The sequence below is a fragment of the Streptomyces barringtoniae genome, from assembly GCF_020819595.1.
In the GTDB taxonomy this organism is placed as follows: domain Bacteria; phylum Actinomycetota; class Actinomycetes; order Streptomycetales; family Streptomycetaceae; genus Streptomyces; species Streptomyces barringtoniae.
Window position 1 is genome coordinate 57,672 of sequence record NZ_JAJHNP010000021.1, and the last position, 114,313, is coordinate 171,984.

Annotated in this window: 102 protein-coding genes and 1 tRNA gene (2 of these 103 only partly in view); 68 read left to right on the forward strand and 35 right to left on the reverse strand. The window is 71.8% G+C overall.

Going from position 1 to position 114,313, the window contains the following annotated elements; genetic code table 11:
• Positions 1-439 carry the 5' portion of an HAD family hydrolase gene (locus tag LMU33_RS31440; protein WP_228624175.1) on the reverse strand. The gene continues 392 nt to the left of window position 1, outside the view, so only the first 439 of its 831 coding nucleotides appear in the window; it begins with the start codon at positions 437-439; its stop codon lies off the left edge, out of view.
• Positions 440-1,031: 592 nt separating this feature from the next.
• Between LMU33_RS31440 and ssd the strand changes: the two genes are divergently transcribed.
• The 7 genes from ssd to LMU33_RS31475 all read left to right on the forward strand — a co-directional run bounded on the left by ssd (position 1,032) and on the right by LMU33_RS31475 (position 6,726).
• Positions 1,032-2,138, forward strand: coding sequence for a septum site-determining protein Ssd (ssd, locus tag LMU33_RS31445; RefSeq protein ID WP_228624176.1), 1,107 nt, complete (start codon positions 1,032-1,034; stop codon positions 2,136-2,138).
• Positions 2,135-3,325, forward strand: coding sequence for a TadA family conjugal transfer-associated ATPase (locus tag LMU33_RS31450; protein ID WP_228624177.1), 1,191 nt, complete (start codon positions 2,135-2,137; stop codon positions 3,323-3,325). The genes ssd and LMU33_RS31450 overlap by 4 nt, the downstream gene beginning before the upstream one ends.
• A gap of 113 nt (positions 3,326-3,438) precedes the next feature.
• Positions 3,439-4,314, forward strand: a complete 876-nt coding sequence (locus LMU33_RS31455; protein ID WP_228624272.1) for a type II secretion system F family protein — start codon at positions 3,439-3,441, stop codon at positions 4,312-4,314.
• Positions 4,315-4,680: 366 nt separating this feature from the next.
• Positions 4,681-5,460: a type II secretion system F family protein gene (locus LMU33_RS31460; RefSeq protein WP_228624178.1), complete on the forward strand. Its 780-nt coding sequence runs from the start codon at positions 4,681-4,683 to the stop codon at positions 5,458-5,460.
• 132 nt (positions 5,461-5,592) lie between these two features.
• Entirely contained in the window at positions 5,593-5,793 is a 201-nt protein-coding gene (locus LMU33_RS31465) for a DUF4244 domain-containing protein (RefSeq protein ID WP_228624179.1), read from the forward strand.
• The gene (locus tag LMU33_RS31470; protein WP_228624180.1) at positions 5,780-6,226 is read left to right on the forward strand and encodes a TadE family type IV pilus minor pilin; all 447 of its coding nucleotides are present in this window, start codon (positions 5,780-5,782) and stop codon (positions 6,224-6,226) included. Before LMU33_RS31465 ends, LMU33_RS31470 begins: the two co-directional genes overlap by 14 nt.
• 68 nt (positions 6,227-6,294) lie before the next feature.
• Complete coding sequence (locus LMU33_RS31475) at positions 6,295-6,726, forward strand: Rv3654c family TadE-like protein (protein WP_249814501.1); 432 nt, start codon at positions 6,295-6,297, stop codon at positions 6,724-6,726.
• 138 nt (positions 6,727-6,864) lie between these two features.
• Here the strand turns inward: LMU33_RS31475 and sftH are convergent, their stop codons facing one another.
• Complete coding sequence (gene sftH / locus LMU33_RS31480) at positions 6,865-9,507, reverse strand: DEAD/DEAH box helicase (RefSeq protein ID WP_228624182.1); 2,643 nt, start codon at positions 9,505-9,507, stop codon at positions 6,865-6,867.
• A gap of 82 nt (positions 9,508-9,589) precedes the next feature.
• On the opposite strand from sftH, the gene bldG reads away from it, so the two are divergent.
• From bldG to LMU33_RS31545, 13 genes are all read left to right on the forward strand, one after another.
• Positions 9,590-9,931 carry an anti-sigma factor antagonist BldG gene (bldG, locus tag LMU33_RS31485; RefSeq protein WP_010986038.1) on the forward strand — a complete coding sequence of 114 codons (342 nt, stop codon included), beginning with the start codon at positions 9,590-9,592 and terminating at the stop codon, positions 9,929-9,931.
• Positions 9,932-10,133: 202 nt separating this feature from the next.
• On the forward strand, positions 10,134-10,565 hold the full coding sequence (locus LMU33_RS31490) for an ATP-binding protein (protein WP_228624183.1): 432 nt from the start codon (positions 10,134-10,136) through the stop codon (positions 10,563-10,565).
• A gap of 287 nt (positions 10,566-10,852) precedes the next feature.
• A complete protein-coding gene (locus LMU33_RS31495; protein ID WP_228624184.1) occupies positions 10,853-13,255 on the forward strand; it encodes a sodium-translocating pyrophosphatase in 2,403 nt (800 codons plus the stop codon).
• A 268-nt stretch (positions 13,256-13,523) separates the two neighbouring features.
• Positions 13,524-14,153 (forward strand): small secreted protein, encoded by a 630-nt coding sequence (locus LMU33_RS31500; RefSeq protein ID WP_228624185.1) that lies wholly within the window; start codon positions 13,524-13,526, stop codon positions 14,151-14,153.
• A gap of 80 nt (positions 14,154-14,233) precedes the next feature.
• The gene (locus tag LMU33_RS31505; protein WP_228624186.1) at positions 14,234-15,754 is read left to right on the forward strand and encodes a N5-glutamine methyltransferase family protein; all 1,521 of its coding nucleotides are present in this window, start codon (positions 14,234-14,236) and stop codon (positions 15,752-15,754) included.
• A 530-nt stretch (positions 15,755-16,284) separates the two neighbouring features.
• Positions 16,285-16,482, forward strand: a complete 198-nt coding sequence (locus LMU33_RS31510; RefSeq protein ID WP_228624187.1) for a hypothetical protein — start codon at positions 16,285-16,287, stop codon at positions 16,480-16,482.
• Between the two features lie 267 nt (positions 16,483-16,749).
• Positions 16,750-19,581, forward strand: coding sequence for a type I DNA topoisomerase (gene topA / locus LMU33_RS31515; protein WP_228624188.1), 2,832 nt, complete (start codon positions 16,750-16,752; stop codon positions 19,579-19,581).
• 201 nt (positions 19,582-19,782) lie between these two features.
• Positions 19,783-23,094, forward strand: a complete 3,312-nt coding sequence (gene tmk / locus LMU33_RS31520) for a dTMP kinase (RefSeq protein WP_228624189.1) — start codon at positions 19,783-19,785, stop codon at positions 23,092-23,094.
• 170 nt (positions 23,095-23,264) lie between these two features.
• Positions 23,265-24,470, forward strand: coding sequence for a DNA polymerase III subunit delta' (locus tag LMU33_RS31525; protein ID WP_228624190.1), 1,206 nt, complete (start codon positions 23,265-23,267; stop codon positions 24,468-24,470).
• Between the two features lie 142 nt (positions 24,471-24,612).
• A complete protein-coding gene (locus LMU33_RS31530; protein ID WP_228624191.1) occupies positions 24,613-26,217 on the forward strand; it encodes an alpha/beta hydrolase in 1,605 nt (534 codons plus the stop codon).
• 108 nt (positions 26,218-26,325) lie between these two features.
• Positions 26,326-26,402 (forward strand) — tRNA-Thr (locus LMU33_RS31535).
• Between the two features lie 206 nt (positions 26,403-26,608).
• Complete coding sequence (locus LMU33_RS31540) at positions 26,609-27,502, forward strand: glycosyltransferase family 2 protein (RefSeq protein ID WP_228624192.1); 894 nt, start codon at positions 26,609-26,611, stop codon at positions 27,500-27,502.
• Positions 27,503-28,301: 799 nt separating this feature from the next.
• Positions 28,302-31,556, forward strand: a complete 3,255-nt coding sequence (locus LMU33_RS31545) for an AfsR/SARP family transcriptional regulator (RefSeq protein ID WP_228624193.1) — start codon at positions 28,302-28,304, stop codon at positions 31,554-31,556.
• 180 nt (positions 31,557-31,736) lie between these two features.
• On the opposite strand, the gene LMU33_RS31550 is transcribed toward LMU33_RS31545, so the two are convergent.
• From LMU33_RS31550 to LMU33_RS31560, 3 genes are all read right to left on the reverse strand, one after another.
• Positions 31,737-33,437, reverse strand: coding sequence for a bifunctional 3'-5' exonuclease/DNA polymerase (locus LMU33_RS31550; RefSeq protein WP_228624194.1), 1,701 nt, complete (start codon positions 33,435-33,437; stop codon positions 31,737-31,739).
• Between the two features lie 48 nt (positions 33,438-33,485).
• Positions 33,486-34,250, reverse strand: coding sequence for a Clp protease N-terminal domain-containing protein (locus tag LMU33_RS31555; protein WP_228624195.1), 765 nt, complete (start codon positions 34,248-34,250; stop codon positions 33,486-33,488).
• A 69-nt stretch (positions 34,251-34,319) separates the two neighbouring features.
• Positions 34,320-34,946, reverse strand: a complete 627-nt coding sequence (locus LMU33_RS31560; protein ID WP_228624196.1) for a LysE family translocator — start codon at positions 34,944-34,946, stop codon at positions 34,320-34,322.
• Between the two features lie 215 nt (positions 34,947-35,161).
• Between LMU33_RS31560 and LMU33_RS31565 the strand changes: the two genes are divergently transcribed.
• Positions 35,162-36,271, forward strand: coding sequence for a DUF2786 domain-containing protein (locus tag LMU33_RS31565; RefSeq protein ID WP_228624197.1), 1,110 nt, complete (start codon positions 35,162-35,164; stop codon positions 36,269-36,271).
• A 107-nt stretch (positions 36,272-36,378) separates the two neighbouring features.
• Here LMU33_RS31565 and LMU33_RS31570 read toward each other — a convergent pair whose 3' ends face one another.
• Entirely contained in the window at positions 36,379-36,894 is a 516-nt protein-coding gene (locus tag LMU33_RS31570; RefSeq protein ID WP_228624198.1) for a DUF4232 domain-containing protein, read from the reverse strand.
• 298 nt (positions 36,895-37,192) lie between these two features.
• On the reverse strand, positions 37,193-37,693 hold the full coding sequence (locus LMU33_RS31575; protein ID WP_228624199.1) for a hypothetical protein: 501 nt from the start codon (positions 37,691-37,693) through the stop codon (positions 37,193-37,195).
• A gap of 223 nt (positions 37,694-37,916) precedes the next feature.
• Between LMU33_RS31575 and LMU33_RS31580 the strand changes: the two genes are divergently transcribed.
• The 4 genes from LMU33_RS31580 to LMU33_RS31595 all read left to right on the forward strand — a co-directional run bounded on the left by LMU33_RS31580 (position 37,917) and on the right by LMU33_RS31595 (position 39,582).
• Entirely contained in the window at positions 37,917-38,291 is a 375-nt protein-coding gene (locus tag LMU33_RS31580) for a VOC family protein (RefSeq protein WP_228624200.1), read from the forward strand.
• Positions 38,292-38,298: 7 nt separating this feature from the next.
• Positions 38,299-38,655: an ArsR/SmtB family transcription factor gene (locus tag LMU33_RS31585; protein WP_228624201.1), complete on the forward strand. Its 357-nt coding sequence runs from the start codon at positions 38,299-38,301 to the stop codon at positions 38,653-38,655.
• Positions 38,652-39,143, forward strand: coding sequence for an SRPBCC family protein (locus tag LMU33_RS31590; protein WP_228624202.1), 492 nt, complete (start codon positions 38,652-38,654; stop codon positions 39,141-39,143). The genes LMU33_RS31585 and LMU33_RS31590 overlap by 4 nt, the downstream gene beginning before the upstream one ends.
• A gap of 169 nt (positions 39,144-39,312) precedes the next feature.
• Complete coding sequence (locus tag LMU33_RS31595; protein ID WP_228624203.1) at positions 39,313-39,582, forward strand: DUF397 domain-containing protein; 270 nt, start codon at positions 39,313-39,315, stop codon at positions 39,580-39,582.
• Between the two features lie 116 nt (positions 39,583-39,698).
• Here LMU33_RS31595 and LMU33_RS31600 read toward each other — a convergent pair whose 3' ends face one another.
• Complete coding sequence (locus LMU33_RS31600; protein WP_228624204.1) at positions 39,699-40,229, reverse strand: ATP-binding protein; 531 nt, start codon at positions 40,227-40,229, stop codon at positions 39,699-39,701.
• A 332-nt stretch (positions 40,230-40,561) separates the two neighbouring features.
• On the opposite strand from LMU33_RS31600, the gene LMU33_RS31605 reads away from it, so the two are divergent.
• From LMU33_RS31605 to LMU33_RS31630, 6 genes are all read left to right on the forward strand, one after another.
• The gene (locus LMU33_RS31605) at positions 40,562-41,398 is read left to right on the forward strand and encodes a Sco1979 family transcriptional regulator (protein WP_504967713.1); all 837 of its coding nucleotides are present in this window, start codon (positions 40,562-40,564) and stop codon (positions 41,396-41,398) included.
• A gap of 124 nt (positions 41,399-41,522) precedes the next feature.
• Positions 41,523-42,983 carry an aldehyde dehydrogenase family protein gene (locus LMU33_RS31610; RefSeq protein ID WP_228624205.1) on the forward strand — a complete coding sequence of 487 codons (1,461 nt, stop codon included), beginning with the start codon at positions 41,523-41,525 and terminating at the stop codon, positions 42,981-42,983.
• A 144-nt stretch (positions 42,984-43,127) separates the two neighbouring features.
• Positions 43,128-43,676 (forward strand): DinB family protein, encoded by a 549-nt coding sequence (locus tag LMU33_RS31615; protein WP_228624206.1) that lies wholly within the window; start codon positions 43,128-43,130, stop codon positions 43,674-43,676.
• A 39-nt stretch (positions 43,677-43,715) separates the two neighbouring features.
• The gene (locus LMU33_RS31620; protein WP_228624207.1) at positions 43,716-44,357 is read left to right on the forward strand and encodes a PadR family transcriptional regulator; all 642 of its coding nucleotides are present in this window, start codon (positions 43,716-43,718) and stop codon (positions 44,355-44,357) included.
• 72 nt (positions 44,358-44,429) lie between these two features.
• Positions 44,430-45,383 (forward strand): ATP-binding cassette domain-containing protein, encoded by a 954-nt coding sequence (locus tag LMU33_RS31625; protein ID WP_228624208.1) that lies wholly within the window; start codon positions 44,430-44,432, stop codon positions 45,381-45,383.
• The gene (locus LMU33_RS31630) at positions 45,380-46,141 is read left to right on the forward strand and encodes an ABC transporter permease (protein ID WP_228624209.1); all 762 of its coding nucleotides are present in this window, start codon (positions 45,380-45,382) and stop codon (positions 46,139-46,141) included. Before LMU33_RS31625 ends, LMU33_RS31630 begins: the two co-directional genes overlap by 4 nt.
• A 15-nt stretch (positions 46,142-46,156) precedes the next feature.
• On the opposite strand, the gene gad is transcribed toward LMU33_RS31630, so the two are convergent.
• A complete protein-coding gene (gad, locus tag LMU33_RS31635; RefSeq protein ID WP_228624210.1) occupies positions 46,157-47,566 on the reverse strand; it encodes a glutamate decarboxylase in 1,410 nt (469 codons plus the stop codon).
• A 29-nt stretch (positions 47,567-47,595) separates the two neighbouring features.
• Positions 47,596-48,882, reverse strand: a complete 1,287-nt coding sequence (locus LMU33_RS31640) for an ion channel protein (RefSeq protein ID WP_228624211.1) — start codon at positions 48,880-48,882, stop codon at positions 47,596-47,598.
• A 113-nt stretch (positions 48,883-48,995) separates the two neighbouring features.
• Here LMU33_RS31640 and LMU33_RS31645 point away from each other — a divergent pair, with 113 nt between their 5' ends.
• Positions 48,996-49,763, forward strand: coding sequence for a MerR family transcriptional regulator (locus LMU33_RS31645; protein WP_228624212.1), 768 nt, complete (start codon positions 48,996-48,998; stop codon positions 49,761-49,763).
• A 28-nt stretch (positions 49,764-49,791) separates the two neighbouring features.
• Here the strand turns inward: LMU33_RS31645 and LMU33_RS31650 are convergent, their stop codons facing one another.
• Positions 49,792-50,157: a YbjQ family protein gene (locus LMU33_RS31650; protein WP_228624213.1), complete on the reverse strand. Its 366-nt coding sequence runs from the start codon at positions 50,155-50,157 to the stop codon at positions 49,792-49,794.
• A gap of 149 nt (positions 50,158-50,306) precedes the next feature.
• Between LMU33_RS31650 and LMU33_RS31655 the strand changes: the two genes are divergently transcribed.
• Positions 50,307-51,227, forward strand: coding sequence for a DedA family protein (locus LMU33_RS31655; RefSeq protein WP_228624214.1), 921 nt, complete (start codon positions 50,307-50,309; stop codon positions 51,225-51,227).
• Positions 51,228-51,237: 10 nt separating this feature from the next.
• Here LMU33_RS31655 and LMU33_RS31660 read toward each other — a convergent pair whose 3' ends face one another.
• Together LMU33_RS31660 and LMU33_RS31665 are read right to left on the reverse strand one after the other, a co-directional pair.
• Positions 51,238-52,893: a threonine/serine exporter family protein gene (locus LMU33_RS31660; RefSeq protein ID WP_228624215.1), complete on the reverse strand. Its 1,656-nt coding sequence runs from the start codon at positions 52,891-52,893 to the stop codon at positions 51,238-51,240.
• A gap of 134 nt (positions 52,894-53,027) precedes the next feature.
• Complete coding sequence (locus LMU33_RS31665; RefSeq protein ID WP_030734045.1) at positions 53,028-53,519, reverse strand: inorganic diphosphatase; 492 nt, start codon at positions 53,517-53,519, stop codon at positions 53,028-53,030.
• A gap of 79 nt (positions 53,520-53,598) precedes the next feature.
• Here LMU33_RS31665 and dacB point away from each other — a divergent pair, with 79 nt between their 5' ends.
• The 6 genes from dacB to folE all read left to right on the forward strand — a co-directional run bounded on the left by dacB (position 53,599) and on the right by folE (position 61,388).
• A complete protein-coding gene (gene dacB / locus LMU33_RS31670) occupies positions 53,599-55,227 on the forward strand; it encodes a D-alanyl-D-alanine carboxypeptidase/D-alanyl-D-alanine endopeptidase (RefSeq protein WP_228624216.1) in 1,629 nt (542 codons plus the stop codon).
• Positions 55,228-55,314: 87 nt separating this feature from the next.
• Positions 55,315-56,448 carry an Rv3626c family coenzyme F420 biosynthesis-associated protein gene (locus LMU33_RS31675; protein ID WP_228624217.1) on the forward strand — a complete coding sequence of 378 codons (1,134 nt, stop codon included), beginning with the start codon at positions 55,315-55,317 and terminating at the stop codon, positions 56,446-56,448.
• A 191-nt stretch (positions 56,449-56,639) separates the two neighbouring features.
• A complete protein-coding gene (gene tilS, locus LMU33_RS31680; protein ID WP_228624218.1) occupies positions 56,640-57,743 on the forward strand; it encodes a tRNA lysidine(34) synthetase TilS in 1,104 nt (367 codons plus the stop codon).
• Positions 57,744-57,833: 90 nt separating this feature from the next.
• On the forward strand, positions 57,834-58,394 hold the full coding sequence (gene hpt, locus LMU33_RS31685) for a hypoxanthine phosphoribosyltransferase (RefSeq protein WP_031165039.1): 561 nt from the start codon (positions 57,834-57,836) through the stop codon (positions 58,392-58,394).
• A gap of 215 nt (positions 58,395-58,609) precedes the next feature.
• On the forward strand, positions 58,610-60,649 hold the full coding sequence (gene ftsH, locus LMU33_RS31690) for an ATP-dependent zinc metalloprotease FtsH (protein ID WP_228624219.1): 2,040 nt from the start codon (positions 58,610-58,612) through the stop codon (positions 60,647-60,649).
• 133 nt (positions 60,650-60,782) lie between these two features.
• Positions 60,783-61,388 (forward strand): GTP cyclohydrolase I FolE, encoded by a 606-nt coding sequence (gene folE / locus LMU33_RS31695; protein WP_228624220.1) that lies wholly within the window; start codon positions 60,783-60,785, stop codon positions 61,386-61,388.
• Between the two features lie 45 nt (positions 61,389-61,433).
• Here the strand turns inward: folE and LMU33_RS31700 are convergent, their stop codons facing one another.
• From LMU33_RS31700 to LMU33_RS31725, 6 genes are all read right to left on the reverse strand, one after another.
• Entirely contained in the window at positions 61,434-61,922 is a 489-nt protein-coding gene (locus LMU33_RS31700; protein ID WP_228624221.1) for a DUF3180 domain-containing protein, read from the reverse strand.
• Between the two features lie 80 nt (positions 61,923-62,002).
• Positions 62,003-62,614, reverse strand: coding sequence for a 2-amino-4-hydroxy-6-hydroxymethyldihydropteridine diphosphokinase (gene folK / locus LMU33_RS31705; protein WP_228624222.1), 612 nt, complete (start codon positions 62,612-62,614; stop codon positions 62,003-62,005).
• Complete coding sequence (gene folB / locus LMU33_RS31710; protein WP_228624223.1) at positions 62,611-62,970, reverse strand: dihydroneopterin aldolase; 360 nt, start codon at positions 62,968-62,970, stop codon at positions 62,611-62,613. Before folB ends, folK begins: the two co-directional genes overlap by 4 nt.
• Before the next feature lie 263 nt (positions 62,971-63,233).
• The gene (locus LMU33_RS31715) at positions 63,234-63,764 is read right to left on the reverse strand and encodes a nuclear transport factor 2 family protein (RefSeq protein ID WP_228624224.1); all 531 of its coding nucleotides are present in this window, start codon (positions 63,762-63,764) and stop codon (positions 63,234-63,236) included.
• Complete coding sequence (gene folP / locus LMU33_RS31720; protein WP_228624225.1) at positions 63,761-64,765, reverse strand: dihydropteroate synthase; 1,005 nt, start codon at positions 64,763-64,765, stop codon at positions 63,761-63,763. Before folP ends, LMU33_RS31715 begins: the two co-directional genes overlap by 4 nt.
• Positions 64,766-64,917: 152 nt before the next feature.
• A complete protein-coding gene (locus tag LMU33_RS31725; protein WP_228624226.1) occupies positions 64,918-66,732 on the reverse strand; it encodes a phosphatidylglycerol lysyltransferase domain-containing protein in 1,815 nt (604 codons plus the stop codon).
• A 227-nt stretch (positions 66,733-66,959) separates the two neighbouring features.
• On the opposite strand from LMU33_RS31725, the gene LMU33_RS31730 reads away from it, so the two are divergent.
• Together LMU33_RS31730 and LMU33_RS31735 are read left to right on the forward strand one after the other, a co-directional pair.
• Complete coding sequence (locus LMU33_RS31730) at positions 66,960-68,084, forward strand: alpha/beta hydrolase (RefSeq protein ID WP_228624227.1); 1,125 nt, start codon at positions 66,960-66,962, stop codon at positions 68,082-68,084.
• Positions 68,085-68,179: 95 nt separating this feature from the next.
• Positions 68,180-69,565: a hypothetical protein gene (locus LMU33_RS31735; protein ID WP_228624228.1), complete on the forward strand. Its 1,386-nt coding sequence runs from the start codon at positions 68,180-68,182 to the stop codon at positions 69,563-69,565.
• A gap of 57 nt (positions 69,566-69,622) precedes the next feature.
• Here the strand turns inward: LMU33_RS31735 and LMU33_RS31740 are convergent, their stop codons facing one another.
• On the reverse strand, positions 69,623-70,954 hold the full coding sequence (locus tag LMU33_RS31740; RefSeq protein ID WP_228624229.1) for a PH domain-containing protein: 1,332 nt from the start codon (positions 70,952-70,954) through the stop codon (positions 69,623-69,625).
• On the reverse strand, positions 70,951-71,454 hold the full coding sequence (locus LMU33_RS31745) for a PH domain-containing protein (RefSeq protein WP_228624230.1): 504 nt from the start codon (positions 71,452-71,454) through the stop codon (positions 70,951-70,953). The genes LMU33_RS31740 and LMU33_RS31745 overlap by 4 nt, the downstream gene beginning before the upstream one ends.
• A 31-nt stretch (positions 71,455-71,485) precedes the next feature.
• Between LMU33_RS31745 and LMU33_RS31750 the strand changes: the two genes are divergently transcribed.
• Positions 71,486-72,637 (forward strand): NADH-quinone oxidoreductase subunit D, encoded by a 1,152-nt coding sequence (locus tag LMU33_RS31750; protein WP_228624231.1) that lies wholly within the window; start codon positions 71,486-71,488, stop codon positions 72,635-72,637.
• A 58-nt stretch (positions 72,638-72,695) separates the two neighbouring features.
• Here LMU33_RS31750 and LMU33_RS31755 read toward each other — a convergent pair whose 3' ends face one another.
• A complete protein-coding gene (locus LMU33_RS31755) occupies positions 72,696-73,904 on the reverse strand; it encodes an SAM-dependent methyltransferase (RefSeq protein WP_372478083.1) in 1,209 nt (402 codons plus the stop codon).
• Between the two features lie 118 nt (positions 73,905-74,022).
• Between LMU33_RS31755 and LMU33_RS31760 the strand changes: the two genes are divergently transcribed.
• Together LMU33_RS31760 and LMU33_RS31765 are read left to right on the forward strand one after the other, a co-directional pair.
• Complete coding sequence (locus tag LMU33_RS31760; protein ID WP_228624232.1) at positions 74,023-75,228, forward strand: sensor histidine kinase; 1,206 nt, start codon at positions 74,023-74,025, stop codon at positions 75,226-75,228.
• Between the two features lie 76 nt (positions 75,229-75,304).
• Entirely contained in the window at positions 75,305-75,976 is a 672-nt protein-coding gene (locus LMU33_RS31765) for a response regulator transcription factor (RefSeq protein ID WP_228624233.1), read from the forward strand.
• 232 nt (positions 75,977-76,208) lie between these two features.
• Here the strand turns inward: LMU33_RS31765 and LMU33_RS31770 are convergent, their stop codons facing one another.
• Positions 76,209-77,390, reverse strand: coding sequence for a threonine aldolase family protein (locus LMU33_RS31770; RefSeq protein ID WP_228624234.1), 1,182 nt, complete (start codon positions 77,388-77,390; stop codon positions 76,209-76,211).
• A gap of 265 nt (positions 77,391-77,655) precedes the next feature.
• Between LMU33_RS31770 and LMU33_RS31775 the strand changes: the two genes are divergently transcribed.
• The 10 genes from LMU33_RS31775 to LMU33_RS31820 all read left to right on the forward strand — a co-directional run bounded on the left by LMU33_RS31775 (position 77,656) and on the right by LMU33_RS31820 (position 86,100).
• Positions 77,656-78,627, forward strand: a complete 972-nt coding sequence (locus LMU33_RS31775; protein ID WP_228624235.1) for a Rossmann-like and DUF2520 domain-containing protein — start codon at positions 77,656-77,658, stop codon at positions 78,625-78,627.
• Entirely contained in the window at positions 78,624-79,616 is a 993-nt protein-coding gene (gene panC / locus LMU33_RS31780) for a pantoate--beta-alanine ligase (RefSeq protein ID WP_228624236.1), read from the forward strand. Before LMU33_RS31775 ends, panC begins: the two co-directional genes overlap by 4 nt.
• Positions 79,613-81,322, forward strand: a complete 1,710-nt coding sequence (locus LMU33_RS31785) for an L-aspartate oxidase (protein ID WP_228624237.1) — start codon at positions 79,613-79,615, stop codon at positions 81,320-81,322. Before panC ends, LMU33_RS31785 begins: the two co-directional genes overlap by 4 nt.
• Positions 81,323-81,351: 29 nt before the next feature.
• Positions 81,352-82,329 carry a carboxylating nicotinate-nucleotide diphosphorylase gene (gene nadC, locus LMU33_RS31790; RefSeq protein WP_228624238.1) on the forward strand — a complete coding sequence of 326 codons (978 nt, stop codon included), beginning with the start codon at positions 81,352-81,354 and terminating at the stop codon, positions 82,327-82,329.
• A 5-nt stretch (positions 82,330-82,334) separates the two neighbouring features.
• Positions 82,335-83,132: a type III pantothenate kinase gene (locus tag LMU33_RS31795; protein WP_031165090.1), complete on the forward strand. Its 798-nt coding sequence runs from the start codon at positions 82,335-82,337 to the stop codon at positions 83,130-83,132.
• Between the two features lie 231 nt (positions 83,133-83,363).
• A complete protein-coding gene (locus tag LMU33_RS31800; RefSeq protein WP_228624275.1) occupies positions 83,364-84,035 on the forward strand; it encodes a hypothetical protein in 672 nt (223 codons plus the stop codon).
• Positions 84,036-84,157: 122 nt separating this feature from the next.
• On the forward strand, positions 84,158-84,337 hold the full coding sequence (locus tag LMU33_RS31805) for a hypothetical protein (protein ID WP_228624276.1): 180 nt from the start codon (positions 84,158-84,160) through the stop codon (positions 84,335-84,337).
• A gap of 231 nt (positions 84,338-84,568) precedes the next feature.
• Positions 84,569-85,018 (forward strand): BlaI/MecI/CopY family transcriptional regulator, encoded by a 450-nt coding sequence (locus tag LMU33_RS31810; RefSeq protein WP_249814505.1) that lies wholly within the window; start codon positions 84,569-84,571, stop codon positions 85,016-85,018.
• Positions 85,019-85,027: 9 nt separating this feature from the next.
• A complete protein-coding gene (locus tag LMU33_RS31815; protein ID WP_228624240.1) occupies positions 85,028-85,561 on the forward strand; it encodes an amino-acid N-acetyltransferase in 534 nt (177 codons plus the stop codon).
• Positions 85,562-85,764: 203 nt separating this feature from the next.
• The gene (locus LMU33_RS31820) at positions 85,765-86,100 is read left to right on the forward strand and encodes a histone-like nucleoid-structuring protein Lsr2 (RefSeq protein ID WP_030872805.1); all 336 of its coding nucleotides are present in this window, start codon (positions 85,765-85,767) and stop codon (positions 86,098-86,100) included.
• Here the strand turns inward: LMU33_RS31820 and LMU33_RS31825 are convergent.
• Positions 86,079-86,738, reverse strand: coding sequence for an SCO3374 family protein (locus tag LMU33_RS31825; RefSeq protein WP_249814506.1), 660 nt, complete (start codon positions 86,736-86,738; stop codon positions 86,079-86,081). The two genes, LMU33_RS31820 and LMU33_RS31825, sit on opposite strands and share 22 nt — an antisense overlap.
• 430 nt (positions 86,739-87,168) lie before the next feature.
• Between LMU33_RS31825 and LMU33_RS31830 the strand changes: the two genes are divergently transcribed.
• On the forward strand, positions 87,169-89,694 hold the full coding sequence (locus LMU33_RS31830) for an ATP-dependent Clp protease ATP-binding subunit (protein WP_228624242.1): 2,526 nt from the start codon (positions 87,169-87,171) through the stop codon (positions 89,692-89,694).
• Between the two features lie 158 nt (positions 89,695-89,852).
• Here LMU33_RS31830 and LMU33_RS31835 read toward each other — a convergent pair whose 3' ends face one another.
• Together LMU33_RS31835 and LMU33_RS31840 are read right to left on the reverse strand one after the other, a co-directional pair.
• Positions 89,853-90,470, reverse strand: coding sequence for an HAD family acid phosphatase (locus LMU33_RS31835; protein ID WP_228624243.1), 618 nt, complete (start codon positions 90,468-90,470; stop codon positions 89,853-89,855).
• A gap of 189 nt (positions 90,471-90,659) precedes the next feature.
• Positions 90,660-91,259, reverse strand: coding sequence for a TetR/AcrR family transcriptional regulator (locus LMU33_RS31840; protein WP_228624244.1), 600 nt, complete (start codon positions 91,257-91,259; stop codon positions 90,660-90,662).
• Between the two features lie 124 nt (positions 91,260-91,383).
• Here LMU33_RS31840 and LMU33_RS31845 point away from each other — a divergent pair, with 124 nt between their 5' ends.
• From LMU33_RS31845 to LMU33_RS31855, 3 genes are all read left to right on the forward strand, one after another.
• A complete protein-coding gene (locus tag LMU33_RS31845) occupies positions 91,384-92,964 on the forward strand; it encodes an MDR family MFS transporter (protein WP_443728979.1) in 1,581 nt (526 codons plus the stop codon).
• A gap of 133 nt (positions 92,965-93,097) precedes the next feature.
• Positions 93,098-93,604: a helix-turn-helix transcriptional regulator gene (locus LMU33_RS31850; RefSeq protein ID WP_228624246.1), complete on the forward strand. Its 507-nt coding sequence runs from the start codon at positions 93,098-93,100 to the stop codon at positions 93,602-93,604.
• A complete protein-coding gene (locus LMU33_RS31855) occupies positions 93,601-94,047 on the forward strand; it encodes a VOC family protein (protein WP_228624247.1) in 447 nt (148 codons plus the stop codon). Before LMU33_RS31850 ends, LMU33_RS31855 begins: the two co-directional genes overlap by 4 nt.
• 24 nt (positions 94,048-94,071) lie before the next feature.
• Here the strand turns inward: LMU33_RS31855 and cseC are convergent, their stop codons facing one another.
• The 5 genes from cseC to LMU33_RS31880 all read right to left on the reverse strand — a co-directional run bounded on the left by cseC (position 94,072) and on the right by LMU33_RS31880 (position 98,513).
• Positions 94,072-95,427 (reverse strand): two-component system sensor histidine kinase CseC, encoded by a 1,356-nt coding sequence (cseC, locus tag LMU33_RS31860; RefSeq protein ID WP_228624248.1) that lies wholly within the window; start codon positions 95,425-95,427, stop codon positions 94,072-94,074.
• 13 nt (positions 95,428-95,440) lie between these two features.
• Positions 95,441-96,145 carry a two-component system response regulator CseB gene (cseB, locus tag LMU33_RS31865; RefSeq protein ID WP_228624249.1) on the reverse strand — a complete coding sequence of 235 codons (705 nt, stop codon included), beginning with the start codon at positions 96,143-96,145 and terminating at the stop codon, positions 95,441-95,443.
• A gap of 37 nt (positions 96,146-96,182) precedes the next feature.
• Positions 96,183-96,833: a hypothetical protein gene (locus tag LMU33_RS31870; protein WP_228624250.1), complete on the reverse strand. Its 651-nt coding sequence runs from the start codon at positions 96,831-96,833 to the stop codon at positions 96,183-96,185.
• The gene (locus tag LMU33_RS31875; protein WP_030751823.1) at positions 96,821-97,360 is read right to left on the reverse strand and encodes a SigE family RNA polymerase sigma factor; all 540 of its coding nucleotides are present in this window, start codon (positions 97,358-97,360) and stop codon (positions 96,821-96,823) included. Before LMU33_RS31875 ends, LMU33_RS31870 begins: the two co-directional genes overlap by 13 nt.
• A 277-nt stretch (positions 97,361-97,637) precedes the next feature.
• The gene (locus LMU33_RS31880) at positions 97,638-98,513 is read right to left on the reverse strand and encodes an HhH-GPD family protein (protein WP_228624251.1); all 876 of its coding nucleotides are present in this window, start codon (positions 98,511-98,513) and stop codon (positions 97,638-97,640) included.
• Between the two features lie 180 nt (positions 98,514-98,693).
• Here LMU33_RS31880 and LMU33_RS31885 point away from each other — a divergent pair, with 180 nt between their 5' ends.
• On the forward strand, positions 98,694-99,506 hold the full coding sequence (locus tag LMU33_RS31885; protein ID WP_228624252.1) for a hypothetical protein: 813 nt from the start codon (positions 98,694-98,696) through the stop codon (positions 99,504-99,506).
• Positions 99,507-99,680: 174 nt separating this feature from the next.
• Here LMU33_RS31885 and disA read toward each other — a convergent pair whose 3' ends face one another.
• The gene (disA, locus tag LMU33_RS31890; RefSeq protein WP_228624253.1) at positions 99,681-100,805 is read right to left on the reverse strand and encodes a DNA integrity scanning diadenylate cyclase DisA; all 1,125 of its coding nucleotides are present in this window, start codon (positions 100,803-100,805) and stop codon (positions 99,681-99,683) included.
• A gap of 80 nt (positions 100,806-100,885) precedes the next feature.
• Positions 100,886-102,295, reverse strand: coding sequence for a DNA repair protein RadA (gene radA / locus LMU33_RS31895; RefSeq protein ID WP_228624254.1), 1,410 nt, complete (start codon positions 102,293-102,295; stop codon positions 100,886-100,888).
• 197 nt (positions 102,296-102,492) lie between these two features.
• Between radA and LMU33_RS31900 the strand changes: the two genes are divergently transcribed.
• A complete protein-coding gene (locus LMU33_RS31900) occupies positions 102,493-104,301 on the forward strand; it encodes a BACON domain-containing protein (RefSeq protein ID WP_228624255.1) in 1,809 nt (602 codons plus the stop codon).
• Between the two features lie 149 nt (positions 104,302-104,450).
• On the opposite strand, the gene LMU33_RS31905 is transcribed toward LMU33_RS31900, so the two are convergent.
• Entirely contained in the window at positions 104,451-105,251 is an 801-nt protein-coding gene (locus tag LMU33_RS31905) for a DUF3109 family protein (RefSeq protein WP_372478085.1), read from the reverse strand.
• A gap of 149 nt (positions 105,252-105,400) precedes the next feature.
• Between LMU33_RS31905 and LMU33_RS31910 the strand changes: the two genes are divergently transcribed.
• The 4 genes from LMU33_RS31910 to ilvD all read left to right on the forward strand — a co-directional run bounded on the left by LMU33_RS31910 (position 105,401) and on the right by ilvD (position 109,951).
• Positions 105,401-106,333, forward strand: coding sequence for a Ppx/GppA family phosphatase (locus LMU33_RS31910; RefSeq protein WP_228624257.1), 933 nt, complete (start codon positions 105,401-105,403; stop codon positions 106,331-106,333).
• 181 nt (positions 106,334-106,514) lie between these two features.
• The gene (locus LMU33_RS31915) at positions 106,515-107,336 is read left to right on the forward strand and encodes a sugar phosphate isomerase/epimerase family protein (RefSeq protein ID WP_372478086.1); all 822 of its coding nucleotides are present in this window, start codon (positions 106,515-106,517) and stop codon (positions 107,334-107,336) included.
• Positions 107,333-107,947 (forward strand): TetR/AcrR family transcriptional regulator, encoded by a 615-nt coding sequence (locus LMU33_RS31920; protein WP_228624259.1) that lies wholly within the window; start codon positions 107,333-107,335, stop codon positions 107,945-107,947. Before LMU33_RS31915 ends, LMU33_RS31920 begins: the two co-directional genes overlap by 4 nt.
• A gap of 150 nt (positions 107,948-108,097) precedes the next feature.
• Positions 108,098-109,951, forward strand: a complete 1,854-nt coding sequence (ilvD, locus tag LMU33_RS31925; protein ID WP_228624260.1) for a dihydroxy-acid dehydratase — start codon at positions 108,098-108,100, stop codon at positions 109,949-109,951.
• Positions 109,952-110,005: 54 nt separating this feature from the next.
• On the opposite strand, the gene LMU33_RS31930 is transcribed toward ilvD, so the two are convergent.
• Positions 110,006-112,108 (reverse strand): serine/threonine-protein kinase, encoded by a 2,103-nt coding sequence (locus tag LMU33_RS31930; RefSeq protein ID WP_228624261.1) that lies wholly within the window; start codon positions 112,106-112,108, stop codon positions 110,006-110,008.
• A gap of 185 nt (positions 112,109-112,293) precedes the next feature.
• Here LMU33_RS31930 and LMU33_RS31935 point away from each other — a divergent pair, with 185 nt between their 5' ends.
• From LMU33_RS31935 to LMU33_RS31950, 4 genes are all read left to right on the forward strand, one after another.
• Positions 112,294-112,581 (forward strand): SH3 domain-containing protein, encoded by a 288-nt coding sequence (locus tag LMU33_RS31935; protein ID WP_228624262.1) that lies wholly within the window; start codon positions 112,294-112,296, stop codon positions 112,579-112,581.
• Between the two features lie 42 nt (positions 112,582-112,623).
• The gene (locus LMU33_RS31940; RefSeq protein ID WP_228624263.1) at positions 112,624-113,157 is read left to right on the forward strand and encodes an EamA/RhaT family transporter; all 534 of its coding nucleotides are present in this window, start codon (positions 112,624-112,626) and stop codon (positions 113,155-113,157) included.
• Positions 113,158-113,358: 201 nt separating this feature from the next.
• A complete protein-coding gene (locus tag LMU33_RS31945) occupies positions 113,359-114,147 on the forward strand; it encodes a class I SAM-dependent methyltransferase (RefSeq protein ID WP_228624264.1) in 789 nt (262 codons plus the stop codon).
• A 132-nt stretch (positions 114,148-114,279) separates the two neighbouring features.
• Positions 114,280-114,313, forward strand: the beginning of a protein-coding gene (locus LMU33_RS31950) for an ABC transporter ATP-binding protein (protein ID WP_228624265.1). The gene runs 767 nt beyond the window's last position; the window shows 34 of its 801 coding nt (coding positions 1-34); it begins with the start codon at positions 114,280-114,282; its stop codon lies beyond the right edge, outside the window.

Genomic DNA, 114,313 nt, shown 5'->3' on the forward strand with positions numbered 1-114,313 from the left:
GCGTGGCCACCACCCGGTCCGCACCGAGCAGTTCGCCGACGGGCTCGACCACCTCGGCGCCCGAGGTCGACACGATCACCACGTCCCGGCCGGCCGAGTGGTGCTCCTCGATGAGGGAGGCGGCCTCGTCGTAGATGATCGGGTCGATCAGGTCGTGCAGGGTCTCGGCGACGATCTCCCGCACCTGCTGCACGTTCCAGCCGCGGCACATGGCCGACAGATACTCGCGCATGCGCTCCATCTGGTCGTGATCCAGGCCGCCGGCCAGGAAGACGAACTGGGCATATGCAGTGCGCAGCGCGGCCCTGCGGTTGATCAGCCCGCCTTGGTAGAAGGACTTGCTGAAGGTGAGGGTGCTCGACTTCGCAATGACCGTCTTGTCCAGGTCAAAGAAGGCTGCTGCGCGAGGCAAGGAGTGGTTTTCCACGCCCCTGAGCATAGGCGCCCACCATTCGGCGTAAGGTGGGGCGTGTGGGTTTGCCTGAGAGGGCTCTCGGGTACACCATGGAAGTCACGGATCGTTCGCGACCGTGCTAACCCGGTCCGACTCCTCCCCCCCCGAGTCGGCCGTGGGGACGACCCCCGCTCTCCCCCCCGGCGGGGGTCGTCGCATGTCCGGACGGGTTTTTCGCCTTCCTCCCCTTTCCTCGCACGACCGCGGATCGGTACGGCGCTGCCGAGGCCGCCGCTTCGGCGCGCCCATGATCAGTTACTCACGGTAATCATCACGCTGCTCTGTGGAAGTCGCACACGGATCGGTACAGAGGTCACTGGTATGGGTGACGGCGATATTCACAGACCCCGCGTTGTCCACAGTTTTCGACCAAGATCCACATGATTTCGCGGATCGCTGCACCGTGATTCCAGCGCGCTCGGCCACGACGAGTTCATGGCCGGTTCCGATTGCCGGAGCGCCTATGGCCGGTTTCTGTCGGCCGTTCATATGGGGGGCCGCTTGCCGGTTCTTCACACCTTTGGGAATCGCGTGGCCGCAGGGGCTGCGCGGCCCACGCAGCGAAGGGGGAACACCCATGACCGCAGCCGTCACCCACGACCCGCCGGCCGGCTCCCCGGACCGGCCCGCCAGGCCGCTCATCGTCACCGAGGACGCGGAACTCCTGGACGACCTGCTGCGCCTGTGCGCGGCCGCCGGCGCCACGCCCGAGGTGCACCACGGCGTTCCCGAACACGGCGACGGCTGGGAGGCGGCCCCGCTGGTGCTCGTCGGCGACGACGCAGCCCGCCGGATCGGCGGGGCCACGCGTCGGCGCGGAGTGGTGCTGGTCGGCCGTGACCAGGACGACCCGGGGGTGTGGAAACGCGCCGTCGAGATCGGCGCCGACCACGTCCTGATGCTTCCCGACGGCGAGCAGTGGCTCGTCGACCGCATCGCCGACGTCGCCGAAGGAGTCGGCCGCCCGGCCCTCACCGTCGGGGTGATCGGCGGCCGCGGCGGGGCCGGCGCCTCCACGCTCGCGTGCGCGCTCGCCGTCACCTCCGCGCGCGAGGGACTGCGCACGCTCCTCGTGGACGCCGATCCGCTCGGCGGCGGACTCGACGTACTCCTCGGCGGCGAGAGCGTCGACGGACTGCGCTGGCCCGCCTTCGCCGCCTCCCGCGGCCGGGTCGGAGGCGGCGCCCTGGAGGAGTCGCTGCCCGAACTGCACTCCCTTCGGGTGCTGAGCTGGGACCGCGGGGACTGCGTCGCCGTCCCGCCGCAGGCGGTGCGCGCGGTGCTCGCCGCGGCCCGCCGGCGCGGCGGCACGGTCGTGGTGGACCTGCCCCGCCGCCTCGACGACGGGGTCGCCGAAGTCCTCGCCCAGCTCGACCTGGCACTGCTCGTCGTCCCCGCCGAACTGCGCGCGGTCGCGGCCGCCGGGCGGGTCGCCTCCGCCGTCGGCATGGTGGTGCGCGACCTGCGCGTGGCGGTACGCGGGCCGTACGCGCCGGGCCTGGACGACCAGGAGGTGGCCCGGTTGCTCCGCCTGCCGCTGGCCGGCGAGGTGCCGGTCGACCCGCCGCTGCTGCGCCCGCGGGGCGGCGCGAAAGCCCCGGGCGCGACCGGACGCGGCCCGCTCGCCCGCTTCTGTACGAACTTCTGGGAGCGCGCGCTGGTCGAGGCCGGAGGAGCCCCATGACCCTCCCCGGACTCGACATCGCGGACGGCGCGGCCCTGCTCGACGGCGTCCGGCGCCGGCTGGCCGAGAGCGGCGCCGAACCCACCCCCGCGCGCGTGGCCCAGGCCCTGCGCGAACAGGGCCGGGTGCTCGGCGACGCCGAAGTCCTCGGCGCGGCCCGGCAGCTGAGGTCCGAACTCGTCGGCACCGGTCCACTGGAGCCGCTGCTCGCCGACCCGGACGTCACCGACGTCCTGGTGTCCGCCCCCGACCGGGTGTGGGTGGACCGCGGTGGCGGGCTGGAGCTGACCTCTGTGACCTTCCCCGACGCGGCGGCCGTACGACGCCTCGCGCAGCGGCTGGCCGCGGTGGCCGGACGCCGGCTGGACGACGCCCGGCCGTGGGCGGACGCCCGGCTGCCCGACGGCACCCGGCTGCACGCGGTGCTGCCCCCGGTCGCCGTCGGCTGCACCTGCCTGGCCCTGCGGGTCGTACGGCCCCGGGCGTTCACTCTGGAAGAACTGGTCGAGGCGGGCACGGTGCCGCCCGGCGGCGACCGCATCCTGCGGGCGCTGCTCACGGCCCGGCTGTCCTTCCTCGTCAGCGGCGGCACCGGAAGCGGCAAGACGACCCTGCTCAGCGCCCTGCTGGGGCTGGTGGGGGCGGGCGAGCGGATCGTGCTCGCCGAGGACTCGGCCGAACTGCGCCCCGACCATCCGCATGTCGTCCGGCTGGAGACCCGGCCCGCCAACCAGGAGGGCGCGGGCCTGGTCACCCTGGAGGACCTCGTCCGGCAGGCACTGAGGATGCGGCCCGACCGGCTGGTCGTCGGAGAGGTCCGCGGCCCCGAGGTCGTGCATCTGCTGGCGGCCCTCAACACGGGCCATGAAGGCGGCTGTTGCACCGTCCACGCCAACGCCGCCGGAGACGTCCCGGCCCGCCTGGAGGCGCTGGCCACGGCCGCCGGACTCGACCGGGCCGCGCTGCACAGCCAGCTCTCGGCCGCGCTCTCCGTGGTCGTCCATCTCGTACGGGGCCGGTCCGGGCGGCGCCGGATCGCCGAGGTGCACGTGCTGGAGCGGGACGCCACGGGGCTGGTCCACACGGTGCCGGCCCTGCGCTGGGGCGAGCGGGCCTTCGCACGGGAGCGGGGCTGGGTGCGGCTGCGCCAACTGCTCGGTGCGGCGGACGAGTTCGAGGGCGCGTGAGAGAGACCGGCGAGAGACCGGCTGCGAGAGCAACCAAGAGACAACCGAGAGAGCAACCGAAAGGGCGAGTGAGAGAGGTGACGGAAGTGATCGGCGGGATCGGTGAGACGTCCATGGGTGCGGCGCTGATCTGTCTCGGCGCGCTGGTCTGGCTGCTGGGCGGACGGCACTACGGAATGCGGCGGGCGCGGCTGCTGCTCGCGGGCGGCGGAGTGGTGACGAACGGTCCTCCCTCCTGGGACCAGGCCCTCGCGGACCTACGAAGGCTGCGTGGCCGGCTGGGGGCCGAGTGGTGGGCGCTCGCGGCCGGCCTGCTGCTCGGGCTGCTGGGGACCTCGGTGATTCCGGTCGTCGCGGGGGCGGCCGGGGTGCCGGTGCTGCGCCGGGTGCGGCTGGCCCGGCAGGCCCGGCGGGTCCGGGAGCGGAGGGCGGACGCGGTGATCGCCCTGTGCGGGGCGCTCGCCGGGGAGGTTCGCGCCGGACGACAGCCGGGAGAAGCGCTGCTGCGCGCGGCGCGGGACTCCGGCGGGCTCGGCGAGGCGCAGGCGGCCGTGGTCGCGGCGGCGCGGTTCGGCGGGGACGTGCCGGGCGCACTCACCGCGGCGGCCCGGCAGCCGGGTGCCGAGGGCCTGCTCGGGCTCGCCGCCTGCTGGCGGGTGGCCGTGGACCGGGGTGCAGGGCTCGCGGCGGGCCTGGACCGGCTGGAGGCGGCCCTGCGCGCCGAGCGCGACCAGCGCGCCGACCTGCGCGCCCAGTTGGCGGGTGCCCGGGCGACCACGGTGCTGCTCGCCGTGCTCCCCGCCCTCGGCCTGGTCCTCGGGTCCGCCATGGGCGCGGCCCCGCTCCACGTCCTGCTCCACACGGGCGTCGGCCTCGGCTGCCTGGCGATCGGGTCCGTCTTCGAGGCGGCCGGGATGTGGTGGGCCGTGGGGATCGTGCGGGGAGCGGGAGAGGGGGCGGGAGCGAGGGCGAGGGCGGAGGCGGGCTGAAGGTGAGCGGGGCGGTGTTCGGGAGCGGGCGCGCGCGAGGGACGCGCCGGCCAGAGCATCCGAGGTCCAGAGCATCCGGGGTCCGGAGCATCCGGGGTCCGGAGCATCCGGGGTCCGGAGCATTCGGGGTGGCGAGCTGCGGTGCGTGGGCCGGGAGGTTCGGGGGCTGATGGCGGACCGGTAGGTGCGGGGCGGTGGTAGGAGGCGGGATATGTGGGACCTGGAGGCCGGAGCGTGCGAGGGGGCCTGCGGGCAAGGGCGTGCGGAGCTGGGAGTGATCAGCGGGGGAGCGGAGCGGAGTGGCGTGTGCGGGACAGGGTGCATGACGGGGCGGGTCGGCTGGGGCGAGTGGCGAGAGCGGGCGGTATGAGCGGGGAAGTTGTCCACAGGTTGGGGACGGCCGGGGGTGTTGTGCTGGCCCTCGGCTGGGTGGTTCGTCGGTTGGATCTGCTCCGGAGGCGGCGTCGGGCACGGCGGCGGGTGGCCGAGCTGCTCGGTCTGGAAGTGCCCGTGCCCCGGCGGCGGTTCGCGTCGGCGGACGCGGTGCGGCGGTGGCTGCCGTTGGCCGGGGTGGTGTGCGGTGCCTGGGTCCTGGTCGGTGGTGTGACCGGTGCCGTACTGGGGCTGGGTGCCGGGGTCGTGCTGCGGTGGTGGCGGAGCCGGGAGTCGGCCGCCGGCCGGGCGGAGCCGGTCGACACGGCCGCCGCCGCGCGCCAACTGCCGCTGGCTGCCGATCTGCTGGCCGCCTGCATCGCGGCCGGCGCCGGGCCGGTGATCGCCGCACAGGCGGTGGGGGAGGCGCTCGACGGGCCGGTCGGGGAGGCGCTGGCGCGGGGTGCGGCCGAGGTGCGGCTCGGCGGTGAACCGGCGCAGGCCTGGCGGCGGTTGGCCGAGCTGCCCGGCGCCGGAGCGCTGGCGCGGCTGCTGGAGCGGGCCGACGAGTCCGGGCTCCCGGCGGCCGGCCCGGCCGCCCGCCTCGCCTCCGACGCACGCGCGCAGTGGGCCCGCACCGCCACGGCCCGGGCCCGGCGCGCGGGTGTACTGATCTCCGCGCCGGTAGGCCTGTGCTTCCTGCCCGCCTTCATCGCGGTCGGCGTGCTGCCCGTGGTGATCGGACTCGCGGGCGGCGTGATGGGAGGCAGGTGAGGCGTACGAGAGCGAACGAGCCCAAGCGGCCGACGGGCCGAGCAATCGCGGACCGCGCGGAGAACGCGGACTGCGCGGAGAACGCGGACTGCGCGGAGAACCACGAAAAACCTGAATCCCACGGGGGTTGGAATGCACAGGAAGACCAAGGAAGCGGCGGTACGGCTGCGCCGGAAGGGGCGCGGGGACGCCGGAATGGTGACGTCCGAGTATGCGATGGGGATCATCGCGGCCGTCGGTTTCGCGTTGCTGCTCTACGAAGTCGTCACCAGCGGCCAGGTCCGCGCGGAGTTGCAGGACATCGTGAAGAAGGCCCTCAATGCGCGGATGTGAGCGAGGGGCGGACCGCGGGTTCGTGACCGCGGAGGCGGCCGTGGTGCTGTGCGTGCTGGTGGCGTTCACGATGGCGCTGATCTGGGGGCTGCTCGTGGTGGCCGCACAGATCCAGTGCGTGGACGCCGCCCGCATCGGCGCCCGGGCCGCCGCCCGTCAGGACCCGGCCGACGCCGTGGTGACGGTGACCCGGGAGGCCGCACCGCGCGGCGCCCGGGTGACGGTCGGGCGCGAGGGCGACCAGGTGCGCGTGACGGTGGTGGCGAGACCGCCGGTGCTGAGCGGACTGCCGTTCGAACTACGGGAGCAGGCCGTCGCACCGGCAGAGGACACCGCGGCGACCGGTGCGACGACGTCGACCGGTGTGACGACGTCGACCGGAGAGCTCGCGCCGGCCGGGAAGACCGCGGCGGCCGGGGAGGCGGATCAGTGAGGCGAGGTGGGACGAGGGATCGGCACCACTCGGACCGGGGGTCCGCCACGGTGTGGAGCCTGGGAGCGATGGCCGTGCTGTGCGCGGTGTTCGGAGCGGTGCTCGCGCTGGGACAGGCCGTCGTCGTCCGGCACCGGGCGGCCGGCGGCGCGGATCTGGCGGCGCTCGCGGCGGCGGCCCACTGGGAGGAGGGCGGCGCGGCGGCCTGCACGCGGGCCGGGTGGGTGGCAGCGGCTCAGGGGGTACGGCTGGTGCGCTGCACGATCGTCGGCGAGACCTCGGACGTGACGGCGGCCTCGGGAAGAGGGCCGTTCACGGCGGAGGCCAGGGCCAGAGCGGGACCGGCGGGACCGGTGCCGAGTGGATCCGTGCCGAGTGGATCCGTGCCGAGAGGACCCGTGCCGGGAGGACCCGTGGGGGAGGCCCCCGCACCCGGAATGCCGGGGCCGGAAGCCCCCGTCCCCGGAGGACCGGAGTCGGAAGCCGCCCCCGTGCGGTAGGCCCTGTCGGAGCCCGTGTGCGGGGCCCGGACCCTCGTGGCGGATCACCGCGCCCGGACCCTCACGCTTGAGCCTCCCCGCGCCGTAGCCCACGCCCATGGCGGCCCCTCGTGCCCGAGAGACCCGCGCCGCACACGCTCAACGCCGCGGTGCCGCCCCCGGAGCCGACTCGTCCGCCGGCCCTTCTCCCGGAACCGGCTCCACCGTCGGCTGTCCGCCCGGAGCCGGCCCCACCTGCCCCGCTCTCGGCTGTTCTCCCGGAACCGGCCCCACCTGCCCCGCTGTCGGCTCGCCCGGAACCGACTCCGCAACCGGCCGTTCACCCGGCTTCTCCTGCGGCGCCCCCCGCAACAGCACCGTGAGAAGCCGTACCGCCCCCCTCTTGTGCAGCGGGTCGTTGCCGTTGCCGCACTTGGGGGACTGGATGCAGGACGGGCAGCCGGCCTCGCACTCGCAGGAGGCGATGGCCTCACGGGTGGCGGTGAGCCAGGTCCGGGCGGTGTGGAAGGCGCGCTCGGCGAAGCCCGCGCCGCCGGGGTGGCCGTCGTACACGAAGACCGTCGGCAGCAGGGTGTCCGGGTGCAGCGGGATGGAGACGCCGCCGATGTCCCAGCGGTCGCAGGTCGCGAAGAGCGGGAGGAGGCCGATGGAGGCGTGCTCGGCGGCGTGCAGGGAGCCGCCGAGGATCTCCGGGCTGATCCGGGCCTCGTCCAGCTGGTCCTCGGTGACGGTCCACCACACCGCGCGCGTGCGCAGCGTACGAGGAGGGAGGTCGAGTTTGGTCTCGCCGAGAACTTCGCCGGTCATGAGGCGTCTGCGGAGGTAGGAGACCACCTGGTTGGTGACCTCGACCGAGCCGTAGCAGAGGCGGCCCGTGCCCCAGGGGATCTCGGTGTCCGTCTCCAGTATGGAGATCGACGTGGTGTCGCGGGCGACCGTGGAGTACGGCGGGTCCGCCTGCTCGACCAGGGCGACGGAGTCCTCCAGGTCCAGCTGGCGTACCAGGTAGCTGCGGCCCTGATGGAGGTGGACCGCGCCCTCGTGGACCGTGGAGTGGGCGGCGCCCGCGTCGACCGTGCCGAGCAGGCGGCCGGTGCCGGACTCGACGACCTGCACCGGGCGCCCGCCCGCGCCGCGGATGTCGGTCAGGTCGGCGGCCCGCTCCCGGCGCGTCCAGTGCCAGGCCTTCGTCCGCCGGCGCAGCAGCTTCGCGGCCTCCAGCTGCGGCAGCACGTCCGCGCAGGCGGGGCCGAAGAGGTCCAGGTCCTCCTCGGTCAGCGGGAGTTCCGCGGCGGCGGCACACAGGTGCGGGGCGAGGACGTAGGGGTTGTCCGGGTCGAGGACGGTGGACTCCACCGGCTGGTCGAACAGAGCTTCGGGGTGGTGGACCAGGAAGGTGTCCAGCGGGTCGTCGCGGGCCACCAGCACGGCGAGCGCGCCCTGCCCGGAGCGGCCCGCGCGGCCCGCCTGCTGCCACAGGGAGGCACGCGTGCCCGGGTAGCCGGCGATGACCACCGCGTCCAGGCCGGAGACGTCCACACCGAGCTCCAGGGCCGTCGTGGCGGCCAGGCCGAGGAGTTCGCCGGAGTGCAGGGCGCGTTCCAGGGCACGGCGCTCCTCGGGGAGGTAGCCGCCGCGGTAGGCCGCGACACGCCGGATCAGGGAGCGGTCGACCTCGGCCAGCTTCTCCTGGGCGATCACCGAGATCAGCTCGGCGCCGCGCCGGGACCGTACGAAGGCGACCGAGCGCACGCCCTGCACGGTGAGGTCGGTCAGCAGATCGGCTGTCTCGGCGGTGGCGGTACGCCGTACGGGTGCGCCCCTCTCGCCGTGCATCTCGGTGAGCGGGGGCTCCCACAGGGCGAAGACCAGCTCTCCGCGTGGGGAGGCGTCGTCGGCGACCTCGAGCACGGGCAGGCCGGTCAGCCGGCGGGCGGCTACGGCGGGCTCGGCGGCGGTGGCGGAGGCGAGCAGGAAGACGGGCGAGGCGCCGTAGCGGGCGCACAGGCGGCGCAGGCGGCGCAGCACCTGGGCGACGTGCGAGCCGAAGACGCCCCGGTAGGTGTGGCACTCGTCGATGACGACGTACTTGAGGGACTTCAGGAAGGAGGACCAGCGCGGATGGGAGGGGAGTATCCCGAGGTGCAGCATGTCGGGGTTGGTGAGGACGTAGTTGGCGTACTGGCGGATCCACTCCCGTTCCTCGAACGGGGTGTCGCCGTCGTACACGGCCGGGCGTACCGAGGTGCCGAGCGGTTGTGAAAGTTCCTTCACCGACCGGCACTGATCCGCCGCGAGCGCCTTGGTGGGGGCGAGGTACAGCGCGGTGGCCCCTCGGCCGTTCGGAGCCTCGGAGCCGTCCATGAGGGTGGACAGGACGGGCACGAGGTACGCGAGGGATTTTCCGGAGGCGGTTCCGGTGGCGACGACCACCGAGTCGCCGTCCAGGGCGTGCTCGGCGGCCAGTGCCTGGTGCGCCCAGGGGTGTTCGATGCCGCACGCCTGGACGGCCGCGATCACCTCGGACCGGATTCGGTCAGGCCAGACGGCATGGCGGCCCGCGCGCGGGGGCAAGTGCTCCGTATGAGTGATGCGCGCAGACCGGCTCGGCCCGGAGGCGAGCCGGTCCAGGACCGCGCCCGGAGACGGGCGGGACGCCGGGTCCGCCGGGGATCGATCGGATCGGTGATTCTTGGCCATCGGCACCGAGTGTGTCACTGGCGTGACGGACAATGGAGTCAAGGCGTCGTGCACGCCTGCCGGTAAGTGATTGAATGCCATCGCGGCTGGCGTTGCGTCCCTGGGGCCGCAAGCCGAGGTGTCCTTAAGGGCGACCGCTCGATAGCAAGGTGCTGGAGGATCCGTGGACCTGTCCCTGTCGACCCGTACCGTCGGCGATCGTACGGTCGTCGAGGTCGGTGGCGAAATCGATGTATACACCGCGCCCAAGCTGCGCGAGCAGCTGGTCGAGCTGGTGAACGACGGGAATTTCCACCTCGTCGTTGACATGGAGGGCGTGGACTTCCTCGACTCCACCGGGCTCGGCGTGCTGGTCGGCGGCCTGAAGCGAGTGCGTGCCCATGAGGGCTCGCTGCGCCTGGTGTGCAACCAGGAGCGCATTCTCAAGATCTTCCGTATCACCGGCCTCACCAAGGTGTTCCCGATCCACACCTCGGTCGAGGAAGCGGTGGCGGCCACCGACTGACCCTGGACCGGTCACCGGCGCCGGGCTCCCGTCGGAGCCCGGACGCCGGCCGGTGGCGTCCGGTCCGCCGCGTTCGCGGCCGGTGCGTCGACCGGGTCCGTCCCGGGGCCTGGAGCGGCCCGGGGCACAGAAGCACATCAGGGGGTGCGGGCTCTCGGCGGCCCCGCCCCCGACCGCACGCCCGTAGTCGCGAGGGGGATGCATGGCCATCGTCGAACTCCGCTTCAGCGCGCTGCCCGAGCACGTCCGGACCGCCCGGTTGGTGGCGGCCGCGGTGGCACGCAGGGCCGGAGTGGACGAGGCCGTCCTCGACGAGCTGCGGCTCGCCGTCGGCGAGGCCTGCTCCCGCGCCGTCGGACTGCACCAGAGCAGCGGCATCAGCGCGCCGGTGAAGGTGGCGCTGATCGAAGAGGAGAAACAGTTCTCCATCGAGGTCGGCGACGAGGCGCCGCACGCCGCCCCGGGCGACACGCCCGGCGCCACGCAGGATGGCGAGGCGGAGGTCGAGGAGGACGAGATGGGCCTCGCGGTCATCAGCGGCCTCGTCGACGACGTCCAGGTCACCACCGGACACGACGGCGGCCGGATCCGCATGACCTGGCCGACCACCCCGCCGGCCACGGCGCTGGTCTGACCGCTTCCGCAATCCGACCGCTTCCGCACCACGTCACGAGGGCCCTGCCGAGCAGGGCCCTCGGTGTTTTTCCAGCACGTATGCGCCCCCTCCGGAATTCGTGAATTAATTCACGATCATTAAAAATGCCCTGAGGGCGTTACTCCATTCGGGTGGTCGGGCGGGATCTCGATCATTTACTGATGGGTCGGCGGAGGCGAATTCCGTTTACCGCGCCCTGTTTAGATCACACTGAGGTACCTAGAATCCCCACATCTTGAGCTCAGCCCAAGCGTCAAGGAGGACGAATGGCGGGGCTTTCTACCCCTCAATCGGGTCATCCCACATCCCTCGCAGCCGCAGTCCTGACCGGTGACAACCGGATCATCGTGGCCGTCATCGCGGTGGTCGCGCTGGCCGCACTGGTGGTCGCGGGGATCCTGGTGCGCCAAGTGCTGGCCGCGGGCGAGGGCACCGACAGCATGAAGCGGATCGCCGAGGCGGTCCAGGAAGGCGCGAAGGCGTATCTCGCGCGGCAGTTGCGCACGCTCGGCGCATTCGCCGTGGTGGTCTTCTTCCTGCTCCTGCTGCTGCCCGCGGACGACTGGAATCAGCGTGCCGGGCGATCGGTGTTCTTCCTGATCGGTGCGGCGTTCTCGGCGGCCACCGGCTATATCGGCATGTGGCTCGCCGTGCGCAGCAATGTGCGGGTCGCCGCGGCGGCCCGGGAAGCCACCCCGGGACCTGGCGAACCGCAAAAGGATCTCACCACCGTCTCTCACACCGCGATGAAGATCGCATTTCGCACGGGCGGCGTCGTCGGCATGTTCACGGTGGGGCTCGGCCTGCTGGGCGCCTCCTGCGTGGTGCTGGTGTACGCGGCCGATGCGCCGAAGGTGCTGGAGGGCTTCGGCCTCGGCGCCGCCCTGATCGCCATGTTCATGCGTGTGGGCGGCGGCATCTTCACCAAGGCCGCCGACGTCGGCGCCGACCTGGTCGGCAAGGTCGAACAGGGCATTCCGGAGGACGATCCGCGCAATGCCGCGACCATCGCCGACAACGTGGGCGACAACGTCGGCGACTGCGCGGGCATGGCGGCCGACCTCTTCGAGTCGTACGCCGTGACCCTGGTGGCCGCCCTGATCCTCGGGAAGGTCGCCTTCGGCAACTCGGGACTCGCCTTCCCGCTGCTCGTGCCCGCGATCGGTGTCGTCACCGCGATGATCGGCATCTTCGCGGTCGCCCCGCGGCGGGCCGACCGCAGCGGCATGACGGCGATCAACCGCGGCTTCTTCATCTCCGCGGTGATCTCGCTGGTGCTGGTCGCGATCGCGGTCTTCGTCTACCTGCCCTCGAAGTACTCCGCTCTGCACGGCGTGACGGACGCGGCGATCAGAGGCAAGGCCGGCGACCCGCGGCTCCTCGCCCTGGTCGCGGTGGCGATCGGCATCCTGCTGGCCGCCGTCATCCAGCAGCTGACCGGCTACTTCACCGAGACCAACCGCCGCCCGGTCCGGGACATCGGCAAGACCTCCCTCACCGGACCGGCCACCGTCGTCCTGTCCGGCATCTCGGTCGGCCTGGAATCCGCCGTCTACACCGCGCTGCTCATCGGGCTCGGCGTGTACGGCGCGTTCCTGCTCGGCGGTACGTCGATCATGCTCGCGCTGTTCGCGGTCGCGCTGGCCGGCACCGGCCTGCTCACCACGGTCGGCGTGATCGTCGCCATGGACACCTTCGGGCCGGTCTCCGACAACGCGCAGGGCATCGCCGAGATGTCCGGCGACGTCGAGGGCGCGGGCGCGCAGGTGCTCACCAACCTGGACGCGGTCGGCAACACCACCAAGGCCATCACCAAGGGCATCGCCATCGCCACCGCCGTCCTCGCCGCGTCGGCGCTGTTCGGGTCGTACCGCGACGCGATCACCACCAACGTGCAGGACGTCGGGGCGAAACTCACCGGGCCGGGCGCGCCGATGAGTCTGTCCCTGGACATCTCCCAGCCCAACAACCTCGTCGGCCTCATCGCGGGCGCCGCGGTCGTCTTCCTCTTCTCCGGACTGGCCATCAACGCCGTGTCGCGTTCGGCGGGTTCGGTGGTGTTCGAGGTGCGGCGGCAGTTCCGCGAGAAGCCCGGGATCATGGACTTCACCGAGAAGCCCGAGTACGGCAAGGTCGTCGACATCTGCACCAAGGACGCCCTGCGGGAGCTGGCCACGCCAGGTCTGCTCGCCGTCATGGCGCCGATCTTCGTCGGGTTCACGCTCGGCGTCGGCTCGCTCGGCTCCTACCTCGCCGGCGCGATCGGCGCGGGCACGCTGATGGCGGTGTTCCTCGCCAACTCCGGCGGCGCCTGGGACAACGCCAAGAAACTGGTGGAGGACGGCCACCACGGCGGCAAGGGCAGCGAGGCCCACGCCGCCACGGTGATCGGCGACACGGTCGGCGACCCCTTCAAGGACACCGCGGGACCGGCGATCAACCCGCTGCTGAAGGTCATGAACCTGGTCTCGCTGCTCATCGCGCCAGCGGTCATCAAGTTCTCCTACGGCAACGACAAGAACCTGGGTGTACGGATCGCGATCGCGGTCCTCGCGCTCTTGGTGATCGTCGTCTCCGTGTACGTCTCCAAGCGGCGCGGCATCGCCGTCGGCGACGACGAGAACACCGAGCGGGTCTCCAACTCGGCGAACACGGCGGTGGTTTCGTAACCGGAAGCCCTGTCTCTTCGAGGAGCCCTGCTCAACGGGCGGGCGGACGGCGCGTGTTGGCGCACCGTCCGCCCACTGCCGTCTGCGGGGCCGTCCGGGGGTGGTGTGCGGGGTCGTTTCCGTGGGGTCCCTTGAGGGCCCGCTTGTGGGCTCGCCCACGTGGTGAGCCTTCTCTCTCATGGTGCGAAGAGTCACAAAGGGCGCCTTAGGGAGCGTTCGGGGTGCGGAGGGTGCGGGTCCGCCGTGTAGGGTCCGTGGGCCGAGAGCCATGGAAGGGACCAATCCGGTGAACAAGAAGCTCGCGGCCGCACTGTCCGGCGGTGCGGTACTGGTGGTGGCGCTGTCGGGATGCACCAGCAGCGGCGGTGACAAGGGACCCGACCCCAAGCTGGTCGCCTGGGCCAAGTCGGTGTGCGACGCGGTGCCCGCGCAGGACGCGAAGATCAAGGCGGCGAACGCGGCGATCAGTACGACGGCCGCCGACACCGCCAAGCCCGAGACCCTCCAGAAGACGGACTCGAAGGCCTTCCAGGACATGGCCGACGGCTACAAGGCGATAGCCACGGCCGTCAGCAACGCGGGCGCGCCTCCCGGTGTCCAGGACGGCGCCAAGCGGCTCCAGGACGTCGTGAAGAGCTTCAACGGCCTCTCCGCCTCCTACGCCGACCTGAAGAAGCAGGTCGACGCGCTGAACACCAAGGACCAGGCGAAGTTCGCCTCGGGTCTGCATGACATCGCGGTGCAGATGACGGACCTGGAGAAGCAGCACAAGAGCGGGACCGACGCGCTGGAGAAGCTCCAGCAGGGCGACGTGAAGAACGCCATCGCCCAGCAGGCCAGCTGCAAGAAGGTCGCGGCCACGGCTTCGTCGTCCTCCTCCTCGCCGTCGGCGGGCTGACCGACGGGCCGTGGCCGGGCCCGTGCCGGTGAGGCGTGCTGAGGCCGCGTACGGAACGTGCCGCGGGCCACAATGGGGGCGTGACTGACTCCGGACTCGCTTCCCTGCCCGCTTCCGACCGGCCCGACATCGCCGCGCGCCTGCGTGACGCGCTGCTGGCCGCCTCCTTCACCGCCGACGGGCTGCTGGACCTGCTCGGCGCCCCCGCGTACGCGGCGCTGGCCCGCAGCGAGACCGTGCCCGCCCTGAGGGCGACCCGTGGCGACACGCCGCTGGAGACGCTCGTACGGCTGTTCCTGCTCCAGCAGCCGGTGCCGCACGCGCGCGTGGCGGCCGTTCTGCCGGCCGGGGAGGCGCTGGAGGCCGGGTGGCTCACGCGCGTGGGCGGCGACGAGGTGGCCGCCACCGTGGACGTACGGCCCTACGGCGGTCCGGGTGGCGAGGACTGGTTCATCGTCTCCGACCTGGGCTGCGCCGTCGGCGGGGCCGGTGGCATCGGGCAGCGCGACGAGGGTGTGGTCCTGGGCGTGGGCGGCGCCTCCACGACCCTCGCCGGCATCACCGTCCGTACGCCGGTCGCGTCCGCCCTGGACCTCGGCACCGGCTCCGGCATCCAGGCGCTGCACGCCGCCCAGCACGCCACGCGCGTGACGGCGACCGACCTCAACCCGCGCGCACTGCACATCACCGCGCTCACGCTCGCGCTCTCCGCCGCCCCCGCCGCCGACCTGCGCGAGGGTTCGCTGTTCGAACCGGTCCGGGACGACGAGACCTTCGACCTGATCGTCTCCAACCCGCCCTTCGTCATCTCGCCCGGAGCGCGCCTCACGTACCGGGACGGTGGCATGGGCGGGGACGATCTGTGCCGCTCGCTCGTTCAGCAGGCGGGGGAACGGCTGAACGAGGGCGGGTTCGCGCAGTTCCTCGCCAACTGGCAGCACGTAGCGGGGGAGGACTGGCAGGACAGACTCAGGTCGTGGGTGCCACGCGGGTGCGATGCCTGGATCGTGCAGCGCGAGGTGCAGGACGTCACGCAGTACGCCGAGCTGTGGCTGAGGGACGCCGGTGACCACCGCGGGGACCTGGCGGACTACCAGGCGCGGTACGACGCCTGGCTCGACGAGTTCGAGGCGCGCAAGGTCAAGGCGGTCGGCTTCGGCTGGATCACCCTGCGCCGGACGGGTTCCACCGAGCCCGTCGTCACGGTGGAGGAGTGGCCGCATCCGGTCGAGCAGCCCCTCGGGGAGACGATCCGGGCGCACTTCGAGCGTCTGGACTATCTCCGGGAGCACGACGACGCGGCGCTCCTCGACAGCCACTTCAGGCTCGCCGCCGAGGTGGTCCAGGAGCAGGTCGGGCTGCCCGGCGCCGAGGACCCGGAGCATGTGGTGCTGCGCCAGCACCGCGGGATGCGCCGGGCCACCAAGGTGGACACGGTCGGCGCCGGGTTCGCGGGCGTCTGCGACGGCACGCTGAGCGCGGGCCGCATCCTGGACGCCATCGCCCAGCTCATGAACGAGGACCCGGTGGTGCTCCGGGACCGGACGCCCGCGCAGATCCGCCTGCTGGTGGAGCAGGGCTTCCTCGACCCGGCGCACTGAGCCGCGCCGGGCGCGCCGGGCGGAACGGCAGGGGTACGGCGGCTGGTCCGGCGTGCGACGAGGGTACGGCGGCCTGTGCGGCGTGCGACGGGAGTACGCGGCCGGTGCGGAGTGCGACAGGGGTACGGCGGTCTCTCCGGCCCGCCGCGGGCCAGGGGTACGGCGGTGTCTCCGGCCCGCCGCGGGCCAGGGCGGCCTGGGTCGCCTGAGGTACGCCCGGTACCGGTGCGGTCGTAGCCGTCCCCCGGTGCCTTCGTGGCCGCGTCCGGATCATCGTCGTATGCCGAGGGCACGGGCCGGTGCGCTGCCCGGTGCTGACCGGCGGCGGGAGCCGTGACGCGCCGATGCCGGGAAAACGGCCGGAAAAATATGGGTGCGACGGCCATCCCCGCGATGTTCGGCCATGTGTTCGATGTCACGTCGGCCTCCCGTTCACCCCGATGTCGCCCGCCCGTTCCCCCTCCGCCTCCCGCGCGTGCCAGTCTCCCGGCGCGGGCGGAGCCGGACGGCACGGAAGAGGTGGGTGGGGGATGGAGAGCGGGCCGGCGATCTTCGCGGGAATGGTGTTCGCCCTGTTCGGAGGCGCCCTCCTGGCCTGGACCGGCGCCCGCCTCAGGCGCCGCGAACCGGTCGCCCACGGTGTGAACCAGGTCGCATCGGCGGCCCTCGCGAGCGTGGCCGGGACGGTCGCGCTGGCCCTCGGCATCTACTGCCTGACCCGCCTCTGACGTCGGCGGGCGCGCCGGGGAAGAGTGGCGCAGGAGTAAGGGGAGCATCACGCTCCGGACATGCCTCGAGTGGGTACCCGGTAGTCCGGGCGGCAGGAATGGCGGTAGTCGGGTTACCGTTCGAGTGGCCGTTGTGGGCTTTTCCCGTTTGACACGGGGGCGGGATGTACCGTCACACTCCGCAGCGTCACACGTGCCAGCAGTACGCCGCGACCCCGGGAACAAGCCCTGGGGAGCCCCCAGCGTCGACCGGAGAGAAGAGCGAAGTTGTCCCCGACCAGCGAGACCGCACAGGGCGGCCGCCGACTCGTCATCGTCGAGTCGCCTGCCAAGGCGAAGACGATCAAGGGCTACCTCGGCCCCGGCTATGTCGTCGAAGCGAGCGTCGGGCACATCCGCGACCTCCCCAACGGCGCCGCGGAGGTGCCCGAGAAGTACACCGGCGAGGTCCGCCGCCTCGGTGTGGACGTCGACCATGACTTCCAGCCGATCTATGTGGTCAACGCCGACAAGAAGGCGCAGGTCAAGAAGCTCAAGGACCTGCTGAAGGACTCCGACGAGCTCTTCCTCGCCACCGATGAGGACCGGGAGGGCGAGGCCATCGCCTGGCACCTCCAGGAGGTCCTCAAGCCGAAGATCCCGGTCAAGCGGATGGTCTTCCACGAGATCACCAAGGACGCGATCCGCGAGGCCGTCGCCAACCCGCGCCAGCTCAACCAGAAGCTGGTCGACGCCCAGGAGACCCGCCGCATCCTCGACCGCCTCTACGGCTACGAGGTCTCGCCGGTGCTGTGGAAGAAGGTCATGCCCCGGCTGTCGGCCGGCCGTGTCCAGTCCGTCGCGACCCGTCTCGTCGTCGAGCGGGAACGCGAGCGCATCGCCTTCCGTTCTGCCGAGTACTGGGACCTGACGGGCACCTTCGCGACCGGCCGCGCGGGAGACTCCTCGGACCCGTCGTCGCTGGTCGCCCGCCTGCAGACCGTCGACGGCCGGCGGATCGCGCAGGGCCGCGACTTCGACTCCCTGGGACAGCTCAAGAGCGAGAACACCCTCCACCTCGACGAGGCGACCGCCCGCGCCCTCGCCGCCGCCCTGGAGACCACGCGGTTCTCGGTGCGGTCCGTCGAGTCCAAGCCGTACCGCCGCTCGCCGTACGCCCCGTTCCGTACGACGACGCTGCAGCAGGAGGCCAGCCGCAAGCTCGGCTTCGGCGCGAAGGCGACCATGCAGATCGCGCAGAAGCTGTACGAGAACGGCTACATCACGTACATGCGTACGGACTCCACGACGCTGAGCGACACCGCGATCGCGGCCGCCCGCGCCCAGGTCACGCAGCTGTACGGCGCCGACTACCTGCCCCCGCAGCCGCGCACCTACGCCGCCAAGGTCAAGAACGCGCAGGAGGCCCACGAGGCGATCCGCCCCTCGGGTGATCGTTTCCGCACCCCCGCCGAGACCGGCCTGAGCGGCGACCAGTTCAGGCTCTACGAGCTGATCTGGATGCGGACCGTCGCCTCCCAGATGAAGGACGCGACCGGTAACTCCGTGACCGTGAAGATCGGCGGTGCCGCCGCCGACGGCCGGGACGTCGAGTTCAGCGCCTCCGGCAAGACGATCACCTTCCACGGCTTCCTGAAGGCCTACGTCGAGGGCGCCGACGACCCGAACGCCGAGCTGGACGACCGCGAGCGCCGGCTGCCGCAGGTCGCCCAGGGCGACGCGCTGTCCGCCGAGGAGATCACGGTCGACGGCCACGCCACCAAGCCCCCGGCCCGCTACACCGAGGCCTCCCTGGTCAAGGAGCTGGAAGAGCGCGAGATCGGCCGCCCGTCGACGTACGCGTCGATCATCGGCACGATCCTCGACCGCGGGTACGTCTTCAAGAAGGGCACCGCCCTCGTCCCGTCCTTCCTCTCCTTCGCCGTCGTCAACCTCCTGGAGAAGCACTTCGGGCGGCTCGTCGACTACGACTTCACCGCCAAGATGGAGGACGACCTCGACCGCATCGCGGCCGGCGAGGCGCAGGCCGTGCCGTGGCTGAAGCGCTTCTACTTCGGAGAGGGCACCGCCACGGGCGGCGCGGCCGACGCCGGCAACGGCGACGGGGACCACCTCGGCGGCCTCAAGGAGCTGGTGACCGACCTGGGCGCGATCGACGCGCGCGAGGTGTCGTCGTTCCCCGTGGGCAACGGCATCGTGCTCCGCGTCGGCCGCTACGGCCCGTACATCGAGCGCGGCGAGAAGGACACCGAGCAGCACCAGCGCGCCGACATCCCGGACGACCTGGCGCCGGACGAGCTGAGCGTCGAGCTGGCCGAGGAGCTGCTGGCCAAGCCCAGCGGCGACTTCGAGCTGGGCACCGACCCGGCCACCGGCCACGCGATCGTCGCCAAGGCCGGCCGCTACGGCCCGTACGTCACCGAGGTCCTCCCCGAGGGCACCCCGAAGACCGGCAAGAACGCGGTCAAGCCGCGCACGGCCTCGCTGTTCAAGTCGATGTCGCTCGACACGGTCACGCTCGACGACGCCCTGAAGCTGATGTCGCTGCCGCGCATCGTCGGCACCGACGCCGACGGCCAGGAGATCACCGCGCAGAACGGCCGCTACGGGCCGTATCTGAAGAAGGGCACGGACTCGCGCTCGCTGCAGTCCGAGGACCAGCTCTTCACGATCACGCTGGAGGAGGCCCAGGCGATCTACGCCCAGCCGAAGCAGCGCGGTCGGGCCGCCGCCAAGCCGCCGCTGAAGGAGCTGGGCGCCGACCCGGTCTCCGGCAAGCCGGTCGTGGTCAAGGACGGCCGCTTCGGCCCGTACGTCACCGACGGCGAGACCAACGCGACCCTGCGCTCCGGCGACAGCGTCGAGGCGATCACCCCGGAGCGCGGCTTCGAACTGCTCGCCGAGAAGCGTGCGAAGGGGCCCGCCAAGAAGACCGCGAAGAAGGCTCCGGCGAAGAAGGCGGCCCCGGCGAAGAAGACCGCCGCCAAGAAGACGGCGGCGAAGAAGACGACCGCGGCCGCGAAGAAGACCACGGCGAAGAAGACGACCGCCAAGAAGGCGACCGCTTCCAAGGCCACGTCTTCCGGCGCGGAGGACTGACGCCTCCGGCGGGTCGCGGCCGGCGCGCGGCGCATGGGTGCGTACGGCGCCCGGCACAGCGCTTCCGGCCCCGGGGCCGACCCGCCTTCGGCGCCTTCCAGGCTTCGCGATGCGAACGCCCCGGCATCACTTTGATGTCGGGGCGTGCCCATGCCAGGAGAGGCGGGGTGTGCTGTCGGTGGCTGCCGATAGGCTGAACGCATGACGCGAGCCGAGCAGCCTACGGCCCCCACCGCAGCCCCGGACGACGCCCTGGTCGCGGACTCCCGCGAGCGCGCCGTCCGTTCCCTGCTGCGCCGACCGCAGCTGAGGCGCCTGTGGAGCGCGCAGCTGGTGAGTGGTGTCGGCGACACCCTCGCCCTCCTCGTCCTGGTCGTCCTCGCCCTTCAGGCGGCGATCGGCCAGGGCGCGTTCGGCGGTGGGTACCGGGGTGTGGCGTTCGCAGTGGCGATGGTCTTCGCGGCGCGCGTCCTCGCCGCGCTGCTGTTCGGCGCGGTCCTCCTCGGCCCGCTGACCACGCTCACCGCCCAGGAGGGCCCGCTCGACCGCCGTTGGACCATGGTCGGCGCCGACGGCGTGCGCGCCGCGCTGCTGATCGTCGCGCCCCTGTGGATCGACTGGACCCCGGACAACGCGCTGGCCGTCCTGCTGGTCACTGCCTTCGTCACCGGCGTCGCCGAGCGCCTGTGGACGGTGTGCCGGGAGAGCGCCGCCCCGGCCCTGCTGCCGGGCCCGCCCCCGGAGGGCGCCACCGTACGGCCGCTTCCGGACCACATGGACGCCCTGCGCCGCCTCTCGCTGCGCACCACCTTCCTGGCCGTCCCGCTGGCGGCCGCCGCGCTGGTCGTGGCCGGCCTGCTCAACAACCTGCTGGGCACCGGCGTCGCCTGGTTCGACCAGCACCAAGCGGCCCTCGCCTCGTACGTGGCGGCCGGCCTGTTCGCCGCCTCCCTGTCCGTGCTGACCTTCCTGGAGCTGCCCGAGGTCCGCACCCCCCGAGCGCGCTCCCCGCTGGAGGGCCTGCGCCGCCCGCGCACCGGCACCGGTGTCGACAAGGGCCGCACGGGCGCGATCCCGCTGCTCGTCCCGGCTTGCGCGGCCGTGGCCGGGGCCATCGCGGCGGCCGTCGCGGTGTGCGTGCTGCACGCCACCGACCTGGGCGGCGGCCCGGTCCTGTACGGCCTGCTGGTGCTCGGCCTGACCGGCGGTGTCGCGGTCGGCATCCGTACGGCGCCCGCGCTGCTGCCCTCGCTCTCGCGCCGTCGGCTGCTCGCCCTCGCGATCGCCTTCACCGGCATCGCCCTGCTGGCCGCCGGGCTGGTCCCGGACGTCACCACGGTGCTGCTGATCGTCACCCTGGCCGGTGTCACCGCGGGGGTGGCCGCGAACACCGGGCACGCCCTGCTCGACCAGGAGACCGAGGACTACCGCCGGGCGCGCGTCACCGAGCACCTGCACGCGGTCGTCCGGGTCTTCATAGCGCTCGGCGCCCTGATCGCGCCCGTCGTCGCCGGGCTCATCGGCCGGCACCGGCTGGAGAACGGCAAGTTCGTCTTCGCGCACGGCGGCGCCTCCTTCACGCTCATGCTGGTCGGCGCGCTGCTGCTGCCGGTCGCGGCCCTGGTGCTCGCCAAGGTCGACGACCGCTCCGGCATCCCGCTGCGCCAGGACCTCAAGGACGCGCTGCTCGGCGGCGACGACCCGGTCGAGGCACCGGCGTCGGGCGGCTTCTTCATCGCCCTGGAGGGCGGCGACGGCGCCGGCAAGTCCACCCAGGCCGAGGCCCTCGCCGAGTGGATCCGCGGCAAGGGCCACGAGGTCGTGCTCACCCGCGAGCCGGGGGCCACGCCCGTCGGCAAGCGGCTGCGCTCGATCCTGCTGGACGTCTCCTCGGCGGGCCTGTCCCACCGCGCGGAGGCGCTGCTGTACGCCGCCGACCGGGCCGAGCACGTGGACACCGTCGTACGGCCCGCCCTGGAGCGCGGCGCGGTGGTCATCTCCGACCGCTACATCGACTCGTCGGTCGCCTACCAGGGCGCCGGCCGCGATCTGTCCCCGACCGAGATCGCCCGTATCAACCGCTGGGCGACCAACGGGCTCGTCCCGCACCTCACCGTCCTGCTGGACGTCTCCCCGGAGACCGCCCGGGAGCGGTTCACCGAGGCGCCGGACCGGCTGGAGTCGGAGCCGGCGGAGTTCCACGCACGCGTGCGGTCCGGGTTCCTCACGCTGGCCGCCGCAGACCCCGGCCGCTACCTGGTCGTGGACGCCGGTCAGGAGCCCGAGGCCGTCACGACGGTGATCCGGCACCGGCTCGACACCGTGCTGCCCCTGTCCGAGGCCGAGATCAAGGCCCAGGAGGAGGCGCGGAAGAAGGCCGAGGAGGAGGCCCGCCGCAAGGCCGAGGAAGAGGCCGCGCGCAAGGCCGAGGAGGAGCGCCTGGAGCGCGAGCGCCAGGAGGAGCTGGCCCGGCTGCGCGCCGAGGAGGAGGAGCGCAAGCGCCGCGAGCTGGAGGAGGCGCAGCGCCGCGAGGCCGAACGGCAGGCCGAGGAGGCCCGGCAGCGGGCGGCGGAGGCGGCCCGGCGCGCGGAGGAGGAGCGGCAGCGCCTCCTCGCCGAGGAGAAGGCCCGCGCCGAGGAGGAGGCCCGCCGCAGGGCCGAGGAGGAGCGGCGCCGCAGGCAGGCCGAGGAGGAGGCCCGGCTGCGCGCCGAGGAGGAGGCCCGGCAGGCCCGGCTGCGCGCGGAAGAGGAAGCGCGGCGTCTGGAGCAGCAGCGCAAGGCCGAGGAGGCGCTGCTGCGCGCCGAGGAGGCCCGAAGGCAGGCGGCCGAGGCAGCGGCGGCGGCCGACACGGCGGCCCGCCGGTCCAGCACGCCCCTGCCGGCCGCGCCGGGTCCGGCCCCGGACGTGGCGACGGTTCCCACTCCGGCGGTGTCTCCGCACCGGGGCGAGCCGGGCACGCGCGAGCCGGGCACGGACGAGACGGCGGTGCTGCGTCCGGTGCGCGAGGAGCGGGGCGACTCCGCCGAGAACGCCAAGGGCGCCAAGGACGCCAGGGCTCACGACGCCTCCCACCCGGACTCCGAGGTGACCGCCGAGCTGCCGCAGCCTCCGGAGGCTCCGGGCGCCGCGGACGAGACGGCGGTGCTGCCCCAGGTTCCGGGTGCGGCGGACGAGACGGCGGTGCTGCCGCCGGTGGTTCCGGGTGCGGCGGACGAGACGGCCGTACTGCCGCCCGTGCGGGACGACGGACCGGTGGACCGGCTGCCGTCCGGCTTCTTCCGGGACGAGCGGTCCGCCGCGGGCCCCGACGGCACCGAGGACCGTACACGCGAGATGCCGCAGATCGACGCCGACGGCGCCCCTCGCCGCCGGCCGCGTCCCGACTGGGCCGAGGAGACCCCGCTGGACGACCTGCCGTCGCTGGCGGACGAACTGCTGGGGTCGTACGACGAGCGGCAGGCCGGCGACCACGACGAGGAGCAGGGCCGCAGGGGCCGGGGCCGGCGCGGCTGACGTCCGGTACGCCCGGTGCGGCGGACAGAGGGGCGGCGTGGGTCGTGCACCGGCCGGCGCCGCCCTCGCCGTTCCCACCGTCCGTCGACGCGCACGCGGACCGCGTTGTCAGTGCCCACCCGCACAATGGATTCCAGTACGCGGAGAGTGACGGAAGGGCGGCGTGACCCATGACCGTATGGGACGACCTCGTCGGGCAGGAGAAGGTGAGCGCGGTGCTCGACGCGGCCGCGCGGGACGCCGACGCCCTCGTCACGGCCGCCGCGGCCGACGAGCCGCTGCCCGAGGCGTCGAAGATGACGCACGCCTGGCTGTTCACGGGCCCGCCCGGAGCGGGCCGGAACCAGGCGGCCAGGGCCTTCGCCGCGGCCCTGCAGTGCGTCAGCCCCGACCGCGCCCTCGGCGGAACCCCCGGCTGCGGCTTCTGCGACGGCTGCCACACCGCGCTGCTCGGCACCCACGCGGATGTCACCACGGTGGCCGCGGTGGGCTCCGAGATCCTGGTGAGGGACATGCGGGACACGGTCCGCAAGTCGTTCACCGCCCCGGCGAACGGCCGCTGGCAGATCATCCTGGTCGAGGACGCCGAGCGGCTGAACGAGAAGTCGGCCAACGCCGTCCTCAAGGCGGTGGAGGAACCCGCCCCCCGTACGGTCTGGCTGCTGTGCGCCCCCTCCATCGAGGACGTCCTGCCGACGATCCGCTCCCGCTGCCGCCACCTGAACCTGCGCACGCCGTCCGTGGACGCGGTCGCCGACATGCTCGTCCGGCGCGACGGCATCCAACCCGAGGTCGCGGCGGCCGCCGCCCGCGCCACCCAGGGACACGTCGACCGCGCCCGGCGCCTGGCCACCGATTCGGCGGCCCGCGAGCGCCGCGCGGCCGTCCTCAGGCTGCCCCTGCGCCTCGACGAGGTGGGCGCCTGCCTCAGGGCCGCCCAGGAACTGGTCGACGCGGCCGCAGAGGACGCCAAGCAGCTCGCCGAGGAGATGGACGGCAAGGAGACCGAGGAGCTGAAGGCGGCGCTGGGCGCTGCCCAGGGCGGCCGGCTGCCGCGCGGTACGGCGGGCGTGATGAAGGACCTCGAGGACATGCAGAAGCGCCGCAGAACCCGCACGCAGCGCGACAGCCTGGACATCGCCCTCGGCGACCTCACCGCCTTCTACCGCGACGTCCTCGCCCTCCAGCTCGGCTCCCGCGTGGCGATCGCCAACGGCGACGCCGAGGACGCCCTGGAGCGGCTGGCCCGCGGCAGCACCGCGGAGTCCACACTGCGCCGCATCGAGGCGATCGCCGCCTGCCGCGAGGCCCTCGACCGCAACGTGGCCCCGCTGCTGGCGGTGGAGGCGATGACGATGGCGCTGAGGGCGGGCTGAGCGGCGCGGGCGGACCCGGGACACCGAAGCGGGAGGCCGACCGACGATGTCACAGGTAAGAAGCCGCCGCCGTTGTCCCTCGTACGAGGCCACAATGCGCACGCATCGCGTCCGTGTCATCGCACAGCGTTACGCTCGCCTGATGCACACCAGGCCCTCCCTCCGCCGGACCCGGGGCGCCCGCACCCGGACGACGGCCCGCCTCACGGCCGCCCTGTTCACGGCCGCCACCCTGCTCGTGTCCGCCTGCTCCTCCGGGAGCTCCACCACGTCGGCGGGGGGTGGGGTGGACGCGGTGCTGGCCGCGCTGCCGCGTGCGACGCCGTCGACGCTGTCGGCGTACTACTCACAGCGCTTGCACTGGCGCGGCTGCAGTGTCTCCGGTTTCCAGTGCGCGACGATGAAGGCCCCGCTGGACTACGCCGACCCCGGCGCGGGCGACGTCCGGCTGGCCGTGGCCCGCAAGCTCGCCACCGGCAAGGGCAAGCCGCTCGGTTCGCTGCTGGTCAACCCGGGCGGCCCAGGCGGCTCGGCGGTGGGCTACCTCCAGAGCTACGCGGGCATCGGCTACCCGGCCGACGTCCGTGCCCACTACGACATGGTCGCGGTGGACCCGCGGGGCGTCGCCGGAAGCGAGCCCGTGGAGTGCCTCGACGGCCACCGGATGGACACGTACGCGCAGACGGACCTGACCCCCGACGACCAGCAGGAGCGGAACGCGCTGGTCACGGCGGACAGGAAGTTCGCGGAGAGCTGCGGGGCGCACTCGGCGCGGCTGCTGAGGCACGTGTCCACCGTCGAGGCGGCGCGCGACATGGACATCCTTCGGGCAGCGCTGGGTGATCCGAAACTCAACTACGTGGGGGCGTCGTACGGCACGTTCCTCGGGGCGACGTACGCGGGCCTGTTCCCGGACCGGGTCGGCCGGATGGTCCTGGACGGCGCGATGGACCCGTCCCTGGACGCCCTGCAGATGAACCTGGACCAGACGGCCGGCTTCGAGACGGCCTTCCAGGCGTTCGCGAAGGACTGCGTACGGCACTCCGACTGCCCGCTCGGCAGCAGGAGCACCACGCCGGCGCAGGTCGGGGACCACCTCAGGGCGTTCTTCCGGAAGCTGGACGCGCACCCCATCCCGGCGGGCGACGCGGACGGCCGCAAGCTCGGCGAGGCGCTGGCCACGACCGGGGTGATCGCGGCGATGTACGACCAGGGCACGTGGGAGCAGCTGCGCGAGGCGCTGACCTCGGCGATGAAGCAGAACGACGGCGCCGGCCTGCTCGCGCTCTCCGACAGCTACTACGAGCGGGACGCCAGCGGTCACTACAGCAACCTGATGATGGCCAACGCGGCCGTGAACTGCCTGGACCTGCCGTCGGCCTTCACCGGCCCCGAGCAGGTCGAGAAGGCGCTGCCCACCTTCGAGAAGGCATCCCCGGTCTTCGGTGACGCCCTGGCCTGGGCCTCGCTGAACTGCGCGTACTGGCCGGTGAAGGCCACGGGCGAGCCGCATCGCATCGAGGCGAAGGGCGCGGCGCCGATCGTGGTGGTCGGCACCACCCGCGACCCCGCGACCCCCTACCACTGGGCCCAGTCCCTGGCCCGCCAGCTCTCCTCGGGCCGCCTCCTGACGTACGTCGGCGACGGCCACACCGCCTACGGCCGCGGCAGCACCTGCATCGACACGGCGATCAACACCTACCTGCTCGGCGGCCCCCCGCCGATCGGGGGAAAGCGCTGCTCATAGCCCCTGTGCCCCGCCCCGGAGCCCTCGCCTCCGGGGCATGGTCGGAGCACCCCCGGAAACTGTGTAGACTTACCGACGTTGCCGATCGCACCATAGTGCGGACGGCGCGCCGCCTTAGCTCAGATGGCCAGAGCAACGCACTCGTAATGCGTAGGTCTCGGGTTCGAATCCCGAAGGCGGCTCCACCGGAACCCCAGGTCAGATGTCAGCTGGCCTGGGGTTTTCTCTGTTCTGGCCCCGATCGTCCAACGCCCGGACAAAACCGCAGCAAAGGGGCCGCAAAGTGAATCGGGGTCGGGTGAACCCGCAGACCTGAGGCAACATCTTGGTGAACGGTGGGCACTCAGCGGTCAGGGCGCGGTGCCGCCGTCGGCCGGATGGGGTGAGGGACGTGGTGGAGCCGAGGATCGCCGTCGCCGTGGTGACCATGGGCAACCGGCCCGCCGAGGTCGACGCCCTGCTGGAGTCCGTGGCCAAACAGGACCTCGCCCCCGCCCGCATCGTGATCGTCGGCAACGGCTGCCGGCTGCCCGAGTTCGCCCGCCGGCTCTCCCTGCCCGGCGAGGTCACCACCATCGACGTGGAGGAGAACCTCGGCTGCCCGGGCGGCCGCAACGTCGCCCTCGCCCGCCTGCGGGAGTACGGCGACGTCGACGTCGTCGTGGAACTGGACGACGACGGCCTGCTCGTCGACGCCGACGTGCTGCGCCGCGTACGGGACCTGTACGCCGCCGACCCGCGCCTCGGCATCGTCGGCTTCCGCATCGCCGACGAGCACGGCGAGACCCAGCAGCGGCACGTGCCCCGCGTGGGCAAGTCCGATCCGATGCGCGGGGGTCATGTCACCGGGTTCCTCGGCGGCGGGCACGCCCTGCGCATGGCGATGCTGGCCGAGACGGGGGACTGGCCCGCCGAGTTCTTCTTCGCGCACGAGGAGACCGACCTCGCCTGGCGCGCCGCCGACGCCGGCTGGCAGATCCTCTACGCCCCCGAGCTGCTGCTCCAGCACCCCAAGACCTCGCCGGCCCGGCACGCCATCTACTACCGCGTCAACGCCCGCAACCGCGTCTGGCTCGTCCGGCGCCGGCTGCCGTTGCCGCTCATCCCCGTGCACCTCGGGGTGTGGACGCTGCTCACCCTCGCCCGCACGCGCTCCCTGGCGGGGCTGAAGGCGTGGTTCGGCGGGTTCGTGGAAGGGCTGCGGAAACCGGCCGGTGAGCGCCGGCCCATGCACTGGCGCACGGTGTGGCGACTCACTCGGCTGGGACGCCCGCCGGTGATCTGAGCGGGGCCTTCGCGGGTGGGTTGAGGTGCGGGGCGCCTGGCGGTGGGCCAGGGTGCCTGGCGGTGGGTTGAGGTGCGGTGGCCTTGTCGGGGGCTGGGCTCGCCGCTAGCGGCAGGGGCCCGGGGCTTTCGTCGGCGGGTGGGTTCGATCGCCGGCAGGGGCCTGGGGTAGGAGCCACCGTCGCTGGGCCGGGCTCGGTTCTTCTGCATGGATCTCAGGCTGGCGGCCTTTGTCCGTGGCTGAGGCCCGGACTTCGGTGAGGAGCTGAGGTTCGGGGCCCTCGTCGGTCGGCCGGTGTGCGGGGCCTTGTCGGCGGCCTGGGTTCGTCGTCTCCGCAGTGATGTTGATGGGGAGCCGGGGCGCGGGTGCCTGCGCCGATCGCTTGGCCGACGGGGACGAGGAACGGGACGGGGCCCCGGGCGTTCACCTCCGCCGACCGGGGCCCCTTGCGTCCCCGGACCCGGCCTACGGCGACACTCCCCCGAGTTACGCGACATACGCGCGCGCCGTCGGGCCAGATCCGATGGAAATGATCACATCAGGATTCACCAACGGATCGCTAACATGTGGCCAACGGTTCGTCGGCAGACGGCGGATCCGCTGGCTGGAATTCGCCGACGGTATCCGAAACAGGCCGTCGGACAGGCTGATCCGGGGCCAGTCCGGGGCAGGTCCGGTCGGCAGGAGGTGGCGGGAAACCGTTGTGGACAGAGCGGAATTCCGCCAGGGAACGGCGGGCGCAGGCTCGTCGCGGAGTACGGTCGACCCCGACCGCGCAGGAAGACGGTGGAGCGGCGTGATGCGGCGGTGCGAGCTGCGGTTCGGACTGTTGGGACCGCCGGTCCTGTACGACCGACAGGCGTTCGGGATCCCGTACGACACCTCCGGGGTCCTGCCGGGCAACTCTCCCCACGACGGCACCGATACCGACAACGACGTCCGCGCCATCGGCAGCCCCAAGGTGCGCGCGCTGCTGGCCGCGTTGCTGCTGGAGCCGGGCCGGGTCGTGTCGGTGGAGTCGCTCAAGGACGCCCTGTGGGGCGGGGCGCCGCCCGTCTCCGCGCAGGCGTCCCTGCACAACCACGTCACCCGGCTGCGCCGGCTCCTGGACGACCCCGACCGGCTCAGGGCCGTACCGCCGGGTTACGTGCTGCGCGTGGACCAGGGTGAGTTGGACGTGCATGTCTTCGACGCCCGGGTCGCCGAGGCGCGTGCCGCGCATGCCCGGCGGGACTGGCCGGGTGTCGCACGGGCCTGTACGGCCGCACTCGCGCTCTGGCGTGGCACCCCGCTCAGCGGGCTCCCGGCCGATCTCGGCGGTTATGCCCTGGTGCAGCGCCTGGAGGAGGCCCGGCTGCTCCTGCTGGAGTGGCGCTACGACGCCGAACTCGCCCTGGGGGGCGCACGGGTGGCGGGGATCGTACCGGAGCTCGCGGCGCTGGTCGCCGAGTATCCGCTGCGTGAGGCCTACCACCGTCAGCTCATGCTCGCCCTGCTCCGCACCGGCCGTCAGGCCGAGGCCCTCGCCGTCCACCGTGATCTGCGCGCCCGCCTGATCGAGGAACTCGGCATCGAACCCGGCCCATCGGTCCGCGAGGCCCATGTCGAGGTGCTGCGGGGGAGCGACGAGGAACGGCAGGCGGCCGCGGGGGAGCGTGACGCCCGCCGGTGGGGCGCGAGGAGCGACCGCCGGCAACAGCCCTCGGGCGCCGGTAGCCCGGTGAGCGCCGCCGAGGAGCAAGCCGAAACGCCGGCCGTGCACGAGGGCGGTGCCGCACCGGAGGCCCGGCAGATTCCGCGCCCCGCCCAACTCCCGCCGCCACCGGCCCATTTCATCGGCCGCGTCGATGTCCGCCGCGAGCTGCGGCGCGCGCTCACCGCGCCGCCCGCCCCGGCCCCGGCCATCGCCGTGATCAGCGGCATGGCGGGCGTCGGCAAGAGCGCGCTCGCCCTGGCTGTGGCGCATGAGCTGCGGGATCGTTTCACCGATGGGCAGCTGTACGTCAACCTGCACGGCGCCACCCCCGGCATGGCCCCGCTCAGCTCCACCCAGGCGCTGGCCGCGCTGCTCCGGGACCTGGGGGCCGAGCCCCGCAGCATCCCCGAACACCCGGACGCGGCAGCCGCGTTGCTCCGCTCGCTGCTCGCCTCCGCCCGCGTCCTGCTGGTGCTGGACGACGCGGCGAACGCGGCCCAGGTACGACCCCTGCTGCCGGCCGGGCCCGGCTGCGCCGTGATCGTCACCAGCCGGTCACCGCTGACCGCCCTCGACGGCGCCCGCCGCTTCCCGCTCGCTCCGCTGACCGGCGAGGACAGCGCGGCACTGCTGCGCGCGGTGAGCGGCCGCGAGGGGCTGGACGCCGGTCACCCGCTGGTCGAGCTGACCGGTCGGCTTCCGCTGGCGCTGCGCGTCGTGGCCGCCCGGCTCGCCGCCCGCCGCGCCCTCCCCCCGGATGTGCTCGCGGGCCAACTCGCGGAGACCGGCGGCCGCTTGCGCCATCTCGAGTACGACGACCTGAGCGTCCGGCGTTCCCTGGCCGTCGCCCACGACGCGCTCGCCGCAGCCGAGCGCGAGGCGGACCGGGACGCGGCTCTCGCGCTGCGCCGCATCGGCGCGCTGGACCTGCCGACCTACGGCGCCCCGCTGATCGCCCGCCTCACCGGCACCGACGCGCGGCGCGCGGAGGCAGCCCTGGACCGCCTGGTCGACGTCGCCCTCCTGGAGGAGACCGCCTACGGCCGCTACGCCCCGCACGACCTGGTCCGCGACTTCGCCCGCGAACTGGCGGACACGGGGAAGGACGCCGGCACGGGCGCGCCGAGCGACCTTCGGGACACGGACACGGACACGGATACGGACGCCGAGCAGAGTCCGCGCCCGCAGGGGAAGGTCGATCGCCGGAGTGGTCTCGCCGCCGCGCCGGTCCCCGACCTGGTCGCCCTCCGCTGGTACGCCGCCGTCGCCGAACGGCTGCTGGAGGCGATCGTGGAGCCCGGGATCGACCAGGAGGACCGGCGCCGGCCCACCTCCGCGCAGCCGCCGGAGCACGCGGCCGACTTGGCCGCGCTGGCGTCCTTCGAGTCCACCGAGCAGGCCTTCGGCTGGGGCGAGGTGGAGCTGGAGAACGTCGTCGCGCTGGTGTCACGCAACGCGGACACGTCCGACCCGGGCCGGGCCGCGCACCTCTCGACGCTCGCACGGCTGCTCTTCCCCTACGTCCAGCGCGGCGGCCGGGTCGCCGAGATGGAGGTGCTGGGGCGGGCCGCGCTCGGGGCGGCGCGGCGGCTCGGGGACGCGGCGGCCGAGGCGTACGCCCTCGGCGACCTGGCGGCCCTGCACTTTCTGACCGGCCGCCAGAAGGACGCACTCGCCCTCACCGACCAGTCCCTGGAGATCTGGCGGCGGCTCGGTGTCGTCTCCAGGATCCGGCGCTCCCTGAACAACCGGGGGCTGCTGCTGGAGGGGCTCGGGCGGTTCGCGGAGTCCGGGGAGGCGCTGCGGCAGAGCCTCGCGTACTCGCGCCGGCTGAACGACCCCTACGGAGAGGCCGTCACCCACAGCCATCTCGGCAACCTCTACGAGCACACCGACCCGCGTGCCGCGATCGAGCAGCACCGGCGCTCGCTGGCGATCGGGGACGCGATCGGCGCGGTCATCGTGCAGCACTCGGCGCACTGCAACATCGGCTACGCCCATCTCACCCTGGGCGAACCTGCCGCTGCCGCGGAGCACTTCGAGGAGAGCCTGCGCATCCTCGGCGGCCACGGCGACTGGCACGGCGAGTCCCAGACCCGGCTCGGCCTGGTCCGCGCGCTGCGGCAGCTGGGGGACACCGAAAGAGCCGGCCGCGAGTGCGCCGAGCTGCTGCACCGGGCCGACGCCCGCGCCGACTGCTACATGGGCGGCCTCGCCCGGCACCAGCACGGGCTGCTGCTGAGCGCACGCGGACGGCGGGCGGAGGCGTACGACGCCTGGCGCGCGGCGCTCGGGGCGCTGGACGGTACCGACGAGCAGGCGGTTGTGGCTGAACTGCGGGAGCTTCTGGCGGAGTGAGCGGGGCGGGCGAGGACACGCGCCGCGAAGGGGCGCTTGGGACTGCGCGGCCGGCCACGACGCACCTGCACCCGCACCCGCCGGCCGTGAGCTCCCCCCGCCCTCTTGGACGGACGCCTCCGGCCTACCCGCACCCGCGTGCGGCCCGCCAAGAGCGCCCGAAGTGCGCCCGCGCGGCGTTCACTTGGCGTCGGCATAGCACTCCACCACCGCTGTCGTGAACGGGAACCGCACCGGTGTCTCGCCGAAGGTCAGCCGGCCGGCGAGGTCGGCGGAGGCGCGGATGGCCTGGACGACCGTGTCGGCCTCCTCGGCGGGGCAGTGCACGATCACCTCGTCGTGCTGGAAGAACACCAGCTCCGCCTTGAGGTCCGCGCAGGCCCGGCGGAGCCCGGCGAGCATCAGCAGGGCCCAGTCGGCGGCGCTGCCCTGGACGACGAAGTTCCGCGCGAAGCGGCCCCGCGCCCGGGAGTTGCTGGAGGCGTAGCCGGGGACCCAGGCGGTCTGGCCGTCGGCCTGCGTCTCGGCGTCGTCGTCGGCGATGGGGATGCCCGCCTCCCCCGCCGCGTCATCGCCGGCACCGGCGGCCGGCGGGCAGGTCCGGCCCAGCCAGGTGCGCACGAGCCGGCCCTCCTCGCCCGCGCGGGCCGCCTCGTCGACGTAGGCGACGGCCTTCGGGAAGCGGCGGCGCAGCGCGGCCAGGTTCTTCAGACCGTCGCCGGAGGTCTGGCCGTAGATCGCGCCCAGAACGGCGATCTTGGCCTGGTCGCGGTCGCCGGAGAAGGCGCGGTCGGACACGGACTGGTAGAGGTCGCTCTCGCGGCCGGCGACCTCCATCAGGCCGGGGTCGCGGGAGACGGCGGCGAGCACGCGCGGCTCCATCTGGTCGGCGTCGGCCACCACCAGCCGCCAGCCGGGGTCGGCGACCACGGCCCGGCGGATCACCTTGGGGATCTGCAGCCCGCCTCCGCCGTTGGTCACCCAGCGTCCGGTGACCGTGCCGCCGGCGAGGAACTCGGGGCGGAAGCGGCCGTCGCGCACCCAGTCCTGCAGCCAGGACCAGCCGTGTGCCACCCAGATGCGGTACAGCTTCTTGTACTCCAGCAGGGGTCCGACGGCCGGGTGGTCGACGGACTGGATCTCCCATCGGCGGGTGGACTTCACCTTGGTCCCGGCCTGGGCGAAGGCCTTGATCACGTCGGCGGGCAGGTCGGGCCGGACGCGGCGGCCGAAGGCGGCGGAGACCTCGTCGGCCAGCTCGGCGAGGCGGCGCGGCTCACCGCCGCCCGCGTACCGCTCGCCCAGCAGGTCGTGCAGCAGGCGGCGGTGGACTTCCGCGCTCCACGGCAGGCCCGAGTGGTTCATCTCGGCGGCCACCAGCATGCCGGCCGACTCGGCCGCGGTGAGCAGCCGCATCCGGTCGGGGTGGGCGGTCCGCTCGTGCCGCCGCAGCTGCTCGGCGTAGACCGCGAGGAGGTCGGTCAGGGGCAGGCGGGTGCCGGTGGGCTCGAACAGCGGGGACTGGGCGCCCGGTTCGGCGGAGCGCTGGGGCGGGTCCGGCGGTACGGGGCCGCCGCGGAGGCGGGCCAGGGCGGCGGCGGCCGAGCGCGGCTCGCCGTACCGGCCCTCGTGGCCCAGCAGGAGGGTCTCGGCGTCCTCGATGTCGTAGCACCGCTCCACTCGCACCCCCGTGGCGAGCAGACGCGGGTAGACCTCGGGGGTGGACCGCCACACCCAGCGCGTCACCTCCGGGCGGCTCCGCACCGCTCCGGCGAGATCGCTCTCCCGCCGCACCGGCCCGGTGGGCAGGCCGTCCGGGCCGAGGGGGGCGACGTCCGCGCCTCCGTCCTCGGCCGGTGCGAGCGCCCACCGGTCGGTCATGACTGCGAGTGTGGCAGCCGGGTCTGACAATCGCTCCGACCTGCGGTTTCAGTCCTGCGAGGCGTTCGGGTCGTCCGTCCCGGCGGCCGCCGCCTTCGTCTGCTCCAGCAGCAGCGACAGCACCTTGGCGAGGTGCTCCTCGGTCGCGGCCTTGGTGATGCCGAGGTCGCTCAGGACGCCCTGGCCGTTCTCCTGCTCCAGGAGCGCCAGCAGGATGTGCTCGGTGCCGATGTAGTTGTGGCCGAGCCGGAGGGCCTCGCGGAAGGTGAGTTCCAGGGCCTTCTTGGCGTCGGGGCCGTAGGGGACGAGGTCGGGAGCGTCGTCCGCGGCGGGCGGGAGCACGGCGGTCGCGGCCTGCCGTACGGCGTCCAGCGGGATGCCCTGCGCGGTGATCGCCTTCGCGGCGATGCCTTCGGGCTCGGCCAGCAGTCCGAGGACCAGGTGCTCGGGGCGGCCCTCGGGGTTGCGGGCGGCCACCGCCTCGTTGTGCGCGGCGATGACCACGTTCCGCGCGCGTGGGGTGTAGCGGCTGAAGTCGCCGGCGTCGAGTTCGGCGGACTCCTTCGGCACGAACCGCTTCTGCGCCGCCTGCCGGGTGACGCCCATGCTCCGGCCGATCTCGGTCCAGGACGCGCCCGAGCGCCGGGCCTGGTCGACGAAGTGACCGATCAGATGGTCCGCCACGTCACCGAGGTGGTCGGCGGCGATCACCGCGTCCTGGAGCTGTTCGAGGGGCTCGTTGTGGGCCTTCTTGATGGCCTCGATGAGGTCGTCGAGGCGTACGGATGCCGTGATGTTCGGGTTGGTCGCCATGTGTCAACCGTAGGTTGCCCCCAGGCGGGCGTCAACTGGTGGTTGACAGTCTTACGGTGTGGCGGCTCGTCACTTCGGCGCGGCCAGCAGGCGCACGGCGAGTCCGGCGAACACCGTCCCGCTGAAGTAGTCCAGGCCCCGGGCGATCCGACGGCTGCGCCGCAGCAGCGAGGCGAGCTTCCCGGAGAGCGCGCCGACCGAGCCGTCCACGATCACGCCCATCAGGGTGATCGTGCAGCCCAGGACGAGGAACTGCTCGCGCACGTGCCCCAGGGCGGGGTTCACGAACTGCGGCAGGAAGGAGACGTTGAAGAGGATCACCTTCGGATTGAGGAGGTTGGTGACGGCGCCCCGCCAGAACGCCCGTCGGCGTCCGTTCCCCGGTGCCGTCCCCGCCTCGACCGGGCCGTCGGCGCCCCGGAACGCCCTGACCGCGAGGAACAGCAGGTAGGCCGCGCCCGCCCAGTGCAGCGCCTCGTAGAGCGTCGGCAGGGTCAGGAACAGCGCCGACAGGCCGAGCGCCGCGGCGACCGTGTGCACGAGCATGGCGCAGGCGACGCCGACGGCGGCCGCCATCCCCGTCAGGGGGCCGCCCCGGCCGCCCACCGCCACGATGAACATCATGTCGGGTCCGGGAGTGACGCAGAGCGCGAAAGCGGCGATCAGGAACGCCGCATAGAGAGACGTGTCCACCATGCCGCCATGCTTCGCGCGCCCCCACGCGCGCGTGGCGGAATTCCAGGGACTGAGATGAACCGCCGGCCAACTGGTCCACGGGTCGGCGCTGGTGAGGTCCGGTGGCAACTACCTTGGTCTCGACCACTGCCACCCATGCCCCCCGGCACCTGCTCATCCACAGCCTGTGGACAAAGTTCGGCCCGCTGTCGGTGGGCCGTGGCACGATCGGCGGTGTGACCAGCACTGCCAGCACGGTCGAGAGGGCCTTCGAGGCCGCCCTCTACGACGACACCGACGCCGGCCTCGACACCGGCGCCTCCCTGCTCGCCGCCGACACCGCCGCGGATGCCGAACTCGCCCGCCGGGGCGAAGAGTTCGTGGCGACGGCCTGGCGGCGCGGCTGGCAGCCCGCCGATGTCGTACGGCTGGTGCGGCGTGAGCTGGAGGACGTGCACGTGGGCCTGGCCGCCGCGCTGATCCGTGCGCAGGCCGGGCGGGACCGCCCGCGCGGGCGCCGCTGGGCCGCGCAACTGGCGGCGCTGCCCGAGGGGCCGGCCCGCGAGGCCGACCGCTTCTCGCAGGCCACGACCACGCTGGAGCTGTACCGCGTGCTGCTGCGCCTGCCCGCCCTGGAACCCCTGGAGGAGGAGTCCCGGCGTGCCCCCGGCCCGGCCGCCTCCCGCATGCCGGCCCGGATCCGCGCGCTGCTCGCCAAGGCCGAGGCGACCGGGTATCCGGAGGAGGCGGAGGCGCTCAGCGCCAAGGCGCAGGAGCTGATGGCGCGGCACAGCGTCGACGAGGCGCTGCTCGCAGCCGAGGCGCCCGCGCCGGACGCGCCCGGCGCCTGCCGGATCGGGGTCGAGCCGCCGTACGAACAGGCCAAGGCGGTCCTGCTCGACTCCGTGGCCGGCGCGAACAACTGCCGCGCGGTGTGGAACGAACCGCTCGGCTTCTCCACGGTCGTCGGCTTCGAGGCCGACCTGCAGGCGGTCGAACTGCTCTACACCTCACTGCTGGTGCAGGCCACGCACGCGATGACCAGGGCGGAGGCCGCACAGAGAGCCGGCGGGCGCAAGCGGACCAAGACCTTCCGGCAGTCCTTCCTGGCCGCCTACGCCCACCGGGTCGGCGACCGGCTCGCGGCCGCCGCCGAGACCCAGGTCGGCCAGGACCTGCTGCCCGTCCTCGCCACCAGGGAGACAGCCGTCACCGACCGGCTGGAGCGCATGTTCCCCGAGACCACCACCACCCGGCTCCGCGGGGTGGGCGACGCGGCCGGGTGGACGGAGGGCGCACGAGCGGCGGACCAGGCCCAGGTCAGAGCCCGCCCCGGGCTGGAGTGAGCTCGCCCGGGCCGAGCCGGCTCGCCGGAAGCCGGGATCGGCGCGCCCGGCCGAGTCGGAGCCGGCCCGCCCAAGGCCGACGCCGGCCCGTCCCATGCCGGACCCGCTCAGTCGCCGACCTGCTGGAAGGCGGTCACGGAGGCGTTCGGGCCGGTGCCGCCGGTCTGGATGGCGACGGGGCCGTACGACCAGGGGAAGCTCCGGGAGGCGGTGGTGCCGGGCAGGGTGATCTTCACGGTCTTGGCGTCCAATGCGGCCTTGTCGCCCGCCTTGCCGCGCACGTAGGCGATCGTGAAGGAGGCCGAGTCGCCCTTGGCGAGCTTCAGCTTCTGCGCCTTGGCACCCTTGAGGGCCGGCACCTTGGCCTCGGTGCTGCCCGCGCTCAGGACGACGCCCGGAAAGTGGTCCAGGGTGCAGGGCTTGCTCTGGTTGGTGATGCTGACCGGAATCTCGCCCGTGTCCCCGGCCTTCGGCGCCACGCTGGCGGACCCGGTCTGCACGGAGACCCCGCCGATCTCGCAGGCCGAGCCGTTCTTGCCGGCGCTCTTGCTCCCGCCGCCGTCGCAGGCGGTGAGCAGCAGGGCGGCGGTGAGGGCCGTGACGGTGAGCGGAATGGCGCGCATGAGCAGGTCCCATCGAGGTCGTGACGGTGCCCCTGCATCATGGCGCCTGCGTTCGCGTCCGGTTCGCCCGCCCCCAGCGGAATCACCGCTTCAGGTGGCACTTCCCGCCGGACCCGCACCTCCCGCACCTGTCACCCAGGACCCGCGCCTGTCACTCCGGCCCGCACTTGTCGCCGCGTCGGCACACCGCGTCGGCACACTGCGTCAACGCACCGCGTCAACGCCCTGCTTCGCCGCCCTGCCCCACCACGCCGCTCCATCGCACAGCCGCACAGCCGCACAGCCGCACAGCGTCAGCTCACTGCTTCAACTTGGTCGGCAGGGCCGAGGGCAGCGTGCCGCCCTCTGCCTTGGTGTAGGTCTCCTTGCCGGTCTTGCCCGACCAGCTCACCGTCATGCCCTTGGCGTCGACCGAGTCGACCATGCCGGTGGCCCGGTCCTTGTTGCCGTCGGGGCAGGTCAGGTGGATCATCTGCATCCCGGACTCCTCGCCCGCGGCGCCCTGGCACCAGGCCTTCCGTCCGGTCACGAAGAGCCCGGCCTTCTTGCCGGTGACCACCAGGGCCACGATCTTGCCGCCGCTCGTGGTGATCCAGCTGCCCTGGAGCTTGCCGGAGGCCCCGGCCACCGCTCCGGCGGCCGAGGAGGAGGCCGAGGCGGAGGCCGACGCGGTCGCGCTCGGCTTCGTCGTGGTGGCGGTCTTGTCACCCCCGCCCCCGCCCCCGCTGCACGCGGTCAGCGCCGCGAGCGCGCCCGCCAGGCCGGCTGCCACGACTGCGGTCCGCACCCTGGCAGTCATCGCAGTCGCAGCACCAGTCGCACCAGTCGCAGTAGTCACCGGAAAGCTCCCAAGCTGTAGCGGCCGGCCGTCCTCGGCCGGACGGCCCGCAGCAAGCTACCAGCAGTGACCGGCCGGATTTCCGGACGCCGCACAGGAATCCGTTGTGAAGCCGACCATGACACATAGGTAGGGGATTTCCTACGCTTGACTGGTAGGGAATCACCTACCTATTGTCGCACCCATGAACATCACTCACGCCTCCTTCGTCACCCTCCCCGTCACCGACCAGGACCGCGCCCTGCGCTTCTACCGGGACGTCCTCGGCTTCGAGGTCACCGCCGATCTGCAGATGCCGCCCGGGCGCTGGCTCCAGGTCGCGCCGAAGGGTGCGCAGACGGTCTTCACGCTCTCCGGGCCCGGCATGGGCGGTTTCGATCCCGGTTCGGCACGGGGGATCATGTTGGTGACGACCGATGTCGACGCCGACTGCGCCCGCCTCGCCGAGGCGGGCACCGAGGTGCGGGGCCCGGAGGAGTACCCGTGGGGGCGCATGGCCTCCTTCACGGACCCCGACGGCAACGGTCTGATGCTGCTGACGGAGAAGGAAGGCTGCTGAGCGCACCATGAGCACTGGGGCCGGGACGGGCACCGCCGCCGAGGACCGCGTCTTCGCCGCGCTCGCCAACGCCACCCGCCGGGAGGTGCTGCGGCTGCTGCGCGAGCGCGGACCGCAGCCCGTCCAGGTCCTCGCCGACCACTTCGACATGCGCCGCCCGAGCCTCTCGGAACACCTCAAGGTGCTCCGGGAGGCCGGCCTCGTCTCCGAACAGCGCTCCGGACGGCAGCGCATCTACCGCCTCGAGGCGGCTCCCCTCGCCGAGGTGCAGGACTGGCTCCACCCGTACGAGCGGTTCTGGCGCGACCGGCTGAAGGGCCTCGGCGACCTGCTCGACCGCCTGCCCGACGATGACCGGTCATGAGTACCGAACCCGGCAATGGCCAGGACAATGACCAGGACGCGGACGACCTCACCACCATCCGCGTCGACCAGTTCTTCCCGCACCCGCCCGCCAAGGTCTGGCGCGCCCTGACCGACCCCGGCCTGCTCGCCCGGTGGCAGATGCCCGGCGCCGAGGGCTTCCGCCTGGAGGTCGGTCACCGGTACCGGATGACCTCCGTCCCGCGTCCCAGCGCCCGCTTCTCCGGGGTCGTGGAGGTGCGGGTGCTGGCCTACGACGTCGAGCGGATGCTGTCCGTCCGCTGGGCCGACGCCGATCCGGCCAACCCCGCGGACTGGACCATCACCTGGACCCTGGAACAGGAAGGGCGCGGTACGCGTCTTTTCCTGGTGCACGAAGGTTTCGATCCGGACGATCCGGCTCAGCTGATGGCACGCAAGATCATGGACGGGGGTTGGCGGGGGCATGTCCTGCCTGCTCTGGGGCAGGCGCTGCAGCAGCTTCGCTGACGCAGCGGTCTCCCGGGTGGGTAAAGCGAACGTCAAAGCTGTAATCGTGGGAACACCCCCCGTGCACGTGCATTTGCTCATGCATCTGCATGTGAACGGGGTTATGATCCGGGTCAGTTGACCACAGCATCTATGGCCACACAGCCAGTGCACCACCGGGGAGCGACCTGTGGACCGCGACGTTGACGGCGTGTACGGGGGGTACGACGTGTACAACGGCATGGCTGCCGCGCAGTTGGACGGAGTGGCCTGGCAGAAGAGCCGGCACAGCAACTCACAGGGTTCCTGCGTGGAGTTCGCGCGGCTGCCCGGCGGCGACGTCGCCGTACGCAACTCGCGTTTCCCGGACGGCCCCGCGCTCGTCTACACACGCGCGGAGATCGAGGCCCTGCTCCTCGGCGTCAAGGACGGCGAGTTCGACCACCTGATAGTGAGCTGAGGGCGCGAAGGGCGGCGGGCGGCGGCCCGGGTGGGCACGTGGCAACGATGTCGGACCGGGCCGAGGACACGGCGCGACGCGCGTAGAAACCGCGCGTCCGTCGGTGCCGTACTGCGTCAGCCGGCCGACTGGAGCCGGAACAGCGCCCAGACCACCTTGCCCTCGAGCGTGCCCGCGAGCGGGTGCCAGCCCCAGCTGTCGGCGAAGGAGTCGACCAGGAACAGCCCGCGCCCGGACTCGGCTGAGAAGTCGTCCGAGTCGCGCGGCGTCGGGGACTCGTGGCTCGGGTCGCGCACCGCGCACACCAGCCGCTCGGTCCAGCGCATCAGGTGCAGCCGTACCGCGGGCTGATGCTCGGCGCACCCGTGGTCGGACGGGTGGTGGTCCCCCCGCTCGAGCCCCGCCGGGAGTGGGCAAGCATGGCGCAGGGCGTTGGTGACGAGTTCGGACACGACGAGACATATGTCGTCGAAGCGGTCGCCGGCGTCCCACTTGTCGAGGGTGTCCCGGGTGAAGCGCCTGGCCTCGCGCACCGCCTCGTAACGGGCGGGCAGGGCGCAGGAGGAGGCATCGGACACGGCCGCGGGATCCAGTGGCGGAAGGCCCTGCCGTAACGGCTTGAGCATGGTCGATCCATTCGTTCCCATGCGAGGCACTCCCGGGAATTCGCGGTCGTTGCGATGCAGCGGTGGCGCGGCACCATGGTTTCGGATGCGCAGAGCAGATGCAAGGGCAGATGCACGTGCACGTGACCGAAATGGCCCTTCCCGTACCGCTTCTTGGCCATTTTTTCCGCCATCTTCCAGCGGTTGTCGCCAGAGGTCCTGACCTCTTCCCGGTCACACGCAGGCGGAAACGGCCCGCGTCTTTCCGTTTCCGTAACCGGACGAGTACTGCTCGAAGTGTTTTAGTGGCAGACTGCGGGCCCTGGAGACGGTTGGGGAGGCTGGCGAACGTGAGCGCGGGAGAGCCCGGATCGGTGGTGCGGCGGATGCTGCTCGGCTCGCAACTCAGGCGACTGCGGGAAGCGCGCGGCATCACGCGCGAGGCGGCGGGGTACTCCATCCGCGCCTCCGAGTCGAAGATCAGCCGGATGGAGCTGGGCCGGGTGAGCTTCAAGACCAGAGACGTGGAAGACCTGCTGACGCTGTACGGCATCACGGACGACGCGGAGCGCGAGTCGCTGCTCTCCCTCGCGCGCGAGGCCAACGTGGCCGGATGGTGGCACAGTTACACCGACGTCCTGCCCACCTGGTTCCCCACCTATGTGGGCCTGGAGGGCGCCGCGTCCCTCATCCGCGTCTACGAGGTGCAGTTCGTTCACGGCCTGCTCCAGACCGAGGACTACGCGCGCGCGGTGGTCCAGCGCGGCATGAAGGGCGCGAGCCCCGCCGACGTGGAACGCCGGGTCGCCCTGCGGCTGGAACGGCAGAAGCACCTGCTCGCCAACCGTGCCCCCGAGTTCCACATCGTCCTCGACGAAGCGGCCCTGCGCCGCCCGTACGGCAGCCGCGACGTGATGCGTGGTCAGCTCCAGCACCTGATCGAGATCTCCGAACGGCCCAACGTGCGGCTGCAGGTCATGCCGTTCGGCTTCGGCGGGCACTCCGGCGAGAGCGGCGCCTTCACCATCCTCAGCTTCCCCGACGCCGATCTGTCCGACGTCGTCTACATGGAGCAGCTGACCAGCGCCCTCTACCTCGACAAGCGCGAGGACGTCGCCCAGTACGAGCAGGCGCTGAAGGAACTGCAGCAGGACAGCCCGGGCCCCGACGAGAGCCGGGACGTGCTGCGGGGCCTTCTCCAGCTGTCCTGAGGTTCGGCCGGACCTGAGATTCAGCTGTCCTGTGGACCACCCTCAACTCGCTTGAAACGCAAGTACGATGACGTGCGATCAGACCGTGACCAGGATCTGGCTCCGCTAGTGATTGAGGGATCACATGTCGTCCTACTTCAGCGACCTGGCCCAGCAGTACATCGACGGAGAATGGCGACCGGGCAGCGGTTCCTGGGACGTCATCGACTTCAACCCCTACGACGACGAGAAGCTGGCCTCGATCACGGTGGCCACGGTGGACGAGGTCGACCAGGCCTACCGAGCCGCCGCACGTGCCCAGAAGAAGTGGGCCGGGACCAACCCCTACGCCCGCCGCGCGGTCTTCGAGCGGGTGCTTCGGCTCATAGAAGACCGTGAGCAGGAGATAGCCGACCTGATCATCGCGGAACTCGGCGGCACGCGCGTGAAGGCCGGTTTCGAGCTGCACCTCGCCAAGGAGTTCCTGCGCGAGTCGATCCACCTGGCGCTGCGCCCCGAGGGCAAGATCCTGCCCTCCCCGGCCGACGGCAAGGAGAACCGCGTCTACCGGGTGCCGGTCGGCGTCGTGGGCGTGGTCAGCCCCTTCAACTTCCCCTTCCTGCTGTCGATCAAGTCGGTCGCCCCGGCGCTCGCGCTCGGCAACGCCGTCGTCCTCAAGCCGCACCAGAACACCCCGATCGCCGGCGGCACCCTGGTCGCGAAGCTCTTCGAGGAGGCCGGACTGCCCGGCGGCCTGCTCAACGTCGTCGTCACCGACATCGCCGAGATAGGCGACGCGTTCATCGAGCACCCGGTCCCGAAGGTCATCTCCTTCACCGGCTCCGACAAGGTCGGCCGGCACGTGGCCACGGTCTGCGCCGCGAACTTCAAGCGCTCGGTGCTCGAACTGGGCGGCAACAGCGCGCTGGTGGTCCTGGACGACGCCGACATCGACTACGCCGTGGACGCGGCGGTCTTCAGCCGGTTCGTCCACCAGGGCCAGGTCTGCATGGCCGCCAACCGGGTCCTCGTGGACGCGTCCGTCGCCGAGCAGTTCACCGAGAAGTTCGTCGCCAAGGTGAAGTCGCTGAAGGTCGGAGACCCGCGCGACCCGCAGACCGTCATCGGCCCGGTGATCAACTCCCAGCAGGCGAACGCGATCTCCGGCGCCGTCGAGCAGGCGATCGCCGAGGGCGCCACCGCCCTCGTCCACGGAACCACCTCCGGCAACCTGGTCGAGCCGAGCGTGCTCACAGGCGTCCCCGCCGACTCCGCGCTGCTCCAGCAGGAGGTGTTCGGCCCGGTCGTCTTCCTCGTCCCGTTCGACGGCGAGGAGGAGGCGCTGCGCATCGTCAACGACACCCCGTACGGCCTCAGCGGCGCCGTCCACACGGGTGACATCGAGCGGGGTGTCGCCTTCGCCAAGCAGATCGACACCGGCATGTTCCATGTGAACGACGGCACGGTCCACGACGAGCCGATCGTGCCGTTCGGCGGCGAGAAGCACTCCGGCATCGGCCGCCTCAACGGCGAGACGACGATGGAGGCGTTCACGACCGTCAAGTGGATCTCGGTGCAGCACGGCCGTAGCGGCTTCCCGTTCTAGCCGCTTGTTCTGGCCGGCCCTTTTCCGGCCCGCCTTTTTATGACCGGCGGGCCATTGCGGACAGCAGCTGACCGCAATGGCCCGTAGCGTCGTCGGTGTCAGGGGGCGGACGGCCCCGGCGACGGTGAGGAAAGGCGGCCGGCCATGGTCAGGCACGTACCGGCGGAGGCACAGGGCGACGAGCGCGGGGCGCTGCTCGCGTTCATCGAGGAGCAGCGCGGCGGGATCCGCCGGGCCCTGCTCGGGCTGACCGAGGAGCAGGCCCGCTCCCGTCCCAGCGCCAGCGAGCTGTCGCTCGGCGGCCTGCTCAAGCATGTCGCCGAGGTCGAGCAGATCTGGATCGCACGGGCCAAGCAGGAGCCCGCGGCCGTCACGCGCGACGAGTCGAACTGGCACGAGAGCTTCCGGCTGGTCGGCGAGGAGACGGTCGCCTCGCAACTGGCGTACTGGGAGCAGGTCGCCGCGGAGACGGAGAAGTTCATCCGTTCCGTGCCGAGCCTGGACGACACCTTCCCGCTGCCGCCGGACCCCTGGTTCCCGCCGGAGGGACGGGTCTCGCTGCGCTGGCTGTGTCTGCACCTGATCCGCGAGACGGCCCGGCACGCCGGCCACGCCGACATCATCCGCGAGTCCCTCGACGGCAGAACGGCCTTCGAGCTGGTGGCCGAGGAGCAGGGCGGCTCCTGGGGGTGACCGCGGGGCGGGCGGCCGTACGGCAATAACCTGGACCGCATGTCAGCGATCCGTCTTCTCGTGCTGGGTGCGGTCCGCCAGCACGGGCGGGCCCACGGCTACCAGGTGCGGGGCGACCTGGAGTACTGGGGCGCGCACGAGTGGTCCAACGCCAAGCCCGGCTCGATCTACCACGCGCTGAAGCAGATGGCCAAGCAGGGGCTGCTGCACGCGCACGAGATCGCGCCGTCCACGGCCGGCGGCCCGCCACGGGTGGAGTACGAGATCACGGACCGGGGCGAGGACGCGTTCTTCCGGCTGCTGCGTGAGTCCCTGGTCGCCTACGACCAGAAGATGGACATCCAGTCGGCGGCCGTCGGCTTCCTGGTCGAGTTGTCCCGGGCCGAGGCGCTGGAACTGCTCCGGGAGCGGATCCGGCGGATCGAGCAGTGGCGGTCCGATGTGACCGAGCACTACATCCCCGAGGCCGGCCCCGGACAGCTCGGTCACATCGGCGAGATCATGAACCTCTGGATCCACACGGCCGACGCCGACGCGGCCTGGACCCAGGGGCTCATCGACCGTCTGGAAGCCGGCGCCTACACCTTCGCCGGGGAAGGCGAGCCGTTCGTCGGCGTGCTGACCGAGGGGCAGGAGAACCCGTACGCGACGGGGGAGCGGCACCCGGAGGACGACCGCTAATCAAGTTTGACCAATCGCTCTGGCGGCGTTACGTTGAGGCTGGTAGTCAAAGTTGACTAGCGAGGGAGTGGCATGACCGAAGCGGTGATCACCGTCGAGGACGCACACAAGACCTACGGCACCCGACCCGCCCTGAACGGGCTCCACCTGCACGTCGGCCGCGGCACCGTACATGCCGTGCTCGGCCCGAACGGCGCGGGCAAGACCACCCTGGTCCGCATCCTGTCCACCCTGCTCAGGCCCGACGGCGGCCGCATCGAGGTCGCCGGACACGACGTGACGACCCAGCCCCGTGCCGTCCGCCGCCGCATCGGTCTGCTGGGCCAGTACGCCGCCCTGGACGAGCAGTTGGACGGCCGGCAGAACCTGGAGATGTTCGGCAGGCTGCACCACCTCGGCGCCCGCCACGCGCGCGTGCGCGCCGCCGAACTCCTGGAACGCTTCGACCTCACCGGCACCGGCCGCACGCCGGTCGCCCGCTACAGCGGCGGTATGCGCCGCCGCCTCGACCTCGCCGCGTCCCTGATCACCGACCCCGAGGTGCTGTTCCTCGACGAACCCACCACCGGCCTCGACCCGCGCGGCCGCGCCGAGGTCTGGTCCGCCGTGCGCTCCCTGGCAGGCGCCGGTACGACGGTCCTGCTCACCACCCAGTACCTGGAGGAGGCCGACCTGCTCGCCGACCGCATCGCCTTCGTGGACCACGGGCGGGTCGTCGCCGGCGGCACCCCCGACGAGCTGAAGACCCTCACCGGCGGCGACCGCATCGACATCGTCCTGCGCGACGCCGGGCTGCTCGGCGCCGCCGTCGCCCTGCTGCCCCTTCCCGGGACATCGGTGGACGCCGACCGCCGGCTGCTCAGCATTCCGGTCACCGACCGTACGGCCGCGCTCCCGGCGGCCGTACGAGCCCTGGAGCAGGCCGGGATCGAAGCCGAGGACATCGCCCTGCGCCGTCCCACCCTGGACGAGGTCTTCCTGCACCTCACGGGACCGGACGGCCGTACGGCGGGGGTGGCCGCATGACCACCTGCGCACTCACGGACTGCTGGACCATGACCCGGCGCGAACTCGCCCACTGGGCCCGGCAGCCCGGGCAGTTGCTGGTCGCGCTGGTCTTCCCGGTGATGCTCCTGCTGATGTTCGGCTACCTGATCGGCGGCGGCCGGGGCGTGCACGGTCACTACGTCGACTACCTGGTGCCCGGCATGCTCGCGCTCACCATGGCCTTCGGCCTGGAGGGCACCATGCTCGCGGTCACCCAGGACCTCACCAAGGGCGTCATCGACCGGTTCCGCTCGCTGCCCATGGCGGACGGGGCCGTCCTGGTGGGCCGTTCGGCCGCCGACATGCTCCAGTCGGCGGCCGCCCTGGCGCTCACGGCAGCGGTGGCGTACGCGCTCGGCTGGCGGGCCCACGGCGGTCCCGGGGCCTTCCTGGCCGCTGCCGGCCTGCTCCTGCTGTTCCGCTTCGCCATGCTCTGGACCGGCATTCACCTCGCCCTGGTCGCCGGACGCCCGGAGATGGTCCAGGCCGTACAGATCCTCGTCTGGCCGGTCGGCTTCCTGTCCAACGCCATCGCCGCCCGCGAATCCATGCCGCAGTGGCTGGGCACGGTGGTGCAGTGGAGCCCCCTGTCCCAGACGGCGACGGCCGTACGCGACCTCCTGGGCAGCCCCGGCGGCGAACCGGGCCACATCTGGCCGGCCGTGCTCTGGCCCCTCGCCCTGCTGGCGGTCTTCTTCCCGCTGGCGGTACGGAGGTTCGCGCGCCTGGGCCGGTAGGGCGCACCGCTTACGTCAGTGGTGGAAACCGGTGGCCGCCTCCTTGTCCCGGGTCAGCGGATGCGGCTGCCGGCGCAGTTCGGGCAGCAGCCGGGTCAGGTCGTCCAGGAACAGGTCGGCCAGGTCGCGGGAGAAGCCGTTGCGGCACACCACCCGCAGCACGGACAGGTCCTCCCGGTTCGCCGGGAAGGTGTACGCGGGCACCAGCCAGCCGCCCTCGCGCAGTCGCCGGGAGACGTCGAAGACGTCGTACGACGTGACGTCGTCGGCCGTGGTCAGCGCGAAGACCGGCAGCTGGTCGCCGCGCGTGAGCAGCCGGAAGTCGCCGAGCTCGGCGATCCCGTCCGCCAGCGAGGTCGCCACGTCCCGCGTCGACTGCTGCACCGCGCGGTACCCCTCGCGGCCCAGGCGCAGGAAGCTGTAGTACTGCGCGACCACCTGCGCGCCGGGCCGGGAGAAGTTCAGCGCGAAGGTGGGCATGTCGCCGCCCAGGTAGTTGACCCGGAAGACCAGGTCCTCGGGCAGCGCGTCCGTGTCCCGCCACAGCGCCCAGCCGACGCCCGGGTACACCAGCCCGTACTTGTGCCCGGAGGTGTTGATGGAGGCCACGCGCGGGAGGCGGAAGTCCCACTCCAGGTCCGGCTCCAGGAAGGGCGCCACCATGGCGCCGGACGCGCCGTCGACGTGCACCGGGACGTCCAGCCCGGTGCGCTCCTGGAGGGCGTCCAGGGCGGCGCACAGGTCCACGATCGGCTCGTAGGAGCCGTCGAACGTCGAGCCGAGAATGCCGACGACACCGATGGTGTTCTCGTCGCACAGCTCGACGGCGGCCTGCGGGTCCAGGTGGAAGCGGTCGCCCTCCATGGGCACGAGCCGGGCCTCCACCTCCCAGAAGTTGCAGAACTTCTCCCAGCACACCTGGACGTTGATGCCCATCACCAGGTTGGGGCGGGCGCCGGGGTACCGGTCGGCGTTGCGCTTGGCCCACCGTCGCTTGAGCGCCATCCCGGCGAGCATGCAGGCCTCGCTAGACCCGGTCGTCGAACAGCCCACCGCGGCAGCGGGATCCGGCGCGTTCCACAGGTCGGCGAGCATCGCCACACAGCGCCGCTCCAGCTCGGCGGTGCGCGGGTACTCGTCCTTGTCGATCATGTTCTTGTCCCGGCACTCCGCCATCAGCACCCCGGCCTGCGGCTCCATCCAGGTGGTGACGAACGTGGCGAGGTTCAGCCGGGAATTGCCGTCCAGCATCAGCTCGTCGTGCACCAGTTGGTACGCCGTGGACGGGGCCAGCGGCGCGTCCGGGAGCCGGTGTGTCGGCGGGGCCTCGGCCATACCGCCGACCGGATTGGCCTCCCCGTAGAACGGGTTGACCGACATCACTCGCTGCTGGTGCTGCTTCTCGGGGCCTTTGTGCAGGGCCATGAACGTGCCTCCAGTCAATGCTTCGGCGATCAGCGGATCGGGGTGCTGTCGTCCCGGAGTTGCATCTGCGGTCGCCCGGTGACCAGCAGCCAGGCCGGCAGCGAGGCGATGCACAGCACGGCGAGGATGCTGGGCGACGCGACCAGGACGGCAGCGGTGAACAGGCTCACCCAGCCCTGCCGGGTGATCGCCAGAAGGATGCCCAGGACACCCGTCGCCACGCCCAGCGCCGGGGGCACGGCCGGAACGAGCGCGTGGGCGCACAGGCCCAGGGCGGTGCCGGCGAACACGGCCGGGAAGATACGGCCGCCCCGGAAGCCGCAGGCCGCGGCGACGAGCAGCGCGGCCAGCTTCACGACGGCCATCGTGGCGAACTGCCCGGCCGACCAGCCCTCCGGGTCGTGCGCCAGCTCCGCGATCTCGGCCAGCCCCTTGAAGAGCGTCAGATGCCCGCCCAAGGCCGCGAGCAGGCCCAGGACGACCCCGCCGGCCGGAAGCATCAGCATGGGATGCCGCAGCCGCCGGAAGGCCCTGTGGACGTACGGGAAGGCGTACACGGCGCACATGCCGAGCATCGCCGCCACCGAGGCGATCACGAGCGCCGCCAGGAGGTCCTCCCAGTGCGGGTGCCCCAGGGGCGGCAGCCCCAGCTCGAAGGTCGGATGGAAGACCAGGGTGGTCGTCAGCGCCCCGAACGCGCCGGCGGTCAGCGGGGCGAACACGTTGTCCCACAGCCGGCCGCGCATCGGCCGTCCGGCCATGGCCTCGGAGATGACCAGCGCGGCCGCCACCGGCGTACCGAACAGCGCGCCGATCGTCGCCGCCTCGGCCAGCGCCGGCCACAGGGCGCCGGGCGTCCGGGGCAGAAAGCGCCCGCCGAGCCAGGCCGCGAGACCCACGTTCACGGCGATGATCGGGTTCTCCGGGCCGAGGCTCGGGCCGCCGGCCAGCATCAGGCCGGTCGCCAGCCCCAGCCCCGGCAGCACGAGGGGCGGCAGCACCGGGGCGTCCAGGCCCAGCGTGGCCGGGTCGGGACCGGCGTGGCCGGGGACCTTCCAGACCACCAGCCCGACGGCGATGCCGGTCGCCACGAGCATCACGAACATCCACAGCACCGAGTACCGGCCCACCCCGAGCGCGTCCGGAAGGGGCCCCCACAGCACGCGCTGGAGCTGCTCCGCCGCCACACTCACGCCGACGTAGACCAGGCTGGCCACGATGCCCACGGCCGCGGCGGGCAGGATGAGCGGCAGCAGAGCCCGTGCCGGGGCCGTGTGAGCGGTCGTCGGCGCCTGCTGCGCGGTCTCCTGGGCCACGGGCTCACCATAAACGGACAAAACACACACAACATCCCGAAGGAGATCCGGCTTGCACCTCACGTGACGTGAGGCCTCAGCGTGGACGGCGTACCGACCGAAGGAGCGGAAAAGTGAGCTACTCCGTGGGACAGGTCGCGGGGTTCGCCGGTGTCACGGTGCGCACCCTGCACCACTACGACGAGATCGGCCTGCTGGTGCCCGGCGAGCGCACCCACGCCGGCCACCGGCGCTACACCGAAGCCGATCTCGACCGGCTCCAGCAGATCCTGTTCTACCGGGAGCTCGGCTTCCCGCTCGAGGAGGTCGCGGTCCTGCTCGACGACCCGGACGCGGACCCGCGCGCGCACCTGCGCCGCCGGCACGAACTGCTGACCGCCCGGATCGAGAAGCTCCAGAAGATGGCCGCGGCCGTGGAGCACGCCATGGAGGCACGCAAGATGGGCATCAACCTCACCCCGGAGGAGCGGTTCGAGGTGTTCGGGGACAAGGACCCCTTCAACGAGGAGTACACCGAGGAGGCGGAGCAGCGCTGGGGCAGCACCGAGGCCTGGGCCGAGTCCCAGCGGCGCGCCGCGCGCTACACCAAGGAGGACTGGAAGCGGATCAAGGCCGAGGTCGACGACTGGCAGGAGCGGTACGCCGCCCTGGTGGCCGCGGGCGAGCAGCCGTCCGGCGAGGCGGCCATGGACATGGCGGAGGAACACCGGCAGCACATGAACAGGTGGTTCTTCGAGGTCCCGTACGAGATGCACCGGTGCTTCGGGCAGATGTACGTCTCCGACGAGCGCTTCAAGGCGTACTACGACGCCATGGGGCCCGGTGTCGCCGAGCACCTGCGCGACGCGATCCTCGCCAACGCCGAACGTCAGGGCTCCTGACCGCCCCCGGCCCGGGAGTGCGCGGGGTTCACTCCCGGGCCAGGACCACCGCCGTGCCGTAGGCGCACACCTCGGTGCCCACGTCCGCGGCCTCGGTCACGTCGAACCGGAACGCCAGCACGGCATTGGCGCCACGCGCGCGTGCCTGCTCCACCAGGCGCTCCATGGCCTGGTTGCGGGTCTGCACGAGCGTCTTGGTGAGCCCCTTCAGCTCGCCGCCGATCATCGACTTCAGTCCGGCGCCGATCTGGCTGCCGAGGTGCCGGGAGCGCACGGTGAGTCCGAAGACCTCCCCGATCACCTGCTGCACCCGGTATCCGGGCACGTCGTTCGTCGTCACGACCAGCACGTCCGGCTGGGGCCCCTGGCCGCCGCCGTAGTCATCGAGTCCCATGAGTCACAGCTTTCTCCCAGTCATCCCACAGTGCATCCCGGAGACACCGTTGGAACCTGGGGCGGTCACACCACGTTGATAGCTTTGTGCGGCACTTCGTCGAAGACCAGCCGCCGTAGCCGCCTTCACCCCCTCAGGAGCCCGGACCCGTGATGACACTCGCCCTCGGCCCGAGCTGGCTCGATCCCAACCAGTTGCTCGACACCTACGGCATCTGGGGCCTGCTGCTCGTCGTCTTCGCCGAGTCCGGCCTGCTCATCGGCTTCTTCCTGCCGGGCGACTCGCTGCTGTTCACCTGCGGCCTGCTGATCACCTCGAAGCAGCTGGACTTCCCGCTGTGGGGCGCGATCGGCCTGATCTGCCTCGCCGCGATCCTCGGCGACCAGGCGGGCTACATGTTCGGCAAGAAGGTCGGCCCGTCCCTGTTCAACCGCCCGGACTCCCGCCTGTTCAAGCAGGAGAACGTCACCAAGGCGCACGAGTTCTTCGAGAAGTACGGCCCGAAGTCCCTGGTCCTGGCCCGCTTCGTGCCGATCGTGCGCACGTTCACGCCGATCATCGCCGGCGTCAGCGGCATGAGGTACCGCTCGTTCCTGATCTTCAACGTCATCGGCGGCACCCTGTGGGGCGCGGGCGTCACCCTGCTCGGCTCCTGGCTCGGCAACATCGGCTTCGTCAAGAACAACATCGAGGCGATCCTCATCCTGATCGTCCTCGTCTCCGTGGTCCCGATCGCGATCGAGTTCCTCCGGGCCCGCGGCAAGGGGAAGAAGGCCGCGCAGGCGGCACCGGAGGCGACCCGCCAGGCTCCGCCGGCCATGGACACCGCGACGACCCAGCTGCGCCGCATCGAGCCGGACCAGCCGTACGAGCAGCCCTACGGCAACCAGTACGAGCAGCAGCCGTACCAGCAGCCCCAGCAGCAGGACTGGAACCAGCAGGAGCAGTACTGGAACCAGGGCTACGACCAGCAGCAGTACCCGCAGCAGCAGTATCCGCAGCAGCAGTATCCGCAGCAGCAGTACGACCAGCACCAGCACCAGTACCCGTACGACTACCGCCCGCAGTAGCAGCGGCCGCTCAGAACCCCCTGGTCCGCTTCGCAGCCCGCCGCTTCCCGGGCGACCCCACCCGCAGGAACAGCCGGAAGACCTCCGACCCCAGATTGACCCCGATGGCGATGGCCATGGCCAGCGACGCCGCGTTGGCCAGGGACACGAGCCCCTTGTTCACCTCGTTCTGGGCCATGTTCAGCAGCCCGAAATACGTGGCGGAGCCCGGCAGCAGCGGCCCGATCGCCGCCGTCGTGTAGGGCAGCGCCGACGCGAACCGGTAGCGCGAAAGCAGCTGCCCGAAGAGGCCCACCAGCCCCGCCGCCACGGCCGTGGAGGCCACCGGCGAGATGTCGGCGACGTAGTGCATCGCGCCGTACACCGTCCACGCCACGCCCCCGTTGAGGGCCACCCACAGCACCGTCGACCGCTCCTGCTGGAGCAGCACCGCGAAGGTCAGCGACAGCAGCATGGAGGCTGCGATCTGGATCAGCGGCCGTTCGTTGATGACGAGCGCCGCGTCCGGGTTGAGCTTTCCGCCGACCTTCACCCCGAAGTACAGGACGACCAGCACACCGGCGACGATGCCCACGAAGAAGTACAGGACCTCCAGCAGCCGGGCCGCCGCGGTGATGTAGAAGCCCGTCAGCCCGTCCTGCACGCCCGCCACCAGCGCCCGCCCGGGCAGCAGCGCGAACAGTCCACCGGTGACGACGGCGGACGCCTTCACATCGACGTGCGCCAGCGCGAACGCCACCCCGATCATCGCGGGCGGCATCGCGGCCACGGTGAACTGGTAGAACTCCGGCAGCCCGCGCCCCGCGCACAGCCACGCCAGCCGGTCGCCGAGCATCGCGCCGACGGCCGCCGCGAAGAACACGATGAGGTCGCCGCCGACCAGGACGGACGCCGCACCCGCCAGCAGCCCGCTGGCCAGGGTCAGCGCCCAGCCGGGGTAGGGGTGCCGGTTGCGGCGGATCTCCGCCAGCCGCCGGTAGGCCTCCTCCAGCGAGACATGGGTCTCCGGGTCGGTCAGGTCGTCCACCAGCCGGAACACGGCCGCGAGCCGGGTGTAGTCGGTGCCCCGCCGCCGTACCGTCCGCGAGGCCGTCACCGGGTCATCCACCAGCGACGGCTGGTGCGAGATCGACAGCAGCGTGAACGTGACGTTCGGCTCGCAGCGGTCCAGGCCGTAGGAGCGGCACACCGCGAACATCGCGGCCTCCACGTCCTCCGCGCCCTCACCGCCCGCCAGCAGCAGCTCGCCGATACGCAGGGTCAGGTCCAGCACGCGCGGGACGGCCGGACCCTCCTCCTCCACCCGCTGCACCGGCTCGGGCGCCGGCCGCTCGGCCACCGGCATGCGCAGCATCGTGCGCATCCGGTCCTGCCAGGGGGCGTCCTTGACCAGGCTGACCAGCGGAACGCCGGTGGCCGGGGTGAACGCCGTCGGGGCTTCGTTGGCGCTGTAGACGCTCGGCGTGCTGAACGCCGACCCCTCCGGCTCGGCACCGGGCGACTGCGGCGTCTCCAGGCCCTTCGGCAGGACGAACTCCGAGGTGGTCTCCGGCTCACCACCGCCCTCGGAGACCTCGATGCCCTCCGGGATGGCGAACTCGGACGTGATCTCCGGGTCGTACCGCGCCTCGTCCGACCGGGGCTTGCGGTCCTCCGCCTCCGACACCTCGCACCGCTCCCTGAACGACACCTTCCGTACGGCTCAGTATGCGCACAGGTACCCCGATGGTCCGTACGCGTGCGTGAATGCCGACAGGCCGCACGCCTGCGCGTACGGCCCGTCGGCGAGAGGCACGGGGCTCAGTGGCCGCCCTGCTCCTTGAAGCGCTTGTACGACCGCTCGATCTCCGTCTCGGCGTCCGTGCGGCCCACCCAGTTGGCGCCCTCGACGGACTTGCCGGGCTCCAGGTCCTTGTACACCTCGAAGAAGTGCTGGATCTCCAGGCGGTCGAACTCCGACACGTGGTGGATGTCGCGCAGGTGCTCCACGCGCGGGTCGGTGGCCGGAACGCACAGCAGCTTGTCGTCGCCGCCCGCCTCGTCCGTCATGCGGAACATACCGATCGCGCGGCAGCGGATCAGGCAGCCCGGGAAGGTCGGCTCGTCCAGGATGACCAGCGCGTCCAGCGGGTCGCCGTCCTCGCCGAGGGTGTTCTCGACGAAGCCGTAGTCGGTCGGGTAGGCGGTCGAGGTGAAGAGACGACGGTCCAGGCGGATCCGACCGGTCTCGTGGTCCACCTCGTACTTGTTGCGCGAACCCTTCGGGATCTCGATCGTGACGTCGAACTCCACCGGTGGCTCCTCCATGATCAGCACATAGTTCTGGTGATTAAGTGTCCCTCACGCAGGTGTGTGATCGCGAAAGGGGCTGGTGGTCGTGCCAGAGCTGAGGCCTTGGCGGGCCGCGAGACCGCGGGTTGAGCGGATCGCGAACGCCGTACGACCACGTCTGGCGCGGGCCGGGGCGGCCGCGAGGCCGCGGGTCGCGCGGTTGACGCGGGCCCTCCTGCACCCGCCGCGGCCACGGGCCGTGCAGACCTGGCAGTACACCGCGGGCGCCGCCACCGCCGGCCTGCTGCTGGCCGCCGGTGTGGTGACCACGGCCGGCCCCTGGGACGCCGACGGTCAGCGTACGGCCGAGCGGGACCGGGCCGCCGCCCTGGAGCGGACAGGTGGCGCAGATCACGGCCGGTCCGGCACGACGGCGGGGACACCCCGGCCCGCGCCGAGCGCAGCACCCGTCCTGATGGGACTGGACGGCGCGACGAGCGCCGTCGACACCAAGAAGGCCGCGCCGGGCGGGAAACCCCTCTCCGACGTCCTGAGGCCCCTCCTGGGCGCCTCCGCGCTGGGCGGCACCCACGCGGCCGCCGTCGTCGACGTGGCCACGGGCAGGCGTCTGTACGGCACCGACGCCGGCAAGGCCCTCACCCCCGCCTCCACCACCAAGATCGCCACAGCCGTCGCCGCCCTGTCCGCCCTGGGCCCCGACCACCGGTTCACCACCCGCGCCGCCCTGGAACCCGACACCGGCGAACTCGTCCTGGTCGGCGGCGGCGACCCCACCCTCACCGCCCGCGCGAAGGCTGCGGGCACCTCCCGCTCGGGCGAAGCCGGGAGCGGGGAAGGCTGGGCCGGCCTGCGCGAGCTGGCGGCGGACACCGCCAAGGCGCTCCACAAGCGCGGCATCCGCAAGGTCACGCTCTCCTACGACACGACCCTGTACTCCGGCCCCGCCCTGCACCCCATCGGCGTCAACGACAACCTCGCGCCGGTCAGCGCCCTGATGGCCGACGAGGGCCGCACCGACGGCTCCAGCAGCGGTCCGGCGCCCCGCGTGAGCGACCCGGCGAAGGACGCGGCGGGCAAGTTCGCGGGCTTCCTGAAGGACGCCGGCATCACCACCACGTCCCCCGGCCCCTCCAAGGCCAGCACGCGCGCGCAGACCCTCGCCACCGTCTCCTCGCCCCCGCTGTCCGAGGTGGTCGAGCGCATGCTGACCAACAGCGACAACGACATCGCCGAGGCCCTGGCCCGCCAGACCGCCCTCACCAGCGGCGAACCCGGCAGCTTCGACGGCGGCGCCAGGGCGATCTCCGCCCGGCTGACCAAGCTGGGCCTGCCGATGTCCGGCGCCTCCTTCCACGACGGCAGCGGACTCGACCGCGACGACCGGCTCACCGCCGACCTCCTCACCGCCCTCCTGGTCACGGCCGGCGACCCCGGCCGCCCCGGCCTGCGCCCCGTCCTCACCGGCCTGCCCGTGGCCGGCTTCACCGGCACCCTGGCCGACCGCTACACCACCGACAGCGCGGCGGGCGTCGTACGCGCCAAGACCGGCACCCTGACCGGCGTGAACACCCTCGCCGGCACCGTCGTGGACGCCGACGGCCGGCTGCTGGCCTTCGCCTTCATGGCCTCCGGCACGACGGACCCCCTGGGGGCCGAGTCGGCCCTGGACAGGACGGCCACGGCACTGGCGGGGTGCGGCTGCGGATGAACCGCCGTGCGCAGCGCCCGACGCCGCCTGCCCCCGCCCACCCTCATGGCCTGCCCCTGGTGGGAACGTTCCCGTACGGTTGACGACATGACTGGCTTCGGTGGCACCGCATCTCCCGGGATGGTCGACTGGAACCTCGCGGTGGCGACCGCGACACGGCTCGTACGACCGGGCCCTGACGTCAGCCGCGACGAGGCACGCGCCGTCGTCGCGGAGCTGCGCCGGCACGCCAAGGCCTCGGAGGAACACGTCCGGGGCTTCACTCGTATGGGCATCGACGACATCCACGACACGCCCGTCCTGGTGGTCGACCGCCCCGGCTGGGTCCGCGCCAACGTCGCCGGTTTCCGCGAGATCCTCAGGCCGCTGCTGGAGAAGATGCAGGAACGGCGCGCGGGCAGCCCCGGCAGCGCCGTCCTCGGCACCGTCGGCGGCAAGGTCACCGGAGTGGAACTCGGCATGCTGCTGTCGTTCCTGTCCTCCCGCGTCCTCGGCCAGTACGAGACCTTCGCCCCCGCCACCCGCGACCTCCCGGCCGGCGAGAACGGCGGCGGCCGGCTCCTCCTCGTCGCGCCGAACATCGTCCACGTCGAGCGCGAACTCGACGTCCAGCCGCACGACTTCCGCCTGTGGGTGTGCCTGCACGAGGAGACCCACCGCACCCAGTTCACGGCCGTGCCCTGGCTGCGCGACCACCTGGAGGGCGAAATCCAGTCGTTCTTGGCGGAGACCGACGTCGACCCGATGACCTTCCTGGAGCGCATCAGGGAAGCCGCCCAGTCCCTCGCCGGAGGCCGCCCCGAGGGCGAGGAGGAGGACGGCGGCCGTTCCTTCGTGGAACTGGTGCAGACCCCCGCCCAGCGCGAGATCCTCGCCCGCCTCACCGCCGTGATGTCCCTGCTGGAGGGCCACGCCGACTACGTCATGGACGGCGTCGGCCCCAGCGTCGTACCGACCGTGGCGGAGATCCGCGAGAAGTTCCAGCAGCGCCGCGCCAAGGGCGCCTCCCGCCTCGACCTCGCCCTGCGCAAACTGCTGGGTCTGGATGCCAAACTGAGGCAGTACCGGGACGGCGAACGGTTCGTCCGGGCCGTCGTCGAACAGGTCGGCATCGACGGTTTCAACCGCGTGTGGACCTCGCCCAACACCCTGCCCACGAAGGCGGAGATCGCCAAACCGGCGGACTGGGTCGCACGGGTGCACCGCAAGGCCGAGTCGTGAACGGCATGGACACGTCGTGAAGCGAATCCGGCCGACGGCAGGCGAACGCCCCTTCAATCACCCGTCCGAGGGACCGTGAGCCATGCGTAGGCGTGCAATGCTCGGGGAACCGCCCGCTTCTGTCACCATCTACACACTCTGAGTGACCGACTCGGGCTCACCCCCCGAAAACTTCATGAAGGGAACCGGACATGGGTCCCCATCCTGCGGTCGCGGCGATACGCCTGGCGGTCCGCCGCGTCCTCCACGACATCCTCGACGACCACCACACCTCCGGCGGCCCGGGCCGCCAGCCCTACCGCGAACTCGGCCGGCAGAGCTCCGGCGAGCCCGGCCGGCAGGCCTTCGGCACGCACCCGGACCGGACAGCCGAGCGGCTCCCCTCCCCGCTCGTGCTCGTCGCGTGCTCCGGCGGCGCCGACTCCATGGCCCTCGCCTCCGCCCTCGCCTTCGAAGCGCCCAAGCTCGGCATCCGCGCCGGGGGCGTCACCGTCGACCACGGTCTCCAGCCCGGCTCCGACCTCCGCGCCGACGAGGTCGTCCTGCGCCTGCGCGAACTCGGCCTCGACCCGGTCGAGTCCGTCGCCGTGACCGTAGGCCGCGACGGCGGACCCGAAGCCGCCGCCCGCGACGCCCGCTACGCCGCCCTCGACGCCGTCGCCGAACGCCACGGCGCCACCGCCGTCCTGCTCGGCCACACCCGCGACGACCAGGCCGAAACCGTCCTGCTCGGCCTCGCCCGCGGCTCCGGCATCCGCTCCCTGTCCGGTATGGCCGCGGTCTCGGGGGCCGGCGGCCGTTACCGGCGCCCCTTCCTGGCGCTCGACCGGCAGACCGCCCGCAAGGCCTGCATGGTCCAGTCCCTCCACGTCTGGGACGATCCTCACAACGCCGACCCGGCCTACACCCGCTCCCGGCTGCGGCACGAAGGCCTGCCCGCCCTGGAGAAGGCCCTCGGCAAAGGCGTCGTGGAGGCGCTCGCCCGCACCGCCCAGCTCTCCCGCGACGACGCCGACGCCCTCGACGCCTGGGCCAGCCAGGTCGAGGCCTCCGTACGCGATGCCGCAGGCCTGCTGGAGTGCGCCAAGCTGTACGCCCTCCCGCCCGCCGTACGCCGCCGCATCCTGCGCCGCGCCGCCATCGAGGCCGGCGCCCCGGCCGGTTCGCTGTTCGCCCGCCACATCGAGGAAGTCGACCGCCTGATCACCGGCTGGCGCGGCCAGGGAGCCATCAATCTCCCGGGCAAAGTCGTCGCCCAGCGGCAGGGTGGCAGACTGGTGATTCGGCAAGGCTGAATCCAGGCCCCGCGGAGCGACCCTCCGGCGGCCGGTCCGGGCAGCCGGTGGCCGTGACCTACGGCCGTAAGTGCGGGACGACCGAAAGTGATGCGGGTGGACGCGAAAGACATGGGTGCCGACCTCCAGCAGGTGCTCATCACCAAGGAAGAGATCGACGCGAAGCTGGCCGAGCTGGCCGCGAAGATCGACGCGGAGTACGCGGGCAAGGACCTGCTGATCGTCGGCGTCCTCAAGGGCGCGGTGATGGTCATGGCCGACCTCGCCCGGGCGCTGTCCACCCCCGTCACCATGGACTGGATGGCCGTGTCCTCCTACGGCGCGGGCACCCAGTCCTCCGGTGTCGTGCGGATCCTCAAGGACCTCGACACCGACATCAAGGGCAAGCACGTCCTGATCGTCGAGGACATCATCGACTCCGGCCTGACCCTGTCCTGGCTGATCAACAACCTCGGCTCCCGCGAGCCCGCCTCCCTGAAGGTGTGCACGCTGCTGCGCAAGCCGGATGCCGCCAAGGTCGCCATCGACGTCGAGTGGGTCGGCTTCGACATCCCCAACGAGTTCGTCGTCGGCTACGGCCTCGACTACGCCGAGAAGTACCGGAACCTGCCGTTCGTCGGTACGCTCGCGCCTCATGTCTACGGCGGCTGAGCCGCACCGGGTGGTGTGAGCCACTCGGCTCAAGCCTTGTAGGACGATCGGGAACCCCGGCGGGTTCCGGGCCGTTGAAGCATGCAGAGACGGGCTCCCCAGCCCTCGAAGCGGACTTCGTGCGGCTTCGGACCATCGCGCTGGGGTACCGTCAGAAGAACTGTCTTATCAAACTCACTATGGCAGGAGGGACGGGGCGGCACCGCTCCGTATGGATGGACGTGAAGCGATACTTCCGTGGGCCGGTCATGTGGATCGTGCTGGCCGTCCTTGCCGTGGTCGTGTTGATGCAGGTCGTCGGCTCGTCCGGCGGCTACAAGACGGTGGACACCGGCCAGGTCGTCGCGGCGATCAATGACAACAGGGTCCAGTCGGCCAAGCTCACCACCGGCGACGAGCAGACCATCAAGGTCACCCTCAAGGACGGCCAGAAGGTCGACGGCAGCTCGAAGATCCAGGCGAGCTACATCGGCGACCAGGGCGTGACCATCGCCGGTCAGCTGCAGACCAAGTACCAGGACAAGCAGATCCCGGACGGCTACACGGTCTCGCCGTCCAAGCAGAACCCGTTCGTCGGCGTCCTGCTCTCCCTGCTGCCCTTCGTCCTCATCGTGGTCGTCTTCCTGTTTCTGATGAACCAGATGCAGGGCGGCGGCTCCCGGGTGATGAACTTCGGCAAGTCCAAGGCCAAACTCATCACCAAGGACACCCCGAAGACGACCTTCTCCGACGTCGCCGGCTGCGACGAGGCCGTCGAGGAGCTCCACGAGATCAAGGAGTTCCTGCAGGAGCCGGCCAAGTTCCAGGCCGTCGGCGCCAAGATCCCCAAGGGCGTGCTGCTCTACGGCCGTCCGGGTACCGGCAAGACGCTCCTCGCGCGCGCCGTGGCCGGCGAGGCGGGCGTCCCCTTCTACTCGATCTCCGGTTCCGACTTCGTCGAGATGTTCGTCGGTGTCGGTGCCTCCCGAGTGCGCGACCTGTTCGAGCAGGCCAAGGCGAACGCCCCGGCGATCGTCTTCGTCGACGAGATCGACGCGGTCGGCCGCCACCGCGGCGCCGGCCTCGGCGGTGGTCACGACGAGCGCGAGCAGACCCTGAACCAGCTGCTCGTCGAGATGGACGGCTTCGACGTCAAGGGCGGCGTGATCCTCATCGCCGCCACGAACCGCCCGGACATCCTCGACCCGGCACTGCTCCGCCCCGGCCGCTTCGACCGCCAGATCGCGGTCGACCCGCCGGACCTGCAGGGCCGCCTGGAGATCCTCAAGGTCCACCAGAAGGGCAAGCCGGTCGCGCCCGACGTCGACCTGGCCGCCGTCGCCCGCCGGACCCCCGGCATGACCGGTGCCGACCTGGCGAACGTCCTCAACGAGGCCGCGCTGCTGACGGCCCGGGGCGACCAGAAGCTGATCGACAACCGAGCGCTGGACGAGGCGATCGACCGCGTGGTCGCGGGCCCGCAGAAGCGGACCAGGATCATGTCCGACAAGGAGAAGAAGATCACCGCGTACCACGAGGGCGGTCACGCCCTGGTCGCGGCGGCGTCACCGAACTCCGACCCGGTCCACAAGATCACGATCCTGTCCCGCGGCCGTGCCCTCGGTTACACGATGGTCCTGCCCGACGAGGACAAGTACTCGACCACGCGCAACGAGATGCTCGACCAGCTCGCCTACATGCTGGGCGGACGCGCCGCCGAGGAACTGGTCTTCCACGACCCGACCACCGGCGCCGCGAACGACATCGAGAAGGCCACCAACCTGGCCCGCGCGATGGTCACCCAGTACGGCATGACCGAGCGGCTCGGCGCCATCAAGTTCGGCGGCGACAACAGCGAGCCCTTCCTCGGACGTGAGATGGCTCACCAGCGCGACTACTCCGAAGAGGTCGCCGCGCTGGTGGACGAAGAGGTCAAGAAGCTCATCGAGACCGCGCACAACGAGGCCTGGGAGATCCTGGTCGAGAACCGCGACGTGCTCGACCAGCTCGTTCTCCAGCTGCTGGAGAAGGAGACCCTGGGCAAGGAGGAGATCGCCGAGATCTTCGCCCCGATCGTCAAGCGCCCGCCGCGGCCCGCCTGGACCGGCTCCTCCCGCCGTACCCCGTCCACCCGCCCGCCGGTGCTCTCCCCGAAGGAGCTGGCACTGACCAACGGTGCGAACGGCGCGACGGCGGCGATCAGCACGGTCAAGTCCACGGCCGCGGAGTCGGCCCCGGTGACCGACCAGACCCCGGAGGACCGCCCGGAGAGCTGACCGCGTTTCGGCCAACCGGCCTGGAATGAACGCCGCGCCCACCAGGTTTTAGCCTGGGGGCGCGGCGTTCGTATGTCCGCAGCCAGACGCGTGGCCGCCGCCACGCGATAGGGGTACAGGAACGAGGAAGCACATGACCGACCCGGTGACGCTGGACGGTGAGGGTCCCATCGGCGAGTTCGACGAGAAGCGCGCCGAGAATGCCGTACGCGAACTGCTGATCGCGGTCGGCGAGGACCCGGACCGGGAGGGCCTGAGGGAGACGCCGGCGCGGGTGGCGCGGGCCTACAGGGAAATCTTCGCGGGCCTGTGGCAGCAGCCGGAGGACGTGCTCACGACGACGTTCGACCTGGGGCACGACGAGATGGTGCTCGTGAAGGACATCGAGGTGTACAGCACGTGTGAGCATCATCTGGTCCCGTTCCGGGGCGTCGCTCACGTCGGCTACATCCCGTCCGTCACCGGAAAGATCACCGGCCTGTCCAAGCTGGCCCGCCTGGTCGACGTCTACGCCCGTCGGCCGCAGGTGCAGGAACGACTCACCACGCAGATCGCGGACTCCCTCATGGAGATCCTGGAGCCGCGGGGCGTCATCGTGGTCGTCGAGTGTGAGCACATGTGCATGTCCATGCGCGGCATCCGCAAGCCGGGCGCGAAGACCATAACGTCGGCCGTGCGCGGTCAGCTGCGGGACGCGGCGACGCGGAACGAGGCCATGAGCCTGATCATGGCGCGCTGAACCGCTGCCGGGGGAAACCGGCGGTCCGCCGGGGGAGACCGGCGGTCAGGCCGCCGGTTCCGCTCCCGGGGGGTTCTGGTCGTCGTCCTCCGGGAGCTTGCACACCCGCTCCAGGAACAGGGCCGCCGCTATGACACCGATGCCGGCCAGGACCGAGAAGCCGGCGTAGACGGCCTGGTCGCGGCGGGCGGGGATGTCGAGGAGTTTCAGCAGGAAGACGCCCGTGCCGCCGTACATCCCGGCGACGAGGGCGGCGACCAGGGCGCTGGCCTGACCGAAGACGACCGCGCGGGCGGCCATCAGGGGATCGACGCCCTTGGCGCCGGGGCGGCGCTCACGCTGGGCCTTGAGGCGGGCGCGCAGCGAGAGCGCCGTCGAGAGCAGCACCACCGCGATCAGGGCGAGCACGATGGGGGCGGCCAGGGGGACGCTGGGGAGGGTCCCGATCGAGTTCCAGAGGCGAGCGCCCGCCCAGGACAGGATCCCGGCCACGACGAACACACCCGCCAGCACCCTGATGCGCAGCTCTCTCACGGTGTCCCTTCAGCTCCCCCGGACCGGTCCGGACTGCGGTCGTCTCGACCTTGTCGTTCGAGTCGTCTTGACCTTAACGACTATTCGGGCAGTCGGAGTTCCAGGTCCTCGCGGGGTTCGACGCCCGCACGGGTGACGGACGACAGAAGTTCGGCCACCGGGCCGCGGCCGGGCAGCTGGGCCTGCGGGTCCACGTCGTGCCAGGGCGCGAGCACGAAGGCGCGCTCGTGGGCGCGCGGGTGGGGCAGGGTGAGCTGCGGGTCGTCGGAGGTGACGTCGGCGTAGGCGACGATGTCGACGTCCAGGGTGCGCGGGCCCCAGTGCTCGTCGCGGACGCGTTTGTACGCCTCCTCGATGGCGTGGGCGCGCTCCAGGAGGGAGGCCGGGGGCAGGGTGGTCTTGAGGACCACGACCGCGTTGAAGTACGACGGCTGGCTGCCCGGCTCCACGCCCCAGGGCTCGGTCTCGTACACCGGGGAGACGGCCTTCACGCGGACACCGGGGGTGTCCTCGAGCGCGTCGACGGCGCCCTGGAGGGTCTCCAGGCGGTTGCCGAGGTTGGAGCCGATGGAGATGACGGCCCACTTCGGGTTCTGCAGGGTCGTGTCGGCGGCGTCGACCTTCTCGACGACGGAGGCGGGCACCGGCTGGACGGTCGGGTCGCTGTGACCCTGGAGGAAAGATCGGGTCATACTCGGCTCCGGGTGATGGTGACGGTCACGTCGTCGAAGGGGACGGTGATCGGTGCGTCCGGCTTGTGGACACAGACCTCGACCTCCTTCACCCCTTCGTGCTTCAGGCAGGTCTGGGCGATCCGCTCGGCGAGGGTCTCGATGAGGTCCACCGGCTCACCCTCGACCACGGCCACGACCTCCTCGGCCACGATGCCGTAGTGCACGGTCTTCGCCAGGTCGTCGTCAGCCGCCGCCGGCCGGGTGTCCAGCCCCAGGGCGAGGTCCACGATGAAGGTCTGGCCCTCCTCGCGCTCCTTGGGGAACACACCGTGGTGCCCGCGGGCCTTGAGGCCGCGCAGCGCGACACGATCCACGCGAATCACTCCTGCAATCGTCGGGAAGGACCGGTGCGTACCACGTGCGGGCGGCACGTCGGTCTCTGACGAATCTACCTGCGGGCACTGACAAAGCCGGGCCGCGGGGCGTGGGCCCGGGCCAGGACCACGAGGGTTCATCCAGCGTTTCCCCAGGGAAACCCGGCCGTGTCATGGGCTGGTAGCGGCTTCTACCCCGGGGTAGGTGATTCCAACCACTTCCTGGTTCCTCTTGCTCGGCTTCCTGTGGAGCGTCTACCCGCTCAGGAGAGGGGGTCGTCGTCCGGATTCGCCCCGTCGGCGCCGGGCTCCTCGTCGTCGGCGCTCTCCGCCAGGACGGGGGAGGCGTGGTGCGACCAGAGCTTCCAGCCGGAGGGTGTGCGCCGGAACACGTTCGTGGCGACGACGAGCTGGCCGACCAGCGGTCCCAGTTCCGCGCCGTCCTCGGGGGCGGGGCCGCCGCTGAGGATGTTCTCGGTGCAGGTGACGAGCGCGGTGTCACCCGTGACGGAGACGTGCACGTCGGTGAGGAAGAACTGGATGTAGTCGGTGTTCGCCATGATCAGGGCGTACGACCTGAGGACCTCGCCGCGGCCGGTGAGCACCGGCCAGCCGGGGTGCACGCAGGAGATCACGCCGGTGTCCGCCGGGTCGTGGTACTCCTCGTCCACGCCCAGGTCGGCGGGGGTGAGCCAGAGGGAGGACACCTCCTCGAAGTCACCGCGCTCCATCGCCTCGTAGAAGGCGGTGTTGGCGGCCTCCACCTGCTCGACATCGGTATGAGGGGCGCTCACCGGGCTCCTTCCGCCCCGCGCTCACCACTGATGCCGGGCGCGCGCCCGCTTCCGCACGCCCCGGGCTCTCGCTCGGCGCCCGGTGTCTTCCCCACTTCACGCGCCCCGCGCTCGTTCATTTCCAGCGGCGCTGGGCCCGCCGTACGCGCTCCTTCCACGGCGCGTGCGACCCGCACGGCGTCCGCGGTGGCGCGCACCTCGTGCACGCGCACGGCCCACGCGCCGGAGTCCGCGGCGAGCGCGGAGACGGCGGCCGTGGCGGCGTCGCGCTCCCGGGCCGGCGGGGGCGCCGCTTCCGGCCCGGCGAGGACACGGCCGAGGAACCGCTTGCGGGAGGCGGCCACGAGCAGGGGGTGGCCGAGGTCGCGCAGGCGGTCGAGGTGGGCGAGGAGGCTGAGGTCGTGCTCGGCCTCCTTGGAGAAGCCGAGGCCGGGGTCGACGACGATGCGGTCATGGGCGATGCCGCCGGCCAGAACGGCCTCCACGCGTGCGTGCAGTTCGTCCACGACTTCCTTGACGACGTCCTCGTAGACGCCCTTGACGTTGCCGCCCTCGAGGAAGCCGCGCCAGTGCATGACGACGAACGGGGCGCCCGCGGCGGCGACCACCGGGATCATCGCGGGGTCGGCGAGGCCGCCGCTGACGTCGTTGACGAGGGCGGCCCCGGCACCGAGGGCCTGTTCGGCGACGGAGGCGCGCATGGTGTCGACGGAGACGACGACGCCCTCGGAGGCGAGGCCCCGGACGACCGGGATGACGCGCCTGAGTTCCTCGGCCTCGTCCACCCGGGTGGCGCCGGGGCGGGTGGACTCGCCGCCGACATCGACCAGGTCCGCGCCCTCGGCGACGAGATCGAGGCCGTGCTTGACGGCTGCGGTCGTGTCGAACCAGCGGCCGCCGTCGGAGAAGGAGTCGGGGGTCACGTTGACGACACCCATGACCGCGCACCGGTCCCATACCGGAAGGCCGGCCACCCGGCCGCGCCCGCTGAGGTTCTTCATACGTTCAGCGTAGGCCCAGGAGCATGCCGGGAACGCGCGACGGCCCGGGCGGAAGCCCCGTGCTGGAGGGGGCGCCCACCCGGGCCCGTCCTGGCCGCACCGCTCGGTCCCGCGGCCCTCACACCACCCGGGCGCTCAGGCCGCTCGGGCGCTCAGGCCGCGCGGACATCCCGTTCCGCCACGGAGTGCGCGCAGGGGCGCTCGGCGGCCGCCCTGCGCCGGCGCAGGAAGCGCGGGAGTGGCAGGGCGAATTCGACGAAGCCCTCCGCCTGCATGGCGGCGAAGCCGATGCGGGGCAGGTCGGCGTTGTTCCGGTAGACCACGAAGCGGGGTTCCCAGCGCGGCTGGAACTTGGCGTTGAACTTGTACAGCGACTCGATCTGGAACCAGCGCGAGAGGAACACCAGCAGCCCGCGCCAGGCGCGCAGCACCGGACCCGCGCCGATCTTCTCGCCGCGCGCGAGGGCGGAGCGGAACATCGCGAAGTTCAGCGAGACCCGGGTGATGCCGAACTTCGGCGCGGCCTGGAGGGCGGCGACGATCAGCAGTTCGTTCATGCCGGGGTCCGCGCTGCGGTCGCGGCGCATCAGGTCCAGCGAGGCGCCGTCCTTGCCCCAGGGCACGAAGTGCAGGACCGCCTTCAGGTCGCCGTACTCGCCGGGCTCGTCGTCCTGCTTGTGGGCGGTGGCGATCAGGCAGTCGCCGTCGGCGGGGTCGCCGACGCGGCCGAGCGCCATGGAGAAGCCGCGTTCGGTGTCGGTGCCGCGCCAGTCCTCCGCCGCCCGGCGGATGCGCTCCAGTTCGGCGTCGCCGAGGTCACGGATACGCCGTACCCGGGTTTCGTAGCCGGCTCGCTCGATGCGCTTGACCATTTGCCGTACGTTGCGCATCGCGCGTCCGGCGAGCGAGAAATCCGCGACGTCCACCACCGCCTCGTCGCCCAGTTCCAGGGCGTCCAGGCCGGTCTCACGGGTCCACACCTCGCCGCCCGTCTCCGAGCAGCCCATGACTGCGGGCGTCCAGGAGTGCGCCTTGGCCTCGTCCATGAAGCGCTCGATGGCGCCCGGCCAGGCCTCGACGTCGCCGATGGGGTCACCGCTGGCGAGCATCACACCGGAGACGACGCGGTAGGTGACCGCGGCCTTTCCGCTGGGGGAGAAGACGACGGCCTTGTCGCGGCGCAGCGCGAAGTGGCCGAGCGAGTCGCGCCGGCCGTGCTTCTCCAGCAGGGCCCGCAGGCGGGACTCGTCCTCCTCGGTGAGGCGGGCGGCCGGGTGCTCGGGGCGGAAGGCCAGGTAGATGGTGGTGGCGGCGGTGATCCAGCCGAGGGCGCCGAGGGAGAAGGCGACGGTCCAGGACGTGTTGCCCTGGTAGTCGACCGGGCCCTCGAAGCCGAACAGGCCGTAGACGACGTGCGTCAGCCGGTCGGCCAGGCTCGGGTCGCCGATCGTCCGGTGCGGGTGGACGCTGACGATGACGAGTCCGAGGACGAGGGAACTGGCGCTCATGAGGACGAAGTTCGCGAGCGCCCGCCACCTGCTGCGCGGATCGGGCAGCGCCGCGAACTCGTCGCGGTGGACCAGCAGCGGCACGAGCAGGGCCACGGCGATGAGCACGCCGACGACCGAGTGCCGGTACGCGAACTGCGCCGCCGCGCCCGCCGGCAGTAGCGCGACCGCGGCCCGCCATGCCCGGCGCTTGCACCGTTTGAGCCCGTGCGCAAGCAGTAGCAGCAGCACGCCGGAGCTCACGGAGAGCGCGGCCGCGAAGGGGCCGAACGAGCCCGGCAGCACCTCGGCGATGGCGTGCATACGGCTGTGACGGAAGCGCGGGAACACACCCGCGGCAATGTCCAGAACGCCCACGAGGGCGGCCGCCCTGCCGACGAGGACAGGGACGGCCTCGGGGCGCGGGCCACGCAGTATGCGCCGCGCCCGGCTGGATCGGCTCGGAACCCCGCCCGACATTTCCCCATCTATCCTGACAGACATCGCATCCCGTAGTTCTGCGAGAGACCTTGGACCCGGGCCCGATCGGGCATCCGGCGACATTGCGCCCTCTAGGACGGTGTCTAGGGGAGAGAGGTTCACTCCCCGCCGGAAAGTCGGGTCAAAGGCCAAGGAAAGCCCCGGGCAAGCCTTCGCAACGAAGCGTGGGCGGCTATCGGGCGGAAAGCGCAGGCAGGTAACAGCCCATGGGTCTCACGAGCAACAAAGTGCTGATGCTGGCGATCGTCCTCGCCGTCTTGCTGTTCGTCGGGACGGTGTGGCTGTGGCCGCGACTGGCCCGGCGGAGCTGGCGGGCCGTCAGCGGACGGGTCGGCCTGCTGCTCGGCACGCAGCTGGCGCTCTTCGCCTCGGTGGGCCTCGCCGCCAACCAGGCCTTCGGTTTCTACGCCAGCTGGGCGGACCTGTTCGGCCAGGAGACGGACCAGGGCGTCGTCGTCGACCACATAGCGGGCGGCAACACCGGCCCGATCCAGGTGGTCTCCACGTCCCGGGTCATCGGGACGGGCAGCGCCTTGCCACAGGTCTCGGGGCAGATTCAGAAGGTGGACATCCTCGGCCGTACGACCCACATCGCGGCGCCGGCGTTCGTGTACCTGCCCCCCGAGTACTTCCAGCCGCAGAACCGCGCGCGCAAGTTCCCGGTGTCCGTCGTCCTCACGGGTTATCCCGGTACTGCGCAGGCGCTGGTGGACAAACTGCACTATCCGGCCACGGCACAGCAGTTGGCCAAGGCGGGGAAGATGCAGCCGATGATCCTGGTGATGATGCGGCCGGCCGTGGCGCCGCCGCGGGACACGGAATGCGTGGACGTTCCCGGCGGCCCGCAGACGGAAACGTTTTTTGCCAGGGATCTGCGGGACTCGGTGATGGCCCACTACCGGGTGGACAAGACGCCCGCCAGCTGGGGCATCGTCGGTGACTCGACCGGCGGCTACTGCGCGCTGAAGATTGCCATGCACTACCCGAGGGCGTACGCGGCCGCTGCCGGACTGTCGCCGTACTACAAGGCGCCGATCGACCCCACCACCGGCGACCTCTTCCGCGGCAACAAGAACCTGCAGAATCGTGCCGACCTCTTCTGGGCGCTCAAGCACCTGCCCGCGCCCGAGACGTCGCTGCTCGTCACCACGAGCAAGGTCGGTGAACACAATTACAAGGACACGCTCAAGTTCATCAAGAGCGTGCAGGACACGAACGTGACCAGGATTTCGTCGATCATCCTTCCGAGCGGCGGGCACAACTTCAACACCTGGCGGCGGGAGATCCCGGGGACGCTCCAGTGGATCAGCACGCGGCTGGTCGCACACTGATCCCCTGCGCCTGACATCGCGTGAAGCCGGTGTTGTGGCCGTGTTTTTACGGGGCGGGGGTCCGCGATTCGCCTACGCGCGGTAAGTTTCTGGCCATGCCACGTGGACGCCACCGCCATTCACCTCCTTTGCACCGGCTGTTGCCTCCGTCGGCGATCGCCGCCGTATCCGTCGTCTGCGCGCTGGGCCCCTGGGTGTTCTCCGAGGCCATGGTCGTGCGCGCACTGGCAGCGGTCGCCGCGGCGACGGCGGTCGTCGGAGCGGTCGTGATGCGCCGCTGGGACGCACAGGCGGGCAAGCGGGTCGCCGAACTCACACGCGCGCGTGCCGGCGACGAGTGGCGGTACGAGGAGCGGGTCGCCGAACTGGAGACCGACCTGGAGGAGTCGCGCGAGCTGCGCACGAAGCTGGAGCAGCGGCTGCGCGCCAAGCGCGCGGAGCTGGCCGGCCTGCGCAACGAGCACGCGGCCCTGCTGCGCCGGTACGCCACGGCGGAGACCGAGCGCGCGACCGCCCTGGAGGGACGCCGGCTGCTGGAGATCGAGGCGGCCGCGCCTTCGCCGGCGCTGCCGCCCGCGCGCCGCGCCGAGCTGGAGTCGGAGCCGGAGTCGGCCGAGGTGAAGGCCGCAGAGGAGCCCGCCGCCGACGCCGCCGGGGCCGGGGCGGACCCGGGGGACGAGCCGAAGGCGCGCGCGGTGTTCTCGCCCGAGGGCGCGCGGCTGTACCAGCGGGCCCTGACGGCCATGGCCCGGTTCGGCGGCGACGCGACGAGCGACTCCGCGACGGACGCCGCGGCTTTCGGCGACACGGCCACGCCCGCTTCTTCCGAGGCGGCGGCTTGCGTGGATACGGCCCCGAAGGCGGCCACTTCCGAGGCGGGTGAGCCCGACACCGGCGGCGAGGCCAGGGCCGAGTCGGGCGCCGTTCCGAAGGACAGGGCCGATGTTCGCAGGTCCGACGTGGGCGAGGCCGGCTCCGCCGCGCAGACGGACGGCGCGCCGGAAGGCGTGACGGACGCCACCGGCGCCCCTGCGGGTGAGGCCGGTGCGCCGGCCGCCCAGGAGGACGAGGCGCAGGGGCAGCCCGAGGCGGCCGGCGGGCACGCGCGCGCGGCCGCCGCCCCGATGGCACCGGCCGAGCCCGCCCAGCCCGTGGGCCGGCCGCCCGCCGGGCACTTCACGGTGCCGACCGCGGTGGCCGTCGTACCGGCCGCGCCCGCGCGGCGCCCGGTGGTCGAGGGCGGTTTCGACTTCTTCGGCACCCAGAAGGACACCCAGAAGGACGCGCTGGACTCCGTGCAGAACGAGGATCTCGCCGACGTCGTCGGCCAGGAGGCCCTCGCCGTGCACAAGGCGGAGACCGAGGCCGAGTTCAAGGACGCCGACGCGCGGTCGGAGGGCGTCGGCCAGGTCATCGACCTGACCGCGCACGACGAGACCGAGCAGATCGACGTCCAGAGGCTGCGCAGCGCGGCTTCCTGAGGCCGTACCAGGCACGGACCCCAGGCCCGGCTTCCCGCGAGGGGGCCGGGCCTGACGTCATCCGGTCATCCAGCGGTCGGGGCGGGCGTCCCGGCGGCCCGTCCGGGACCGCTCCGCCTGGGCGTGCAGGAGCCGCGCGGCCTCCTGGGCGTCCCGCAGACGGGCCGTTACGGTCTTGCCGGCTCCCGTGTCCACGTGGACGTCGGCGAGCCGCCAGAGTCGCTGCCACGGCCCCTGGCTCAGCCGCACGCTCTGCACCTTGGCGTGCGGGACCAGCGAGAGCCGGCGCCGCAGCAGACCGCGCCGGGTGGCGAAGACCGCTCCGGTGACCGCGAGGCGGTGGCCGCGCCACCACACCGGCACGCACCAGCGGGCCCGCCGCGGCGGCCGCGACAGCTCCTGAGGCACCGTCACACCGGGCAGCACGCGCGCGACCACCGACTCGGCGACCAGGCGCGGGGCCACCGGCACCAGCACCGAGTTGGCGGACCCGGCCACGTCCAGTTCCACCCGCACCCAGCCGAGCCGCCGCCACAGCAGCGGTTGCACGATCCGCACGGTCTGCACCCGGCCCGGCGGGACCGTCTCGTGCGTACGGTCGAGCAGCCCGTGGTCGATGCGCAGCCCGTCCGGTGACTCGCTCACCGTCCAGTCGAACTCGCCGGCGAACCGTCCCGCGCTGCTCGCGCCGGCCGCGCCGAACAGCGGCAGGGCGGTCGCGAGGACCGTCCACAGGTTGTGGGTGGCGAGCCACAGCACGGTCGGCACGACGAGCGCGGCGCACAGCGAGACCCAGGTGGCGCCCGTCAGCACCAGGGAGAGCGCCAGCGCGCGTGGGGGCACGTGCAGCAGTTCCTGCGCCGGAGCCTCGCCGACTTCGCGCGCCGTCTCGGGCGCGAAACCCGCCGCGCGCGCCAGCAGCTCCGCGCGCAGGGCGCGCGCCTCCTGCTCGCCGAGGAAGGCCAGCTCGTCCTTGTCGTCGGCGCCGACGACGTCGATCCGCAGCTTGGCGACGCCCGCCACGCGCGCGAGGAGAGGACGGGAGACGTCCACGGCCTGGATGCGCTCCAGCCGGATGTGCGCGGTGCGCCGGAACAACAGGCCGGTGCGGATGCGCAGTTCGGTGTCGGTGACCGCGAAGTGCGTGAACCACCAGGACAGGAAGCCGTAGAGGCCGGCCGCCGGCACCAGGACCGCGAGCCCCAGCAGCAGGGCGGTGGTGGTCAGCCGCGCCAGCTGCGCTTGCGTCGCGTTCGGGTCGTGCACCGCCCATCCGGCGAGTACGGCGACCGGCGCCCACGCCCGCCGGAACGGCGTGACGGGGTGCAGCCGGCGCTCGGTCACCGGCGCGGGCGCCGGTATGTCCTCGCCGGGGTCCGGGGCCGTCACAGGCCCGCCGATCGTGCCTCGCCCAGCTCGGTGAGCCGGTCGCGCAGCCGTTCCGCCTCGGCCGGGTCCAGGCCGGGGATGGTGGCGTCGGTCGCTGCGGCCGCGGTGTGCAGCTGCACGGTGGCCAGCCCGAAGCGCCGCTCGAGCGGCCCTGAGGTGACCTCCACCAGCTGCATCCGCCCGTACGGCACCACCGTCTCCTCGCGCCACAGGACACCGCGGCTGATCAGCAGGTCGTCCGCGCGTTCGGCGTACCGCCACGAGCGCCAGTTGCGCCCCACCAGCCGCCAGCACCACGCGGCGCAGGTCACGGGCACCAGGGCGAAGGCGGCCCACGCGGGCCCCACGAGCAGGCCCGGCAACAGCCCGGTGGCGACCGCGAGGGTCGCCGTCCACCCCACCACGAGCAGCCGGCGCAACCGCATCAGAGCGGGCTGCAGCCCCCGCCACTCCAGCTCGGCCCCCGGTATCCCGGACTCCTTTGGGCTCCCCGTCTCCATGGGGCCAGCGTACGTAGGGGAAACTGGGGCCATGACTCCTACGACGGAGACCACGGTCGGGATCGGCGGCGCCGCGGAAAGCACCGACATGGTGCTCAACATCGGACCCCAGCACCCGTCCACGCACGGCGTGCTGCGGCTCAGGCTCGTGCTGGACGGGGAGCGCATCGTGCGCGCGGAGCCGGTGATCGGCTATATGCACCGCGGCGCCGAGAAGCTCTTCGAGGCGCGCGACTACCGCCAGATCATCGTGCTCGCCAACCGCCACGACTGGCTGTCGGCGTTCTCGAACGAGCTGGGCGTGGTCCTCGCGGTGGAGCGCATGCTCGGCATGGAGGTGCCCGAGCGTGCGGTGTGGACCCGCACCCTGCTCGCCGAGCTGAACCGGGTGCTCAACCACCTGATGTTCCTCGGCTCCTACCCGCTGGAACTGGGCGGCATCACCCCGGTGTTCTACGCGTTCCGGGAGCGCGAGGTGCTCCAGAACGTCATGGAGGAGATCTCCGGCGGGCGCATGCACTACATGTTCAACCGTGTCGGCGGCCTCAAGGAGGACCTGCCGGCCGGGTGGACCGCACGCGCGCGTGCAGCCGTCGCCGACGTGCGCTCGCGCATGAACGTCTTCGACGACCTGGTGCTCGGCAACGAGATCTTCCGCGGACGCACGCGCGCGGTGGGCGCGATGACGCCGCAGACCGTGCACGCCTACGGCGTCAGCGGGCCCATCGCGCGCGCCTCGGGCGTCGACTTCGACCTGCGCCGCGACGAGCCGTACCTGGCGTACGGCGACCTCCAGGACACCCTGAAGGTCGTCACCCGCAGCGAGGGCGACTGCCTCGCCCGCTTCGAGGTCCTGCTGGAGCAGACCCACAACGCGCTCGACCTCGCCGACGCCTGCCTGGACCGGCTCGCCGAGCTGCCGCCCGGGCCGATCAACCAGCGGCTGCCGAAGGTGCTGAAGGCGCCCGAGGGGCACACCTACGCGTGGACCGAGAACCCGCTCGGCATCAACGGCTACTACCTGGTCAGCAAGGGCGAGAAGACGCCGTACCGGCTGAAGCTGCGCTCTGCCTCGTACAACAACATCCAGGCGCTGACCGAGCTGCTGCCGGGGACGCTGGTGGCGGACATGGTGGCGATCCTGGGCTCGATGTTCTTCGTGGTCGGCGACATCGACAAGTAGGGCGGTCCCCGGATGAGGGGCCGGCCCGGAGTGGGGCGGTCCTGGATGAGGGGCCGGCTCAGGCGAGTGGGTCCGGAATTCCAACCGGCTGGACGAGCCAGCCGAAGTCACCGAGGCCGCCCGGCGCGGTGAGCTCGGCGGCCTCCCCGGCGCTCGCGAGGGCGCGCACATAGGCCGTGGGGTCTGTGGAGGCCAGCGCGAGCGGAGGGCGTGCGCCGGTGACGTCTAGAGCGTGCAGGGCGGCGCGCTGCGTGAGAAGGCGCGCGCGGGGCAGGGCGCGCGCCGTGTGGGAGGGCGCCTGCGCTGTGTCGGTGGGCTTGTGCCTGCTGTCGGCCGGCGTGTGCGCCGGTTGCCGGGGCGTGCCCGGGGTGGCATGCGTCGTGTCGTGGGGTGTGCGCGGCGCCTTGTGGGGCGCTTCCGAGGGTGTGTGCGCCGCGACGACCGCCGCGCACGCGTCCAGCGCGACGTGTGCAGTGATGTCGCACGACCCGTCCGGTACGGGCGCCGTCTCACGGCCTTCCCGAAAGCCGGTGAGCGTCCCGAACGGGGGGCGCGTGTCGACGGTGTGCGCGTAGTCCACGGCCACCGCGAGCCCACGCACTACCCGGTCCACCACGGACGCCCACGCCAGGTCCCGGGGCAGCCCGATCTCCGCGCGCAGCCCTTCCTTGGCGGGCAACGGCCACCATCGGGCGAGCCAGTCCGCCGCCTCGCCGGTCACCGGTTCCCCGAGCCGCTCGGTACCGTCGTCGGCGACGAGCACGAGCCGGGGTACACCCGCGGGGTCGACCTCGGCCACGTCCACGGGCACGTTGTCCAGCCACTCGTTGGCGAACAGCAGTCCCGTGACGATGGCAGGGGGCGTGTCCAGCCAGGTGATGCGTTCGTCCAGTCCGGCCGGGCGGTCGGCGAGCTCGACGGCGTATGCACGCGCGCGTGCGGCCACGCCGGCCGGCAGGGCGGACAGCACCCCGGTGATCAGCTCGCCGCGCCCCGCGCCCATGTCGACGAAGTCCAGTGCCGCCGGCCGTCCCAGCGCCTCGTCGACCCGGCACAGCAGCCGGGCCACGGCCTGCGCGAACAGCGGCGAGGCGTGTACGGACGTACGGAAGTGGCCGGCCGGGCCCTCCGGACGGCGGTAGAAGCCGCCGGGGCCGTACAGCGCCGCCTCGGTCGCCGCACGCCAGCCGCGTCGGCCGCCCCCGCCGTCTCGGCCGTCTCCGTCGCCGGGGCGCCGTCCCGCTTCCCGTGCCGTCTCATCCGTCACCGGAACAGACTAGGCACACAGATGATCACTTCCTCCACCTTGCGGAGTACGCGCCCCGGGCGCGGATCGGCCCTCCGGTTGACCCCTGCACGCATCCGGTTTCCCTACTCTGGGTTACGTGCAGCGCCTCTACGACTTCCTCCGCCGCCACCCGACCTGGGTCGACACCTTCTGGGCCGTCGTCCTGTTCGGGCTGTCCGGTCTGAGCGTGGTCAACCTCCACGGGGTGCCCGGTCACCACATGACGCTCGCCGGGGGGATGGCCGTGTCCGCCGTCCTGTGCGTCGTCGTCGCGCTGCGCCGCCGTTTCCCGGAGCCGATGCTGCTGGTCGCCCTCGCGACGGGGCTGGCCCAGCTGGTGTTGGACGTCGAGACGACCGTCGCCGACTTCGCCATGCTGGTGATCACCTACACGGTGGCGACGGTCGGCGCACGCTGGGCCTCCCGGCTCGCGCTCGCGGCCAGCCTCGTCGCGGCGCCTCTCGCGCAGATCCGCTGGCCCAACGAGCACACCGGCTTTCTGGGGCAGATCGCCATAGTCGTCTTCCAGACGGTGCCCTTCGCGCTCGCCTGGGTGCTCGGTGACTCCATGCGCACCCGGCGCGCGTACTTCGCCCAGCTGGAGGAGCGCGCGGCCCGTCTGGAGAAGGAGCGCGAGGCGCAGTCGAAGGTCGCGGTGGCCGCCGAGCGCGCCCGTATCGCGCGTGAGCTGCACGATGTCGTGGCGCACAACGTGTCGGTGATGGTGGTGCAGGCCGACGGCGCCGCCTATGTCCTCGACACCGCCCCCGACCAGGCCAAGAAGGCCCTGGAGACGATCTCCTCCACCGGGCGCCAGGCCCTCGCCGAGATGCGCCGCCTGCTGGGCGTGCTGCGCACCGGGGAGCACCAGGAGAGCGGGGAGTACGTCCCGCAGCCCGACGTCGGGCAGATCGACGAGCTGATCGAGCAGTGCCGCCGATCCGGCCTCCCGGTCGACTTCAAGGTCGAGGGCACCCCGCGCCCGCTGCCGAGCGGTGTGGAGCTGACCGCGTACCGGATCGTGCAGGAGGCGCTCACCAACACCCGCAAGCACGGCGGGCCCAACGCGGGCGCGAGCGTCCGGCTGGTCTACTTCGACGACGGGCTCGGCCTGCTGGTCGAGGACGACGGCAAGGGCGCGCCGCACGAGCTGTACGAGGAGGGCGGCGCCGACGGCCAGGGGCACGGCCTGATCGGTATGCGCGAACGGGTCGGGATGGTCGGCGGCACCCTGGACGCGGGCCCGCGCCCGGGCGGAGGATTCCGCATCAGCGCCCTGCTCCCGCTCAAACCGGCGCACTGACGCGGCTGCACGCCCCCTGTTGACACCTGTACACCCTCGACCTGAAGCCCCCACCACCCCGAACGAAAGAGGCCCGATGACGATCCGCGTGATGCTCGTCGACGACCAGGTGCTGCTGCGCACCGGGTTCCGGATGGTGCTCGCCGCCCAGCCGGACATGGAGGTCGTGGCGGAGGCGGGCGACGGCGTCGAGGCCCTGCAGGTGCTGCGGTCCACGCCCGTCGACGTCGTCCTGATGGACGTCCGTATGCCCAAGCTGGACGGCGTGGAGGCCACCCGGCGGATCTGCGCGGAGCCCGAACCGCCCAAGGTGCTGATCCTGACCACCTTCGACCTGGACGAGTACGCCTTCTCCGGGCTGAAGGCGGGCGCCTCCGGCTTCATGCTCAAGGACGTGCCGCCCGGTGACCTGCTGGGTGCGATCCGGGCCGTGCACAGCGGTGACGCGGTCGTGGCGCCCTCCACCACCCGGCGCCTGCTGGACCGCTTCGCACCGATGCTGCCCTCCACCGGCAAGGAGCCCCAGCACAAGGAACTGGAGCGGCTCACCGACCGGGAGCGCGAGGTGATGGTGCTGGTCGCGCAGGGCCTGTCCAACGGTGAGATCGCGGCCCGGCTGGTGCTGAGCGAGGCGACGGTGAAGACCCATGTGGGCCGCATCCTGACCAAGCTCGGCCTGCGCGACCGGGTGCAGGTCGTGGTGCTCGCCTACGAGACAGGGCTGGTACGCGCGGGCGGCCACGGCTGAGCCCGGCTGTGCCGGTTGCCCCGGCGGTCATGGCGGGGACCGGCCTCACTGGCTGCCCCGGGGGTCACGGCCGGGACTGGCTGTGGCGGCGGGCGTAGGCGCATTTCTGGCGGGACCAGGCTCGGCCGAGGCAGTCGGCGCGGCCGGGCACATGGCCGCGGAGGCAGCCGGCACACCCGGGTGGCTGTCCCCGCCGTCACGGCTGACTCAGGCCCCGCCGGCTGCCCCGCGATCACCCGTTGGGAAGGCGCTCCACGAAGTCGGCGACGGCCGCCCGTAGATCGTCCGACGTCCACTCAAGGCCCTGCGAGCGCACGGCGACCTCGGTGAAGGAAATCCCCGGCGCGCCGCGGTTCCAGTATCCGGGGAAGAGGAACGTCCCCGTCTCCTCGGCCTGGCGCACCGCCGCCTCCATCAGGACGTCCGCGTCGTACGGCAGCCAGACCTGAAAGTCGTGGGTGTGCGGTTCCCCGGGGTGCACGCGCGCCCACGGGACGCCTGCCGCGGCGAAACCCTCCCGCAGCGCGGCGGCGACCACGCGCGCGTGCCGGACGTAGTCCGGCAGCCGGGGCAGCTCGCGCTCCAGGCCGACGAGCGCCGACAGCGCGGTGGGGAACTGCTGGAAGACCATGCCGCCGTACCGGTGCCGCCACGTCTTCGCCTCGTCCACCAGCGTCTTCGGGCCGGCCAACGCGGCGCCGCCGAAGCCGTCGAGGGACTTGTAGAACGACACGTAGACGCTGTCCGCCAGGCCCGCGATCTCCTCGAGCGGCCGGCCGAAGTGGACCGTGCACTCCCACAGACGCGCGCCGTCGAAGTGCACCACCGCGTCGCGCTCCTGCGCGGCCTCGACGACCTCGGTCAGCTCCTCCCAGGAGGGCAGCACGAAACCGGCGTCCCGGAGGGGCAGTTCCAGCATCAGAGCGCCGAAGGGCTCGTCGAAGTCGCGTATCTCGGAGGCGGTGGGCAGCCGGGGCTCACTGGTCACGCGCACCGGACGCAACCCGCTGACCTCGCTGAACGCATGCCGTTCGTGCACCTCCGGGTGGGACAGGGCGTGCAGGGCGACCGCCCGGTTGCCGGTGCGGCCCGCCCAGCAGCGCAGCGCCACCTGCTGGGCCATCGTGCCGGTCGGGAAGAACGCGGCGGCCTCCGTGCCGAGCAGGGCCGCGACCCGTTCCTCCAGGTCCGCCACGATCCCGTTGCCGTACACGTCCGTGGGCTGGTCCAGGTCGTACACCTCGGGTGCCGCCTCCTGGAGGGCCGCCAGCCGCTCCCGGATCGTGCGCCGCGGGCCCGGACGCGACAGCACGCGCTCCGCCTTCGCGAAGGCGACCCGGCGCCGCTCCCGCATCCGCTCCTGCCCGGACTGCTCCGCCTGCCGCTCGTCGCCCGGTTCCGCCGTATCAGTCATGGACGGATCATGTCGCGCGGGAGCCCGGGCGGACACCCGGATTTCGGCGCACGCACGCGTCGGGGCGCCGCGCGGGCGGAAGTACGGCAGGCAGGCTCGTCGGACGCGTACCGTCGGCACGCGCGTGGACAGGCGACTGCGGGCTGTACACGTGGCGTAACCCACAGCCTGTGGACAACCAATCGGCGCCGGACCGAGATAGCGTTAACATGACGAGAAATCGTCCGGTACCCAGAGCGGACTGGAACGGGAAGGCCGCCGTCGCGTGAGTACAGTCCACCAGCAAGACCTCAAGGACCGCCCTGCGCGGCTCACCGTCGGCGTCGTCGGCGCCGGCCGCGTGGGCCCCGCGCTCGCCGCGTCCCTCCAGCTCGCCGGGCATCGCCCAGTGGCCGTCTCCGGCGTCTCCGACGCCTCCCGGCGGCGCGCCGAGACCATGCTCCCGGACGTGCCGCTGGTGCCGCCCGCCGAGGTCCTGCAGCGCGCCGACCTGGTGCTGCTCACCGTCCCCGACGACGTCCTGCCCGGCCTGGTCACCGGTCTCGCCGAGACCGGGGCGGTACGGCCCGGCCAGCTGCTCGTGCACACCTCCGGCCGGTACGGCGCGAGGGTGCTCGACCCGGCCCTGCGCGCGGGCGCGCTGCCGATGGCCCTGCATCCGGCGATGACCTTCACCGGCACCCCCGTGGACGTCCAGCGGCTCGCCGGCTGCTCCTTCGGCGTCACCGCACCCGAGGAACTGCGCCTGGCCGCCCAGGCCCTCGTGATCGAGATGGGCGGCGAGCCGGAGTGGATCAGCGAGCAGAACCGCCCGCTCTACCACGCGGCTCTCGCGCTCGGCGCCAACCACCTGGTGACCCTGGTCGCCCAGTCCATGGAACTGCTGCGCACCGCGGGCGTCGAGGCGCCCGACCGGATGCTCGGCCCGCTGCTCGGCGCCGCCCTGGACAACGCGCTGCGCTCGGGCGACGCGGCGCTGACCGGCCCCGTCGCGCGCGGCGACGCCGGTACGGTCGCCGCCCACATCACCGAGCTGCGCCGGCACGCCCCGCAGACCGTCGCGGGTTACGTCGCGATGGCCCGCGCGACCGCCGACCGGGCGCTCGCGCACGGCCTGCTGAAGCCCGAACTCGCCGAGGACCTGCTCGGTGTGCTGGCCGACGGCACCGGTGGCACGAACGGCGCCGACGGCGGCGGCACGAACGGCACTCACGGCACCGAGGGGAACGACCGATGACCACCGCCCTGCTGAGCACGGCCGGCGAGCTCCACGCGCGCGTGCGCCGCGGCCGCCGCGCCGTCGTGATGACCATGGGTGCCCTGCACGACGGTCACGCCACCCTGATCCGCACCGCGCGCGAGATCGCCGGCCCGGACGGCGAGGTCGTCGTCACCGTCTTCGTCAACCCGCTGCAGTTCGGTGCCGGCGAGGACCTGGACCGCTACCCGCGCACCCTCGACGCCGACCTGAAGATCGCCGAACAGGCCGGTGCGGACGCGGTGTTCGCGCCCTCCGTGGACGAGGTCTACCCCGGCGGCGCCCCCCAGGTCCGGATCACCGCCGGCCCCATGGGCGAACGACTGGAGGGCGCCTCGCGGCCCGGCCACTTCGACGGCATGCTGACCGTCGTCGCCAAGCTGCTCCACCTCACCCGTCCCGACGTTGCCCTCTACGGCCAGAAGGACGCCCAGCAGCTGGCCCTGATCCGGCGCATGGTGCGGGACCTGAACTTCGGCGTCGAGATCGTCGCCGTACCGACCGTGCGCGAGGAGGACGGGCTCGCCCTGTCCAGCCGCAACCGCTACCTCTCGCCGGAGGAGCGCCGTACCGCGCTCGCGCTGTCCCGGGCGCTGTTCGCGGGCGGGGACCGGCACGCCGCGCAGGAGGCGCTGCGCGCGCGTGCCCGCGAAGTGCCTTCCACGCACGCGCGTGCCGAGGCGCTGAGCGCCCTCGGGGAGTCCCGCGCGGCCGCCGACGCGCACGCGGTCGCCACGGCGTCCCCGGGCGGCCCTGCCGCCGTCCGCGCGGCCGCCCGCCAGGTGCTGGACGAGGCCGCCCGGCTCGCCCCGCCGCTCGAACTGGACTATCTGGCGCTCGTCGACCCGTCCGACTTCACCGAGATCGGCGACGGCTTCATCGGCGAGGCCGTCCTCGCCGTCGCCGCCCGGGTCGGTACGACCCGGCTGATCGACAATCTCCCCTTGACCTTTGGAGCCGCCTCGTGACCAGCACAGGCACCAGCACTGGCATACGACTGCACGCGCCCGCCCCCGGCTGGGCCATCTCCGCGGACGTGGTCGTCGTCGGCTCCGGCGTGGCAGGCCTGACCGCGGCCCTGCGGTGCAAGGCCGCCGGCCTGACGACGGTCGTCGTCACCAAGGCCCGCCTGGACGACGGATCCACCAGGTGGGCCCAGGGAGGCATCGCGGCCGCCCTCGGGGAGGGCGACACGCCCGAACAGCACCTGGAGGACACGCTGGTGGCCGGCGCGGGCCTGTGCGACGAGGAGGCCGTACGGATCCTCGTCACCGAGGGCCCCGACGCCGTACGGCGGCTGATCTCCACCGGTGCCCACTTCGACACCGACGACGAAGGCGACATCCACCTCACCCGCGAGGGCGGCCACCACCGGCGCCGGATCGCGCACGCGGGCGGCGACGCGACCGGTGCGGAGGTGTCCCGGGCGCTCGTGGAGGCGGTACGCGCGTGTGGGCTGCACACCATCGAGAACGCGCTCGTGCTGGACCTGCTGACCGACGCCGACGGCCGTACGGCGGGCGTGACGCTGCACGTGATGGGTGAGGGCCAGCACGACGGCGTGGGCGCCGTGCACGCCCCCGCGGTGGTGCTCGCGACCGGCGGCATGGGCCAGGTGTTCTCCGCGACCACCAACCCGTCGGTGTCGACCGGCGACGGCGTGGCGCTGGCGCTGCGCGCGGGCGCGGAGGTCTCCGACCTGGAGTTCGTGCAGTTCCACCCGACCGTGCTGTTCCTCGGCCCGGACGCCGAGGGCCAGCAGCCGCTGGTCTCCGAGGCGGTGCGCGGCGAGGGCGCCCACCTGGTCGACGCAGACGGGGTGCGCTTCATGGTCGGGCAGCACGAGCTGGCCGAGCTGGCGCCCCGGGACATCGTCGCCAAGGGCATCCTGCGGCGGATGCTGGAGCAGGGCGCCGAGCACATGTACCTCGACGCCCGGCACTTCGGCGCCCAGATGTGGGAGAACCGTTTCCCGACCATCCTGGCCGCCTGCCGCGCCAACGGCATCGACCCGCTCACCGAGCCCATCCCGATCGCCCCGGCCGCCCACTACGCCTCCGGAGGCGTGCGCACCGACGCCCGGGGCCGTACGACCGTGCCCGGCCTGTACGCGTGCGGCGAGGTCGCCTGCACCGGTGTGCACGGCGCCAACCGGCTCGCCTCCAACAGCCTCCTCGAAGGCCTCGTCTACGCCGAGCGGATCGCCGTCGACATCACGGCCGCGCGGGCGGAGAACGGCCTCCACGCGCGCGTGCCCGTACCGGTCGAGCACCCCGAGACGCCCGCGCACCCGCTGCTCGCCCCCGAGACCCGGTTCGCCATCCAGCGGATCATGACCGAGGGCGCCGGCGTGCTGCGCTCGGAGGAGTCCCTCGCCCGGGCCGCCGAACAGCTGCAGCGGCTGCACACGGACGCCCGCGACGCCCTCGAGGAGAACGGCAAGACCGCCGAGCCCGGCGTCGACACCTGGGAGGCCACCAACCTCCTGTGCGTCGCCCGCGTCCTGGTCGCCGCGGCGCGGCTGCGCGAGGAGACCCGTGGCTGCCACTGGCGCGAGGACCGCGCCGAGCGCGACGACACCGACTGGCGTCGCCACATCGTCGTACGGCTGAACCCCGACCGGTCGCTGGCCGTGCACACCACCGACACCGCAGACTTCCCCCCTACCCGGTAACACCCAGCGCCTCAGGAGCAGTGACAGACGTGAGCACCGACGACCTTCCCCTCGCCCCCACCGGTGGCTGCGGCGACGGCTGTGCCTGTGGCGCGGACGGCGACGAGGAGTACCTGGAGAGCGGTCTCGACCCCGCGCTCGCCGAGCTGCTGGCCGCCGCCGGGCTCGACCCGATCGAGGTCGAGGACATCGCCAACGTGGCCATCCAGGAGGACCTGGACGGCGGCGTGGACGTGACGACCGTCTCGACGATCCCGGAGGACGCCACCGCCACCGGCGACTTCACCGCGCGCGAGGCGGGCGTCGTGGCGGGCCTCAGGGTGGCCGAGGCCGTGCTCTCCGTGGTCTGCACGGACGAGTTCGAGGTCGAGCGGCACGTCGAGGACGGCGACCGCGTCGAGGCCGGGCAGCAGCTGCTGTCGGTCACCACGCGCACGCGTGACCTGCTGACGGCCGAGCGCAGCGCGCTGAACATCCTGTGCCGCCTGTCCGGCATCGCGACCGCCACGCGCGCGTGGGCGGACGCGCTGGAGGGCACCAGGACCAGGGTCCGCGACACCCGCAAGACGACCCCGGGACTGCGCTCGCTGGAGAAGTTCGCCGTCCGCTGCGGCGGCGGCGTCAACCACCGCATGTCGCTGTCCGACGCGGCCCTGGTGAAGGACAACCACGTGGTCGCCGCCGGCGGCGTCGCGCAGGCCTTCAAGGCCGTACGGGAGGCCTTCCCGGAGGTGCCGATCGAGGTCGAGGTCGACACCCTGCACCAGCTGCGCGAGGTCGTCGAGGCGGGCGCGGACCTGATCCTGCTGGACAACTTCACGCCCGACGAGTGCGCGGAGGCCGTCGGGATCGTCCGCGGCCGGGCCCTGCTGGAGGCCTCGGGCCGGCTCACGCTCGACATCGCGCGCGTGTACGCCGACACGGGCGTGGACTTCCTGGCCGTCGGCGCGCTCACCCATTCCTCGCCGATCCTGGACATCGGCCTCGACCTGCGCGAGGCGGAGTAACGGCGATGCTCCTCACGATCGACGTCGGCAACACGCACACCGTCCTCGGCCTGTTCGACGGCGAGGACATCGTCGAGCACTGGCGCATCTCCACGGACGCGCGCCGCACGGCGGACGAGCTGGCGGTGCTGCTCCAGGGCTTGATGGGCATGCACCCGCTGCTCGGCGAGGAGCTGGGCGACGGCATCGACGGCATCGCGATCTGCGCGACCGTCCCGTCGGTGCTGCACGAGCTGCGTGAGGTCACCCGGCGCTACTACGGCGACGTCCCCGCCGTCCTGGTCGAGCCGGGCGTGAAGACGGGCGTGCCGATCCTCACCGACAACCCCAAGGAGGTCGGTGCGGACCGGATCATCAACGCGGTCGCGGCCGTCGACCTGTACGGCGGTCCGGCGATCGTCGTCGACTTCGGTACGGCGACCACGTTCGACGCCGTCTCCGCGCGTGGGGAGTACGTCGGCGGGGTCATCGCGCCCGGGATCGAGATCTCCGTGGAGGCGCTCGGCGTCAAGGGCGCGCAGCTGCGGAAGATCGAGGTGGCCCGGCCGCGCAGCGTGATCGGCAAGAACACGGTGGAGGCCATGCAGGCCGGCATCGTGTACGGCTTCGCGGGGCAGGTCGACGGGGTCGTCAGCCGGATGGCGCGGGAGCTCGCCGACGACCCGGACGACGTGACGGTGATCGCCACGGGCGGGCTCGCGCCGATGGTGCTGGGGGAGTCCTCGGTGATCGACGAGCACCAGCCGTGGCTGACGCTGATCGGGCTGCGGCTGGTGTACGAGCGGAACGTGTCGCGGCTGTGAGGTGACCGGCGCCCGTGCGGGGCGCCGGTTTTCCCATCCGGTATTCCCACCCGTTTTTCCCGCCCGGTTTCCCCTTGGATTTCCCTGGCCTTGCCGCTCCACGCGCGTGCCGTAGCCCCGGTCGGGGGAAACCGGGAGCGACACGCGATCGAAAATCATCCCGATCCGTCACTTTTGTCCGATTAGCGGTAGCGTCGCCGCATGCCCACGCCATACGGATCCCGCGGCGGCATGGCGTTCGGCGCGGAGGAGCTGCGCGTGCTCCGCCGCGCCCTCGCCCTCGCCCTTCACCCCGGCCAAGCGTCCGCCGAGGACGTCAAGGACTGCTACCGGCTCGCCGAGTCGCTCGACGAGGCGCAGCGCGAGGGGGCGAGACTGCGCGCGTTCCTGGTGGCCGACCTCGGCCGGTACCGGGCGGCGCTGCCGGGTACCGCCGCCGGCTACCTCACCCTCCTGGAGGAGGCGCTGGGCGCCGGGCACCGGCCGACGCCGGACGATCTCGCCGCGCTGCGGGCGCTGTGCGGCAACCCGGTGGCGTCGGCGCTGCTGGACCGCTGTCAGGCGCTGGCGGAGCACGACGTACGGGCCCGGTTCGCGCAGGGCTCGCGCAAGGCGCCGGCACCCGCCGTACCGCCCTCCCGTACCCGCCTGCTGGCCCTTCCGGGCGGCGGAGGAGCCTCCATGGTGTGCCAGGCCCAGGAGCGGACCGGAGAGCCGCAGAAGCCCGCTCAGAAGCCTCCGCAGAAACCGGCACCGAAGCCCGCACCGACGCCCGGCGAGCGGCCGGGTACGGAGCCGACGGCGCCGAAGCGGCCCATTCCGACGCCGGGCGAGGTCTTCCCCCGCCGCAAGCCCACGCCGCCGGCGAACCCGGCCGAGACCCGCCAACTGGCCGCCGGCTGACCGACTCCGGCACGCGGCCGGAACCGTTTCCCCGCCCGCACCACCCCTACGGCTGTCCCGGTCGGGTGGTGCGGGCGCACCCCGAACCTTCCGGGTGTCGCCCCGTGGCTACTCTGGAGGGCATGGACTACGTCTCCGCGCTCGTGCCTCCGGTCGTGATGGCCGTGTTCTTCATCGGTGTGGTCAGGGTGATCGTGAAGACCCAGGGCGGGGCCGCCAAGGCCAAGGAGGACGCGGCCGTCGACGCCGCCCTCGCGCGCGCGGAGAGCGTGCGCAAGGTCTCCGCCGGCGGCGACGCCTGAGCCTGCCCGTCAGGCCTCGCTCACGCGCCCCCTCCGGCGTTGCTCCTCCCTTCCGCGCACCTGCCTGCCTGCTCTCGCCGCCGCTGCGAGCTGCCGCCGTACGACTTCGCGTCCTGCGCCCTTTTTGTTCGTGTTCATGGTCTTAGTGCACGTCCGGCACGCCATTGGCCGGATCTCCCACTATTGTTCTGAGTTGTGCCTCGCCCATTGGGAGAACTCGAAGACGCGGTCATGACGCGGGTGTGGAAGTGGAACCGCCCGGTGACCGTTCGAGAAGTCCTGGAAGACCTCCAGCAGGAACGCTCGATCGCGTACACCACCGTGATGACCGTTTTGGACAATCTCCATCAGAAGGGCTGGGTGCGCCGCGAGGCGGAAGGGCGGGCCTATCGATATGAGGCCGTCTCCACGCGCCCTGCGTACGCCGCCGCCCTCATGAACGACGCCTGGTCGCAGAGCGACAACCCGGCCGCCGCTCTTGTCGCCTTCTTCGGGATGATGAGCGAGGAACAGCGCCAGGCCCTCCGGGACGCCGTACGCATCGTCCAGGGCCCGGAAACCGTTCAGGCCCCGGAAGTGCGGCAGCAGGAAGCCGCGCAACAGGAAGCTCCGGAACAGCAAGCACCCGAAGCCCGGGAAGAGGAGAACCCCGGCTCGGCACCGGACGCGGACGGGCGATAGCGTCCGCTCATGTCAGCAGAGCGTCCCGAAGTCTCCGCAAAAGCCATCACGGTCCGGCGCGCCCGGACCAGCGATGTCCCGGCCGTACGCCGCCTCCTCGACGCCTACGTCCGCGACCGCATCCTGCTCGACAAAGCCACGGTCACGCTTTACGAGGACATCCAGGAGTTCTGGGTCGCGGAACGTGACGACAACGCCGACGTGGTCGGCTGCGGTGCGCTGCACGTCATGTGGGAGGACCTCGCGGAAGTCCGCACTCTCGCGGTGAAGCCCGGCCTCAAGGGCGCCGGCGTCGGCCATCAGTTGCTGGAGAAGTTGCTGCAGACCGCGCGCTGGCTCGGCGTTCGCCGGGTTTTCTGCCTCACCTTCGAAGTGGACTTCTTCGGGAAGCACGGCTTCGTGGAGATCGGGGAGACACCGGTCGACACCGATGTGTACGCGGAGCTGTTGCGTTCCTATGACGAGGGCGTCGCCGAGTTCCTGGGTCTCGAACGAGTGAAACCGAACACCTTGGGCAACAGCCGGATGCTTCTGCATCTGTGATCGTCATTGCCCAGGTGCCCTATGTCCGAAACGCGCATGTTTCCGGACGGGGGTGGTCCGTCGGCCCTCTCCCAGGGGTTTGTGTTTTTCCGGCAAAAGCGGTTTGCTTTCCGACGTACTGCAGTACTGCATATAACAGGGGCGGCGAAACGGCGGACGCCGCACACCCCTGGTCCTCAACGTTATCGATGAAAGGAAATCCGGTGGCACAGAAGGTTCAGGTCCTTCTTGTCGACGACCTCGACGGCGGCGAGGCGGACGAGACCGTGACGTTCGCGCTGGACGGCAAGACGTACGAGATCGATCTCACGACCGCGAATGCGGACAAGCTGCGTGGCCTTCTCGACCCCTATGTGAAGGGCGGTCGCCGCACCGGTGGCCGTGCGTCGGGCGGACGCGGAAAGGCGCGTGCCGCTTCCGGCGGCAGCCAGGACACCGCGGCGATCCGCGCCTGGGCGAAGGAGAACGGTTACGAGGTCAACGACCGCGGTCGTGTTCCCGCGTCCATTCGCGAGGCCTACGAGAAGGCCAACGGCTGATCCCGCAGGCAGGCGGACGGCAGTCCCGCGCGCGGGCGCCGCAGCCGGACCCGGTGGCACTGTGCTGCCACCGTGTCCAGCAGTCGTACGAGATCGGGGGCGCTCCTTTCGCGCCCCATGGCCGGCATCGCCGGCAGCGAGGCCTCGAGCTCGCCTCCGGGCCCAGGGGGCCGCAGCCACACGGCGGCCCCCTGCACCGACCCTGGCCACCCGTCCCCTCCGGCCGCGCTCAGCGGTGGGACCGGTGCCTCCACCGCCTCGCCCGTCCCGAGGACCCGCAGGTCGAGGGCCACGGCGCTCCACTCCAGCCAGTCCAGCAGCCCCGGCAGCTCCTCCGCGCTGCCCGCGGCCACCAGCAGCTGCATCCGGTCGCCCCGAAGGGCCACCGGAGAGTTCGGCGCGAGATGCCGGAGCGCCCCCGCGCCCGCCTCGGCCGGCACGTCCAGGACGTCGAACCGCACCCCGGTGAGCAGCCGCAGCGGCCGTCCGGGCACTGTCGCCCACCCCAGATCGTTCTCGTACCAGTGCCGGACCCGGTGATCCGGGCCGTTCGGCAGATCACCGGTGTCCGGTACGTCCGGATCCAGCGGGCGACGGGGAAGGGGGACTGTTGAGGCCACGGGGACCGAGCCGACCATGCCAAGGGCAACCGCCGGAGCCGCCGGGAGGTTACGTTGGGTTCCAGATCGATCGCGCAGAGTGCCGAATCAGGGGGCGCGCGGGAGTGCGGGGAGGCGCAAGGTTGTTCGCCCATAGCGGAGCGAACCGGTGCGCGCCGCATGGAGTGTCCGTCCCAGCGGGTAAGACATCCCTAGTGGGAGGGGGCGACACGCAGGAGGTCCCGTCTCACGTTCGCCATCGGCGTACTGGCGATGGGGGTAACTGCCTGGCCTGCGGGAACATCGTCTCGCACCATCGGGTTGGAGCAGATGTCGGCGTCAGGGGTCAGGAGGCCATCGACGGTGTCGGCAGTTGGAATGAGCGGTCCCCGCTTGCGGGACTAAGCTGCGGAAGGACAGGGAGGGGAAGTTCCCCCCACTGCCTGACCGCTCTGAGGAGCGATTAACGATGTTCGAGAGGTTCACCGACCGCGCGCGGCGGGTTGTCGTCCTGGCTCAGGAAGAAGCCCGGATGCTCAACCACAACTACATCGGCACCGAGCACATCCTCCTGGGTCTCATCCACGAGGGCGAAGGTGTCGCCGCTAAGGCCCTGGAGAGCCTCGGCATTTCGCTTGAGGCGGTCCGCCAGCAGGTGGAGGAGATCATCGGTCAGGGCCAGCAGGCCCCGTCCGGGCACATCCCCTTCACCCCTCGTGCCAAGAAGGTCCTGGAGCTGTCGCTCCGCGAGGCTCTTCAGCTGGGCCACAACTACATCGGCACGGAGCACATCCTGCTCGGCCTGATCCGTGAGGGCGAGGGCGTCGCCGCCCAGGTCCTGGTCAAGCTGGGCGCAGACCTCAACCGGGTGAGGCAGCAGGTCATCCAGCTGCTCTCCGGTTACCAGGGCAAGGAGACCGCCGCCGCGGGCGGCCCGGCCGAGGGCACCCCCTCGACCTCTCTCGTCCTGGACCAGTTCGGCCGGAACCTCACCCAGGCCGCTCGTGAGTCCAAGCTCGACCCGGTCATCGGGCGCGAGAAGGAGATCGAGCGGGTCATGCAGGTGCTGTCCCGCCGTACCAAGAACAACCCGGTGCTGATCGGTGAGCCCGGCGTCGGCAAGACCGCCGTCGTCGAGGGTCTCGCCCAGGCCATCGTCAAGGGCGAGGTGCCCGAGACGCTCAAGGACAAGCACCTCTACACGCTGGACCTCGGCGCCCTGGTCGCCGGCTCCCGCTACCGCGGTGACTTCGAGGAGCGCCTGAAGAAGGTGCTCAAGGAGATCCGCACCCGCGGCGACATCATCCTGTTCATCGACGAGCTGCACACGCTGGTCGGTGCGGGTGCCGCCGAGGGCGCCATCGACGCGGCGAGCATCCTCAAGCCGATGCTGGCCCGTGGCGAGCTGCAGACCATCGGTGCGACCACCCTGGACGAGTACCGCAAGCACCTGGAGAAGGACGCGGCCCTGGAGCGCCGCTTCCAGCCCATCCAGGTCGCCGAGCCGTCCCTGCCGCACACGATCGAGATCCTCAAGGGCCTGCGTGACCGGTACGAGGCGCACCACCGCGTCTCCATCACGGACGAGGCCCTCGTCCAGGCGGCCACCCTGGCCGACCGGTACATCTCCGACCGCTTCCTGCCGGACAAGGCGATCGACCTGATCGACGAGGCCGGTTCCCGGATGCGCATCCGCCGGATGACCGCTCCGCCGGACCTGCGCGAGTTCGACGAGAAGATCGCCGCCGTCCGCCGGGACAAGGAGTCCGCGATCGACTCGCAGGACTTCGAGAAGGCCGCCTCCCTGCGCGACAAGGAGAAGCAGCTCCTCGCCGCCAAGGCCAAGCGGGAGAAGGAGTGGAAGGCCGGCGACATGGACGTCGTCGCCGAGGTCGACGGCGAGCTGATCGCCGAGGTCCTCGCCACGGCCACCGGCATCCCGGTCTTCAAGCTGACCGAGGAGGAGTCCTCCCGCCTGCTGCGCATGGAGGACGAGCTCCACAAGCGGGTCATCGGCCAGGTCGACGCCGTCAAGGCGCTGTCGAAGGCGATCCGCCGTACGCGCGCCGGTCTGAAGGACCCGAAGCGTCCGGGTGGTTCGTTCATCTTCGCCGGCCCGTCCGGTGTCGGTAAGACCGAGCTGTCCAAGGCGCTCGCCGAGTTCCTCTTCGGTGACGAGGACGCGCTGATCTCCCTCGACATGTCGGAGTTCAGCGAGAAGCACACGGTGTCGCGTCTCTTCGGTTCGCCCCCCGGATACGTGGGCTACGAAGAGGGCGGCCAGCTGACCGAGAAGGTCCGCCGCAAGCCGTTCTCCGTCGTCCTCTTCGACGAGGTCGAGAAGGCCCACCCGGACATCTTCAACTCGCTGCTGCAGATCCTGGAGGACGGTCGCCTGACCGACTCCCAGGGCCGGGTCGTGGACTTCAAGAACACGGTCATCATCATGACGACCAACCTCGGCACCCGCGACATCTCCAAGGGCTTCAACCTGGGCTTCGCCGCCGCGGGCGACACGAAGACCAACTACGAGCGCATGAAGAACAAGGTGTCGGACGAGCTCAAGCAGCACTTCCGCCCCGAGTTCCTCAACCGCGTCGACGACGTGGTCGTCTTCCCGCAGCTGACGCAGGAGGACATCCTGCGGATCGTCGACCTGATGATCAGCAAGGTGGACGAGCGACTGAAGGACCGGGACATGGGCATCGAGCTCTCCCAGTCCGCCAAGGAGCTGCTGGCCAAGAAGGGTTACGACCCGGTGCTGGGCGCGCGTCCGCTGCGCCGCACGATCCAGCGCGAGGTCGAGGACACGCTCTCGGAGAAGATCCTCTTCGGTGAGCTGCGTCCCGGTCACATCGTGGTCGTGGACACCGAGGGCGAGGGCGACGCCCAGACCTTCACCTTCCGCGGCGAGGAGAAGTCGGCGCTGCCGGACGTCCCGCCGATCGAGCAGGCTGCGGGTGGGGCTGGGCCCAACCTGAGCAAGGAGGCGTAAGCCTTCGGCGAATCGGCCGAGTCGAAAGGGGCCGGTGCCTTTTGGGCGCCGGCCCCTTCGCTGTGCCCGGCGGCCCTTTCAGGCTCCATCCGCCGCCCCCGTGGCCGTACGACGGCCAGAAGTACGGATGGAGCCCGGCCCGGCGATGCGGCCTCGCGTCAGGACAACTGCCCGTTGTAGTCGGGGAGTTTGAAGGTCTTCTCGGCATGGCCGCCGGAAAGGTCGGTGGCGCTGTTGCCGATGTTCGCGATGATGGTGTAGCCCTTGTTCTCGATGTCGACGCGCTGGGCGGTCTTGTAGGCGGCGACATCCTTGAACAGGTCGAACAGGCCGCGCACATAGAGGCCGGAGACGTCGTAGCCGTCGTACTCGAGGTTGTACTCGGTGGGCAGGTAGATGATGCCCGGGCGGGCCGTGACGAAGAACAGCGAGACGCCGTGTTCCTGGGCGTACTTGGCGACGTTCAGGACGGGCCTGTTGGCCGGCTGGGGGTAGCGGAAGCCGAAGTCGGTCTCCAGCGTGGTGTTGTCGATGTCGAAGACGATGGCCTGCTTCTCGCCCGGCTTCGCGTCGTCGATCCGCTCCTTCACGTACGGCAGGGCCTGGTCCATCACGGCCTGGCAGTCCTTCTGCCAGGTGGCGTAGTCGACCTTGGCGGCAGGGCTGCCGGCCGTCGCCGTGTCGTCCGCCGCCTGGGCCGGGGCGGCCATCGCGGCCAGGGCGGCCACGGAGACGGCGGTTGCGGATATGCGGAGCGCCCAGGGGCGTCTGGTCATCGGTGGGGGTCCTCTCACGTCTGTACGCGTACCTGAAATGTCAGGGGCATGATCTGAGGCGAGGATGGCGTGAGGGGAACCGTAGGGTTACTGAACGGTAGGTGGCCAGAGGTATGCGTCACATTTCCAACTGCCAACGGCCTGCGGGCCCGTGTACGTCCGCGAGCTGTGCGCAGGCCGGCAGCCGGGTCAGTCCTGTCGGCCGGCGTGCCGGTGTGCCTGAGTGACCAGGTCCAGGGCGACTTCGAGAACGGCTTCGCGCCTCTTCTCGGAGTCGCCTTCGAGGTCCTGCATCAGGAACATCCCCGCGTGCAGGGTGAACATCGCGCTGACCGAGCGCACCTGGTCGACGAGTTCGGCCTCCGGGTCGATGAGGATGTCCCGCAGTTCGCGCATCCGGTCCTTGAAGATGTCGCCGATGCGCAGGTCCCGGACCGTGCCCTGGTTGTCGTGCATGAAGCGGAAGAGCGGTTCGGCGCCGGCCAGCACGAGGCTGTAGCGCCGCATCATCTCCTGCTTGGTCTCCAGGGTGTGCGGCTGGCTGCGGCCCCACTCGATCAGGTCGCCGATCGGTTTCGTCAGATCCTCGAAGAGGCTGACGATGATCTCTTCCTTCGTCTTGAAGTGGTAGTACAGGGCTGCCTTCGTGACGTCGAGACGCTCGGCGATCTCGCGCAGGGAGGTCTTCTCGTAACCCTGCTCCGCGAAGAGCTCGAGCGCGACGTCCTGGATGCGCTGGCGGGTGTTGCCGCGGCGCTGCTGCTTGGTGCCGTCCATGGTGACGCCCATCCTCGTACTCCTTGCGCTCCCGCGGAAACTTACTTGACGCCCGGCTAGTAGCAGGTCTAGTTTCCCAGTGTAGTGAACTAGCCGGGCGGCAAGTAAGTGGCCGCCGTAGGGGGAATGGGAAGAGATGGCGGACACGGTCGAAGGCGTCATGGAAAGCAAACCCGAGGGCAAACAGCCCAAGAGCGTGCGGGTGGTCCTGCTCGCGCTCATGATCGCGATGATGCTCGCGATGCTCGACAACATGATCGTGGGTACGGCGATGCCGACGATCGTGGGCGAGCTGGGCGGTCTGGAACACCTCTCCTGGGTGGTCACCGGCTACACCCTGGCCACCGCGGCCTCCACCCCGATCTGGGGCAAGGTCGGTGACATGTTCGGGCGCAAGGGTGCGTTCCTCACCTCGATCGTGATCTTCCTGATCGGCTCGGCGCTCAGCGGCATGGCCCAGAACATGGGCGAGCTCATCGGCTTCCGGGCAATCCAGGGCCTGGGCGCCGGCGGTCTGATGGTCGGCGTGATGGCGATCATCGGCGATCTGATCCCGCCGCGGGAGCGCGGCAAGTACACCGGCATGATGGCGGGCGTCATGGCGCTGGCGATGATCGGCGGCCCGCTGGTCGGCGGCACCATCACCGACAACTGGGGCTGGCGCTGGTCCTTCTACATCAACCTGCCGCTCGGTGCCGTGGCCCTGGCCCTCGTCAGCGCCGTTCTGCACCTGCCCAAGAAGCGGGCCAAGGCGCGCATCGACTACCTGGGCGTCGCGCTGCTGACCGTCGGCATCACCGCGATCGTGCTGGTCACCACCTGGGGCGGCACCGAGTACGCCTGGACCTCCGCCCGGATCATGGAGCTGACCAGCATCGGCGTCGTCGCGCTGATCGGGTTCGTCTGGTGGCAGGCCAGGGCCGTCGAGCCGGTCGTGCCGCTGCACATGTTCCGCAGCCGCAACTTCACCCTGATGTCCGTCATCGGCTTCATCACCGGCTTCGTGATGTTCGGCGCCACGCTCTACCTGCCGCTCTACCAGCAGTCGGTGCAGGGCGCCTCCGCCACCAACTCCGGTCTGCTGCTCCTGCCGATGCTCGGCGCGATGCTCGTGACCTCGATGGTCGCGGGCCGGGTCACCACCAACAGCGGCCGTTACAAGATCTTCCCGATCGTCGGCGGTGCGCTGATGATCGTCGGGCTGTATCTGCTGTCGCTGATGGACACGGGTACGACCCGGCTGACCTCCGGCATCTACATGGCCGTGCTGGGGCTGGGGATGGGCTGCCTGATGCAGATCACCATGCTGGTGGCGCAGAACAGCGTGGAGATGAAGGACATGGGCGTCGCGTCCTCGTCCACGACCCTCTTCCGTACGCTCGGTTCCTCCTTCGGTGTCGCCATCATGGGCGCGCTGTTCAACAACCGCGTCCAGCACGTCATGGCCGAGCGGGCCGGCTCGCTGGGCTCCAAGATCACCGAGAAGTCCGCGCAGCTGGACGCGAAGCACCTGAAGCTGCTGCCCGCGGTGGCGCGGGAGGCGTACCAGCACGCGGTGTCCGCCGGTACGCACTCGGCGTTCCTGCTGGGCGCGGGGATCGCGGTGATCGTGCTGGTCGCGGCGCTGTTCGTGAAGGAGGTGCCGCTCAAGAGCGGGAAGCCTTCGGCGGAGAGCGGCGAGGACGCGGCTCCGGTGCAGGTCGTCGAGGCCGTCTGAACCCCGTCCGAGCCCCTTTGAGTCCCACCTGAACTGAAGAGACCCCGGGTCGGTGTCCGCCCCCGGGGTCTTCTTCTTTGCCCGTCTGCGCTGGTCGGCGCCGTTGTCAGTGCCCCGTGTCACCATCGGCTGCATGGACAAGGTGCGGCGGCTGCGTCTGGCCAAGGACGCCATGGACCGGGACTGGGCGGACCCCGGTCTCGATCTGGACGCCGTGGCGGCGTGCGCCGGGTACTCGCGGTATCACTTCCTGCGGGCCTTCAAGGACGTCTACGGCGAGACCCCGGGCCAGTATCTGACCCACCGCCGGATCGAGCGGGCCGAGGAGATGCTGCGCTGCGCCAACCTCACCGTGACCGAGATCTGCACACTGGTCGGCTTCAGCAGCCTCGGCACGTTCTCCGCCCGCTTCAAGGCCCGCACCGGGCTCACCCCCAGCGAGTACCGCGCGCGGCACGTGGGGCGCGGGGCCTCGCTGATACCCGGGTGCTACGCCATGCTCTGGGCCGGCGGATTCAGCACCGCAAGATCGGAGAAGCGCTCCGGGTCCGGCTCTGCCTACGGTGACGAAGGGGAGTCCGCCCCGGCGGACGGCACCGCCGACGTCATCAGCACCACCGACAGGAGAGCAGATCCATGATCAAGGGGCTTGCCATCACGACCGTCTGGGTCCTGGACCAGGACCGGGCCAAGGAGTTCTACACCCAGAAGCTGGGTCTCGAGGTCCGTACGGACATGACCATGGGAGAGGGCGGCATGCGCTGGCTCACCGTCGGCGCCCCCGGACAGCCCGACGTGGAGCTGACGCTCATGGTGCCCGGGCCGCCCGCGATGGACCCCGAGTCCGCCGAGATGATGCGCAAGCTAGTCGCCAAGGGGGCGCTCGGCGCGGGGGTGCTGGCGACGGACGACATCCACGGCGACTACAAGAAGCTCAAGGAGCGTGGGGTGGAGTTCCTCCAGGAGCCCCAGGAGCGGCCGTACGGCACGGAGGCGCTCTTCCGGGACGACTCCGGCAACTGGTTCTCCTTCACACAGCGGCGGGAGGGGGGCCTGGACCTGGAGCGGGACTGGGCCTGCTGAGCGCCTGTCGGCTCGGTACGGCGCTCAGGTCGCGCCCCCCGACAGCGGCAGCGTCGGATAGCTGCCCGTGGCGGTCGGTGCGTGCTCCGGCAGCCACAGCACCGCCACCGCGCCGTCCGCGGGGATGCCGTCGGGGGCCCCGACGGGCCGTACGTTGCGGAACGTCAGCCGGGCGCCGAGCACCCGGGCCTGGCCTGCCGCGATGGTCAGGCCCAGCCCGTGGCCCGTACCGGCGCGGTCCTTGCTGCCGGTGCGGAAGCGGCTCGGCCCCTCGGCGAGCAGTTCCTCGGGGAAGCCCGGACCGTGGTCGCGGACCCGGATGACCCGGCCCTCGACGGTCACTTCGATCGGCGGCCTGCCGTGCCGGGCGGCGTTGGCGAGCAGGTTGAACAGCACCCGCTCCAGTCGGCGCGGGTCGGTGGTGACCTCCGACTCGTGCACCACCCGCACCTCGATCTGCGGGTCCTTGGCGGCCACGCGCCGGGTGACGAACTCGCCGAGCATGATGTCCTGCAGCTCCGCCCGCTCCGAGGCGCCGTCCAGGCGGGCCACCTCCAGGACGTCCTCGACCAGCGTGCGCATCGCCTTCGCCCGGTCCAGCACCAGTTCCGTGGGGCGGCCGGGGGGCAGCAGTTCGGCGGCCGTGAGCAGGCCCGTCACCGGGGTGCGCAGCTCGTGCGCGATGTCGGCGGTGACCCGCCGCTCGGCCTCGAGACGCTGTTGCAGCGCGTCCGCCATGGCGTCCACCGCGCGCGCCAGATCGTCGGTCTCGTCCCGTACGACCCCGCCGATGGCCTCCCGCACCCGGACGTCGGTCTCCCCCTTGGCGACCTGGTTCGCGGCGGCCGCCGCCTTGCGCAGCCGCCGGGACAGCTGTCCGCCTATCAGCACGCCGAGCGCGCTGCCGCCGAGCACGACCGCCACGGATCCGATGACCAGGGCCTGGTCGAGGTCCTTCATCACATCCGTGGAACGGTCCGGCATATGGGTGTGCAGGGACAGCACACGCCCGTCCTTCGTCGGCACGGCCGACCAGATGTCCGGCACCCCGTCGTGGTCGATGACATCGCTGGCCTTCCTGCCGTCCGCCACCTTCTCGCGCAGTGACTCCGGCAGTTGGGGGTCGTCGAGCTTGATGTTGGGAAAGTTCGGCCGCCGGCTCGCCTCGTAGTTGTGCTGTGCGTACTGGACGCGCTGGTTGGCCAGGTCGCGTGCGTTGTCGAGCATCGAGACCTGGGCCGCGTTGTGCACGACCAGGCTCAGCGCGATCGCGACCAGGCCGGCCACCAGCGCGATCGCCGCGCTGAGCTTCCATCTGAGCCCGGTGTGCAGGCCGGCGCGCTCCATGCGCCGGACCGGGTAGCGAAGGATCCCCCGCATGCCGCCGCCCCGCTCAGGCCTTCAGCTTGTAGCCGAAGCCGCGGACCGTTTCGATCCGGTCCTGGCCGATCTTCTGGCGCAGCCGCTGCACATGCACGTCGACGACCCGGGTGTCCCCGCCCCAGCCGTAGTCCCAGACCCGCTCCAGCAGCTTGTCACGGGAGAGCACGGTGCCCGGTGCCGAGGAGAACTCCAGCAGCAGCCGCATCTCGGTCGGGGTGAGCCCGACCGGCTGCCCGGCCCGGCGCACCTCCATGCCCTCGGTGTCGATCTCCAGGTCCCCGAAGGTGAGCACGCCACCGGTCACCGTGTCCGCGGCCGCCTCGCTCCGGTCGTTGCCGCTCGCGTGCCCGAAGCGGCGCAGCACCGCCCGGATCCGCGCGACCAGCACGGCGCCGTCGAAGGGCTTGGTCACATAGTCGTCGGCGCCCGCCTCCAGGCCGAGGACGACGTCGATGGAGTCGGCGCGCGCCGACAGCATGATCACCGGCACGGTCGACTCGTCCCGGATACGACGGCACAGGCTGACGCCGTCCAGACCGGGGACCATCACGTCCAGCAGGGCGATGTCGGGGCGGTTCGCCCGGAACGCCTCCAGGCCCGACAGACCGTCGGGCATGGCGGTGACCGCGAAGCCGTCGCGCTCCAGAGCGAGCTGGGTTGCCTCGCGGATGACGTCGTCGTCCTCGACGAACAGGACGTGGGTCTGGTCTGCCATCCCGGTGCTCTCAGTCCTCGTGGTGTGCGTGTGGCGGTCAGTTGTCCGGCACGGCGGCCGCATCGCCGCCGGCCTGGCTGTAATAGGTGTCGTGGCTGTTCAGCTCGGTGAACCTGCCCGTCCTCCACCTGTACTTGATCACGGTCTCCTTGGTCGGGTTCGACACCGCGTCGCCCGTGTCGTAGACCTGCTTGGTCACGGTCAGGTCGGTGCCGTCGATCTCCGCGACGACCGGAGAGTCCTCCGCCTTGAACACATTCTTGTACGAGCCCCCGACGTCCCGGTACACGTATGTGCCGACGCCCACCCAGTCGCCGCAGGTCATCACGTTGACGAGGACGTCGTTGACGGATCCGTGGGTCAGATCGCCGTAGGTGACGTCGACAGGGTAGTCGTCGCCGCTGCACGCCTTCAGACCCCGCTTCACCGTCGTGGAGACCTCAGGGTCCTGCTTGATCAGCGAGACCGGGTCGACCCGGCGGTAGGTGTGGGTCGGGCTGGGCGTGGGGGAGGAGACGGCTCCCGCGACCGCCGTGGCGTGCGCGGGGCCCTCGTCCCGGGTGCCGGTGCCCCCGGTGCCGCACGCGGCGACGAAAAGGGCGATGGCGGCGAGCGCGGCCCCCGCCGCGATCACCGCCTGTGTACTGCCCCGGGCCCGGTCGGGCCCGGCCCCGGTCAGGCCGCGCAACGCTCCCGCTCCTCACGCTCCAGCGCGCGTGCGTCCAGATCGCGGGCCTCCAGCTCCTCGCGGAGCCGGGCGAGCGCCCGGTGCAGCGTGCTCTTGACCGTACCGGCCGACATGCCGAGGGCCGCGGCCGTCTCCTCAGTGGACATCTGCTCCCAGTGTCGCAGTACTACAACACTGCGCTGCTTCGGTGCGAGCACTTTCATGACATCCATCAGCAGGGCCCGGTCGGCGTGCTGCTCGGTGGAGTCGTCCACGGACGCGTCCGGCAGCTGCTCGGTGGGGACCTCCTCCAGCTTGCGCGCCCGCCACCACTCCGTACGGGTGTTGATCATGACCCGGCGCAGATAGGCGTCGGCGAGCCGCTTGTCGGCGATGCCCTCCCAGCGGCCGTACGTCCGTACCAGCGCCGTCTGCAGCAGGTCCTGGGCGTCGACCGGGTCCGGGACCAGCCGACGCGCGCTGCGCAGCAGCGCGTCCTGCCGGGTGCGGACGTACTCCTCGAATTCGAGCACCTCGCCCTGCGCCATGATCAACCGCCTCCGTTCCCCGTTCACTCCGGCTCATTGCCTGAAGTCCTGCTTGCTTTCCCCGTGTCCGGTGGTCTGCCGGGCACGGAAAAGAAGCTACGGAGTGGTTGTCACGGCGCTGTCCGAACCAGCCTGCGGCTAGCAATCGGCTATCCGTCGGTTGTGTAACGGAAGCCGGAACGGGGTAAGTAGGTGGCCCGTTATGTCCCTTTACGTGCACCTTTGTCGGGCTGTGGGTGCCGTAACAGAGCGGCGGTCGCTGTGACTTGGCTGTCCGTCAGCTGAGCGGCAGCCGATACAGACCGCCCGGCAGCGGCTCCACCAGACCGTCCGCGACGAGCCCGTCGAGCGCGCGGGCGCGCTGCACCGGCTCGTGCCACACCCGGTCCAACGCCGTGTGTGGCACCGGCGCGTGCGCCTCCCGCAGTACGGCGAGCAGCTTGCCGCGCACCTGCCGGTCCGTACCGGCGTACGTCTGCCCGCGGCGCGGCGGCCCCGCGTGCTCCGGCTTGCCGGCCAGCCGCCAGGCGCACTGCGCGGCGATCGGGCAGCGCCCGCACCCCTCGTTCTTCGCCGTGCACACCAGCGCGCCCAGCTCCATGGAGGCCGCGGCCCAGCGTGCGGCCGTCCGCTCGTCCTCGGGCAGCAGCTCACGGGCGAGCCTGCGCTCCGCGGCCGTGGTCGCGTTCGGCGGGTACTGCACGCCCGTCACCGCCCGCGCGAAGACCCGGCGCACATTGGTGTCCAGCACCGCATGCCGCTGCCCGTACGCGAACGAGGCCACCGCGGCGGCCGTGTACTCGCCGATGCCGGGCAGTGCCAGCAGCTGCGCGTGGTCCGTCGGTACGTCGCCGCCGTGCCGTTCCGCTATGGCGACCGCGGCGCCGTGCAGCCTGAGTGCCCGGCGCGGGTAACCGAGCCGGCCCCAGGCGCGCACCGCCTCGCCCGGCGCCTCCTTCGCGAGGTCGGCGGGGCGCGGCCAGCGGGCCAGCCACTCCTCGTAGACGGGCAGCACCCGGTTGACCGGGGTCTGCTGGAGCATGAACTCGCTGACCATCACACCCCACGGGCCCGCCTCCGGGCGGCGCCAGGGGAGGTCGCGGGCGTGGGCGTCGAACCAGGCGATCACAGGGGTGTGCAGCTTCTCAGTCATGGCCTTCCGATCCTGCCACGGCTCGGCCCCCATGGCGGGTGACGGCACGGTCACCCACCGTGGCGAAGATGGGAGCGCCTTGGGGGGTACGGCAGTTGCCGGAATGATGATCCGGAAAAGTTGGTGCTCGCGCGGCGGGTGGGGCAAGCAAGCACGGGGTTCTCTCGTACAGTTTGCGCCGTGGGATCTCTGCGCAATCCGGTCGGGCCGCTTCCCTCCTCCATCTACTGGCGAAGGAGGGTCGTACTGCTGTCGGTGATGGCCCTGTTGGCGCTGCTCATCACGTGGATCGTCACCGCCGGCGGCGGCGGGGGCGGCAAGCAGAACGCCGGCGGGTCCGACGGCAAGAATCCCGCGCCCACCATCACTCCGGGGCCGTCCTCGTCCGGGCCCGCGATCAGCCAACACCCGGGCGGGCGCGACGACTCGGGCGGCGGCGACTCCGGTGGGAGCGACTCCGGTTCCGGCGGCGGCAGCGGTTCCGACACGGGCTCCTCCGGGTCCGGTGACGGCTCGGCCGGCGGAACGGGTACGGCGTCCGGCGGGGGCAACGTCGTTACGGGCGACGCGCTTCCGGCGTCCTCCACGCTGCCCGACTGCGCCTCCTCAGCAGTGACGTTGAGCCTGCGGAGCCTGCACAACTCCTACTCGCCGGACCAGGCACCGACCTTCCAACTCACCGCGAAGAACGGCTCGTCCACCGACTGCAAGGTCGATCTCGGGCCGAAGAGCGCGGTGTTGACCATCACGTCGGCGGACGGAAGCGCCGTGATCTGGTCGTCGGCAGACTGTCCCCAGGGCGCGGGGAGCCTGCCCTTCCGGGTGCCGGCGGGGCAGAGCATCACCTACACCGTGAAGTGGGACCGCAAGCCCAGCGCCCCCCAGTGCGCCACGCCCTCCGGGGCCTCCGCGAAGACGGGCACGTATCTGTTGGAGGCCAAGGCGCCGGGGTTCGGCAAGCTGCAGGCTTCGTTCGTGCTGTCGGCCGACTGAGGGGCGGGCGGCACGGTTCGTTGCCGGGAGCGGCTGAGCGGGGCTGATCGCGCAGTACCCCGCGTCCCTTGAGGAAGCTGCAGGTCGCCTGCCCAAGCGGCGCGAGCAACCACGACGGACCCCCTGCCGCCGGACGGCATACGCCCCCCGAGCCGGCAGGCGCCGGGCCCCACTTCAGACGTACCGCTCCAGAATGGAGGACTCGGCCAGGCGCGACAGGCCTTCCCGTACGCTCCTCGCCCGGGCCTCTCCCACGCCGTCCACGGTCTGCAGGTCGTCCACGCTCGCGGCGAGCAGCTTCTGCAGGCCGCCGAAGTGCTCCACCAGCCGGTCGATGATCGCTCCCGGCAGACGCGGAACCTTGGCCAGCAGGCGGAAGCCCCGCGGGGACACCGCGGAGTCGAGGGTCTCAGGCGAGCCGGTGTACCCCAGCGCCCGCGCCACCGTCCCGAGTTCGATCAGCTCGGCGTGGGTCAGCGCGTCCAGCTCGGAGAGGGCGTCCTCGACCGTGCGGGACCGCTTCGCCGTCGGCTCGGGGACGTAGTCCCGCACGACCAGCTCACGGTCGGGCTCGACCCCGGCGATCAACTCCTCCAGCTGGAGCGCGAGAAGACGACCGTCCGTGCCCAGTTCGACCACGTATTCGGCGATTTCGGTGGCGATGCGGCGGACCATCTCCAGGCGCTGTGCGACGGCGGACACGTCCCGCACCGTCACCAGGTCCTCGATCTCCAGTGCCGAGAGGGTTCCGGCCACCTCGTCCAGCCGCAGCTTGTACCGCTCCAGCGTGGCCAGTGCCTGGTTCGCGCGCGAGAGGATCGCCGCCGAGTCCTCCAGGACGCGCCGCTGACCGTCGACGTAGAGGGCGATCAGGCGCATGGACTGCGAGACGGAGACCACGGGGAAGCCGACCTGCTTGCTGACCCGGTCCGCCGTACGGTGCCGGGTGCCCGTCTCCTCCGTGGGGATGGTCGGGTCCGGCACCAGCTGCACGCCCGCGCGCAGGATCTTCGACAGGTCCGACGACAGCACGATGCCGCCGTCCAGCTTGCACAGCTCCCGCAGCCGGGTGGCGGTGAACTCCACGTCCAGGACGAACCCGCCCGTGCACATCGCCTCGACCGTCTTGTCGGAGCCCAGCACGATCAGCCCGCCGGTGTTCCCGCGCAGGACGCGCTCCAGGCCGTCACGCAGGGCCGTACCAGGAGCCACGGCGCTCAGCGAGGCGCGCATCAGGCCATCGGAACCGGCACTCCCACCGATTTTTCCGGGAGCTGCTGCCCGGTCGTTGGCTGCCACTGCACTCCTCCGGTCGCAGGTTCTGACGCGCTCCCGCACCCGCACTCGGTTCGTACGGACGGGCGAGACCAGGGCAAAGTCTACCGGCGGTCCTCCGCCTCCCGCGGGGCCTCTCGTCGACGGGAGCGCGGCAGCACCCGCAGCGCGTCCCCCATGTCGGCGACTTCCAGGACCTTCATACCCGCCGGCACCTTGCCCGGATCGGTCGGCACGAGCGCGTGTGTGAAGCCCAGCCGGTGCGCCTCGGAGAGCCTGCGCTGCACGCCCGTGACCCGTCTGACCTCGCCCGCGAGGCCCACCTCGCCGATCGCGACCAGGTTCTTCGGCAGCGGGGTGTCGCTGGCGGCGGAGGCCAGCGCGAGGGCGATGGCGAGGTCGGCGGCCGGCTCCGACAGCTTCACCCCGCCGACCGTCGCCGAGTAGATGTCCCGCTTGCCGAGCGCGCTGATCCGGCCGCGCTGCTCCAGGACGGCCAGCATCATGGACACCCGGGAGGTCTCCAGGCCCGAGGTCGTACGCCGCGGGGAGGGGATCTGGGAGTCGACGGTCAGCGCCTGCACCTCGGCCACCAGCGGGCGGCGGCCCTCCAGGGTGACGGTCAGGCAGGTGCCGGGGACCGGTTCGTCACGACGGGTCAGGAAAAGTCCGCTTGGGTCGGCAAGGCCCGTGATGCCCTCGTCGTGCAGCTCGAAGCAGCCGACCTCGTCCGTGGCGCCGTAGCGGTTCTTCACACCGCGCACCAGGCGCAGGCGCGCGTGCCGGTCGCCCTCGAAGTGCAGGACGACGTCCACGAGGTGCTCGAGGAGGCGCGGGCCCGCGATCGCCCCGTCCTTTGTGACGTGGCCCACGAGGAGCGTGGACATCCCGCGCTCCTTGGAGGCGCGGATGAGCGCGCCCGCGACCTCCCTCACCTGGGCCATACCGCCGGGCGCGCCCTCGATCTCCGGGGAGGCGACCGTCTGTACCGAGTCCAGGATCAGCAGGGACGGCTTGACCTCGTCCAAGTGGCCGAGGACGGCGGACAGATCGGTCTCGGCGGCCAGATAGAGCTCGTCGTGGAGGGCGCCGATGCGGTCCGCGCGCAGTCGCACCTGGCTCGCCGACTCCTCGCCGGTCACATAGAGAGTGCGGTGCTCGGCGCTCGCCGACTTGGCGGCCACGTCCAGCAGCAGCGTGGACTTGCCGACGCCGGGCTCGCCCGCGAGCAGCACCACAGCGCCGGGAACCAGGCCGCCGCCGAGCACCCGGTCCAGCTCGGGCACGCCGGTCGTCCGGGCGGTGGCCTGCCGCCCGTCGACCTGACCGATGGGCAGCGCGGAGTTGGTGACACGGCCCGGTGCCGTCGTACGGACCGCGGGCGCGCCGTATTCCTCGACCGTGCCCCAGGCCTGGCACTCGGGGCAGCGGCCGAGCCACTTGGCCGTCTGCCAGCCGCACTCGGTGCAGCGGTAGGACGGGCGGTCCTTGGTGGTCTTGGTACGGGCAGCCATGCGGAAACCGTAGCCCGCGGCACTGACAACGGATCCCCGGGCCGTGTGTGGGTGAACCGGTATCGGCCACCACCCGTCGGAAACCGGCCGCGGAACAAAGGGTTCCTGTCCTCTTATGAGGGATCGTTTCACCCGTACGGATTAAAAGTGCTCAAGCTTCAAGAAGGGGCACTCCGCAGCCGCCTACGGTCGCACGGGTGATGAGCAGTAGTCCGGAGACCACCACCCGCACCGTCGGCGCGCACCGGGCGCGCGGCCAGGCGCGAGCAGCACGAGCGGCGCGGGAGGGGCGCGAAGCAGGAGAGGCCCGCGAGGTGAGAGAGGGGCGCGACCGTGCCGCCGCGCGCACCCTCGCCCAGCGGCCGCCGGCGCGCTACGAACCGTACCTGGACGGGCTGTTCACCTACTGTCTGTCGGTGCTGTGCGACCACGACGCGGCCACCGCCGCCCTCGGCGACGTCCTCGCCCTGGCCGAGCGGCGCGGACACCGCGTCCCGGAGGCCGCCGACGACCGCAGGGCCTGGCTGTACGCGCTGGCCCGCTGGGCGTGCCTGCGCAAGCTGGCCGAGGCCAAGCAGAAACGTCAGGCCACCCACGCGGCGGGCCGCACGGCGGCCGGGAAACAGGCCGGGAAGCAGGCTGCGAAACAAGCGGGGAAACAGGCCGGCAGACAGGTCGGGAGCCGGCTCCCCGAACCGTCCGTCGCCCCGGAGACCCAGGAACAGCGGCGCCGCGAACTGGCGCTGCTCGCCTGGCCGGAGGCGGCCGGTACGACCCCCGAGCAGCGCGAGGCCCTGGAGCTGGCCGTCCGCCACCACCTGGCCCCGCACGAGGTCGCCGCCGTCCTCGGCATGGAACCGGCGGCGGCGCGCGAGCTGCTCGCCTCCGCCGCCTGCGAGGTCGAGCGCACCCGCGCGGCCCTCGCCGTCGTCGAGACCGGCGGCTGTCCGAGCGTGGCCCACCTCACGGAGGACAGCGGGCTGGTCCTCAGCACGGCCCTGCGCCGCGAACTGGTCCGCCACGTCGACGACTGCCCGCGCTGCCGCCGCACTGCCGAGCGCGCCGTGCCCGGCCGCTGGCCCGGCGCCACGGTCACCCCGGCCGAGCTGCCCGTCCTGGAGGCCCCCCGGGCGGCACTGCACGTCGCCCTGACGCACCACTCACGCGCGCGTGGCGCGGCGGCACCCCGCTTCGACCGGCGCGGCTTCCCGATGGACCCCAAGGACCGCGCGGCCCGCCGCGACCGGCTACGCGCGCGTGCGGTGACGACGACGGTCGTCGCCACGGTCGTGGCCGCCCCCGTCCTCGCCCTGTGGGCCGCCTACCGGGGCGCGCCGACGGCGGACGGGGAGGGCGGCGGCCCCTCCGCCACCGCACGCGAGGCCCAGGGCCCCGACGCCCTCGGCAGCGACTCGGCCGGCGGCTACGAGAACGCCGGGAACGCGAGCGTGAAGCCCGGCCCGCGCATCGGAGAGGACGGCAAGGCGGACGTCTCCGTGGAGGTCGTCAGCGTGACCGGAGCGGGTCACAAGGGCACCGGGCAGCTCGACGTCAGCGCGGCGAACGACGGCGACACCACCCTGATCACCCTCACCGCCTCGGGCTCCTCCCCGCTCCACTGGTCCGCGTCCACCTCGGCGTCCTGGCTCTACCTCAGCCAGTCCACGGGAACCCTCGTCCCCGGCGACACGTTGACGATCAAGGTGTACGTCGACCACCTCCGCGAGCCGTCCGGCCACTGGCACGCACAGGTGGCGATCTCCCCGGCCGGCACGGTGGTCACGATCGACGGCTACGGCACGGCCCCCACGCGTCGCCCCACGCCCCCGCCAACCTCCTCCACCCCCACTCCGCCCACCACGCCCCCCACCGACCCCCCTTCCACCCAACCGACCCCTCCGACCGACCCCCCGTCCACCCCGACCGACCCCACCTCACCCCCCGACTCCCCGACCCCGACTCCGTCCACCACCGATACGCCGAGCCCGTCCGGGAGCCAGGGGTGAGTTGTGGGGCGGGTGGGGGAGGAGTGGCTGTGCGCCGAGCCTGACCGGCTGTCCGGGGGGCGGGGGCTGGGGGCTGGGGCTGGCCGGTGGCAAGGCCCGTACCGGTGTCCGTGCTGGGTGCCCCGGGTGGGGAGGAGCTGGTGGTGGAGTTACGGGGTGGGGTCGGCGGGGTGCGGGGCCACCAGGGGCAGCTGGGACGCCAGTCGCTGTTCGCAGAGCTCGGCCAGACGGTCGTAACCGGCCTTGCCCATGAGTTCCGTCAGCTCGGCCCGGTAGGAGACGTACACCGGCTCGCCCGCGCCGTGTGCGGAGGTCGCCGAGGTGCACCACCAGTGCAGGTCGTGGCCGCCCGGACCCCAGCCCCGGCGGTCGTACTCGCCGATCGACACCTGCAGGACCCGTGTGTCGTCGGGGCGGTCGATCCAGTCGTAGGTCCGCCGGATCGGCAGCTGCCAGCACACGTCCGGCTTGGTCTCCAGCGGCTCCCGGCCCTCCCGCAGCGCGAGGATGTGCAGCGAGCAGCCCGCGCCGCCGGCGAAGCCGGGCCGGTTCTGGAAGATGCAGGAGCCCTGGTAGGGGCGGGTCTGGCGGGAGCCCTCCTCGTCCTTGGAGACCCAGCCGTCGCGGGTGCCCTCGGCGTGGTGCTGCCAGATGTCCGGCGTGAGCCGTGCCACATGCTCGGCGACCCGCTTCTCGTCGTCCTCGTCCGAGAAGTGCGCGCCCAGCGAGCAGCACCCGTCGTCCGCGCGGCCCGCCTGGATGCCCTGGCAGCCGCTGCCGAAGATGCAGTTCCAGCGAGAGGTCAGCCATGTCAGATCACAGCGGAAGACCTGTTCGTCGTCCGCAGGATCAGGAAACTCCACCCAGGCGCGCGCGAAGTCGAGCCCCTTCTCGTCGCTCGCCTGCGCGGCCTGTCGGGCCTCCAGGGCCTTCGTGGACTTCTTGGACACGGACGACGCCTTCGCCTGCGCAGAATCCTTCGATCCCTTGGATGATTTGTGGTCCTTCGCCTTTTTCGTCTTTGGCACATGTCCAGGGTAAGTGGCCGAGGACCGCTCCGGGGACCGTCGGCGGACGATCTGGCAGTAGCGTTCCGTATATGAGACTCGGTGTCCTGGACGTGGGTTCGAACACGGTGCATCTGCTGGTGGTGGACGCACACCCCGGCGCGCGCCCGCTGCCCGCGCATTCGCACAAGGCCGAACTCCGGCTGGCCCAACTGCTCGACGACAGCGGTGCCATCGACGACGACGGCATCCACAAGCTCGTCGCGGTCGTCCAGGACGCGCTCCAGGCCGCCGAGGACAAGGGCGTCGAGGACCTGCTGCCGTTCGCGACCTCCGCCGTCCGGGAGGCCACCAACGCCGACGAGGTCCTCGCGCGCGTGGAGGAGGAGACCGGCGTACGACTGCAGGTCCTCGCCGGGTCCGAGGAGGCCCGCCTGACCTTCCTCGCCGTCCGCCGCTGGTTCGGCTGGTCCGCCGGAAAGCTGCTGGTCCTGGACATCGGCGGCGGCTCCCTGGAGATCGCCTACGGCATAGACGAGGAGCCGGACATCGCCGTCTCCCTGCCGCTCGGCGCCGGCCGGCTCACCGCGGGCTGGCTGCCCGGGGACCCGCCCGCCCCCGAAGCCGTGCGCGCCCTGCGCCGCCACGTCCGTACCGAGATCGCCCGCACGGTCGGCGAATTCACCCGCTTCGGCGCCCCCGACCACGTGGTCGCCACGTCCAAGACCTTCAAGCAGCTCGCCCGTATCGCCGGCGCCGCCCGCAGTGCCGAGGGCCTCTACGTCCAGCGCGAACTCAAGCGAGAGTCCCTGGAGGCCTGGGTTCCGCGCCTGGCCGGCATGACGGTGGAGCAGCGCGCCGAGCTTCCCGGCGTGTCCGACGGCCGCGCCGGCCAGCTGCTGGCGGGGGCGCTGGTGGCCGAGGCGGCGATGGACCTGTTCGGGGTGGAGAACCTGGAGATCTGCCCCTGGGCCCTGCGCGAGGGCGTGATCCTCCGGCGGCTTGATCACATGGGGTCCGATTAGCGCACCGGAAGGGCGCGGGGCCGTATCGACATGCGGCTGCGCCGCGAGGGGGTCCCCCGGGTCCGGTCGAAGCCGAGAACCCGGGTGGAGCCGGCGACCACGACGACGCCGCACCCGCCCGAATGGCAAAGCTCACAACGGCGAATAGACACCCGACACCGGCACCACCGCACACCGTAAGGTGACGGACGTGGCTGAACCAACGGACGTGCGTATCGCGCTGTCGACGGCCTCCGTGTACCCGGAGTCCACCGCGACGGCCTTCGAGACCGCCGCGCGCCTCGGCTACGACGGCGTCGAGGTCATGGTGTGGACCGACCCGGTCAGCCAGGACATCGAGGCGCTGCGCCGTCTGTCGGACTACCACGGCATTCCGGTCCTGGCCGTCCACGCCCCCTGCCTGCTGATCACCCAGCGGGTCTGGTCGACGGACCCCTGGGTCAAGCTGCAGCGGGCCCGGGCGGCCGCCGAGAAACTGGGGGCCTCCACCGTCGTCGTACACCCGCCCTTCCGCTGGCAGCGGCAGTACGCGCGCGACTTCGTCGACGGGATCTGGCGCATGGCGAACGAGACGGACGTACGGTTCGCCGTCGAGAACATGTACCCCTGGCGCTACCGCGACCGCGAGATGCTCGCCTACGCCCCGGACTGGGACGTCACCCGGCACGACTACCGGCACTTCACGATCGATCTCAGCCACACGGCGACGGCCCGCGCGGACGCCCTGGAGATGATCGACCGCATGGGCGACCGGCTCGGCCACGTCCACCTCGCCGACGGCCGGGGCTCGGCCAAGGACGAGCACATGGTGCCGGGCCGCGGCACGCAGCCCTGCGCCGAGCTGCTGGAACACCTGGCCCTTACCGGGTTCGACGGCCATGTCGTCATCGAGGTCAACACCCGGCGGGCGATGTCCAGCGCCGAACGCGAGGCCGACCTCGCCGAGGCCCTGGCCTTCACCCGCAAGCACCTGGCGTCGGCGGTACGGGTGCCCCGGCGATGAACGAGACCCGTGAGCCGACCGCGCGCAGGAGAGGCCGCCCCCCGCGTGCCGAGTCCGGTGACACCCGTGACCGCATCCTCGCCGCGGCCCGCGAGGAGTTCTCCGAGCGGGGCTACGAGAAGACGTCCGTGCGCGGTATCGCCAAGGCGGCCGGCGTGGACTCCGCGCTGGTCCACCACTACTTCGGCACCAAGGAGCAGGTCTTCGAGGCGGCGATCGCGGTGGCCTTCGCACCCGCGCTGCACGCCCCCGAGGCGCTGGCCGCCGGCCCGCTGGACGGGGTGGGGGAGCGGCTGACCCGCTTCATCTTCGGCGTCTGGGAGAACCCCACGACCCGTACGCCGCTCCTCGCGATCGTCCGGTCCGCCGTCAACAACGAGACCGCCGCCGCCGTGTTCCGCCGCCTGATCGCCTCCCAGCTGCTGCGCCGTGTCGCCGCCCAGGTGGATCTGCCGGACCCGGAACTGCGCGCGGAGCTGGCCGCCGCGCAGCTGGTGGGTGCGGCGATGATGCGTTACGTGATCAAACTGGAGCCGCTGGCGTCGGCGGACCTGGAGCAGATCATCGCGCGCGTCGCCCCTGTCGTACAGCACCACCTCACGGACCGGTGACCTCCCCGGCCGGCTTCCCGACGGACAGGTGAAACGCCCGTCCCGTATTCCGGACAACCGTGTCCAGTCCTTGGAGCGGCGGCGTAGTCTCGTAGACAGCCAGAACTCTCTGGACTCATTGCCAGATGGTCATTCGAGGAGCGAGCGACGATGCCCGAGCTGAGGTCCCGCACAGTCACCCACGGCCGCAACATGGCGGGCGCCCGCGCCCTTATGCGCGCCTCCGGTGTACCCGGTGCGGACATCGGCCGGAAGCCGGTCATCGCGGTCGCGAACTCCTTCACCGAGTTCGTGCCGGGCCACACCCACCTCCAGCCGGTCGGCCGGATCGTCAGCGAGGCGATCAAGGAGGCGGGCGGCATCCCGCGCGAGTTCAACACGATCGCCGTGGACGACGGCATCGCCATGGGCCACGGCGGCATGCTGTACTCCCTGCCCTCCCGCGACCTGATCGCGGACTCGGTGGAGTACATGGTCGAGGCCCACTGCGCCGACGCCCTGGTCTGCATCTCCAACTGCGACAAGATCACCCCGGGCATGCTGCTGGCCGCCCTGCGCCTGAACATCCCGACGGTCTTCGTCTCCGGCGGCCCGATGGAGTCCGGCCGCGCCACCCTGGTCGACGGCACGGTCCGCACGCTCGACCTGGTCGACGCGATCTCCGACGCCGTCAACGAGAAGATCTCCGACGAGGACATCCTCCGGATCGAGGAGAACGCCTGCCCGACCTGCGGCAGCTGTTCCGGCATGTTCACCGCCAACTCGATGAACTGCCTGACCGAGGCGATCGGCCTGTCCCTGCCCGGCAACGGCTCGGTCCTCGCCACGCACACCGCGCGCAAGCAGCTCTACGTCGACGCCGCCCGCACGGTCATGGACCTCACCCGCCGCTACTACGAGCAGGACGACGACACGGTCCTCCCGCTCAACATCGCCACCTTCCAGGCCTTCGAGAACGCCATGGCCCTGGACATCGCGATGGGCGGCTCCACCAACACGATCCTCCACCTGCTGGCCGCCGCCCAGGAGGCGGGCGTCCCCTTCGGCCTGGAGCAGATCGACGCCGTCTCCCGCCGGGTGCCGTGCCTGGCGAAGGTGGCGCCCAACGTCGCGAAGAACCGCACGTACTACATGGAGGACGTGCACCGCGCCGGCGGCATCCCGGCCCTGCTGGGCGAACTCCACCGCGCGGGCCTGCTCAACGAGGACGTCCACGCCGTCCACAGCCCGTCGCTGGCCGACTGGCTGAAGACCTGGGACGTCCGCGGCGGCTCCCCGTCCCCCGAGGCGGTCGAGCTGTGGCACGCCGCTCCCGGCTGCGTCCGCTCCGCCGAGGCCTTCTCCCAGTCCGAGCGCTGGGAGGCGCTGGACGAGGACGCGGAGGGCGGCTGCATCCGCTCGGTCGAGCACGCGTACTCCAAGGACGGCGGCCTGGCGGTCCTCAAGGGCAACCTGGCGGTCGACGGCTGCGTGGTGAAGACGGCCGGCGTGGACGAGTCGATCTGGACCTTCGAGGGCCCGGCGGTCGTCTGCGAGTCCCAGGAGGAGGCCGTCCAGCGCATCCTCACCCACGAGGTCAAGGACGGCGACGTCGTCGTCATCCGCTACGAGGGCCCCAAGGGCGGCCCCGGCATGCAAGAGATGCTCTACCCGACCTCGTACCTGAAGGGCCGCGGCCTGGGCAAGTCCTGCGCCCTGATCACCGACGGCCGCTTCTCCGGCGGCACCTCGGGCCTGTCCATCGGCCACGCCTCCCCCGAGGCGGCCTCGGGCGGCACCATCGCCCTGGTCCGGGACGGCGACCGCATCCGCATCGACATCCCGAACCGCACCATCGAGCTGCTCGTCGACGAGGCCGAACTCGCCCGCCGCGACCAGGCCCTCAACGGCGTCTACGCCCCCGGGAAGCGCGACCGCAAGGTCTCCGCCGCCCTCCGCGCCTACGCCGCGATGGCCACCAGCGCCGACAAGGGCGCGGTGCGGGACGTGACCAAGCTGGGCTGAGAAGCCGTACGACCGACGGGGCCGCCTCCTGGACGAGGACGGCCCCGTTGCGTGTCACCAGCCGGACGGATCGCGCGAAGCAACGGCGAAGACGGTTCCGTCGGGGGCGGTGGCGTAGACGCGGTTGCCGTCGAGCACGGGCGTGGCAGGCGCGCTCATCACCCGGGCCGAGTCCGAGCCCAGACGCGCGGGGGTCTGCCCCACGAGAGCCCCCGTACGGGCGCTGACGGCCAGAAGCCTCCCGTCACCCGCGGTGAAGTACACGTACCTGCCGTCGGCGACCGGTGCCGAACCGCGGCTCACCGAGGTCTCCACCCGCCACAGCTGCTTCCGCGCGCCCATGTCCACGGCTTCGAGAGACCCGCCCGTGGCGAGGAGGTACACGACGTTCCCGTGCACGGTGGCGTGCGCGTCCGCGCTCGCCAGCGGCAGTGCCACGCGGCGTGTCGACCGGTTCGCGGGGGTGTAGCGGACGACGGCCTTCGCTTCCCCGTAGACACTGTCGACGGAGAGGAAGAAGACGGAGCCGCCGCCGCTTCCGAAGAGTTCCAGCGTCGACGCCAGGCGCGCCTGCCACCGTATGGCACCGCTCCGCGGATCCACGGCGGAGACCTGTGTGCTCGAACCGTCGGCCGACGTGCTCGTCGCGTACGCCAGCGGGTCGCCGGGGAACGAGACGAAGGACGGCCGCGGCTGACCGGGGATACGGCGGCTCCATCTGGCCTCGCCGGAGGCGCTGTCGACGCCGGTGACCTTTCCGTCGGCTTCGGTGAGCAGGGCCGTCCGGTCCGTGTACCGGACCATCGTGCCCGGGGCCAGGCGCCGCTTCCAGACCTCCCTGCCCGAGCGCGGGTCGAGCGCCGCGAGCTGCGATCCGCCTCCCGTGTAGGGCTGCACGAGCGCGGCCGAGACGACCGGCGGTCCGCCGGCGGAGGTGGTGCCGACCGAGCGCCGCCACAGCAGTTCTCCGCCGGCCGGGGAAAGGGCGAAGACCTCGCCGGGCCGCCCGCACAGCAACCTGCCCGCGCCGTAGGAGCATTGCGCCATCCCCGATGCCCCGGCCGCCGGCCTGGCCTTCCAGGCACTGAACGCGGCTGCCTTGGTGTGCGGGTTCGTGCCGTCCGGCGTGGGCTCGCCGCCCCCCGCCAGCCGAACCGAGGCCAACGCGGCGACCACGACGAGCCCGAGCGCCCCGGCGCCCACGATCACCCTTCTTCCGGCACGCCGCCCGGCCGACGGCGCGGGCCGCCCGGCCTCCTCGGCGCGGGACCCCGGGGCCGTCCCCTCGCCCGACCGCTGCGCCGGTATGAACGCCTGCGTGTCGTACGAGGCCGCCACCGACCGCAGTTCCCGCATGAGCTCATCCGGGGTCGGCCGGTCCTCCGGCTCCTTGGCGAGGCACCGCAGCACCAGCGGAGCGAGGCCCTCCGGTACGCCGGTGAGGTCGGGCTCGTCATGCACGACCTGGTAGGCGACGACATACGGACTGTCGGAGTCGAAGGGCCCCCGCCCGGTCGCCGCGTGCACCAGCACCGAGCCGAGCGCGAAGATGTCGGCGGCGGGCCCCACTTCGCGCGGCCGCCGGAACTGCTCGGGTGCCATGAAGGGCGGCGTGCCGATCAGCTTGCCGGTCTCGGTGCGCAGTTCGCTGTCCTTCGGCCGGGAAATGCCGAAGTCGATGACCTTCGGTCCGTCCTCGGCGAGCAGGACGTTGCTCGGCTTCAGGTCCCGGTGCACGACCCCCACCCGGTGGATGTCGCGCAGCGCCTCGGCCAGCCCCGCCATCAGCCGGCGCAACTGAGCCGAATCCATCGGCCCGTTCCGCTTCACCTCGTCGGAGAGGGTCGGGCCCGGAATGAACAGCGTGGCCATCCAGGGCCGTTCCGCGTCCGGGTCGGCGTCGACCACCGGCGCCGTGAAGGCCCCGCTCACCTTGCGAGCGGCCGCCACCTCCTGCCGGAAACGGCCCCTGAACTCGGGATCCCGGGCGAACTCGGCGTGTACGACCTTCACCGCGAGCTTCATCCCGGAAGTGCTCCGGGCCAGGTGTACGACCCCCATGCCACCCGAACCCAGGCGTGACTCCAGGCGGTAGTGACCGGCGTACTCGGGAAGTTCCGCTTCCGCGCCCGCTCCCGTGTTCCTGCGTGGCGTCATGCGACCACCCCCGTGCTGTTCGTCCGCGCGCGCGACGCACGGAGCCTAGTCGATGACTCGTGCGAGACAGAGGCGGCTTGCTAGCCTTCGCGCGCGAGTCGCGCACAGGTGTTCCGCGGCTCGTTCCAGTTTCGCGGGAATCGAGAGGACCCCATGGCGTCCATGGGGTCGAACGGGGGGCTTTCATGTCCATCGACCATGCCGAAGAGGCCGCTACCACCTCGCTGCGCTACTACTCCGTCGCCCCGGGCGTGCGCCTGAACGTCCGCAGCGGCCCCGGCACCAGCTACAACATCGTCCGTGTCCTCGCCGAAGGGGCGAAGGTCCCGATCTTCTGCCAGACCCCGGGCACCACGGTCAGCGGCCCGTACGGCACGACGAACATCTGGGACAACATCGACAACGCCGAGTTCGTGTCCGACGCCTACGTCCAGACCGGCAGCGACGGTTACATCGCCCCGCGCTGCGGCTGACCCCACCGGGAGCCCGCCCCGGCCCGGCGCCATAATCGTTCCGTGAGCGACGAAACCGGCACCCCGGACACCCCGGCGGGCTCCCCAGACGGCGCCGACCGAAGCGCCTCGAGCGGCCGCCCCCGCCCCGAGCCCCTGCGCTTCTTCGGCACGACCTGGGTGAACCACGACAACGGCTACGCGGCCCGACGCGCCGGCGTCGCCGTCGGCTCCCTCGCCGCAGCCGTCGCCTCCTGCCTCGTCCTCCGCCTCGCCTACGAGGGCCTCCAGATAGCCGACACCGGCTCCTTCGTCACCGTGCTGATCATCGCCATGTTCGCGATCTGCAGCGCGCTCGCCTTCCGCAACACCTGGGAGGGCTTCGGCAAGCGCCACGACCCGCAGCGCCAGGCCTCCCTGCGCGGCCTGCTCGCCATCGGCTTCGTCGGCTCCCTCCTCGCCTACTTCTTCCGGTCCCTCACCGAGGCCCCGGGCGAGAAGCTGCACCGCGAGGAGTACGACAAGGCCCGCGAGGAGTACGACCGCCGGACCTCCCGCCGCACCGGCAACCCGTCGAAGAAGAAGCGGCGCCGCTGACACCTGATCCGGGTGGTCAGAAGGAGCGGCATGGGTGAGGGGCTCTCGGCGGTCAGGTGAAGGGCGCCGGTGACCCGCCCTCCTCCTCCTCCTCCTCCGGCCGGCCGCCCGGGTCCGTCCCCCTCATCCCGCCAGCCCTCCGGGTCCGTCCCGCCCGAAAACCCGCTGCCGTCACCTCCCCGCCGCCTCCACCATGGCCGTATGACCGTGACGCAACCGTCCTCACCGCCACCCTCGACCATGTCCCGCGCGCACTCCTTCAACTCCGCCGCCGCCCAGTACGCCGCGAACCGCCCCTCCTACCCGCCCGCCCTCTTCGACACCATCGAGGAACTGGCCGGCCGGTCGCTGTCCGGTGCCAGGGTCGTGGACGTCGGGGCCGGTACCGGTATTGCGACCGCCCTCCTGCGGGCCCGCGGCGCCGACGTGCTCGCCGTCGAACCCGGTGAGGGCATGACCGCCGAGTTCCGCCGGGGGCTGCCGCAGCTGCCGATCGTCCGTGGCAACGGCAACGCCCTCCCCATCGCCGACGCGCAGGCCGACTTCATCACCTACGCCCAGGCCTGGCACTGGACCGACACCGCCCGCTCGGTGCCGGAGGCGCTACGCGTGCTGCGGCCGGGCGGCGCGCTGGCACTGTGGTGGAACGGTGATGCCCTGGACGTCGAGTGGGTCGCCGAGGCCGCCCTTCGCATCGGCCGCTTCCTCGGTGTGGACGTCGCGGCCGAGAAGCGCAAGGGCAGCCGCACCGAACTGGCCGACCCCAGTGGGCGGCTGCGCTTCGCCCGCCGGGAGATCCGCTGGAGCCGCCGCGTCACGATCGACACCCACCTCGCGAACATCGGCAGCCACTCGGCGTTCCTCCTCACGCCCGAGGACCGCAGGACCGCCTTCCTGGAAGAGGAGCGCGCCCATCTGCTGAAGGCCTTCCCGGACGGCATGGTCGAGGAGACCTACGACGTGCTTCTGCTCGTCGCCACCAAGCCCTGATCAGCGGCGTCGCTCGGAGCGGCGGCCGGGTTCGTCCCGGCCGCCGCTTCCGTCTGCGCGCCCGGACGCGGCTTCCGCATATGCCCGGCAGGCCCCTTGACGCGGGGGCCCTCCAGGCACATTATTCATCGCATGATGAATTACGTGCCGGACCCACCGCCGCAGC

Excerpts from the sequence above, each read along its gene's own strand:
- ssd (WP_228624176.1), top strand. The coding sequence starts at position 1,032 with ATGACCGCAGCCGTCACCCACGACCCGCCGGCCGGCTCCCCGGACCGG.
- LMU33_RS31450 (WP_228624177.1), top strand. The coding sequence starts at position 2,135 with ATGACCCTCCCCGGACTCGACATCGCGGACGGCGCGGCCCTGCTCGAC.
- LMU33_RS31455 (WP_228624272.1), top strand. The coding sequence starts at position 3,439 with ATGGGTGCGGCGCTGATCTGTCTCGGCGCGCTGGTCTGGCTGCTGGGC.
- LMU33_RS31460 (WP_228624178.1), top strand. The coding sequence starts at position 4,681 with ATGAGCGGGGAAGTTGTCCACAGGTTGGGGACGGCCGGGGGTGTTGTG.
- LMU33_RS31465 (WP_228624179.1), top strand. The coding sequence starts at position 5,593 with ATGCACAGGAAGACCAAGGAAGCGGCGGTACGGCTGCGCCGGAAGGGG.
- LMU33_RS31470 (WP_228624180.1), top strand. The coding sequence starts at position 5,780 with ATGCGCGGATGTGAGCGAGGGGCGGACCGCGGGTTCGTGACCGCGGAG.
- LMU33_RS31475 (WP_249814501.1), top strand. The coding sequence starts at position 6,295 with ATGGCCGTGCTGTGCGCGGTGTTCGGAGCGGTGCTCGCGCTGGGACAG.
- sftH (WP_228624182.1), bottom strand. The coding sequence starts at position 9,507 with ATGGCATTCAATCACTTACCGGCAGGCGTGCACGACGCCTTGACTCCA.
- LMU33_RS31490 (WP_228624183.1), top strand. The coding sequence starts at position 10,134 with ATGGCCATCGTCGAACTCCGCTTCAGCGCGCTGCCCGAGCACGTCCGG.
- LMU33_RS31495 (WP_228624184.1), top strand. The coding sequence starts at position 10,853 with ATGGCGGGGCTTTCTACCCCTCAATCGGGTCATCCCACATCCCTCGCA.
- LMU33_RS31500 (WP_228624185.1), top strand. The coding sequence starts at position 13,524 with ATGGAAGGGACCAATCCGGTGAACAAGAAGCTCGCGGCCGCACTGTCC.
- LMU33_RS31510 (WP_228624187.1), top strand. The coding sequence starts at position 16,285 with ATGGAGAGCGGGCCGGCGATCTTCGCGGGAATGGTGTTCGCCCTGTTC.
- tmk (WP_228624189.1), top strand. The coding sequence starts at position 19,783 with ATGACGCGAGCCGAGCAGCCTACGGCCCCCACCGCAGCCCCGGACGAC.
- LMU33_RS31525 (WP_228624190.1), top strand. The coding sequence starts at position 23,265 with ATGACCGTATGGGACGACCTCGTCGGGCAGGAGAAGGTGAGCGCGGTG.
- LMU33_RS31530 (WP_228624191.1), top strand. The coding sequence starts at position 24,613 with ATGCACACCAGGCCCTCCCTCCGCCGGACCCGGGGCGCCCGCACCCGG.
- LMU33_RS31545 (WP_228624193.1), top strand. The coding sequence starts at position 28,302 with ATGCGGCGGTGCGAGCTGCGGTTCGGACTGTTGGGACCGCCGGTCCTG.
- LMU33_RS31550 (WP_228624194.1), bottom strand. The coding sequence starts at position 33,437 with ATGACCGACCGGTGGGCGCTCGCACCGGCCGAGGACGGAGGCGCGGAC.
- LMU33_RS31555 (WP_228624195.1), bottom strand. The coding sequence starts at position 34,250 with ATGGCGACCAACCCGAACATCACGGCATCCGTACGCCTCGACGACCTC.
- LMU33_RS31560 (WP_228624196.1), bottom strand. The coding sequence starts at position 34,946 with ATGGTGGACACGTCTCTCTATGCGGCGTTCCTGATCGCCGCTTTCGCG.
- LMU33_RS31570 (WP_228624198.1), bottom strand. The coding sequence starts at position 36,894 with ATGCGCGCCATTCCGCTCACCGTCACGGCCCTCACCGCCGCCCTGCTG.
- LMU33_RS31575 (WP_228624199.1), bottom strand. The coding sequence starts at position 37,693 with ATGACTGCCAGGGTGCGGACCGCAGTCGTGGCAGCCGGCCTGGCGGGC.
- LMU33_RS31580 (WP_228624200.1), top strand. The coding sequence starts at position 37,917 with ATGAACATCACTCACGCCTCCTTCGTCACCCTCCCCGTCACCGACCAG.
- LMU33_RS31585 (WP_228624201.1), top strand. The coding sequence starts at position 38,299 with ATGAGCACTGGGGCCGGGACGGGCACCGCCGCCGAGGACCGCGTCTTC.
- LMU33_RS31590 (WP_228624202.1), top strand. The coding sequence starts at position 38,652 with ATGAGTACCGAACCCGGCAATGGCCAGGACAATGACCAGGACGCGGAC.
- LMU33_RS31600 (WP_228624204.1), bottom strand. The coding sequence starts at position 40,229 with ATGGGAACGAATGGATCGACCATGCTCAAGCCGTTACGGCAGGGCCTT.
- LMU33_RS31610 (WP_228624205.1), top strand. The coding sequence starts at position 41,523 with ATGTCGTCCTACTTCAGCGACCTGGCCCAGCAGTACATCGACGGAGAA.
- LMU33_RS31615 (WP_228624206.1), top strand. The coding sequence starts at position 43,128 with ATGGTCAGGCACGTACCGGCGGAGGCACAGGGCGACGAGCGCGGGGCG.
- LMU33_RS31620 (WP_228624207.1), top strand. The coding sequence starts at position 43,716 with ATGTCAGCGATCCGTCTTCTCGTGCTGGGTGCGGTCCGCCAGCACGGG.
- LMU33_RS31625 (WP_228624208.1), top strand. The coding sequence starts at position 44,430 with ATGACCGAAGCGGTGATCACCGTCGAGGACGCACACAAGACCTACGGC.
- LMU33_RS31630 (WP_228624209.1), top strand. The coding sequence starts at position 45,380 with ATGACCACCTGCGCACTCACGGACTGCTGGACCATGACCCGGCGCGAA.
- gad (WP_228624210.1), bottom strand. The coding sequence starts at position 47,566 with ATGGCCCTGCACAAAGGCCCCGAGAAGCAGCACCAGCAGCGAGTGATG.
- LMU33_RS31650 (WP_228624213.1), bottom strand. The coding sequence starts at position 50,157 with ATGGGACTCGATGACTACGGCGGCGGCCAGGGGCCCCAGCCGGACGTG.
- LMU33_RS31675 (WP_228624217.1), top strand. The coding sequence starts at position 55,315 with ATGACTGGCTTCGGTGGCACCGCATCTCCCGGGATGGTCGACTGGAAC.
- tilS (WP_228624218.1), top strand. The coding sequence starts at position 56,640 with ATGGGTCCCCATCCTGCGGTCGCGGCGATACGCCTGGCGGTCCGCCGC.
- hpt (WP_031165039.1), top strand. The coding sequence starts at position 57,834 with ATGCGGGTGGACGCGAAAGACATGGGTGCCGACCTCCAGCAGGTGCTC.
- ftsH (WP_228624219.1), top strand. The coding sequence starts at position 58,610 with ATGGACGTGAAGCGATACTTCCGTGGGCCGGTCATGTGGATCGTGCTG.
- folE (WP_228624220.1), top strand. The coding sequence starts at position 60,783 with ATGACCGACCCGGTGACGCTGGACGGTGAGGGTCCCATCGGCGAGTTC.
- folK (WP_228624222.1), bottom strand. The coding sequence starts at position 62,614 with ATGACCCGATCTTTCCTCCAGGGTCACAGCGACCCGACCGTCCAGCCG.
- folP (WP_228624225.1), bottom strand. The coding sequence starts at position 64,765 with ATGAAGAACCTCAGCGGGCGCGGCCGGGTGGCCGGCCTTCCGGTATGG.
- LMU33_RS31725 (WP_228624226.1), bottom strand. The coding sequence starts at position 66,732 with ATGTCGGGCGGGGTTCCGAGCCGATCCAGCCGGGCGCGGCGCATACTG.
- LMU33_RS31730 (WP_228624227.1), top strand. The coding sequence starts at position 66,960 with ATGGGTCTCACGAGCAACAAAGTGCTGATGCTGGCGATCGTCCTCGCC.
- LMU33_RS31735 (WP_228624228.1), top strand. The coding sequence starts at position 68,180 with ATGCCACGTGGACGCCACCGCCATTCACCTCCTTTGCACCGGCTGTTG.
- LMU33_RS31745 (WP_228624230.1), bottom strand. The coding sequence starts at position 71,454 with ATGGAGACGGGGAGCCCAAAGGAGTCCGGGATACCGGGGGCCGAGCTG.
- LMU33_RS31750 (WP_228624231.1), top strand. The coding sequence starts at position 71,486 with ATGACTCCTACGACGGAGACCACGGTCGGGATCGGCGGCGCCGCGGAA.
- LMU33_RS31765 (WP_228624233.1), top strand. The coding sequence starts at position 75,305 with ATGACGATCCGCGTGATGCTCGTCGACGACCAGGTGCTGCTGCGCACC.
- LMU33_RS31770 (WP_228624234.1), bottom strand. The coding sequence starts at position 77,390 with ATGACTGATACGGCGGAACCGGGCGACGAGCGGCAGGCGGAGCAGTCC.
- panC (WP_228624236.1), top strand. The coding sequence starts at position 78,624 with ATGACCACCGCCCTGCTGAGCACGGCCGGCGAGCTCCACGCGCGCGTG.
- LMU33_RS31795 (WP_031165090.1), top strand. The coding sequence starts at position 82,335 with ATGCTCCTCACGATCGACGTCGGCAACACGCACACCGTCCTCGGCCTG.
- LMU33_RS31800 (WP_228624275.1), top strand. The coding sequence starts at position 83,364 with ATGGCGTTCGGCGCGGAGGAGCTGCGCGTGCTCCGCCGCGCCCTCGCC.
- LMU33_RS31805 (WP_228624276.1), top strand. The coding sequence starts at position 84,158 with ATGGACTACGTCTCCGCGCTCGTGCCTCCGGTCGTGATGGCCGTGTTC.
- LMU33_RS31810 (WP_249814505.1), top strand. The coding sequence starts at position 84,569 with ATGACGCGGGTGTGGAAGTGGAACCGCCCGGTGACCGTTCGAGAAGTC.
- LMU33_RS31815 (WP_228624240.1), top strand. The coding sequence starts at position 85,028 with ATGTCAGCAGAGCGTCCCGAAGTCTCCGCAAAAGCCATCACGGTCCGG.
- LMU33_RS31825 (WP_249814506.1), bottom strand. The coding sequence starts at position 86,738 with ATGGTCGGCTCGGTCCCCGTGGCCTCAACAGTCCCCCTTCCCCGTCGC.
- LMU33_RS31830 (WP_228624242.1), top strand. The coding sequence starts at position 87,169 with ATGTTCGAGAGGTTCACCGACCGCGCGCGGCGGGTTGTCGTCCTGGCT.
- LMU33_RS31835 (WP_228624243.1), bottom strand. The coding sequence starts at position 90,470 with ATGACCAGACGCCCCTGGGCGCTCCGCATATCCGCAACCGCCGTCTCC.
- LMU33_RS31840 (WP_228624244.1), bottom strand. The coding sequence starts at position 91,259 with ATGGGCGTCACCATGGACGGCACCAAGCAGCAGCGCCGCGGCAACACC.
- LMU33_RS31845 (WP_443728979.1), top strand. The coding sequence starts at position 91,384 with ATGGCGGACACGGTCGAAGGCGTCATGGAAAGCAAACCCGAGGGCAAA.
- LMU33_RS31850 (WP_228624246.1), top strand. The coding sequence starts at position 93,098 with ATGGACAAGGTGCGGCGGCTGCGTCTGGCCAAGGACGCCATGGACCGG.
- LMU33_RS31855 (WP_228624247.1), top strand. The coding sequence starts at position 93,601 with ATGATCAAGGGGCTTGCCATCACGACCGTCTGGGTCCTGGACCAGGAC.
- cseC (WP_228624248.1), bottom strand. The coding sequence starts at position 95,427 with ATGCGGGGGATCCTTCGCTACCCGGTCCGGCGCATGGAGCGCGCCGGC.
- cseB (WP_228624249.1), bottom strand. The coding sequence starts at position 96,145 with ATGGCAGACCAGACCCACGTCCTGTTCGTCGAGGACGACGACGTCATC.
- LMU33_RS31875 (WP_030751823.1), bottom strand. The coding sequence starts at position 97,360 with ATGGCGCAGGGCGAGGTGCTCGAATTCGAGGAGTACGTCCGCACCCGG.
- LMU33_RS31880 (WP_228624251.1), bottom strand. The coding sequence starts at position 98,513 with ATGACTGAGAAGCTGCACACCCCTGTGATCGCCTGGTTCGACGCCCAC.
- radA (WP_228624254.1), bottom strand. The coding sequence starts at position 102,295 with ATGGCTGCCCGTACCAAGACCACCAAGGACCGCCCGTCCTACCGCTGC.
- LMU33_RS31910 (WP_228624257.1), top strand. The coding sequence starts at position 105,401 with ATGAGACTCGGTGTCCTGGACGTGGGTTCGAACACGGTGCATCTGCTG.
- LMU33_RS31920 (WP_228624259.1), top strand. The coding sequence starts at position 107,333 with ATGAACGAGACCCGTGAGCCGACCGCGCGCAGGAGAGGCCGCCCCCCG.
- ilvD (WP_228624260.1), top strand. The coding sequence starts at position 108,098 with ATGCCCGAGCTGAGGTCCCGCACAGTCACCCACGGCCGCAACATGGCG.
- LMU33_RS31930 (WP_228624261.1), bottom strand. The coding sequence starts at position 112,108 with ATGACGCCACGCAGGAACACGGGAGCGGGCGCGGAAGCGGAACTTCCC.
- LMU33_RS31935 (WP_228624262.1), top strand. The coding sequence starts at position 112,294 with ATGTCCATCGACCATGCCGAAGAGGCCGCTACCACCTCGCTGCGCTAC.
- LMU33_RS31945 (WP_228624264.1), top strand. The coding sequence starts at position 113,359 with ATGACCGTGACGCAACCGTCCTCACCGCCACCCTCGACCATGTCCCGC.